95 protein-coding genes, 3 tRNA genes and 1 pseudogene (2 of these 99 running past the window's edge) are annotated in these 115,343 nt (G+C 44.8%); 43 read left to right on the forward strand and 56 right to left on the reverse strand.

Annotation, left to right across the window (positions count from 1 at the left end; all coding sequences use genetic code 11):
• The 5 genes in view from ACESPU_RS00710 to ACESPU_RS00730 are tightly spaced (at most 19 nt apart) and all read right to left on the reverse strand, a layout consistent with a single transcriptional unit that may run on beyond the window.
• Positions 1–443: the 5' portion of an aminotransferase class IV family protein gene (locus tag ACESPU_RS00710; protein ID WP_195320145.1), read on the reverse strand. Its footprint begins 172 nt before the window's first position; 443 of the gene's 615 nt are visible here — the first part of the coding sequence; its start codon is at positions 441–443; its stop codon lies off the left edge, out of view.
• Positions 427–1,434 (reverse strand): aminodeoxychorismate synthase component I, encoded by a 1,008-nt coding sequence (locus ACESPU_RS00715; protein WP_270214569.1) that lies wholly within the window; start codon positions 1,432–1,434, stop codon positions 427–429. Before ACESPU_RS00715 ends, ACESPU_RS00710 begins: the two co-directional genes overlap by 17 nt.
• Positions 1,434–2,309 (reverse strand): carbon-nitrogen hydrolase, encoded by an 876-nt coding sequence (locus ACESPU_RS00720; protein ID WP_036617907.1) that lies wholly within the window; start codon positions 2,307–2,309, stop codon positions 1,434–1,436. Before ACESPU_RS00720 ends, ACESPU_RS00715 begins: the two co-directional genes overlap by 1 nt.
• Positions 2,310–2,328: 19 nt before the next feature.
• A complete protein-coding gene (locus ACESPU_RS00725) occupies positions 2,329–3,357 on the reverse strand; it encodes an agmatine deiminase family protein (RefSeq protein ID WP_122379686.1) in 1,029 nt (342 codons plus the stop codon).
• The gene (locus tag ACESPU_RS00730) at positions 3,347–4,696 is read right to left on the reverse strand and encodes an MATE family efflux transporter (protein WP_048927338.1); all 1,350 of its coding nucleotides are present in this window, start codon (positions 4,694–4,696) and stop codon (positions 3,347–3,349) included. The genes ACESPU_RS00725 and ACESPU_RS00730 overlap by 11 nt, the downstream gene beginning before the upstream one ends.
• 62 nt (positions 4,697–4,758) lie before the next feature.
• On the opposite strand from ACESPU_RS00730, the gene ACESPU_RS00735 reads away from it, so the two are divergent.
• On the forward strand, positions 4,759–5,235 hold the full coding sequence (locus ACESPU_RS00735; protein WP_373133073.1) for a GAF domain-containing protein: 477 nt from the start codon (positions 4,759–4,761) through the stop codon (positions 5,233–5,235).
• A 151-nt stretch (positions 5,236–5,386) separates the two neighbouring features.
• Here ACESPU_RS00735 and ACESPU_RS00740 read toward each other — a convergent pair whose 3' ends face one another.
• From ACESPU_RS00740 to ACESPU_RS00780, 9 genes are all read right to left on the reverse strand, one after another.
• On the reverse strand, positions 5,387–8,266 hold the full coding sequence (locus ACESPU_RS00740) for a PD-(D/E)XK nuclease family protein (RefSeq protein WP_373133074.1): 2,880 nt from the start codon (positions 8,264–8,266) through the stop codon (positions 5,387–5,389).
• A gap of 70 nt (positions 8,267–8,336) precedes the next feature.
• The gene (gene mgrA, locus ACESPU_RS00745) at positions 8,337–9,329 is read right to left on the reverse strand and encodes an L-glyceraldehyde 3-phosphate reductase (protein WP_008772101.1); all 993 of its coding nucleotides are present in this window, start codon (positions 9,327–9,329) and stop codon (positions 8,337–8,339) included.
• Positions 9,330–9,348: 19 nt separating this feature from the next.
• Positions 9,349–10,884, reverse strand: a complete 1,536-nt coding sequence (locus tag ACESPU_RS00750) for a sulfatase (RefSeq protein WP_158532418.1) — start codon at positions 10,882–10,884, stop codon at positions 9,349–9,351.
• 181 nt (positions 10,885–11,065) lie between these two features.
• The gene (locus ACESPU_RS00755) at positions 11,066–11,527 is read right to left on the reverse strand and encodes a DUF4293 domain-containing protein (RefSeq protein WP_005862150.1); all 462 of its coding nucleotides are present in this window, start codon (positions 11,525–11,527) and stop codon (positions 11,066–11,068) included.
• Positions 11,528–11,603: 76 nt separating this feature from the next.
• Complete coding sequence (locus ACESPU_RS00760) at positions 11,604–11,936, reverse strand: DNA-directed RNA polymerase subunit omega (protein ID WP_005856752.1); 333 nt, start codon at positions 11,934–11,936, stop codon at positions 11,604–11,606.
• A 24-nt stretch (positions 11,937–11,960) separates the two neighbouring features.
• The gene (locus ACESPU_RS00765) at positions 11,961–12,770 is read right to left on the reverse strand and encodes an outer membrane protein assembly factor BamD (RefSeq protein ID WP_005856750.1); all 810 of its coding nucleotides are present in this window, start codon (positions 12,768–12,770) and stop codon (positions 11,961–11,963) included.
• A 66-nt stretch (positions 12,771–12,836) separates the two neighbouring features.
• Positions 12,837–13,262: a hypothetical protein gene (locus ACESPU_RS00770; protein ID WP_005856748.1), complete on the reverse strand. Its 426-nt coding sequence runs from the start codon at positions 13,260–13,262 to the stop codon at positions 12,837–12,839.
• Between the two features lie 20 nt (positions 13,263–13,282).
• Positions 13,283–14,584, reverse strand: coding sequence for a phenylacetate--CoA ligase family protein (locus ACESPU_RS00775; RefSeq protein ID WP_008772099.1), 1,302 nt, complete (start codon positions 14,582–14,584; stop codon positions 13,283–13,285).
• A 106-nt stretch (positions 14,585–14,690) separates the two neighbouring features.
• Positions 14,691–15,500, reverse strand: a complete 810-nt coding sequence (locus ACESPU_RS00780) for a DUF1080 domain-containing protein (protein ID WP_121961898.1) — start codon at positions 15,498–15,500, stop codon at positions 14,691–14,693.
• Between the two features lie 112 nt (positions 15,501–15,612).
• On the opposite strand from ACESPU_RS00780, the gene ACESPU_RS00785 reads away from it, so the two are divergent.
• A complete protein-coding gene (locus ACESPU_RS00785) occupies positions 15,613–16,251 on the forward strand; it encodes an HAD family phosphatase (protein ID WP_005856741.1) in 639 nt (212 codons plus the stop codon).
• 256 nt (positions 16,252–16,507) lie between these two features.
• Here ACESPU_RS00785 and ACESPU_RS00790 read toward each other — a convergent pair whose 3' ends face one another.
• From ACESPU_RS00790 to ACESPU_RS00815, 6 genes are all read right to left on the reverse strand, one after another.
• Complete coding sequence (locus tag ACESPU_RS00790) at positions 16,508–16,990, reverse strand: porin family protein (RefSeq protein ID WP_008772096.1); 483 nt, start codon at positions 16,988–16,990, stop codon at positions 16,508–16,510.
• Positions 16,991–17,033: 43 nt separating this feature from the next.
• Entirely contained in the window at positions 17,034–18,674 is a 1,641-nt protein-coding gene (locus ACESPU_RS00795; RefSeq protein ID WP_005862143.1) for a dipeptidase, read from the reverse strand.
• A 12-nt stretch (positions 18,675–18,686) separates the two neighbouring features.
• A complete protein-coding gene (nhaD, locus tag ACESPU_RS00800; protein ID WP_005856736.1) occupies positions 18,687–20,096 on the reverse strand; it encodes a sodium:proton antiporter NhaD in 1,410 nt (469 codons plus the stop codon).
• Between the two features lie 4 nt (positions 20,097–20,100).
• The gene (nfo, locus tag ACESPU_RS00805) at positions 20,101–20,946 is read right to left on the reverse strand and encodes a deoxyribonuclease IV (RefSeq protein ID WP_057327723.1); all 846 of its coding nucleotides are present in this window, start codon (positions 20,944–20,946) and stop codon (positions 20,101–20,103) included.
• A 28-nt stretch (positions 20,947–20,974) separates the two neighbouring features.
• Positions 20,975–21,451: a PaaI family thioesterase gene (locus tag ACESPU_RS00810; RefSeq protein WP_005856732.1), complete on the reverse strand. Its 477-nt coding sequence runs from the start codon at positions 21,449–21,451 to the stop codon at positions 20,975–20,977.
• Between the two features lie 107 nt (positions 21,452–21,558).
• Positions 21,559–22,098 carry a pyruvoyl-dependent arginine decarboxylase gene (locus tag ACESPU_RS00815; protein WP_005856730.1) on the reverse strand — a complete coding sequence of 180 codons (540 nt, stop codon included), beginning with the start codon at positions 22,096–22,098 and terminating at the stop codon, positions 21,559–21,561.
• 196 nt (positions 22,099–22,294) lie between these two features.
• On the opposite strand from ACESPU_RS00815, the gene ACESPU_RS00820 reads away from it, so the two are divergent.
• The 3 genes from ACESPU_RS00820 to ACESPU_RS00830 all read left to right on the forward strand — a co-directional run bounded on the left by ACESPU_RS00820 (position 22,295) and on the right by ACESPU_RS00830 (position 23,266).
• Positions 22,295–22,942, forward strand: coding sequence for a superoxide dismutase (locus ACESPU_RS00820; protein ID WP_005862137.1), 648 nt, complete (start codon positions 22,295–22,297; stop codon positions 22,940–22,942).
• Between the two features lie 148 nt (positions 22,943–23,090).
• A tRNA-Thr gene (locus tag ACESPU_RS00825) sits at positions 23,091–23,164 on the forward strand.
• Positions 23,165–23,183: 19 nt separating this feature from the next.
• A tRNA-Tyr gene (locus tag ACESPU_RS00830) sits at positions 23,184–23,266 on the forward strand.
• Positions 23,267–23,409: 143 nt separating this feature from the next.
• Here ACESPU_RS00830 and ACESPU_RS00835 read toward each other — a convergent pair.
• Both ACESPU_RS00835 and ACESPU_RS00840 read right to left on the reverse strand, forming a co-directional pair.
• On the reverse strand, positions 23,410–24,165 hold the full coding sequence (locus ACESPU_RS00835) for a NigD-like protein (protein ID WP_005856726.1): 756 nt from the start codon (positions 24,163–24,165) through the stop codon (positions 23,410–23,412).
• A gap of 126 nt (positions 24,166–24,291) precedes the next feature.
• The gene (locus ACESPU_RS00840) at positions 24,292–25,122 is read right to left on the reverse strand and encodes a DUF5032 domain-containing protein (protein WP_005862134.1); all 831 of its coding nucleotides are present in this window, start codon (positions 25,120–25,122) and stop codon (positions 24,292–24,294) included.
• Positions 25,123–25,327: 205 nt separating this feature from the next.
• Between ACESPU_RS00840 and xyl3A the strand changes: the two genes are divergently transcribed.
• Entirely contained in the window at positions 25,328–27,934 is a 2,607-nt protein-coding gene (xyl3A, locus tag ACESPU_RS00845) for a xylan 1,4-beta-xylosidase (RefSeq protein ID WP_347171720.1), read from the forward strand.
• A 99-nt stretch (positions 27,935–28,033) separates the two neighbouring features.
• Here the strand turns inward: xyl3A and ACESPU_RS00850 are convergent, their stop codons facing one another.
• Positions 28,034–29,272: a hypothetical protein gene (locus tag ACESPU_RS00850; RefSeq protein WP_373133075.1), complete on the reverse strand. Its 1,239-nt coding sequence runs from the start codon at positions 29,270–29,272 to the stop codon at positions 28,034–28,036.
• Between the two features lie 123 nt (positions 29,273–29,395).
• The gene (locus ACESPU_RS00855; RefSeq protein ID WP_005856718.1) at positions 29,396–29,641 is read right to left on the reverse strand and encodes an RNA-binding protein; all 246 of its coding nucleotides are present in this window, start codon (positions 29,639–29,641) and stop codon (positions 29,396–29,398) included.
• Between the two features lie 349 nt (positions 29,642–29,990).
• Here ACESPU_RS00855 and ACESPU_RS00860 point away from each other — a divergent pair, with 349 nt between their 5' ends.
• The 6 genes from ACESPU_RS00860 to ACESPU_RS00885 all read left to right on the forward strand — a co-directional run bounded on the left by ACESPU_RS00860 (position 29,991) and on the right by ACESPU_RS00885 (position 34,745).
• The gene (locus ACESPU_RS00860) at positions 29,991–30,689 is read left to right on the forward strand and encodes an NDP-sugar synthase (RefSeq protein ID WP_005856716.1); all 699 of its coding nucleotides are present in this window, start codon (positions 29,991–29,993) and stop codon (positions 30,687–30,689) included.
• Positions 30,690–30,705: 16 nt separating this feature from the next.
• Positions 30,706–31,569: a hypothetical protein gene (locus ACESPU_RS00865; RefSeq protein WP_122115030.1), complete on the forward strand. Its 864-nt coding sequence runs from the start codon at positions 30,706–30,708 to the stop codon at positions 31,567–31,569.
• A 21-nt stretch (positions 31,570–31,590) separates the two neighbouring features.
• Complete coding sequence (locus ACESPU_RS00870; protein WP_373133076.1) at positions 31,591–32,496, forward strand: CDP-alcohol phosphatidyltransferase family protein; 906 nt, start codon at positions 31,591–31,593, stop codon at positions 32,494–32,496.
• Between the two features lie 22 nt (positions 32,497–32,518).
• Positions 32,519–33,241, forward strand: a complete 723-nt coding sequence (locus tag ACESPU_RS00875; RefSeq protein ID WP_008778335.1) for an HAD family hydrolase — start codon at positions 32,519–32,521, stop codon at positions 33,239–33,241.
• A gap of 90 nt (positions 33,242–33,331) precedes the next feature.
• Entirely contained in the window at positions 33,332–34,138 is an 807-nt protein-coding gene (locus tag ACESPU_RS00880; RefSeq protein ID WP_005856708.1) for a metallophosphoesterase, read from the forward strand.
• Positions 34,119–34,745 carry a hypothetical protein gene (locus ACESPU_RS00885; RefSeq protein WP_005862117.1) on the forward strand — a complete coding sequence of 209 codons (627 nt, stop codon included), beginning with the start codon at positions 34,119–34,121 and terminating at the stop codon, positions 34,743–34,745. The genes ACESPU_RS00880 and ACESPU_RS00885 overlap by 20 nt, the downstream gene beginning before the upstream one ends.
• A gap of 78 nt (positions 34,746–34,823) precedes the next feature.
• Here ACESPU_RS00885 and ACESPU_RS00890 read toward each other — a convergent pair whose 3' ends face one another.
• From ACESPU_RS00890 to ACESPU_RS00910, 5 genes are all read right to left on the reverse strand, one after another.
• Entirely contained in the window at positions 34,824–35,444 is a 621-nt protein-coding gene (locus tag ACESPU_RS00890) for an outer membrane beta-barrel protein (RefSeq protein WP_005862115.1), read from the reverse strand.
• 30 nt (positions 35,445–35,474) lie between these two features.
• Positions 35,475–36,125 (reverse strand): DUF4136 domain-containing protein, encoded by a 651-nt coding sequence (locus tag ACESPU_RS00895; RefSeq protein WP_005862113.1) that lies wholly within the window; start codon positions 36,123–36,125, stop codon positions 35,475–35,477.
• 108 nt (positions 36,126–36,233) lie between these two features.
• Positions 36,234–37,295 carry an endonuclease/exonuclease/phosphatase family protein gene (locus tag ACESPU_RS00900; protein WP_005856700.1) on the reverse strand — a complete coding sequence of 354 codons (1,062 nt, stop codon included), beginning with the start codon at positions 37,293–37,295 and terminating at the stop codon, positions 36,234–36,236.
• A gap of 106 nt (positions 37,296–37,401) precedes the next feature.
• Positions 37,402–38,082 (reverse strand): OmpA family protein, encoded by a 681-nt coding sequence (locus ACESPU_RS00905; protein WP_005856698.1) that lies wholly within the window; start codon positions 38,080–38,082, stop codon positions 37,402–37,404.
• Between the two features lie 46 nt (positions 38,083–38,128).
• Entirely contained in the window at positions 38,129–38,452 is a 324-nt protein-coding gene (locus ACESPU_RS00910) for a hypothetical protein (RefSeq protein ID WP_005856696.1), read from the reverse strand.
• Positions 38,453–38,835: 383 nt separating this feature from the next.
• Between ACESPU_RS00910 and ACESPU_RS00915 the strand changes: the two genes are divergently transcribed.
• A complete protein-coding gene (locus tag ACESPU_RS00915; RefSeq protein ID WP_122145749.1) occupies positions 38,836–39,930 on the forward strand; it encodes a GntR family transcriptional regulator in 1,095 nt (364 codons plus the stop codon).
• 151 nt (positions 39,931–40,081) lie between these two features.
• Here ACESPU_RS00915 and ACESPU_RS00920 read toward each other — a convergent pair whose 3' ends face one another.
• From ACESPU_RS00920 to ACESPU_RS00960, 9 genes are all read right to left on the reverse strand, one after another.
• The gene (locus ACESPU_RS00920) at positions 40,082–41,443 is read right to left on the reverse strand and encodes a sedoheptulokinase (protein WP_122145748.1); all 1,362 of its coding nucleotides are present in this window, start codon (positions 41,441–41,443) and stop codon (positions 40,082–40,084) included.
• Positions 41,444–41,474: 31 nt separating this feature from the next.
• On the reverse strand, positions 41,475–42,635 hold the full coding sequence (locus tag ACESPU_RS00925) for a sugar MFS transporter (protein WP_192922575.1): 1,161 nt from the start codon (positions 42,633–42,635) through the stop codon (positions 41,475–41,477).
• A 25-nt stretch (positions 42,636–42,660) separates the two neighbouring features.
• Positions 42,661–44,139 carry a family 43 glycosylhydrolase gene (locus tag ACESPU_RS00930; RefSeq protein WP_122145746.1) on the reverse strand — a complete coding sequence of 493 codons (1,479 nt, stop codon included), beginning with the start codon at positions 44,137–44,139 and terminating at the stop codon, positions 42,661–42,663.
• Positions 44,140–44,154: 15 nt separating this feature from the next.
• Positions 44,155–45,681, reverse strand: coding sequence for a glycoside hydrolase family 32 protein (locus ACESPU_RS00935; protein WP_122145745.1), 1,527 nt, complete (start codon positions 45,679–45,681; stop codon positions 44,155–44,157).
• A 52-nt stretch (positions 45,682–45,733) separates the two neighbouring features.
• Positions 45,734–47,464, reverse strand: coding sequence for a RagB/SusD family nutrient uptake outer membrane protein (locus ACESPU_RS00940; RefSeq protein ID WP_057317121.1), 1,731 nt, complete (start codon positions 47,462–47,464; stop codon positions 45,734–45,736).
• 15 nt (positions 47,465–47,479) lie between these two features.
• Positions 47,480–50,656, reverse strand: coding sequence for a TonB-dependent receptor (locus tag ACESPU_RS00945; protein ID WP_192922574.1), 3,177 nt, complete (start codon positions 50,654–50,656; stop codon positions 47,480–47,482).
• Between the two features lie 449 nt (positions 50,657–51,105).
• Entirely contained in the window at positions 51,106–53,226 is a 2,121-nt protein-coding gene (locus tag ACESPU_RS00950) for a hypothetical protein (protein ID WP_227154186.1), read from the reverse strand.
• A 379-nt stretch (positions 53,227–53,605) separates the two neighbouring features.
• On the reverse strand, positions 53,606–56,194 hold the full coding sequence (clpB, locus tag ACESPU_RS00955) for an ATP-dependent chaperone ClpB (protein WP_158532416.1): 2,589 nt from the start codon (positions 56,192–56,194) through the stop codon (positions 53,606–53,608).
• Positions 56,195–56,534: 340 nt separating this feature from the next.
• A complete protein-coding gene (locus ACESPU_RS00960; protein WP_005856690.1) occupies positions 56,535–57,167 on the reverse strand; it encodes a DUF4858 domain-containing protein in 633 nt (210 codons plus the stop codon).
• Positions 57,168–57,318: 151 nt separating this feature from the next.
• Here ACESPU_RS00960 and yaaA point away from each other — a divergent pair, with 151 nt between their 5' ends.
• From yaaA to ACESPU_RS00975, 3 genes are all read left to right on the forward strand, one after another.
• Positions 57,319–58,083 (forward strand): peroxide stress protein YaaA, encoded by a 765-nt coding sequence (yaaA, locus tag ACESPU_RS00965; RefSeq protein ID WP_373133077.1) that lies wholly within the window; start codon positions 57,319–57,321, stop codon positions 58,081–58,083.
• A gap of 97 nt (positions 58,084–58,180) precedes the next feature.
• Entirely contained in the window at positions 58,181–59,251 is a 1,071-nt protein-coding gene (locus tag ACESPU_RS00970) for a 6-bladed beta-propeller (RefSeq protein WP_122369458.1), read from the forward strand.
• Between the two features lie 85 nt (positions 59,252–59,336).
• Entirely contained in the window at positions 59,337–62,579 is a 3,243-nt protein-coding gene (locus tag ACESPU_RS00975; RefSeq protein WP_044545242.1) for a S41 family peptidase, read from the forward strand.
• Positions 62,580–62,676: 97 nt separating this feature from the next.
• Here ACESPU_RS00975 and ACESPU_RS00980 read toward each other — a convergent pair whose 3' ends face one another.
• The 5 genes from ACESPU_RS00980 to pheT form a co-directional block, all read right to left on the reverse strand.
• Positions 62,677–64,083, reverse strand: a complete 1,407-nt coding sequence (locus ACESPU_RS00980; protein ID WP_005862097.1) for a DUF5723 family protein — start codon at positions 64,081–64,083, stop codon at positions 62,677–62,679.
• A 36-nt stretch (positions 64,084–64,119) separates the two neighbouring features.
• Entirely contained in the window at positions 64,120–65,178 is a 1,059-nt protein-coding gene (locus ACESPU_RS00985; RefSeq protein ID WP_373133078.1) for a DUF4621 domain-containing protein, read from the reverse strand.
• A 132-nt stretch (positions 65,179–65,310) separates the two neighbouring features.
• Complete coding sequence (locus tag ACESPU_RS00990) at positions 65,311–66,075, reverse strand: hypothetical protein (protein WP_005856675.1); 765 nt, start codon at positions 66,073–66,075, stop codon at positions 65,311–65,313.
• A 146-nt stretch (positions 66,076–66,221) separates the two neighbouring features.
• Positions 66,222–66,953, reverse strand: a complete 732-nt coding sequence (locus ACESPU_RS00995) for a YebC/PmpR family DNA-binding transcriptional regulator (RefSeq protein WP_005856672.1) — start codon at positions 66,951–66,953, stop codon at positions 66,222–66,224.
• A 39-nt stretch (positions 66,954–66,992) separates the two neighbouring features.
• On the reverse strand, positions 66,993–69,455 hold the full coding sequence (gene pheT, locus ACESPU_RS01000) for a phenylalanine--tRNA ligase subunit beta (RefSeq protein WP_057326303.1): 2,463 nt from the start codon (positions 69,453–69,455) through the stop codon (positions 66,993–66,995).
• Between the two features lie 255 nt (positions 69,456–69,710).
• Here pheT and trmD point away from each other — a divergent pair, with 255 nt between their 5' ends.
• The gene (trmD, locus tag ACESPU_RS01005) at positions 69,711–70,385 is read left to right on the forward strand and encodes a tRNA (guanosine(37)-N1)-methyltransferase TrmD (protein ID WP_008772076.1); all 675 of its coding nucleotides are present in this window, start codon (positions 69,711–69,713) and stop codon (positions 70,383–70,385) included.
• A 90-nt stretch (positions 70,386–70,475) separates the two neighbouring features.
• Here the strand turns inward: trmD and ACESPU_RS01010 are convergent, their stop codons facing one another.
• Entirely contained in the window at positions 70,476–71,429 is a 954-nt protein-coding gene (locus ACESPU_RS01010) for an NAD-dependent epimerase/dehydratase family protein (protein ID WP_005856666.1), read from the reverse strand.
• A gap of 179 nt (positions 71,430–71,608) precedes the next feature.
• On the opposite strand from ACESPU_RS01010, the gene kbl reads away from it, so the two are divergent.
• Both kbl and ACESPU_RS01020 read left to right on the forward strand, forming a co-directional pair.
• On the forward strand, positions 71,609–72,799 hold the full coding sequence (gene kbl, locus ACESPU_RS01015; RefSeq protein WP_005856664.1) for a glycine C-acetyltransferase: 1,191 nt from the start codon (positions 71,609–71,611) through the stop codon (positions 72,797–72,799).
• Between the two features lie 78 nt (positions 72,800–72,877).
• A complete protein-coding gene (locus ACESPU_RS01020) occupies positions 72,878–73,723 on the forward strand; it encodes a histidinol-phosphatase (protein ID WP_122377407.1) in 846 nt (281 codons plus the stop codon).
• Here the strand turns inward: ACESPU_RS01020 and ACESPU_RS01025 are convergent.
• The 3 genes from ACESPU_RS01025 to ACESPU_RS01035 form a co-directional block, all read right to left on the reverse strand.
• Positions 73,720–74,292 (reverse strand): cob(I)yrinic acid a,c-diamide adenosyltransferase, encoded by a 573-nt coding sequence (locus ACESPU_RS01025; protein ID WP_057326304.1) that lies wholly within the window; start codon positions 74,290–74,292, stop codon positions 73,720–73,722. The genes ACESPU_RS01020 and ACESPU_RS01025 overlap by 4 nt on opposite strands.
• 140 nt (positions 74,293–74,432) lie before the next feature.
• Positions 74,433–75,587, reverse strand: coding sequence for a molecular chaperone DnaJ (dnaJ, locus tag ACESPU_RS01030; protein WP_005856657.1), 1,155 nt, complete (start codon positions 75,585–75,587; stop codon positions 74,433–74,435).
• Positions 75,588–75,617: 30 nt separating this feature from the next.
• The gene (locus tag ACESPU_RS01035; protein ID WP_005862085.1) at positions 75,618–76,202 is read right to left on the reverse strand and encodes a nucleotide exchange factor GrpE; all 585 of its coding nucleotides are present in this window, start codon (positions 76,200–76,202) and stop codon (positions 75,618–75,620) included.
• A 216-nt stretch (positions 76,203–76,418) separates the two neighbouring features.
• On the opposite strand from ACESPU_RS01035, the gene ACESPU_RS01040 reads away from it, so the two are divergent.
• From ACESPU_RS01040 to corA, 3 genes are read left to right on the forward strand one after another with little or no spacing between them, the layout of a single operon-like run.
• Complete coding sequence (locus ACESPU_RS01040; RefSeq protein ID WP_122379080.1) at positions 76,419–77,849, forward strand: DUF4136 domain-containing protein; 1,431 nt, start codon at positions 76,419–76,421, stop codon at positions 77,847–77,849.
• A gap of 15 nt (positions 77,850–77,864) precedes the next feature.
• On the forward strand, positions 77,865–80,333 hold the full coding sequence (locus ACESPU_RS01045; protein ID WP_044544579.1) for an endonuclease MutS2: 2,469 nt from the start codon (positions 77,865–77,867) through the stop codon (positions 80,331–80,333).
• Between the two features lie 15 nt (positions 80,334–80,348).
• Positions 80,349–81,425 (forward strand): magnesium/cobalt transporter CorA, encoded by a 1,077-nt coding sequence (gene corA, locus ACESPU_RS01050; RefSeq protein ID WP_008772072.1) that lies wholly within the window; start codon positions 80,349–80,351, stop codon positions 81,423–81,425.
• A gap of 9 nt (positions 81,426–81,434) precedes the next feature.
• On the opposite strand, the gene ACESPU_RS01055 is transcribed toward corA, so the two are convergent.
• Complete coding sequence (locus tag ACESPU_RS01055; RefSeq protein WP_005856646.1) at positions 81,435–82,034, reverse strand: recombinase family protein; 600 nt, start codon at positions 82,032–82,034, stop codon at positions 81,435–81,437.
• Positions 82,035–82,145: 111 nt separating this feature from the next.
• Between ACESPU_RS01055 and ACESPU_RS01060 the strand changes: the two genes are divergently transcribed.
• A complete protein-coding gene (locus ACESPU_RS01060) occupies positions 82,146–83,234 on the forward strand; it encodes a winged helix DNA-binding domain-containing protein (protein WP_373133079.1) in 1,089 nt (362 codons plus the stop codon).
• Here ACESPU_RS01060 and ACESPU_RS01065 read toward each other — a convergent pair.
• Together ACESPU_RS01065 and ACESPU_RS01070 are read right to left on the reverse strand one after the other, a co-directional pair.
• Positions 83,196–83,471 (reverse strand): zinc ribbon domain-containing protein, encoded by a 276-nt coding sequence (locus tag ACESPU_RS01065; protein ID WP_122115036.1) that lies wholly within the window; start codon positions 83,469–83,471, stop codon positions 83,196–83,198. The two genes, ACESPU_RS01060 and ACESPU_RS01065, sit on opposite strands and share 39 nt — an antisense overlap.
• A 6-nt stretch (positions 83,472–83,477) precedes the next feature.
• Entirely contained in the window at positions 83,478–84,095 is a 618-nt protein-coding gene (locus ACESPU_RS01070) for a helix-turn-helix domain-containing protein (protein ID WP_130882204.1), read from the reverse strand.
• 200 nt (positions 84,096–84,295) lie between these two features.
• On the opposite strand from ACESPU_RS01070, the gene ACESPU_RS01075 reads away from it, so the two are divergent.
• Complete coding sequence (locus ACESPU_RS01075; protein ID WP_048927352.1) at positions 84,296–84,814, forward strand: cupin domain-containing protein; 519 nt, start codon at positions 84,296–84,298, stop codon at positions 84,812–84,814.
• A gap of 202 nt (positions 84,815–85,016) precedes the next feature.
• Here ACESPU_RS01075 and ACESPU_RS01080 read toward each other — a convergent pair whose 3' ends face one another.
• Positions 85,017–85,190 carry a hypothetical protein gene (locus ACESPU_RS01080; RefSeq protein WP_005856636.1) on the reverse strand — a complete coding sequence of 58 codons (174 nt, stop codon included), beginning with the start codon at positions 85,188–85,190 and terminating at the stop codon, positions 85,017–85,019.
• Between the two features lie 215 nt (positions 85,191–85,405).
• Between ACESPU_RS01080 and ACESPU_RS01085 the strand changes: the two genes are divergently transcribed.
• The gene (locus ACESPU_RS01085; RefSeq protein ID WP_121961887.1) at positions 85,406–86,614 is read left to right on the forward strand and encodes a hexokinase; all 1,209 of its coding nucleotides are present in this window, start codon (positions 85,406–85,408) and stop codon (positions 86,612–86,614) included.
• 223 nt (positions 86,615–86,837) lie between these two features.
• On the opposite strand, the pseudogene ACESPU_RS01090 reads toward ACESPU_RS01085, so the two are convergent.
• Positions 86,838–87,122 (reverse strand): annotated as a pseudogene (locus ACESPU_RS01090) (response regulator transcription factor); the annotation flags it as partial.
• Between the two features lie 117 nt (positions 87,123–87,239).
• Between ACESPU_RS01090 and ACESPU_RS01095 the strand changes: the two are divergent.
• Entirely contained in the window at positions 87,240–88,436 is a 1,197-nt protein-coding gene (locus ACESPU_RS01095; RefSeq protein ID WP_154395796.1) for a PLP-dependent aminotransferase family protein, read from the forward strand.
• Here ACESPU_RS01095 and ACESPU_RS01100 read toward each other — a convergent pair.
• Positions 88,424–89,845 (reverse strand): PLP-dependent aminotransferase family protein, encoded by a 1,422-nt coding sequence (locus ACESPU_RS01100; protein ID WP_008772066.1) that lies wholly within the window; start codon positions 89,843–89,845, stop codon positions 88,424–88,426. The genes ACESPU_RS01095 and ACESPU_RS01100 overlap by 13 nt on opposite strands.
• Positions 89,846–90,270: 425 nt before the next feature.
• A tRNA-Lys gene (locus ACESPU_RS01105) sits at positions 90,271–90,343 on the reverse strand.
• 493 nt (positions 90,344–90,836) lie between these two features.
• Between ACESPU_RS01105 and ettA the strand changes: the two genes are divergently transcribed.
• The 4 genes from ettA to ACESPU_RS01125 all read left to right on the forward strand — a co-directional run bounded on the left by ettA (position 90,837) and on the right by ACESPU_RS01125 (position 97,098).
• A complete protein-coding gene (ettA, locus tag ACESPU_RS01110; protein WP_005856590.1) occupies positions 90,837–92,525 on the forward strand; it encodes an energy-dependent translational throttle protein EttA in 1,689 nt (562 codons plus the stop codon).
• A gap of 26 nt (positions 92,526–92,551) precedes the next feature.
• Positions 92,552–93,205: a DUF1080 domain-containing protein gene (locus tag ACESPU_RS01115; protein ID WP_036651046.1), complete on the forward strand. Its 654-nt coding sequence runs from the start codon at positions 92,552–92,554 to the stop codon at positions 93,203–93,205.
• Positions 93,206–93,336: 131 nt separating this feature from the next.
• Positions 93,337–94,617 (forward strand): serine hydroxymethyltransferase, encoded by a 1,281-nt coding sequence (gene glyA / locus ACESPU_RS01120; protein ID WP_005856586.1) that lies wholly within the window; start codon positions 93,337–93,339, stop codon positions 94,615–94,617.
• Between the two features lie 129 nt (positions 94,618–94,746).
• The gene (locus tag ACESPU_RS01125; RefSeq protein ID WP_005856584.1) at positions 94,747–97,098 is read left to right on the forward strand and encodes a family 20 glycosylhydrolase; all 2,352 of its coding nucleotides are present in this window, start codon (positions 94,747–94,749) and stop codon (positions 97,096–97,098) included.
• A gap of 198 nt (positions 97,099–97,296) precedes the next feature.
• Here the strand turns inward: ACESPU_RS01125 and ACESPU_RS01130 are convergent, their stop codons facing one another.
• On the reverse strand, positions 97,297–98,832 hold the full coding sequence (locus ACESPU_RS01130) for a carbon-nitrogen hydrolase family protein (protein WP_005868392.1): 1,536 nt from the start codon (positions 98,830–98,832) through the stop codon (positions 97,297–97,299).
• 79 nt (positions 98,833–98,911) lie between these two features.
• Positions 98,912–101,401, reverse strand: coding sequence for an alpha-L-arabinofuranosidase C-terminal domain-containing protein (locus ACESPU_RS01135; protein ID WP_373133080.1), 2,490 nt, complete (start codon positions 101,399–101,401; stop codon positions 98,912–98,914).
• A gap of 179 nt (positions 101,402–101,580) precedes the next feature.
• Here ACESPU_RS01135 and ACESPU_RS01140 point away from each other — a divergent pair, with 179 nt between their 5' ends.
• From ACESPU_RS01140 to ACESPU_RS01200, 13 genes are all read left to right on the forward strand, one after another.
• A complete protein-coding gene (locus ACESPU_RS01140) occupies positions 101,581–101,946 on the forward strand; it encodes a PleD family two-component system response regulator (RefSeq protein WP_195205570.1) in 366 nt (121 codons plus the stop codon).
• Positions 101,946–103,121 carry a sugar transferase gene (locus tag ACESPU_RS01145; RefSeq protein WP_005868390.1) on the forward strand — a complete coding sequence of 392 codons (1,176 nt, stop codon included), beginning with the start codon at positions 101,946–101,948 and terminating at the stop codon, positions 103,119–103,121. The genes ACESPU_RS01140 and ACESPU_RS01145 overlap by 1 nt, the downstream gene beginning before the upstream one ends.
• Before the next feature lie 32 nt (positions 103,122–103,153).
• On the forward strand, positions 103,154–103,930 hold the full coding sequence (locus ACESPU_RS01150; RefSeq protein WP_122115038.1) for a TolC family protein: 777 nt from the start codon (positions 103,154–103,156) through the stop codon (positions 103,928–103,930).
• Between the two features lie 3 nt (positions 103,931–103,933).
• Complete coding sequence (locus tag ACESPU_RS01155; protein ID WP_122115039.1) at positions 103,934–106,093, forward strand: hypothetical protein; 2,160 nt, start codon at positions 103,934–103,936, stop codon at positions 106,091–106,093.
• 291 nt (positions 106,094–106,384) lie between these two features.
• Complete coding sequence (locus tag ACESPU_RS01160) at positions 106,385–107,563, forward strand: O-antigen ligase (RefSeq protein WP_254888187.1); 1,179 nt, start codon at positions 106,385–106,387, stop codon at positions 107,561–107,563.
• A gap of 8 nt (positions 107,564–107,571) precedes the next feature.
• Positions 107,572–108,783: a glycosyltransferase family 2 protein gene (locus ACESPU_RS01165; RefSeq protein WP_057327207.1), complete on the forward strand. Its 1,212-nt coding sequence runs from the start codon at positions 107,572–107,574 to the stop codon at positions 108,781–108,783.
• Positions 108,780–109,892: a glycosyltransferase family 1 protein gene (locus ACESPU_RS01170; protein WP_057327206.1), complete on the forward strand. Its 1,113-nt coding sequence runs from the start codon at positions 108,780–108,782 to the stop codon at positions 109,890–109,892. Before ACESPU_RS01165 ends, ACESPU_RS01170 begins: the two co-directional genes overlap by 4 nt.
• Before the next feature lie 12 nt (positions 109,893–109,904).
• Complete coding sequence (locus ACESPU_RS01175) at positions 109,905–110,531, forward strand: DapH/DapD/GlmU-related protein (RefSeq protein WP_057327205.1); 627 nt, start codon at positions 109,905–109,907, stop codon at positions 110,529–110,531.
• On the forward strand, positions 110,516–111,442 hold the full coding sequence (locus tag ACESPU_RS01180; protein WP_005868377.1) for a glycosyltransferase: 927 nt from the start codon (positions 110,516–110,518) through the stop codon (positions 111,440–111,442). Before ACESPU_RS01175 ends, ACESPU_RS01180 begins: the two co-directional genes overlap by 16 nt.
• A gap of 14 nt (positions 111,443–111,456) precedes the next feature.
• A complete protein-coding gene (locus tag ACESPU_RS01185) occupies positions 111,457–112,902 on the forward strand; it encodes a lipopolysaccharide biosynthesis protein (protein WP_057327204.1) in 1,446 nt (481 codons plus the stop codon).
• Positions 112,899–114,017, forward strand: a complete 1,119-nt coding sequence (locus tag ACESPU_RS01190; protein ID WP_347171709.1) for a glycosyltransferase family 1 protein — start codon at positions 112,899–112,901, stop codon at positions 114,015–114,017. Before ACESPU_RS01185 ends, ACESPU_RS01190 begins: the two co-directional genes overlap by 4 nt.
• A 677-nt stretch (positions 114,018–114,694) precedes the next feature.
• A complete protein-coding gene (locus ACESPU_RS01195) occupies positions 114,695–115,087 on the forward strand; it encodes a hypothetical protein (protein ID WP_122379705.1) in 393 nt (130 codons plus the stop codon).
• A protein-coding gene (locus tag ACESPU_RS01200) for a DnaB-like helicase C-terminal domain-containing protein (RefSeq protein ID WP_347171708.1) crosses the window boundary here: on the forward strand, positions 115,077–115,343 show its start. It continues 1,191 nt past the right edge of the window; the window shows 267 of its 1,458 coding nt (coding positions 1–267); its start codon is at positions 115,077–115,079; its stop codon lies off the right edge, out of view. The genes ACESPU_RS01195 and ACESPU_RS01200 overlap by 11 nt, the downstream gene beginning before the upstream one ends.

Here is a 115,343-nt window from a genome sequence, read left to right on the forward strand (position 1 = left end):
GTGATCCAAGAGGCACCATTCCAAAGGGCGACATTGCAAATGGAAGTATCGGTCAGCAAACCGTCACGGATTATCAAGATATCGTCATGTCCCGCTCGTTGGGCGAATAAATCATTTAGGCATTGACGATCCGTACTCTTATAGGAATAATCGATCTCATCGCATGTAACCAATCGCAAGGAATGAACCGGACGCATACGGTAAGGAACGTATTCTACCTTTAAGACCTCGCGGGTATATTCCACCCGGCATTTGGTACGTTCTTGATGAGGCCCCGGATGAATATAACCCGCGAGATCAATTTCTTCCCTCGCTCCGAATAGCTCCCTGCGGGTACGGTTCATCCGGGCATTATGGTAAGGAAGGTTATGTATCCGTCCCTTCTCGATACGGATCGTCTCCACAAACGGACTCCCAGATAAGGTCTCAATAGATGGGCACATATACTTTTTGTTTCATCTCGTTATACTCCGATCTCACCTCACTTTTAGAGGTGATTCCCCCACCGCTCTTGAAAATAAACGAACGGGGAGAGACTTGTTCCATAAAACGGATCATCACGGCGCTGTCTAAATCTTGGCCGTCAAAATACCCCATCACCCCCGTATAGAAGCCCCGCTCATAGGTCTCCGCCTCGGCGATGATCTCCAAGGTCTTTTTCTTGGGAGCGCCCGTGATGGAGCCGGCAGGCAAGAGGCTAAACAAAATCTCCCCGACATGGCCGTTCCATCCCTCCGGCAACCGGCCTCTTATCTCAGAACTGACCTGCAACAAACTTCCGTTATGCGTACGCAATTCATCGATATAACGATACCGGGGAACACAAACCTCGGAGGCTACGATACTCAAGTCATTCCGGATCAAATCCACGATCGTGGCATGCTCCGCCGCTTCCTTGGGATCATCGAGGATACGTCTCCGGGCATCGGGCAGCGTAGCGTCGATCGTACCTTTCATGGGATACGAATAGATGAGACCATCCCGCATCCGCACGAATATCTCGGGCGAGAATACCACGAAACGATCCCGCATCCAAAGCTTATACATCGCCTTGGAATGGTAAAAGATATCTTTCAAGGAGAGGTTCGTATATACCGGAGTAGCGCATGTCAAGTTTACCAAATAAGAATTACCCGCATGGATATGCCGGGAAACGGTCTCGAATGAATGGGCATACTCCTCGAAAGAAACATACGAGGGTTGCCATTCAACAGGTTCTCCGGATATAAGATGAGAGGAATCCCGCAAGTTACATTCGTGATTTGTATTCGTAAAGCCGTTCAAATCGTACAATAACTCGGAGGGAGCGATCTCTTCCGGACTCTCCACGTAGATCCGCTCTCGTTTATAATCAATGATAAAAAGGAAAGGCCGTCCCGCTTTCCCCATTTCGTTCATGCGGAAGACGGCCTCTTCTTGCGTGTATTCGGTCATTATACTAAAAATCGTTCTGTCAAACCACCAAACGCATCGATACGGCGATCCCGGAAGAAAGGCCACCAACGACGCACGTTCTCACCGCGAGTCTTGTCGATCTCTATCACACGTACCTCCTCCTCGTCATTCGGGAATACGGTTAATAGCTCACCTTGGGGACCGGCCACGAAACTGTTTCCCCAAAACCGGATACCGCCCGTTTGTCCCGAAGGGTCCGGCTCATGCCCGGTACGATTTACGGAAATGACCGGGAGTCCGTTCGCCACGGCATGTCCCCGCTGTATGGTCACCCACGCACCCAGCTGACGGTCCTTCTCTTCCTGCGTATCGCTACTTTCCCAGCCGATAGCGGTCGGATAGATCAACATCTCGGCGCCACGCATAGCCATCAAACGGGCTGCTTCCGGATACCATTGATCCCAGCAAACCAACACACCAAGACGCCCCACAGAGGTATCGATAGGCTCAAAGCCTAAATCACCGGGGGTAAAATAGAACTTCTCGTAATAAGCGGGGTCATCCGGGATATGCATCTTGCGGTATTTTCCGGCGATCGTACCGTCTTTCTCCAAGACGACGGCCGTGTTATGGTACAGGCCCGGGGCACGCTTCTCGAAAAGGGAAAGCACCAAGACGATACCCAATTCTTTCGCCAAGGCACCGAAGGTTTCCGTCGATGGGCCGGGGATCGTCTCCGCCAAGTCAAACATGCTCGTATCTTCCGTCTGGCAGAAATACAGGCCGTTATGCAGTTCTTGCAAGACGACCAATTCCGCTCCCTCCCGGGCAGCTTTACGGATATTTACCTTTAGCTTCTCTATATTCGCCGCTCTATCAGCGGTATTCTTTTGTTGTATTAATCCTACTTTCATATTTAATTGGTTGTAGTTGTTATTCGATAAAGCCTTCCGGATATTGCATCGTCACGCAATGCAGGGAACCGTGTTGTTTGATAAGCGGAAGGCAGTTGATGCCTATGATCTCACGGTCCGGGAACGCCTCCCGCAAAGCCGCTTTAGCGATCTCATCCTTCGGTGAGTCATAGAACGGAACCAATACGGCCCCATTCATGATCAAGAAATTAGCGTAGGTAGCGGGCAAGCGCTCCCCTTCCCATTCCACCTTATCGGCCATCGGAAGTGGAATCAGACGATAAGGCTCACCATTCGCCCTAGTAAACTCCTTGATCTCCTCCTCCATCGCCTTCAGTTCCTCATAATGCTCGTCTTCCTCATCCTCGCAGCGGACATAAGCGATCGTATCCTCGCTACAAAAACGGGCGAGCGTATCCACGTGGCTATCCGTATCGTCCCCGGCTAAATAACCGCTGGTAATCCAAAGGATACGATCCAAGCCAAATATGTCTTTCAAATAACGTTCCAATTCCTCTTGTTGCAAATACTCATTACGGTTTACGGATGCCAGACACTCAACGGTAGTCATCAACGTACCTTTCCCATCCGATTCGATACTACCGCCTTCCAGCACGAAAGGTTGCATATTAGCGGGCACCACCTCGTCGGAGAAGGTCTTCATATGACAAAGATTACGGGTAATCAAATTATCATGATTGGCGACGAACTTCATTCCCCAGCCATTGAACACGAAATCATAAAGCATGGGCGTTCCCTCATCGAAGACGGAAATTCCCCCGTGATCCCGTGCCCACGTATCGTTCGTATCCATCTCACGGAAAATGACACGGTCGTAATCAACCTCACCCAATTGTTCACGTACGGCGGTCTCGTCCGGACAAACAATCAATAACTTCTCTCGCTTGATCACTTCCTTGGCGATAGCCACGAAGCAAGGAATCACCTCGTCCAATATCGGGGCCCAATCCGTATTCTCATGCGGCCACGTAAGCTGCACGGCACTTTGCGGATACCATTCCGCAGGTAATATCACGTTATGTTCCATATTTGAATTGTTTAAATTGTTTCACAAGCACGATCGCTGTCACGATCGCCGCCACCGTATCGGCGATAGGCATACTGATCCAGACACCGAGAGTTCCGAATAACGGGGGGAGGAGGATTAAACAGGGTATCAAGAAGAGCATCTGCCGGGTCAAGGAGAGAAAGATCGCTTTCTTAGACATGCCGATGGAAAGGAAGAAGTTAGTCGCCACCATCTGGAAGCCCACGATCGGGAATACGGCGAAGACGATATGCAGGCCATAAGAGGCGGCACTGATCAACTCCCCGTCACTCGTAAACATACGGACGATCCACGACGGCACCAACTGGCAAAGCAAGAACCCCAGCGTAGCCACTCCTACCGCCCAGCGCATCGTCAGCCGGGTCACGTCCGTCACCCGGGAATAGAGCCGGGCACCATAATTATAACCGGCTATCGGTTGCATACCCTGATTAAATCCCATGATAATCATCACGAAAAGAAAAGCGATACGGTTCACGATACCATAAGCGCCAATCGCCATATCTCCCCCATGCTCTTTCAATCCCCGGTTGATAAGGATCACGATCAAGCAGGAACAAAGGTTCATCAAGAACGGAGATAAACCGATCGACAAGATACCTTTCACGATCTCCGAGCGCAGCCTATAAATACCTCTCTTGAAATGAAGGAGTTGTTTCGGTCCCGAGAAATGAATCAACTGCCCGGTAAGCGAGATCACCTGCGAGATCACCGTCGCCCAAGCCGACCCTTTTATACCCCATCCAAACCCAAAGATAAACAACGGATTCAAGGCGCAATTTATAACAACCGACGCCAACGTAGCATACATCGCCATCCTCGGAAAACCCGAGGAGCGCAAGACCGCATTTAATCCCAGATACATATGCGTAACCACATTGCCATACAGAATAATCCGCATATAATCACGGGCATATGAGATCGTGTTCTCACTAGCGCCGAAAAAGTACAGCACGGGATCAAGCAAGAACAGGAAAGCGATCGTGAAAGCGACACCCAGAACCACATTTAAGATCAACACATTCCCCAACACCTTATTCGCCCCCTCATAATCTTTCTGCCCCAGCTTCACGGCAACCAACGTAGAGGCGCCGACTCCCACCAACGAACCGAAGGCGGCCGCCAAGTTCATCAACGGAAAGGTCAAGGCTAGGCCGGAAATCGCTAACGCCCCCACTCCATGGCCAATAAAAATGCTATCGGCCATATTATATAAAGAAGAAGCTGTCATTGCGATAATCGCAGGAATCGCATATTGCGTAAGTAATTTACCGATAGGCTCGGTCCCTAATACCAATGGAGAATTTTGTTTTGTCATGCCGCAAAGATACGGATATTTCGATTTATTCTTTATATTCGCGACCTTATAATAGTTTAAATATGGCAGAGGAACTACGGATTAAAAACGGTGATAAACAGGAGATGTATGAGACGTTGCTCCCGCAAATCGCCTCATTGGTAGGTAACGAGACCGACCTAATCGCTAACATGGCGAACATCGCCGCGGCACTCAAGCAGACTTTCGGTTTCTTTTGGGTAGGTTTCTACCGGGTCATAGACAATCAGTTGGTATTAGCGCCTTTTCAAGGCCCTATCGCCTGTACACGTATAAAATACGGAAAAGGGGTATGCGGCACGGCCTGGAAGGAGGCTCGTACGATCATCGTACCGGACGTAGACGCTTTCCCGGGACATATCGCTTGTAGCTCGGCGTCACGCTCTGAGATCGTAGTTCCCGTGATATGGGAGGATAAGGTAATCGCCGTTCTGGATATAGACAGCGACAAATTAGACAGTTTTAATGAGACAGATCAGATCTTTTTGGAAAAGATAGTGGAATTGCTTCTTCATCAGTAAGCCTCGCCTCAGTACTTCGCAAGAAGTACTGTAGTACTGCCTAAGAGGTACCGCAGTACTTTGTAAGGAGTACTCCAGTACTATCCGGAGAAATACCACAGTACTTTACAAGGAGTACTCCGGTACTCTCCCAGAAGTACCGGGACAAATGCTACTTACCGCAAATACCCTTGAACGGACAATAAGAGCAAGCCTTCCCCGTAGGGGTTTGCGTAAAGGGAATTTCTGGATTGAAGATCTCGTCCAAGCAGCCCCGCAACCCCTCCTCGAACGCTTGGGCATAACCGGAGAAATCCTCTACCTTCTCCGACTTCCCCCGTTCGATACGATGGTAGACAGATGGATCGAACGGATCGGCAAAGAGGGAACGGACGTAATAAATGCCCGGTTGTATCGTCTTTCCCTTGTTCTCGGTGAGATGGGCGTACATCCAGCAATACATGAATACCTGCATCACGGCTTTCGCACGATCTTTCTCCTCCTTGTTGAATAGGCTCTCGATACTACTGAAAGTCGTAGTTCCGCTACCGCTCTTGTAATCGATGATACGGATGGCGTCGCGAACCTCGTCCACACGGTCGATAAAGCCTTTCAACCGGATCTCGGAATAGTCGGAAAGGCTGATCAGACCGTTTATCTTACGCTCGGACTCGATGTAAACGAAAGGGGTCAGCTTGCCGTCACGCTCCAAGATTTTCTCCACGTATTTGCGGATCATCTCGCCGATCAGGTAGTTTTGTCCGGTAAGGGAGCGAACCACCTCTGTCTTGAAAAACTCGCTGGCGAAAGCCCGGGCGATAGCTCCGGTAAGCAAGGCCGTATCCTTACGGATCGCTTTCAGCAAATCCACGGTAACCATCTTCCCTTGGAACGGCTTGTAAAGCTCCTCCATCACTTTATGTAAGATACTTCCGAATACATCGCTCTCGATCGTCTCGCTCACCTCCTCTTCCTCTCGAATGCCTTCCACGACGGAAAAATAGAATTTCAACGGGCAATCCAGATACGTATTGATAGCGCTCGCCGAGATCGCCTTGCTCCCCCCTTTCCGGTAAGCGTCTAAACGGCGCATGACATCCTCCCTTTTCGGCACGGCCAATGGCGGGGTTTTGGAGGAAGATACGTTATAGACCACCAATTTATCTCGCATCGGCACCTCATAATGATAATGCAGCTGGTGGACAAAGCGACTTACCTCTCCCGTCTGCAATCCGTTGCTGCGGGTATCGTATAAAAGGCTCACGTGGCTGGCACGCTCTATCAAACGATAGAAATGGTAGGCCCATACGCTATCTTGATGCTCGTAGGTAGGCAACCCGAAACCCCTGCGTAGGTTATAAGGGATAAAGGAGTTCGCCGCTTTCCGTTGCGGGAAAATACCCTCGTTCATGGATAAGATAATCAGACGGTCGAAATCCAAGGCACGGGTCTCGAGCACACCCATAATCTGGAGGCCGGAAAGCGGCTCGCCGTGGAAAGGGATCGTGATCGTATCGGTTACCCGCTTCAATAGGCGGAAGAAGGTATCTATTTTCATCTCTATACGAGCGTCTTTCATTACCTCTTTCATGCGGTTTACCGTGGTGAAATAATGGAAGATGAACTCTTGCTCCAAATCGTTCGTCCGCTGGGGTGCGTCCTCCTCTTCCTCATCGGAAAGGGCGGACATAACCTTGTTCAGCTCTTCCAACACCTTGATCAGATAGTCCGAGAAGGCCTCCACCCCGGTCACCGGCGTGAACAGGATTTCTAGCAAAGGCGTTTTCCCTAACTCCGTATGCGAGATATAGATCTTGTTGTTCTCCGTGATCTCTTTCACCAAGGAGGAAATAATCTCCGGTGAGGTGGAGAGGATGTAGCGATGGTTCAATACCGGCAGCACGTCGCGGAAATAGAACAACGGATTCCGGTCTATGTAGCGTACGTTCTTCTGCAACGCCAAGATATACTCGATCAACGAGGCGACCGGGGTTCCCGCCAAGGGATAACCCATCGTGACGTTGATACGCCGGATTTGCTCCGGTATGGCGTTCAGCACCGGGATCAGCAGATGTTCATCGGGCAAGATCACCGCCGTACGCAGGGCTTCTTCCGAACTCATCTCCGCTTCCTTGCACCAATCGCTCAACAGGGTGTAGACGTGCTTGGCCTGCCCGATACCGGAAGGGATGCCGATCACCTCGATCTCGGTCTTTACCTTCTCCTCGGGGGGTAATTTCATCGAGGAAGGGAAGCTCTTCCGGTTACGGGAGACGAAATAAGAGGCCTTATTATCCGGATCGGTTACCTTATCGGATACATAATCCCAATAGAAATCCGCTATCTTCCGCTTCTGCAACTGGGCTAAGAAACGTTCTTCCGATACGGACAAGGCGTTCAAACCGACAAAGACAATTTGCTCGTAAGGTAAATCCGGAGACTCGCCCCGTTCCATGCTTTCCACGACCTCCCGGAAGATCATGCCCTCGTAGCCTTTTCCCTCGGCGGCCAAGGTCGCACGGAATTCCTCATAGAGATCGTATAGCACTTGCCAGACCGCCAAGAACTGTTGCTGGTTCGGCGTATCGCCCCGGGGATAAAAACTGGACCAGAAACTACGGATAGCGGCGATCTGCTCATCACTTAAGAAATCGAAATCATTCTCTATCTCCCGTAGGTCCGTCACGTTACTGAATAGCATGCGGGCATTTGCCATGTACTTATCGATATCGTCGAAGTCGTTGAGCAACATCTCGCCCCAATACAGGAATTCATCGAAAGTCTCGGTGGAACCGCTTTGGCGGATGTAGATGTCGTACAGGGTAAAAAGCATACTGATCCGGTCGGCGGATTGTTTTCCGCTCAACTGGATAAAGAGATCGTTGATCGTAAGGATTGTCGGAGAGAAAAGGGGAATATCGGCTACCTCCGAGAGATATTTCTGGAAGAAAAGTCCCGTACGCCGGTTTGGGAAAACAAAGGCCAGACGACTGACCTCCGCTCCCCATTTCTCGTAAAAAAGAGACGCAACTTGATATAAGAACGGTTTCATTTATTCAAAAATTTATACAGACTTGTAGAGACGGGGCACGCCCCGTCTCTACAATCGGATACGATTCACGTTATATTAAGATGTTCTCTATCTCCTGCAATTCTTCCCCGGAGAAAGAGATATTATCTAACGCTTTCAGGTTATCCATCAATTGGGCGACAGAGCTAGCGCCAATTAATACGCTAGTTACCCGTTCGTCCTTTAATAACCAAGCGAGCGCCATCTCCGCCAAGGTCTGTCCACGGCGGGCGGCTACCTCGTTTAGCTTACGGGCCTTTTCCACGGCCTCCGGGGTAACTTGAGAGGTCTGCAAATGACCGGTCGATTTCGCCGCACGGGAATTCTCCGGAATTCCACGCAAATACTTATCCGTAAGCAAGCCTTGCGCCAACGGCGAGAACGCTATCATACCCACACCCTCTTCCTTCAATACAGGCAATAAATCCGGTTCCGTCCAACGATCGAACATCGAATAGCGGGCTTGGTGAATCAAGCAAGGCACCTTATGTTCTTTCAGTACGGCCAAGGCCTTACGGGTCTGGTCCGCATCATAGTTGGAGATACCTACATACAAAGCCTTTCCTTGCCGGACGATATCAGCCAAGGCCCCCATCGTCTCCTCGATCGGAGTCTCCGGGTCCGGACGATGGGAGTAAAAGATATCCACGTATTCCAGTCCCATCCGTTTCAAGCTCTGATCCAAGCTAGCCATTAAATATTTACGGCTTCCCCAGTTCCCATACGGTCCCGGCCACATATCGTAGCCCGCCTTCGTAGAGATAATCATCTCATCCCGATAAGCGCCCAAGCCCTTCTTCAATATCCGGCCAAAATTCTCCTCCGCCGATCCGTAGGCCGGACCATAGTTATTCGCCAAGTCGAAATGAGTCACGCCATGATCGAATGCGGCGTGAGCGATCTGGATAAAATTACTGAACACATCCACACTACCAAAGTTGTGCCACAATCCCAAGGAAACGGCCGGCAATAAGATACCGCTCCGTCCGCACCGCCGATATATCATATCCGCATAGCGATTCTCTTCCGCTTTGTAAAACTCCATATGCTCTTTCTTTTTTTAATTAATATATCTCATCCGGCCAAGGAACCGGTTTGCCTGTCGCCTTAAACGACGGACGTTGCCCGTCCACTTTCCGTAAATACGTACCCAATTCCCCGGACAGACGCTTTACGATATCGGGATGCTGCCTTGCCACGTCATTATGTTCCCCTATATCCTCCGTGATATTAAACAATTCCTTCTTCCCCGTCTCGTAATAATAGATCAGTTTCCAGTCTCCATTACGAACCGAGCAAGTCGGACCGATTCCCGGCCCGTCATTACCCCATATATTCGGGCAGTTCCAGAATAAGCTACGTCCCACGGAAGGATCTCCCGTACCTTTTAATAAAGGCATGAAACTGACGCCATCTATCGGCTGTACGGTCTTATACCCCTTTATGCCTGCCATCTCCAAGATAGTTGGATAGAAATCCTCGATAATCAAGTATTTATCACATTTGCTTCCCGGCTTCACCACCCCCGGCCAACGCACGATCATAGGCTCACGGACTCCTCCCTCATAGGCGGAGCCTTTACCACTGTTCAAGGGATAGTTTTGTGTATGGATCTCGCCGTCACGCCATCCGGGCTCGCTGGAAAGACCGCCGTTATCGCTCATGAAGATCACGATCGTGTTATCCACCTCGCCATTCTTCTCCAACCAGTCCATCAAATCGCCCAGACTCTTATCCATACCCTCTATCAAGGCAGCGTAAGCCGCCTCTTTAGCCGTTAACCCCTTATCGATATATTTCTGGTAGAAACGCTTGTCCTTATCAATCGGGATATGGATCGCATAATGTGACATATATAGGTAAAACGGCTGGTTATATTTCTTAGCCTTGTCCAACGCCTTGATCGCCTCCTGCGTCAAGGCCTCCGTAGCGAAGGTGTCGCTTCCCCAATACTTTTCCAATCCGGGGATAGCGTTCGGAGCGTAAGGTTTACCATCCTTGGTATGCCCGTAATTATTCTCGCCGAGGTAACTGGCGAGACCTCCGGCGGCATGCCCGGCTATATTGACCTCGAATCCCCAATGATGCGGGTCCTCCCCCGGGGTATCGATCGCCCCGAAATGCGCCTTACCGCAATGGATCGTGTGATATCCGTTATTCTTCAATATCTGCACGAATGAAGTACCCACAAACGTATTATTCGTCCCGCCCACTTGGGCCACGCCGTTATAATTCCAATCCGGCAAGGTAAGCACATCGCTCTCCCGATCGGTCGTCTTATCCTTAAAAAGCGTCCAGTTCGTAACCCGGTGACGGGCGGCGTTCGTCCCCGTGATCAAGCTGCAACGGGTAGGCGAGCTGATACTGCTAGCGTAGGCTTGGGTAAACATCATGCCCCCTTTCGCCAATCGCTCCATGTTCGGGGTCTCATATACCTCATTATAATGCGTCTTTTGAGTCCAGAAAGGCAAGGACGTATCCTCCCATCCCATATCATCCACCAAGAACAGGATAATATTCGGGGGACAACTGGTATTCTGGGCGTTCGCTACCGCCGATACCGACAATAAAGCGATGGGGATAAGCTGAGTCTTCTTCATGATTGGCAACGGATATTTGTATTCTACGAAAGTAGATATATTTCACCGAAAAACAATATTGTTTCATATACAAAATAATATTGTCTTATGTATTATACTTTTCCGGACATAAAATAAGGGGCCCTTGACAAAAAGAGTCCCTTACCTAATATCTTATACCCAATGATTTATCTGGAAAGCCTTAACGCAAACGATCCAAAGAACGTACCAGCGCCTCATCGGCCCCGATATTACGGATCGCCAGATAATCCAAGATCAGATTGACCAACGGGAAGGAAAGAGCGATCTTAACACTTACGCTGGCACCTTCCATATCCCCCTTCAAGGAATAGATCAAGAAGGCGAAGAAACCATAAAAGCCCAATATCAGCAATGCGTTGAACACGCAAAGACGGATTTGCAGGATTCTTTTCTTATATAAGAAGATCGTCACCAAGGCAATGATAGCGATGATAGCAGTCAAGGCAAATAAGCCCCACGCCGGGTATAGTAATTCCGGCTCACCGATCATCGTGCTCAACCCGCTAGCATCGAACGAGAAGAGGGCGTCTCCTTGTTGCAACACGGCCAACGGCAAGAATAAGGTAGCGACCGTAAGCGCCACGATAATTAGCAGGTAAACAGTTTGTATTCTTTGTAACATGGTAATTAGTTCGTTTTAAATGGAAAGGCCGACTCATTTGAGGGTCAGCCTTTCCGATGTTCAAAAATATTTCTTCTTAGAAGTTATTCTTCTCTTTAGCAGGATTCTTGTAATAAACCTTGCCATCCTCGTACTCTTGAGCGGCGATCAACGTTGATTTCGGAAGTTTCTCATAGTAGCGTGAAATCTCGATCTGCTCACGATTTTCAAAGACTTCCTCCAAGTTGTCATTGTAAGAAGCGAACTCTTGAAGTTTCTTTTCCAGATCTTGTTTCATCTCAACACTAATCTGATTCGCCCGTTTTGAAATGATAGCGACTGTCTCATATACGTTACCCGTTTCTTCACTTAACTTCATCATGTCACGGGTTACCGTATTGGTAGGAGCGTTTGATTTTCTGTAATCCATTTTCGTTTTATTGATTAAATTCGCTTAATATGCATCTGTAATTCGCTTGCTGGCATAGTCGTAGAACTTCGTTACCTGCTTTACGTAGTTACCTTCCGGATACTCGTTCATGTAGTTGTAATACTCGTCAACCACATCCCGGTAACGGCCCTGCAACTTCTCCTCTACGGATACTAGCGCCAACTCGTACTTCGCACGGATGATAAGGAACATGAATTCCTCACGATACTTGGAATACGGGTAATTCTTCAAGGCGTTCTGCGCCGTGATCACGCAAGACTGGAAGTTATTCCCCATATAGGTACCTAGATTGAAATACAAGCGGGTGGCCATCAATTCCTTGTAAGCCAACTTCTCCTGAAGCTCGAACATGATGTTCTGCGCTTCCTCGGCCCGTTCACTTTGCGGATAATACTCCAAATAAAGTTGCAACTGCTCGATCGCCTTATACGTCTGCGACTGGTCTAACCGGGGATCCGGAGAGTCCAGATACAAACCATAACCGGAATAGAAACGGGATAATTCCGTAAACTCCCCTTTCGGATAGGTCGTATAATAGGTCTCGAAGTATTGCGAAGCCGTCTGATAATCTTTCTGACCGTAATAGCTTTGCGCCAACAAGTACAAGGACTCCTCGGCATAAGCTGTTCCTTTAAAGATTGTAACCAGTTCATCCAGCAGAGTAGCGGATTTCGAGTATTGCTTCGCGTTGAAGTATTTCTTCGCGTACGAATATTTCAATTCGTAATCCGTGCTCTTCAGTATCTTATTATACTCTCCACAAGAGGATAATAGTACTGTCATCATCATCAGTAAAAATACAACCTTTTTCATTCACATACTTTTAGCGTGCAAAATTAGTGCTTTTAGGCGAATAAATGAAACCCAAAACGTTAATATTTACAACTTATATAAATCGCTAGCAGCGATCAATTCCAATTTATTCGCTTTCAAAACCTCCGCGCACTTATTGACATCGTCCGGACGGATGATCACGTTAGCAGCGTCGCCTTGAGAAAAAGCGTACATATATTCAATGAAGATCCCGGCCGAGGTAATGATATCCATCGCCTTTGCCAAGGCTCCCGGCTGGTTGGGACAATGCAAGCATACCACGTCGGCCACGCTTACAGCGTATAACTTTTCACGAAGCACGGATATCGCTTTCTCCGTATCGGATACGATTAGGCGAAGGATACCGAAATCGGAATTCTCGGCTACCGTGAAAGCGGACATATTGACCCCTGCCTCCCCTAATATCTTGGCGACTTCCGTAAAACGGCCTTTCTTGTTTTCCAGAAAGATTGATAATTGTTTTATTAACATAGTACTTAATCTTTTAGAGGTTATACTAACTTACGTTTATCGATCACGTGTTTTGCCTTACCCATACTACGTTCGATACTACGCGGCTCCACGATCTTGATGTCCGGTTGCAAACCGATCACGCTCTGCATGCGGGCGGCGATCTTCTTTTTCAAGGCGATCATCTTGTTCATCTCGTCCGAGTAGTATTCTTGGCGAACCTCCACCTGTATCTGGAAGGTATCGGTATTGTTCATACGATCCACCACGATCAGGTAATGCGCCTCGAACTCCGGCAGCTCCAAAATTACGGATTCTACCTGAGACGGGAAAACATTTACGCCACGAATAATCAACATATCGTCACTTCTACCTAAAATACGTCCCATACGAACCGCCGTACGTCCACAGGCGCACTTCTCGTAAGTCAGCGAGGTCAAATCACGTGTACGGTAACGAAGCATCGGCATACCCTCCTTCGTAAGCGTGGTGAAGACCAACTCTCCTACTTGTCCCGGTTCCACCGGTTGTAAGGTATTCGGGTCCACGATCTCCGGGAAGAAATGGTCTTCCCACAGGTGGGTACCGTTCTGGCACTCACACTCGCCTCCAACGCCCGGACCGCAGATTTCCGTCAAGCCATAGATATCGTAAGCCTTGATATTTAGTTTCGTCTCTAATTCCTTACGCATATTCTCCGTCCAAGGCTCGGCACCGAACGCTCCGACACGTAGCTGGAATTCCTCCAAGGGAATACCGGACTGGTGGATGGTCTCCGCCAGATACAAGGCGTAAGAAGGCGTACAAGCCAAACCCTTCGCCCCGAAGTCGTGCATCAACTGGATTTGTTTCTGGGTATTACCGCTACTCATCGGGATCACCGTACCACCGATATTCTCCACTCCGGCATGGGCACCCAAGCCTCCGGTAAACATTCCGTAGCCGTAGGATACTTGCACGGAGTCGTTCTTTGTCAAACCGTAGGCGGTCAGGCAGCGAGCCACGACCTCGGCCCAGATACCCAAGTCCTTACGGGTATATCCCACGACGATAGGCTTACCTGTCGTACCGGAAGAGGCATGTAGACGGACAATCTCGGACATCGGCACGGCCATCAAGCCGAAAGGATAATTATCACGCAAGTCTTGTTTTACCGTGAACGGTAATTTCGTTATATCATCTATTGTCTGTACATCGTCGGGAGTAATGCCCATCTCCTGCATTTTCTTACGATAAAACGGGGAGTTATGGTAAGCGTGTTCAACAACTCTTTTCAACCGTAGGCTCTGTAGTTTCCGCATTTCCTCACGGTCCATACATTCAATAGTTTCGTTCCAAATCATGGTATTTGTCTGTTATCTTTTAAAGTTAGTAGTCTAAATTCGCCGCAAAGTAACAACTTTTTTTAAATCGGTACTCTTTTGTTACGAAAAATTAGTCACGAGGCGATCATTTCAACTCCTTCACCTTGATATTGCGGAACGCTACCTCATCCCCATGATCCTGCAAAAGGATGTGTCCTTTCGGGGCCTCGCCGAAAGCACCACCCGCATTATAAGATGGATCAGCGTATTTACTGCCCTTCACCAAATCACGGAACTCCTTGCTGCCACGCTCGTACTCCAATACCTTCACACCATTCAGCCAGTGCTCTACGTGGTTGTTCGGGAATACCTTCACCACGGCCGTATTCCACTCTCCTACGCCGTTGAAACGGATGTTCTCGCTTTTCTTCAGATCATACAAGCTTCCAAGGGTACGACTACCGGGGAAAGTCGTGTAAAGCTTGGCATCCGGGTGCTTAGCGTCATCCAATAGCTGGAACTCCAAGCCGTAAGCGGAGCCTTTTTGCTTCTCTTGCTCGGTCACGAAATATTTAATACCGCTGTTGGCCCCTTCGGTGATCTTAAAATCCACGCTGAACTCAAAGGCGGAATATTCACCCTCCGTAACGATATCGCCTCCGTTCGTAGACTCGCTACCGTCGGATTTCTGCACGATCAATTCGCCATCTTTCACCATCCATCCGTGATCCGGGAAAGCGTCTTTGTGCGCTCCACGCCAACCTTTCGTTGTCTTACCGTCAAAAAGGAGCGCCCAACCCTCGGCTTTCTCTTGGTCGGTCAATTGATTGATCGCCGGTGTAATTACGGCCATCGGTACTACCTTAGCTGTCTCTTCCGTGCTTTGCGTGTTTTTTCCACCGCAGGCGCAAAGGATCATGGCGCTCATGGCGGTACAAATTACTAGTGTCTTCATGTCTTATTTATTTTTAATGTATATAATCAAGCAATGTGTGCGTCCACAAAGATAATTGATTTCATAAAAAATAGACGTATCTTCGCGATATAAATATTAAATGATTATTTATATGAAACAACTAAAGACCGCCTTGTTCGATTTTGACGGCGTAGTAGTAGATACGGAACCTATTTACGATTTATTCTGGAACGATGCCGCTAAACGTTATGGCTTAGGTATCGATAATTTCGCTGATATTATAAAGGGTACGACCCTACCGTATATTCTGGAGAAGTATTTTTCCGGATATACGGAGGAGTTCCGCCAAATGGTGACCAAAGAATCTACAGAGTATGAGAAGACGATGCCCTTGCCTCCCATGCCCGGCTCCATCGAGTTCATCCGTATGCTGAAGGAGCACGGCGTACAGATAGGCTTGGTTACCAGCTCGGATAACGCAAAGGTGAAACGGGCTTTCGGGCTTCTACATCTGGACAATCTATTCGATACCCTAGTGACCGCCGACCGCATCACGCAAGGTAAGCCCGATCCGATGTGTTATCTATTGGCGGCGAAAGACTTGAACGTATCTCCCGAGGATTGTATCGTATTCGAGGATTCTTTCAACGGCATACAGTCCGGGAAGGACGCAGGGATGCGTGTCATCGGGTTAAGTACGACGAATCCGGCGGAATCTTTAAGAGATAAAGTATATGAGGTAATCCCCAATTTCGAGAAAGTCACGTTCGAGGATTATTTGAGATGGTAAGCAATCGAGAAAAAGGAAATGATTATTTCCTTCATTCCTTCACCTACCCCTTTACACACACCCACACACATGTATGCGTACATTAATAATATGCGTATGCGTATACGTGCGTGTGTGTGTAGGAGCCGGTGAAGGAATGAAGGAATAAAGGAAACGCCTGTACCGGCAATGGGCTACACCAGTATCGGCGAGAGCCGGAAGCAGTACTGGTGTAACCCCACGGCAGTACTGCCGTGGGGCTGTGACTATATTGGGATCAGAAACTATATCCTACGCGAACACCCAGCATGGCCTGATCGAAATCCTTGATGATATTATACTTCACCTCCAATCCTATCGAAAGATTGTCGGTAGCATAAACCTCACCGCCTAAACCGATATTGGCTCCCAGACGAGTCTCGTTATGAGAAAGGCCATGGCCCGCATCCCAATTCCAAAAGGACAGACTAAGCCCCGCTAATGGATAAAAACCGAACATCTCACTTAACTTCACTACATAATGAGCATTCAAGTCGATCGCCCAAGTGCTGTGATTGTCATTCTTTACGAAATAAGTAAGAGAGGGGCTCAAACGTACCGCATCCGTGATACAATAGCGGTAATCAACTCCTAACGTGGCATTCTTCGAATCGAATCCATAACCGATGTTAAATCCCACGGCAGATTGTCCTTGCTGCGTCTGCGCATAAGCTCCCAGACTAAAGACTGCTAACATCAGCATCATTACAAACTTTTTCATACGCTTTCTTTCGTTTAGTTCAACATTAGATTATTATTGGTATTTATTTTACTTTCAGTCGATCACCGGCACTCTTCACGATGCTACGGTAATAGTCCTCGTCATATCCGGGAAAATCGGGAGACGCGGGCTGGCCGTACGGATTACGCTTGAACTGTCCGTTCACCTCTTTCTTCACGTTTCCATCGATGTATTTTACCAGCAAATACTCACCCAATTGCTTCCAGCGGGCGGTAGCGGAGTCTGAATTAGTCGTGCTATACCACGTTAAGAACTTGACAGCCTCCGCCGGGTCCTTGGCATACAACTCCTGAGCCGCCTTATCGATAGCCGGTACGGTCTCTTGATAACCATTCTCCAACTCCTGCTGTACCTTACGGATATCCTGAATCATGAAGCTATATTTGTGGTAAGCCATATTAGCCACCCAGTTATGAATCCAGAAAGCGGAAGTCCAAGAGAAGTTCAGCAAATCGCCGTTTCCCACCCGATAGCACTCCGGAACATCCGTTACCGACCCATATACAGGAGTGAAGACTGCCATATCAGCGTCGTCCACGGCAAACCACAAGATACCACCGATAGCGTCCGGCAACCAGTTACGCATTTGTGGAACAATCACGAAGCCCGTTTGTTGCGTCGCTATGGCACGTTCATTCGTATATTCCTGTCCGTCTACCTCGAACGTCATCGGCCGCCAGCGGTAAGGAACCTTATACGAGCCGGCACCGGCATCTTTCGTCATATCCAGATCCGTTCCCTCGTAATGGTCGCGCATGCCATTCTGTACGTCTTGAACGGAAAGCTTACGATTCGGCTTCACATACAGAGGCATCGGCTCCTTGGAAGGATCACCCTTGATAAAATCCATATACTGATCCATCGTGGTATCATATTTACGGAAGAAAGACCATACACGAGCCTCGCATCCACGCAAGGCGCTGAAATCATACGGGCAATAAGCCTTGGCGAAACTGAAATCAGCGTCCTTTCCCTTGAAATATCCTTTCTCACGGGCGAAAGAAACCACATCCGGCGAGTACATGCAATTCTCCTTATCGTCAAACGGTATCTGCTGGATACGGGACTGGTTGGCATGCGCCGAGATACAATCGTCCGGGATGCGGATCGCTACCCAAACGGCACCTTTGTTACCCGGTCCCTTACCGATCATCTCCATCACCCAAGCCTCGTTCTTATCGGCGATAGAGAACGTCTCGCCACTGCTGTAATAGCCATATTCCTTTACTAAGTCCGTCATGACCTTGATCGCCTCACGGGCCGACTTGGAACGTTGCAAAGCGATGTAGATCAAGCTACCGTAATCCATGATACCCGTCGTATCCACCAATTCATGGCGTCCGCCGAACGTACTCTCCGTGATAGCCACCTGATGCTCGTTCATGTTACCCACTACGGAATAGGTCTTCTCCACTTGGGCGATCTTGCCCAGCGGTTTCCCTGTATCCCATTCCTTCACTTCCAACATGGCGCCCTTCGGCCATGTAGCGGCGGGCCAACGATACATCTCCCCATACAGGGAATGCGAGTCCGCCGCATAACTAATCATTACCGAACCGTCTGTCGAAGCCTTCTTGCCCACCAGCAAACCGGTACAGGCGATAGCCTCCACCCCGGATAACAGGGCGGCGCAAGCGGTTAATAAAATCCAACTCTTCTTCATATAAATAAAGTTTTAAGCAAATAAAAGCATATATACACCGGCGCCGCAACAATAGCCGATCAACGCCAAGATAGAGAACCGTTTCGTATAATACATAAAATCGATCTTCTCCAATCCCATTACCGTAACGCCCGTAGCCGATCCGATGATCAAGATGCTACCACCCGTCACGGCGCAATAAGCCAAGAAGGTCCAGAAACCACCGTCCGATACGAAGAACTGGGCATAAGGCGATAAGTCGGCCACCTGCTCCACGATCGGGTACATACCCATCGTAGCAGCTACCAAGGCTACGTTATCCACGCAGGAGGACAAGGCGCCGATCACGAAGCTGATCAGATACGGCTCATGCACATGCTTATCCAAGAAAGCGGACATGATGCCCAACTGCCCGGAGGTCTCCAACGCTCCCACGGCCATCAAGATACCCAAGAAAAAGAAGATCGTAGCCAAATCGATATTCGGCAACAATTGGGAAATACGGAGTTTCTGGGACTCATGCATATGCAGCTTGCTATACATCAAATCCGTATAGAACCAAAGGATCACCAATCCCAGCAAGACGCCCAAGAACGGCGGCAAGTTCGTCACCATCTGGAAGACAGGCACCAACGCCAAGGAAAGCACGCCGATCACAAAGATCATCCGACGTGAGCGGTTCGGTATCTCTGGTATGTACTCGTCACCTTGCTCCTCCTCGCTCAACACACGCAAGGTAGATCCTTTCTTGAACAACCAGAAATGGGCGATCGTCAACGGCACCAACATATTAACCAAAGCAGGGATAAATACGTGAGAGATCTGGTGCATCGCCGAGATATTCTTTCCGACCCAAAGCAAGATGGTCGTCACATCACCAATCGGCGACCATGAGCCACCGGCGTTCGCCGCTATAATCACCATACAGGCATATTTCAAACGATCCGTACGATCCGGTACCAGCTTACGCAACACCGCCATGATCACGATAGCGGCCGCCAAGTTATCCAACAAGGCGGAGAAGAAAAAAGTAGCGAAACTTATATACCACAACAGCTTACGTTTATTCGGCGTACGGATATACCCGGTCACGGCCCTAAAACCACCATGCTTATCCACGATATCCACGATCAACATGGAACACATCACGAAGAAAAGCGTCTCGGAGACGTTTCCTAAATGATAAACAATCGCACGGTTCGATATAAAATTAATAAATTGCTCATGCGGGGGCAAGCTGGCCATCTCCGGGTTCTGGGTCAAGAACTCTTGAAAGATCGTACTAGAGCGTTCGACGAAAATATTGTAGGCATCGAACATCAATATCATCCACATAGAGATAGCCATGAACAACGCTATGGCCGCTTTATTTATTTTGATCTTATCCTCCAAGGCAATAGCGAGGATTCCTAAGACAAAAATGACAGGCATTAAAATGAACATATAATCAAGATTTTAATTGTTTATATAGAAGCTGTATCTCCTCCGGCCAAAGCGCCTCGTCCGGGGTCTCTAGGATTAAGGGCATATTGTCGAAACGGGGGTCCGCCATGATCATGCGGAAGGTATCAAGGCCCATCAAGCCTTTACCGATACTCTCGTGCCGGTCCACACGTGATCCCTGCTCCTTTTTAGAATCGTTCAAGTGCATCCCCCTTAAATAAGAAAAGCCGACCACCTCGTCGAAATGACGGAATGTCTCGGAAAATCCCTCCGGTGTCTTTATATCGTAACCGGCGGCAAGCGTGTGCGCCGTATCGAGGCATACTCCCACCCGGCTCTTATCCTCTACCTCGTTTATAATATAGGCGATCTGCTCGAAGGTATATCCCAAGTTCGAGCCTTGCCCCGCCGTATTCTCTATCACGGCACATACGCCACTCGTCTGAGCCAACGTGATATTGATCGACTCGGCGATGCGAGACAGGCAGGTATCCACCTCCATCTTCCCCAAATGGCTTCCGGGATGGAAATTCAGCATTTTCAGTCCCAGTTGCTCGCAGCGTGTCATCTCGTCCAGAAAAGCGTCACGGGATTTCTGCAATCCCTCGGCGTCCGGGTTCCCCAGATTGATCAAATAGCTATCGTGCGGCAAGATACATCCCGGATCGTAACCGTACGCTTCACACCGCTCCTTAAATAAATGGATACTGTCCGCCTTCAACGGCTGCGACTTCCATTGCCTCTGATTCCGGGTGAAAAGGGCAAAAGCCTTCGCACCGATCTCATGGGCATTAACGGGGGCATTCTCAACCCCACCGACCGCACTCACGTGAGCCCCAACATACTTCATAATAACCTAACTTTTCTTTTTATTTATACTAATGTTCATCCTCAGTCTTACACCCACAAAAACCAAACTCCTCCATCGCACGTTCTTGCGGGGTGATGAAATAAACCATCTCGGCACGGGTACACAACTCATTCGCCGAGTTATAGATCTCGGTCTCTATGAAGATGGCGTTCCGTTTCCGGTCTGTCATCCGTCCCCGTATCGTCAGCTGGGGCTCGTCCGTAGAGATACTCTTCATAAACTTGGCGTCGAGGCGTGAAGTCACCCCGGAGGTCTGCAACTTCCGCAAGACCACCCAGCCGGCCAACTCATCCATCAGCGTAGTCTGTATACCTCCGTGCAACGTACGCAGCCATCCTTGGTAAGTACCTTGAGGCTTCCAGAACGCCACGATATCGTCACCATCCTCAAAAAACTCCATATGCAGCCCCAGCGGATTGTTCGGAGCGCAACCGAAACACATATAACCGTCCAGCCCTTCCCACGGATTAATTATCTTTTTCATATCACGAAAACAATATTTATATGTTTTTTGTTGCTCAAAGTTAACAAAAAAGCCGGCTCTTGAAAGGAACCGGCTCTATAAATATCACAAAAAATACTCAACACGACTTATTCCTCGATCTCCGGTTGAAGGAAATCCACGAAGCAAAGGGCGGCCAACGCCGTTCCATAGCGTTTCTCGATCGTAATTCCCTCGGTGATAAAGTTAAGCTCTCCAAGATAATACTTCCCATACGTCTTCTGATGAAGATCGTTAATAACACGGATCAGACGAGACTCAAGCTCCTCGATGCGGTAACGTCCGCTGACCTCACACACAAGGCCACCAACCTTCTCATCAAAGTTCTCATCCTTATACATCCATGCGTAAACCACACCAGCAGACACGAACTCATCCTGATATCCATGGGATACAGCCATGATCGTTTTCATTTCCGAACCAAATGGAGGAAGGTCTAGTTCATCCATGGTTGCCAGATGTGCCGTAGCGGGTATCACTGACGAATACGTCATGATATTGAAATCAGAGATACCGGCGTCATAAAGAGCCATGTGGTAAGAACCAGCGTGTTTCTCCAAGTCTGATTCGCCACTTCCTTTTGTAATAAAAAAGGTGTTTGGAATTAAATTCCCAACTTTCTTTACCATCTACAAATATGTTTTACTAATTAATAAAAGCTTAAGAGCGCACAAAAATAGAAACTTTCGCGATATATAACGCATAGTTTTCCCTATAAAACTTTAGCCGCAAACATATTTTCACTAAAAAATCATCACCGAACCCAGAACTTTCATCCCCTCAGCTCTGTTTATATAGTAAATCAACATAAAAAACTAGAAGACAATGCTTACATTATGTTTAAGTTTATTATTAATGATCACAAATAGTCAAATAACAGATAAAAAAGAAGAAGTTATGAAATTCGAGTTAATCCAGTTACCGTACGCAAACGACGGTTTAGAACCAGTTATCAGCAAACAAACAATTGATTTCCATTACGGAAAACATTTATTGAACTATGTAAATACCCTTAATAAGCTGATTGAGGGCACGAAATTCGAGAACGCTCCGCTGGAGCAGATCGTTCGTGAGTCTGACGGAGCCATTTTCAACAATGCCGGCCAAGTATTGAATCACAATCTATATTTTACCCAATTCTCCCCGAACGGAGGTGGCGAGCCTACGGGTAAGCTAGCCGAGGCTATCAAGTCTACGTGGGGATCGTTCGAGAACTTCCAGAAAGAGTTCGTGGCTGCCGGTACAGGCTTGTTCGGCTCAGGATGGGTATGGTTGGCTAAAGATAAAGACGGCAAACTTTCAATTACCAAAGAACCCAACGGTAGTAACCCGGTCGTTAAGGGATTGACTCCGATCATGGGATTCGATGTATGGGAGCATTCTTACTATCTGGATTACCAGAACCGCCGTGCGGATCATTTGAACGCATTGTGGGGGATTATCGACTGGGAAACCGTTGGTAAGAGATATTGATTTAATTTGATGTAAGTTACGTGTAGAGAAGAGCCGCCCGGGAGTTTTCCCGGACGGCTTTTTTCGTTCCCTTTTGAAAAAAAATACCTCCAGCTATTGCATCGTAAGATATTATTACTACCTTTGCACCCGCAAACGAATAACAGATGCCTCTTTAGCTCAGTTGGCCAGAGCACGTGATTTGTAATCTCGGGGTCGTTGGTTCGAATCCGACAAGAGGCTCAAGAAAATATATTGGAATGGGCAGTTACCAGAGTGGCCAAATGGGGCTGACTGTAACTCAGCTGGCTTTCGCCTTCGGTGGTTCGAATCCATCACTGCCCACGAATAAAAAGGACTCTTCTTAGAGTCCTTTTTTGTTTCTATCCATAAAAAAAGTCCTTCCCTATCACTAGGAAAGAACTTTCAAAAAGCAAGGGAGATTCACTCCCTGCCAAATCCCCATCTATTTAAACGATCAAACCGACCTATTTCAAATTTAAGGCGCTTCTCTCGGCAGCTATGGATGCTTTTGCCGGAGTAGACTTGCGTGAACAATAATTGAATTCCACAGACTTATCGCCATCGAATGACTTCCATTTTAATTTCAACTTAACCGTCTTACCATTCGTATCCGGAAGGCTATCCAATTTAAAAGCGACCAGTCCATCCGCATATGCGCCATATACATCGCCATAAGCATTATGGCGGAACTCTACCTCATAAGGATTCTCCGGGTCCTTGCCTGTCAGTAGGTTTACAAAATGAGCCTTATTGCGGTCTCCCCAGATCGTCCTGAAACGGAGTGTCAGATATCCGTCCTCGGCGATGGTAACCCAATCGTTCACGATCTCCACAGGGTCAGAGCCATAGATCGAATCGTTGCTAGTCACCCCCAAATCCGGAGCGATTGGTTTTGTAAGGATACTGTCGATCCAATTAATATTTACGGCCTTGCTGTAAATTCCGCTAGACTCGTTCGTCTCGTCAAAATTCACCAACGCTCTCACCTCCTTCTGCCCGAAGGGAGAAGAGGTCATATTGACAGGCAACAAGGTCGTGCTATCATCCAATTGAAGAAAATATGAACCATCATCGACCGGCTTAACCGTCACCAACGCATTCGGCAACACTTTACTGTAAGGATAATCATCATCATCGTCCAAGCAAGATTGAAACCCCATAAAACAAGTAGCCGCCATTACACCTACAACTAATTTCCTAAAATTAAAGAATCCGTTCATAATACTTCCTTTCTAAGTTTATCAATTAAACTAATCAACCTTTTAATTCTATAAAATTAGAAATGCGTTTTAGGGCGGAAATGCTGCATATGCGTATGTTAATTAAACCAAACAAGGCATGTCTCCTTACTTCACGGCGAAATTATACTCGAAAGTATACTTATAAGAGCTTGCGGTTCCTCCGTCATTCTCATCGATAGTCATACACATTATATAATCTCCCACGGTGGTATAGGTGTATTTGTACTCAGCTTTCACCTCGCTCTGGTTAGGGATCGTATAGGTGTAGGCACGGATCGGAAGATTCCGGTTCTGAACACCATATAATAGGTTCAAGGGAGTCACAGCTTCAAAATCAACCGGAGCAAAAGAGCCGATCACACGTAGAGGATAATTTTCAGGCCTCTCCACCGTACTATACTCATACTCCATCCGATCCTGATTCCGAGAAAAAGTTACCACATTCCCGTTTTCCCAATAAAACTTATCATATTCCCTGTAATCCTCACTCTCATACCCTTGACCGTCTTCTTTCGGCCAACGAGCTACCCATGAGGTCAACACCAGATTAGATCCGGAATAACCATACTTATATTCATCACTCACATAGACCTCATTACTCGCATACGAATTTTTCCTCAAGACGTTCTTTGCCGTGATCACATTTCCACTTAATATATATTCTCCTAGTTCGTCCCCGGTAGAGATATCTATCATCAAATATTTGTTGTCAGAAGAGAAAAGACGAAACTCTTTATCTCCATGGAAAGATATACTCGATATTTTCCCGTCATTCATATAATTGATATCAGCGGTAAAAAGCGGGCTTGAAGCTCCGTCTTTATAACAAGAAACTTTCGTTAGCTTATTCAATTCCGGAACAACGGGATCGTCATCGTCTCCGCAGGCCGTCAGGCTAGCGGCCCCTATTAGTAACAAAAATAGATACTTCTTCATCATTCTTTCGTGTTTTAATCTGTTACGGCAAAAGTAGGGCTTTTAAATGAATAACCACGAAAGTAACCTATTTTAAGTATTCCTGTTTGAAAAAATGCTTCTAAAATCGTAGTTTTGCATCATCAATATCAAAGATAACGATCTATCTTAAAATAGTTTACAATAAGTAATAATGTAAGATAAACAATATCTAAAATTTAATAACATGAAAATGAAACAACTGACAGTAGCGATGATCACCCTCCTACTCACCGCCTCTTGTAGTGAAAAACAACAAGATTACCCTTTCCGGAATCCGGATCTTCCCTTGGAGGAACGTATCGACGACTTACTATCCCGGCTGACACCGGAGGAGAAAATCGGCCAAATGATGAACGTAACCCCCGCCATCGAGCGTTTGGGAATCCCGACTTACGACTGGTGGAACGAGGCTCTTCACGGCGTGGCTCGTGCCGGACGTGCGACCGTATTCCCGCAAGCGATCGCCATGGCGGCTACCTTCGACGATAACGCCGTTCACGAGACCTTCACGATCGTCAGCGACGAGGCCCGTGCCAAATACCACCAATACCAGAAAGACAAGGAGTACGACCGTTACAAAGGTCTTACTTTCTGGACCCCGAATATCAATATCTTCCGTGACCCTCGCTGGGGACGGGGTATGGAAACCTATGGCGAGGACCCTTACTTGACCGAGAAGATGGGCGTAGCCGTAACCCGCGGATTGCAAGGCGATGATCCTAATTATTATAAGACACACGCTTGCGCCAAGCATTACGCCGTACACAGCGGCCCGGAATGGAACCGCCACGAATTCAACGCAGAAGCTACCCCTCGCGACTTGTACGAGACCTACCTTCCAGCTTTCGAGGCATTGGTTAAGGAAGGCGATGTACAAGAGGTAATGTGCGCCTACAACCGTTTCGAGGGTAAACCTTGCTGTAGTAGCGACAAATTATTGATCGATATCTTGCGTAACAGTTGGGGGTACGACAATATCATCCTGTCCGATTGCGGTGCTATCGATGATTTCTGGAGGAAAGACAAGAATACGCCTCGCCATGAGACGCACCCGGACGCTGAGAGCGCATCCGCCGACGCCGTATTGAACGGTACCGACCTAGAATGTGGCGGTAGCTACCGTGCGCTAAACAAAGCCTTGGCCGACGGTAAGATCTCGGAGAAAGATCTGGACGTATCCTTACGCCGCCTACTGAAAGGCCGCTTCGAGCTAGGTATGTTCGATCCGGACGAGCGGGTTCCTTATTCTAAGATACCTTACAGCGTAGTCGAGAGCCCGGAGCATATCGCCAAGGCACTGGATATGGCACGTAAAAGTATCGTTTTGTTGAAGAACAAGAATAATATGCTTCCTCTGGACAAGAATATCAAGAAGATCGCCGTAGTCGGACCGAACGCGGCGGACTCTACCATGCTATGGGCCAACTACAATGGCTTCCCTAGCAAGACCGTTACGATCGTGGAAGGTATCCGCAATAAAGTCCCGAACGCAGAGGTTATCTACGAGCTGGGTTGCAACCATACCGCCGATTTTGTCGTGACAGACCTAGGTAGCCACGTATCTTCCACGGCGGGACAGGGTTTCGCCTCCGAATTCTTCAACAATACCGAGTTCGAGGGTACCCCCGCCTACAAGGGATTAGCGAAAGAGCTTCATTATACCACCGGAGGTAACACCCAATTCGCCCCGAACGTGAACTTGACGAATTTCACGGCTCGCTTTACGGGTGAATTCGAGTCTCCGATAGATGGTCCTGTCGAGTTCAAACTATCCGGAAACGACGCATTCCGCCTGTATATCGATACGGCTAAAGTCGCTGAGGTATGGGAAAACGAATATGGAGCGGAAAAACTCTATACGCTAAACGCTAAGAAAGGTGAGAAATATCCCATAAAGATCGAATACATGCAACGCACGGGTAGCGCTGATCTGAACTTTACGGTAGGCGTACGCACACCCGTAGATTTCCAAGCTACGGCCAGCAAGGTTAAAGACGCTGATGTCATCGTATTCGTAGGTGGTATTTCTCCACGTCTGGAAGGTGAGGAAATGCCGGTAGACGCTGAAGGTTTCCGGAAAGGCGACCGCACGAATATCGAGATCCCGGCCGTACAGAAGGAAATGGTCAAAGCCTTGGTAGCCACCGGAAAGCCTGTAGTATACGTGGTATGTACGGGTAGCGCATTGGCATTGAACTGGGAGAACGATCATGTAAACGCTATCTTGAACGCTTGGTATGGCGGACAAGAAGGTGGGACAGCCGTGGCCGACGTTTTATTCGGAGACTATAACCCGGCCGGACGCTTGCCGATCACGTTCTATAAATCCGTAGACCAGCTTCCGGACTTCCAAGATTACAGCATGAAAGGCCGTACCTATCGTTACATGACGCAGACTCCGCTTTATCCGTTCGGTTATGGCTTGAGCTATACGACATTCGATTATAAGAACGCCAAGTTATCAAAGGATAAGATCGCTTCCAACGAATCGGTTACCCTCTCCTTCGATATCGCCAATACAGGCAAGATGGATGGTGACGAGGTCGCTCAGATCTACATCAAGAACCCGAACGATCCTGCCGGACCGCTAAAAGCGATGAAAGCATTCAAACGTGTGAACGTGAAGGCTGGCAGCGAACAACCGGTTAGCATCCAATTGGAACCGAAAGCTTTCCAATCCTTCAATGACAATACGCAGACCATGGAGGTTCGCCCGGGTAAATACCAAATCCTATATGGAGGTTCCTCGGACGATAAGACACTGAAAAAGATTGATTTAGTAATTGAATAAAAACACTATTGTATTCACGGCTGAACACAATAGTATTCATAGAAAAACACAGTAGTATTCACAATCGAATACTACTGTGTTTATGTATGAAGGTAATGATCAGAATTTTTTAATCAAGAAAGACGGATTGATACGCATGTAAACCCCTGCCGTAAAACTCGTGGCGCTTCCCATCGGTTGTTTTACTCCATCCGCATCATTCATATCTCCGGAGAGATGATGAAAAACGTCCACATCTACCCCTATCGAGAAACCCTTCGTTAGTTGCCGGGAATATTCCACCCCCAGATAGATCATTTGCGGACGGTCGAACGTAACCCCCTCATCAATCATCGAGGCCGCCCCGAAAAACGGGCTACCAAACATAGAGATGAAATCCTTGCAGGTCCCATACGACGTTTTCACCCGGAAATCATAGATATCGGCGGAAGCACGGGCATACAAGCCATATCCGCTGTCAAAAGGCCATATCTCTCCCGCTTGCTGATAATAACCGGTAGCATCCAGTTCCACGTTCAAGTTCTTGAAAATACGATGTCCGGTATTCCATACACCTCCGACACCGATCGCGCCATTCATCAAGGTTTGCACGGAATTGTTGAAGATCGTGTCGATCTCGCCTCCCCTATGCTGCACCAATCCTTGCACCGGCGTATAGAAATGGAAACGGGAAGCCGGGTCGTTGTACTTTAGCCGCGAAGAGATCCCGACGGTAAACGCCTCTTGATGCACATCCTCCCGGAAAATAAAGCTCTGCCAGTTCACCCACACATCCAAGTCGAAAGCCTTCGAGTCATACAACAACTGCAAGCCCGCCTCGGGATCGCAGGTCAAATTCAACTCCGGATTATAAAGAGGCTCTATCAAATTATGGTTGGAAGCGCCGTAAATATTTCCCAGCACGATGTTCACATGATCCGAGAGGGCCATCTGCGCCCGGAAATAGGGCAACACATGTACCCCTTTTTGGTATTGGTCTCCCTTCCAATAAGCGATATCCTGATAAGCCATGCTCGGATATTTATTCGCCCCATGATAGATCAACATATGGACACCCGCCTCCAACTTGATATTCCGCAAGGGATAATAAACCGCTTTGCCTTGTACCCAAAGCCCCGGCAACGAATACCCTTTGGTAAATTTACCCGTATACTCGTTATCCTTGAAGAAGCTAATATTATCCAACTCCACGGACAACTCCCGGGCCTTCTCCGGGTCGATATGATAATCCGTCTTATAGACACGATCCGCGATCTGCGCCTTCAGCGAGGGAGACCAACTCCCCAATCCCATCAAGCAAAGACCCACAATGAGACTCCTAACACCTATATTCTTCATCACTCTTAAAATTTCTCGCGAACATAAACAAAATACACCGAAAAAAGAAAGCGGGGAAACGGAAGTTTTCACCTCGTTTCCCCGCTTTTTCGTCTTATTTTAAAAATTTCTTTCTTCTAAAATTTAACGTCTAGGGATAGCTTCTTTAACAACCATCTGACGACCTTCGTACTCAGCTTGGTTCAACTCCTCGATAGCTTTTTGAGCCTCTGCAGCGTTAGGCATCTCAGCGAAAGCGAAGCCCTTAGAACGTTTTGTGTCACGGTCAACAATGATTTTAACTGAGTCTACAACACCATACTCTTCCAGAATCTGTTGTAAGTCTGATTCTCTTACCCGATAATTCAGGTTTCCAATGTAAATATTCATACGAAAATGATATAAAAAAATAAAAATTAATAATAAAACAAGGATGGTTGGTGAAGTCAATCTCTAAAAGAAAGTATTATCATCGCTGATGAATAAATGCTAAAAGATAAAAGAGCTATACAAACTATCTTTTGTTCATGGCACAAAGGAAAGCATTCTATTTGAATTAGCAACTATAAAACGATAATTATTTTCAAAAAAACATTCAAGCTCTTTATAACGTCTTTGTTGTTCTAGTCAAATAGTCCTAATTTATAGAAATTTTGACCAATTATATCAACGATATAGCCTAAAACTATCTCAGAAATCTCGTAACTTTGCGAAATTATTATTTGAACTAATAAAAGTTATGGATTACGCGATCATTGCCGCCGGCGAAGGCTCCCGCTTGGCGCAAGAAGGTGTTAAGTGGCCAAAGCCTCTGGTTAGACTCAACGGTGTCGCTCTGATAGACCGGTTGATAGACGTTTTTTTGAAAAATAACGCTACCTCTATCAGTATCATCGTAAACGAGGAGATGACCGAGGTACAGGATTACCTGAAGGCCCTGCGACTACCTATACCCTTTTACCTGTTGGTAAAATCCACCCCCAGCTCTATGCACAGCTTCTACGAGCTGAGTCATTATCTGGATGGTGATAAGATTTGTTTAACTACTGTAGACACGATCTTCAAGGAAGAAGAGTTCAGCGGCTATATCCAACAGTTCATCCAAGAGGATAAACTGGACGGATTGATGGCCGTCACTGATTTTATTGATGACGAGAAACCCTTATATGTAGAAACAGACAACGAACTTTACATCCGGAATTTCCTAGATCAGGCAGACGGTGATTGCCGTTACATATCGGGAGGTATCTATTGCTTGAGGCGTCCGGCTCTGGGTGTATTGAACAACGCCATCTCGCAGGGAATGTCGAGAATGCGCAATTATCAACGGCAGCTCATCGCCGAGGGGTTGAGGCTAAAGGCCTATCCTTTCAGCAAGATCATCGACGTGGATCACGCCGATGACATTTTGAAAGCCGAATCATTTTTAAAGTCATAAAGAATACTGTCTAACAATGAGTAAATTAACTTTAGCAGGTATCCGCAGAGGAAATCAATTCTCCCCCAATCATATCGGCAACGACGCGGCGATCTTCGCCTTGACAGCCCAGCATTTACGAAAATTGGGATGCGATGTAAACGAATATATCGAATCGGATCTGCTGCTACAAGACCCGAAGGAAAAGGGTATCTTTAATATGGTAAGAGACTGGAAGTCCATCCATAAGCTGCAAGAACTAGAGGATAAAAATTATTTCGTGGTGAACTCGGGTTACGGGATCGAGAATTGTACCCGTGAGAAAATGACCCGCCTCCTATTATCCAATCATATCTCCCATCCGGAAAGTTTAATCTTACGGACAGATGAGGATCCGACAGAAGCCCTTGAGAAAGCCGGTTTCTTTAATTGCTGGATCAAACGGGGAGATTTCCACGCCATCCACCGGGAAGACGTCACCTACGTAAGAAACCCGGAAGAGGCGAAAAGCATATTGAAGGAATACGCTATCCGTGGTATCCCGTCGGCGGTAATCAATGAACATCTGGTAGGCGATTTGGTGAAATTTTACGGGGTAGCTGGAACCGATTTCTTTTATTGGTTCTATCCATCGAACATGCATCATAGTAAATTTGGCTTAGAAGTTATCAATGGTACAGCGAAGGGGATCCCCTTCGACGAAGCGCAGCTTCGTCTGCTCTGCCACAAGGCAGCCGAGGTATTGAGCATACATATTTACGGGGGAGATTGCATCGTCTCCGAGGATGGTGTCATGCGAATTATCGATTTCAATGATTGGCCTAGTTTCGCCCCTTGCCGGGAAGAAGCGGCTCCAAACATCGCACGTCGTATCTGGGATCTTATGCGAGAACACATCTAAATCGTTTTAACAAAATCAATCATGAGTGAGACTAAGTCTACTCCCAGTCTGGAGTCAACCTTAAAATCTTTGGACACCGAGGAGTTTATCGATATTCATTTCTATCGTCCTATTGGCTACCAATGGGCTTTGTTCTTTAATAAATTGGGGGTATCGCCCAATAGTATCACGATCGCCAGCATCTTTATCGGCATAACGGCAGGTATCTGTTTCTATTTCCAGAGCCTCGCTATCAACGTGATCGGCATGTTACTGTTAATCTGGGCAAACTCGTATGATAGCGCAGACGGACAATTGGCCCGTATGACCGGACAGAAAAGTGCCTTGGGACGTATCTTGGACGGTGCCGCCGGCGATTTCTGGTTTATCGCTATCTACGCGGCAATCTGCTTACGCCTCACGCCGGAATGGGGAATATGGATCTGGCTATTGGCGGCTACGACGGGATTCTTCCATAGCAAGCAAGCGGCCATGGCGGATTATTATCGCAATATTCACTTGTTGTTCTTGAAAGGTAAATCGGGTAGCGAGCTCTCCCACTCTCCCCAATTGAAGGAGAATTATAAGAAGATGAGTTGGAAACATGGCTTTATCTATAAATTGTTCGAGACCTTCTACATTAATTATACGGTAGGTCAAGAAGCATGGACACCTAAATTCCAACACATGATGAACATCATCCGTGAGAAATACAACGGACAAGCGCCGGAATGGTTCCGTAAGGCTTTTCGAACAAAGAGCCTGCCATTAATGAAATATACAAATATGCTATCATTCAATACCCGGGTGATCGCTTTGTTTGTCAGCCTTTTCATCGACATGCCTTGGCTGTATTTCGTATTCGAGCTGACCGTATTAAACTCGATGTTGCTCTATATGATCAAAAAGCATGAGCATATTTGTGAAGATTTCAGCAAACAGTTATAACGTTTTTTTACCCCATTCGATTATGTTCAATTTAGACAAAGTAAAAGGAATCCTCTTTGATTACGGCGGAACGATAGACAGTAACGGCATGCACTGGGCAGAGGTGATCTGGATGGCGTATGAGGCCTTGAAGGTTCCCGTATCCAAAGCGGTTTTCCGTGATGCCTATGTACATGGAGAAAGAACGCTTGGAAAGAATCCGATCGTGAAGCCTCATCATACGTTTTTGGATATGTTGCGCTTGAAAAGCGATTTACAAATCCAATGGCTGAAAGAGAACGGGCATTTATCCGCCGAGGCGATTACCCCGGAGTTACCGGAACAATTAGCGGATTGGTGTTACGAATACGCCCGGAAGGCAATCGATAGCGCCCGCCCCATTCTGGAGCAATTAGCGGAACGTTACCCATTGGTATTGGTATCGAACTTCTATGGGAACATAGAATCCGTGTTGAAAGATTTCGGTTTGGATCATTTATTCGGCGCTATCGTGGAATCGGCGGTCGTAGGTATCCGTAAGCCGGACCCGGCGATCTTCCGATTAGGAGTGGATAAACTGGGATTTCCCGCCGACGAGATTGTTGTCGTAGGTGATTCCTATGATAAGGATATCGTCCCCGCCACCCGGATCGGATGCCAGACAATCTGGCTAAAAAGTATTGGTTGGAGCGCTTATAAAGGAAATGAGACTGCCGATATCGTATTATCCGACTTCACGGAAATAAAGCAAGTATTCGCTTTATAGAATATACATTTTAGACCAGTATAAGCTCAGAAATGACCTTTTTTGGTACTGATAGCATCCTAACTTTGCATATAAAAAAGTTAGGATGCTATGTTTTTAAAGAAATACATATGGCTTTCTGCCGCTACGCTCCTCACGGCTTGCGACTTAATCGACTATCATCCGTATGACGGCCGTCTGGATTCCGATACTTCCCGGGAGATCAACCCGACCAATATCGAGCGTATCGAGAAAGTCTGCGAAGGGAAGGACACGATCCGTTTTATTTTTATGGGCGATACCCAGCGAAGTTATAACGAGACGGAAGATTTCGTCAAGTACGTTAATCAATTAGATAGCATCGATTTCATTATCCATGGAGGAGATTATACGGAGTTCGGCTTAAAGAAGGAATTCGAGTGGAACGATGATATCTTGTCCAAACTAAAAGTGCCTTACGTAGGGTTGATCGGTAATCACGACGTGATCGGTAATGGCGACCAAGTATTTCGTAAAATCTTTGGGAATGAGAACTTCTCGTTTGTCGTGAGCGACGTGAAATTCGTATGCCTCAATACGAACGCTATCGAGTATGATTATTCCCATCCGGTACCCGATTTTAATTTCCTAAAGAATGAGATAGCGGATAGTACCCGTAATAAACGCACGATCGTAGTCATGCACGCCCCTCCCGGGAACGAACAGTTCGACAATAACGTGAAAGACGTGTTCCAACTTTATATCAAGACATTACCATCTTTAATGTTCTGCTTGCATGCGCATAACCATTGCGTATCGGCAGCCGATTTGTTTGAGGATGGTATTATCTACTACGGTTGCGCCAATATCGCCAAACGAAGTTATCTTCTTTTTACCTTAACCCCTGACGATTATATGTATGAAGTGGTCAATTTTTAAGCTTCTCCTCTTAACTTGTGTCTTTCCCCTTACACTCCATGCGCAAGAGGATAAATACACGAAACGAGTGCAACGGTACGAGAACGCATGGCAACGGGTCATCCCTCGCTATACGAAAGTACAATTCGCAGGTTCCATGGCGATGCTCTCCGTGGGTACCGGTTGGAATTATTACCGGAATCATTGGGAAACGGATATGTTGCTGGGTATCGTCCCCCGCAACGCGAATGATCACGCGAACGTGACTTTCACCTTGAAACAAAACTATTTTCCTTGGAATATCGATCTGGGAGAAAAAGTATCTTTCGAGCCTCTTTGTTGCGGTATCTACGTAAATTTCCTATTTGACCGGGATTTCTGGGCCAAGCAACCGAATAAGTATCCCCCGGGATATTATTGGTTCTCCACCCGCATCCGTAACCATATCTTTATCGGGGAGCGGATCACGCTCAAACTGAATCCAAATAGTAGCTGGCATAAATCCATCAGCTTCTTCTATGAGTTGAGCACCTGCGATTTGTATATAATAAACGCTATCGGCAACAGCTACTTGAAGCCAAAAGATTATTTAAGCCTTTCATTCGGGGTGAAACTACAGATCCTATAAAGGCAAGAAACGGAAGACATTCACTGCCCTCCGTTTCCCTAAACTACATAAAACACTTAAAAGAACAAACGTTGTCTATCAGAACGCTAGACCTAAGCGGATACCCCAGTTATTCAAACCATCGATATGATAGCTGAGGACATCCCCCTTGTTGGTAGCGTAGTTATAATAAGCGGCCATATGTACGCCGATCTGTTTCTGAGGTGTGAAGTACACGGTCATACCGATCTCGGGAGCTACATAGAATCCCCAGTTACGATCGTAAACCTTCAACACGTTCATGTAGGTAGACATCTCACTATAGCTAGCACCTAACTGAGCGCCAACATACGGTTGGAATTGTCCTTCCGGAGCGAAGTTATAACGGAAAGCCGCGCCAAAAGGTAACTGGAAGATAGAATGCTGTTGATCGGAAGTGATTACGGATGTTGAGTTTACCGGAATCGTCTGGCGGTCCACATACTCATTATTTGTATGATAAGAGATGAACGCACCTATAGCGAAATTAGGAATCACATAGTAACCACCCTCAGCGTGAGCACCCCAACCGCTAGTCTTCTTTGAGAAGTCTTGACCGAACGGAGAGTTGATCTGCCAGTCTACATTAAAATACGCGTTTTTCAAAACCTGGGCGCCAGCCAGAGCAGGCATCGCCATACAAACGATGAGTAAAGCGATTAATTTATTTATCTTTTTCATAGAACCTCAAACTTTTAATCATTCGAATTATTATTTCTTTACGTACGGAGATTGTACAAATGCTTGCTCGATAGCACGAACAGCTAGCTGAGTGTCGAATTTATCAGAACCAGACAACAAGCCACTCATGTAAGCGGTCCAAAGAACCGGAAGTTTAGCGTCTGCCTTAGAAGCGGCAGGAGCATCCAAATCCACTAACTCAGTCAACAAGGAACCTACACTATAGCTATACACTACAGGATACGGGTAATACCAATTACCCCAACCCGGTCCCCAGTAACCCGGACTCCAATATCCCGGATAGTTCCACCACCAGTACGGGTAGTTGTAGCCATCGTTGTAGTCAGCGAAATATTGAGTACTTTGTACGTAAGAAACTTGCAGACCTAAGTCGGCGTTATCTTTGTCTAGCGTGCGTTTGAAACCGCGGCTTTCCATATTATTCACCAACGTAGTGATAATATCGTCTGCTTCATTGGCTGTCCAGAACTGAGGTTTCTCGCTTGTGCCGATAACCAATACACTATCCGGAATGTAGAACGTAGTGAACGATTCGAATTTCGCGTCCTTATCATGATTCGTGAACACCAGAAAATCATTGTCCAATTTCGACATGTCCGGGTCCTTTTGGCAAGAAGCCAGCAGAAGAACTAACAGAAAAAAAGGAAAAATCTTTTTCATCTCATTTTAACGTTTAAAACAGTTTATACTATTATTTGTGCTTATATATAAGTCACTATTAAAACAGCATGAGTTGAAAAAGGTTCTAAAACTATCCTTTTGGGTGTGTTAATTAACATATCCTAACCATACGACGGGCTTATGGTCACTGTAGTCTAAATTAGGAGAATCATAAGTTACACCCTTAAAATCAGGAGAATAAATTATGTAATCAATTCGAAATATACGCTTTAATTGACGAAAGGTGTACCCGAAACCGGAGCCACAGTCACGGAACCCATCCGTTAAATCACCTTTCACGGTACGGTACGTATAAGAGGCCGGTGTATCATTAAAATCACCGCAAAGAATCACGGGCCCCTCCCCGGCATCCAACATCTGACGGATATAATCCGCCTGAGTAGCCCGTTTCACGAAATTCTTCTTCATCTGAAAAGCCATATGGAAGGCGGCCTCGGTTTCCTCCAATTGTTTACCCTCGGCATGGGCTTGGTAAAGACGAGGCTTTACGGCATTCACGCTAGTCGTTTGGAAATGGTTATTAAATACACGAACACTATCCCCTTGGATATCCATGACGGCAAACAAGGATTTATTGCTAGACTCCGGGTATAGGATAGACTCAAAACGAAGGATCGGATATTTACTGAAAATAGCGTTGCCCGCCGCTTTCGTAGCCGAACGGGTAGAGCAATAATACGGTAGGAACGATAAGGTCTTGGCGACAGAATCCATCCGCAGGGCCGATTCAACAGGGCATTCTTGGAGGCAAACAATATCCGGGTCCTCCTTTCTCAGCCAATCCGCTATATTAGGAAGCTGTTTCTTTCCGTCCGTATTGAAATTATTCACGTTATAGGTAATCACCTTAACCGCTTCTTTCCCTATCGGAATCTCTTTAGGGAAGACCCGTATCTGGAACATCGATATCAAAAACTCCCAGTTCAACAATAACGCCGCCAAAGGTACCCAGCACCAATGGCTCCTAAAGACACACCACATCAAGAAAAGACATAGATTGACCGCCAATACCGGTAATAACACCAATCCGGGAAACGAGATCCACTCCTTCCCTTCCGGATTCATACGTCCGGTAGCGAATCCGGCTATGGCTGCCACGGCAAAAGCGATCGTAATCAACACAAATAAAATATATATCAACTTCTTCATCCTTCCTATCCTGCGATTTAAACAAAAAAGGGACTATCCGGAAAAGACAGTCCCCCAATTCATACACTATAACCTGTCCGCTTCCGGCAGGGATAGCTTAAAAAACTTATCGAAGCGTTCCTTGTTGAGCCTCTTGGATCATCTTCTGATTAGCCAAGATCACGATCTCAACACGACGGTTCAACGAACGACCCTCGGGAGTGTCATTGCTAGCCACAGGATCATGTATACCTTTGCCTTCATAAACCATACGATCCGTACTTACCCCCTGCATCATCAGGTAATCGTAAACGCTCTTCGCACGTTTCTCGGACAAGGTCTGATTATAATCCACCTTACCGGTGTTATCCGTAAAGCCGATGATTCGGATATCCGTATCCGGATTGGCCTTCAAACTGGTAGCGAAGTTACGCAAGGCACTCTTGGAAGCGTCGCTCAACGTACTCGAGTTCGTGGCAAACAAGATACCGGAGTCAAAAGTAACCTTCAAGGCCTCACCATTGTTCACGCTCTCGATCTTCGTGTCCTCAGGCAGGGTAGCTTCCAGCTCCTTCTTCTGCTTATCCATTTTCTTACCGATTAACGCACCGGCTGTACCACCTACGGCCGCACCGATCACGGCACCCAATGCGGTATTTCCGGCCAAGGCACCAACACCAGCTCCGACAGCGGCACCACCGCCTACACCGATCGCCGTACCCTTCGCCGTGTTATTCCACGTTCCGCAACTCGTAAACACCACTGCCATACATAGCAGTAAAACAGATAATAATTTAATGTTCCTCATCATCTTCTACAATTTCACTTAAACAACTTTATATATATAACAAATATCAATCAAACATGTTGATCGAATCGCAATATTCAAGTTCTCCTTGTACTATAAAAGTGATTTCCTCCGGTTCGAATTTGCCTACGCCGTCTTTCTGGGCGTTCTTAATTACATAATTTACAACCTCTTCCTCATCGATCTCGATCTCATCGTCGCCATCATCATCTAGCATGCCATTAGATTCATAGAAGTCGTAGATCAAGTCTACGATATAGTTGATATCGTCATTACTGAACTTTCCTTTCAGTTCTTGGGGAAGATAATTCTGGATAAATTTTACGGAATCATCCTCGTCGTAAAGTAGCTCGTCATTGTTCGTGCTCATAATTAATCTTGTTTAATTGGTTTGAATAGCGGCAAATGTACGGAAATATTTTGATTTACACAGGAAAAATAGGCTACCGCATCAATTTTCACAAATAGATATCCTAAAATAGAGGCGTCTTCCTCTCATTAAAAAGGATATATATCATATGTCTTTCTAAAAATGGGCCTAACAGTAATCAGGATTGCCAATGGTAAAAAACACGATTATATCAATAGCAATTCAAGAGTTTATTAAATTAACATCCTTGTCCTCCCCTATTTCATTCCAGAATCGCTAATATAAAGATAAATTAATAAATAAGAATAACATTTCAACATAACACATATGTTATATGAAACAAATCAATTATATTTGTCATATAAAACAAAAAAACACCAGCCATGAATGATAAATATAATTATAAAACTATTTATACTACAGTAAAAGAAGATATTCAAAAAGGAGTATATCCAACAGGTACACTTCTTCCTACAGAACTTACGCTGGCTGATAAATATTCCGTTTCTCGCCCAACAGTCTCTAAAGTATATAACCAACTCCAAAAAGAAGGATATGTAAATAAAAAGAAAGGACTTGGGACTCTAGTCCTTTTCAAAGGAGATACAAAAAAAACATATACATTTGGACTATTGCTTCCTGGTGCCGGAGAATCCGAAATCTTTTCTATAATCAATGATCAAATATTAAAACAATCCGAGCTTATGCAATTTAGCTGCCTTTGGGAAGGGGCAACAGCCAGTAATGCAGACATTCGACGCAATCTTATTGAAACCTGTTGCGACAGTTACATAAAAAAAAATGTTGACGGGATATTTTTCTCCCCCTTGGAACGAGTGCCTGACGCTGATCGCATTAATGAAACTATATGCAATAAAATACAACAAGAAGGAATCCCCCTTATTCTTATCGATCGGGATATTGTACCCATACCACAGAAAAGTCCTTTCGATGTCGTATGTCTTGATAATTACAGCGCAGGTGCCATAATGGCCCAGCACTTAATTCAAGCAGGTTGTAAGCATATTTATTTCTTTCATCGCCCAGATTCAGCCTATTCCGTCCGTATTCGTTTTCTCGCAGTTAAAGATACGATACAGGAACAAGGACTGACATTCAACGTACAAAATGACTTTTGTGGTAATCCTGAAGACTTAGATTTTGTTAAAACAATTCCTATAATAAAAGGAGAAACCGGTATTATCTGCGCCAACGACTCAACAGCGGCTGTCCTTATGTCGTCATTAGAAGCTATCGGACATAAAATAGCCTCCGACCTTCTAATTTGCGGATTCGATGACATGAAATATTCACGTCACTTGAAATGTTCACTTACATCGTTTATACAACCATGTAAAGAAATAGCCAACACCAGCATCGATTTAATGATAAGAAGAATCAAGTGTAATGATAGATTACCTATGAACGTCTATCTAAATGGCCAAATTATCAAAAGAGATTCTACCCGTTTCATTTAAAAAGATGCAGTTCTTTTTAACAACAAAAGCACATGCACGGTAATATGATAACCGTTATGTGCTTTTTCTACATCCCCCCAATCAATCTACAAGAAAAAAACTATTTATCAAACTCATAAACTCTTATATTGTATTCAAAGATTATATTAATTCAGTTTATCAACAAATTCTCATTAAAAAAATCTGTAAAATTATTGATATAACCATTCCCTACCATACCACAAATACAAGCACCCAAAGCAGCCTCTTCTCGGCAAGCAGAAACCTGCAAATGACACTTGAAACGTTCCTCCAAAATTTGGCATAGCAGAGGATTTCTCTTAATTCCATTTCCCGAACCAACCAATATAGTTTTTCGCTCTCTAACAGAGTTCGGCAATAACTGGTAGAAATCATATAGTTCTTGGCTCATACCTTCTAAAAAACCTCGAATTAAATTTTCAGGATGCCAGTTCAGACAAGATATATTCATTATTTTTCCTCGTTTTTCGGGATGCGATCTCGTACCACCAAACAATGTCTCCACCCGTATATCATCCTCCTGAACTTCTTTATATGGAACTGAAACCATAATCTTATACAAATCTGTATCATCCATTTCTTCACCAGTATAAAGCTTGATCGTCTCTGAAAAAAATTTCTTTAATAATGAGAATGAACAACCACCACATAACGCAGCACCAACCAAAATATATCCTCCACCTGGTAAAGGACGCGTATCCAAAAGTGGGACATTTACGTAATCTTCCGAATAAACAGAAATTTGGCTACTAGTTCCAACAGTTATATGGATAGAGTGCCTTATATCACGGATAGATCCAAGGAAACTGGCTTGATTGTCTCCGATAGCAGTGTAAACCGAGATATTTTCATAATGTCCAACTCGGGAAAAAGCTTTACCAATTTCTGGCAAAATAGAGCTATCAATTCCCACATTCCACAGAGCTTCTTTATCAAAAGCCAATTTTTCTTTATCAAAAAAACCGAGACTAGCAGCGTTAGAACAATCAACCAAAGGTTCACATTTACCTGTTAATCGTATTGCGGTATAGTCCATAATAGTACATAATTTCACCGCATTTTGTGGAACCAAACTATTTACTTTATTGTAATAATGCGTGACTAAACCAAAACCTGTTGATAATGGAAATCCGGTCTGCTTAGAAAGATAGGCCGCATAACTCATACCATCTTTATAAAGAAGACTTCCACGCATATCTTGCCATGTATATAACGGACTAACAGCCTCCCCCTCAGCATTAACATACAATATACCATGCATTTGCCCAGATAATCCAATTCCTTTTATATCCGGATATTGGATTCGAAGTTCTTGGATCAGATCTAACACAATATCAACTATAGCATTCGCATCCTGAACCTTCTCCCATACATTACAAGATAGCATATCTGTATTGTTAATTTTTGCTATCGATACGATATCTTTAGAAACAGTATTATAAACTATTCCACATATCGAACTTGTTCCTATATCAATTCCTAAAAAATTCATAATTTATATCAATAGTTTTATACCAAAGAGATTATTCCAATTCTATATTTTTTATTCTAATCATTAGGAATAGTAGATAAATGACACAGACTGTCAAAACAACTACAGCCCCAATCTGCCCTCCAAAAATATCAGACATGAGTCCCATAAATACAGGGAAAATAGCACCACCAAAAATCCCCATGATCATCAAACCTGAAATTTCATTATTCCGTGACGGCATGTATAACAATGCTTTAGAAAAAATAATAGAGAATATATTTGAATTTCCAACTCCAATCAAAGCTACACAAATATAGATACTCATGCTATCCATACTTATATAGAGGCACGAGATACCAATAAATATCATAACAACACTCACGACAAAAAACTTTAAGGGAGAAAACTTCGCCATAATAAATGTCCCGGATAAACAACCGAAAGTTCGAAACAAGAAATAAAGGCTAGTCGCATATCCTGCCTCAGCCAATGACATTCCTACTTTCTCCTGCAATAGCTTTGGCGCAGTTATATTCACACCAACATCAATACCAACATGCACCAAGATTCCAACGAAAAACAGAAGAATGGTCGTGTTTCCCAATAGCTTAATACACTCTTTAAAAGATGACGATTCATTTTTCTCTTCCGCTTCCACAATATCGATCATAAACAAATAAACGATAGCTATGATATCTATCGCCGCAAAAATATAAAATAGCAACTTCCAATCACCATAACACAACGCAGCATGTACGGCAATCAACGGAGCGATAAACGAAGCGATAGCCTTTATAAATTGTCCCAATGTTAAATAACTCGGTAGTCGGTCTTTGCACACCATATTAGCCAACAGAGGATTCAAAGAAACCTGCATAAGTGTATTTCCGATTCCCAAACACGAGAAGACAAAAAACATAGCCACATCATTATAAACAAAGATAGGAATCAACAATCCAATAAACGTAATGACCATACTTAATAATACAGTTTTTTTCCGTCCGATCTTGTTCATTAACATCCCGGTCGGAACCGAGAAAACCAGAAACCAGAAAAATACCATTACGGAAAAAGAATTGGCAGCCGTATCAGACAATCCAAAATCTTGTTTTACATAATTAGTCGCAATGCCAACCAAATCTACAAATCCCATCGTAAAAAAAGTTAACATTACCGGGATAATATGACTTATCCTATTTTCACTACCCATAATCACAATTTTAAATTTAAAACAATCACAAAAGCGGAGACACTTTTATATTTCTAAACTTAACAGTTCCTTGTTTTGCATAAAACCATAAATAGTTTCCTTTCTTTTCCGGTAACCGATTTACGATACAACGGCGATCGCCTATACAAACATCAATAATGTCATTTTTCATAATTATATCTACTTTAACCGGTTCGTCCAACCCAGGCACAACCTCGATAAAAGCATCCTCACCCAAACGAACCGTACGTTTATTAGGATTTAAACTAAGCTTATAACCATCATTTGCTTTATCTTTCGCTCGTAAAAACAAACCATACTCATCACTATTACTTACCGGCTCAATCTCCAAAGTAACCCGACAATTATAAGGCATATCTTTAATATAAGCACCACCAATAGCTCCCTGGGCATCAAGCAATACTTCCCGGTCTGATACCTTCTTGGCGTTTTCAGCCTCCGTCAAATTCACACGCAAAGGAGATCGAGTAGCCCAAATAGCTTCTGCCGGGAACTTAGTTGCCAAATCGCCATTCGGCAACTGATAGGCTTCACGCAAAATAATACTACCACCAAAACGTTCCGGACCATAATCTTTATTCTCTCTCTTACTCGGAACCCATCCCGCAACAATCCGCCGATTATCTTTGAATTCCGCTGTTTTAGCAACATTAACCCATTGTTCCAGTAATGCCTGTGATTCCGGATATTCCCACGGACCATACGGATTCCGGGATTTCACATAATATGTATCTCCTCCCTGTCCATAAACCAGATAATACCAACCGTTCCATTGAAAATAATCAGGGCATTCGGGAACATCTCGCATTCCGGAAATAAGGGGTTCCTGCACTTGCCAGTTTTTTAAATCTTTCGAAGTCAAATGCACCAAACATCCACGCCCCTCACTGATGACATAATTATCAGTCTCGCTGGAAACAAACAAATGAAATACACCCTCTTTATCAATTATCACTTTCGGATCACGAAAATGCCGCTTACTATATCCGGGAGCAGAAGTATAAAAAGGATTCGGTTTCTGCTTCTTGAAAGTTAAACCATCCTTACTGACAGCATAACTCAACTGCTCATTAATCTGATCATCTTGGGTAATCAAGCGAGTCGCATAAAATGCATAATATTGCTTACCATCAAAAGTAACCGAACCGGTACATATAGACTTTTCCCAGTTCTCGTCTATCCCTATAGCAATCGGATGATGCCTCCAACTCTTTAAATCCGAACTAGTACTCACGCACCATTGGTGACCACCTAAGCCATTCAAGGCCGAATGATGTCCTTCATCAAGCAACCAATACAAATAAAAAACCCCATCCTTATAAAAAGGGATACAATCACCAACAAACAGATTATTTCCCGCTGGTGTAAAATATTGGATATTATCTTTAGGTTGAACTTCCGAATCATATTTTACCGAAAACTGGGCCTGTCCTATCGCACAACCAGCTATCATCAATGCTATTGAAATAAAAATCTTTTTCATGCCATTAAATTTGTATTATTTAATTAATTCGTTTTTTAACTGTATAATCGATGCCTTCAATAAGTTCACAGCTCCTGATTCGGCATACAATTCAAATGTTGTGAATTCATCATCCGGATAACATAGAGAGGTCATGGCCACACGTCCACCCGAGGCAAATAATTCTATCGAATTTTGATCGAATAAAATAAGCCAATCCGATACCGGCGTCTCCGAGCGGTAACCTGCGCCCATTAATTGTTCGAAACCTTCGACTGACGGTTCAATCTCTAATCCACTGCGGTCTATATAATAATAACTCAACTCATTTTGGTAACCGATGGTCAGAACTTTTCCAGATCTCGTTTTTAAGCGGATTCCATAATTATCAGCTTTCCAGATAGCCCTATTATCGCTATTATCAAAATTCAACCGCATAACAAAAGATTCTCCCGGATAAGGGAACTCTTTTCTCAAACCGTTTTCATCCGAAAGTTTCACAGGCCCGACCAAACAAGAATCCGCATAAAAAGCAGATAATCCGGAAGGAATAACAGAGGCCAACATATAATGTCGCCCTTCCTCTACCAAACCTAACCGACGAGGAATTATCATATTTCCACGGCCAACCGAGGTTGGTAATAAATTAGCATATTCCCAGCAACTCATCCAACCTAGAAATATACGATCATCCCCATTAAGCCCGCTAAATGTAGATCCCGCATAATTATCTTTTCCATAATCCAACCACAATTCCTTCGTTTGTGTTATTTGAAATGAAGTCCCATCAAAATCACCTATATAATAACAGGTTGACGGTGTACCATTTCCCAACCCGTTCTCCATATTTACCAATAGTACCCATTTCTTTATCTCTTTACCTTGTACCTTCATCGGGAAGAAATCTGTCCCTTCCCAATTAGCACCTTGGCTTGTCACATCTTTAAACTCACTTAAAAAATGCCATTCTTTACAATCCGAAGACGCATAGAATAAGACAGAAGAACCCGAGGAAACGGTCATGATCCATCGCCCGTATTCTTCGTACCAAGAGACATGAGGATTTCGGAGATCACATTCAACAGGATTAGGCAGATCTATTTCCCCCTGTTTTATCCAAGTCCGGCCCTTGTCCAAACTATACGCACTGAATAAAGTTTTAGATAAATCTGGATTAGCATAGGTATAGAATGCCAGAAAAGGACGCTCCATCTCGGATCCAAAGCCGGAGGTATTCTCCTTGTCTACAACAACACTTCCGGATTTAAGATACCCCAAACTATCAGGAAACAATGCGATGGAATCTCGCTGCCATCGAAACAAATCCCGGCTTACAGCATGTCCCCAATGTATATTCCCAAATACATTTCCAGAAGGATTATATTGATAGAAAAGATGATACAATTCATCATCATATACCAAACCCGCCGGTTCTCCCGTCCAATTCATAACTGTCGTAAAATGAAACAGAGGGATATGATTTGTCTCTACGTTAACCGCTTTTCGACAACCACTTAATAAGCACACCAATCCTACAATACCAGATAAAATCCTTTTACTCATTGCATATCATTTAATCGATACATATTTGTATGCCTAATCACGATTACAGCTTTTACCACCCGTAATTTTGTTTATATAACCCCTTCACATAACTAATCTGTTTTTGAGGTATGGGAAAGTACTCATCCCTGTTTTTCGTAAATCTAGCGTCTTTCAAATAAGAACGTCTCGTTTTTTCGATCGTAAAATAATTATTCATGTACGTATCGGCAATACCCCAACGAACCAAATCAAAAAACCATTTTCCCTCTGTCGCAAATTCCAGATGGCGTTCCCAACGTAATGCCTTTAACGCAAATTCTTGTGTCCATGCCGGGCAATTCTTTCCAGGGACATAAGGCTGTACATCAAAATTACCAGTCGGAGTTCCATCCGCAAACTTCAAACGCCCTATACTCGTAGCCGCCCTCATTCTAAGCTGGTTTATTAAATCCAAGGCTTCGTTCAAATTCGTATTCAACTGAATCAAAGCTTCCGCACGCCAAAGCATTACCTCGTCCAAACGAAGCACATCCCAGTTCAACCCACTCCCCATAAACGGATTGGTCTTCCGAAAGCAATCGCAGGTCGGCAATACGATCAGTTTCTGACTCATCGTATATCCATACACCTCTGGCGTACGTGCCCAACTATTTTCCATAATGTAATTCGGATCATACTTCCAAGGCATCTCCGGCACACAAGCCGTATGCATCAAACGAGGATCCATTGGGATTCTGGCGAAAGCATCTTTATTATCCAACGTCTCACCTTCATCAAAATGATCGAAATCTGGGACTCCGTCTACCGTCTTGAAATGATTCAACATATGTATGGAGGGTTGAAACGCCCCACAACAACCATAGTCACTATTCATCGGATAAACCAGCCATGAATTAAGACGCCCTATAGTAGACCCGTCATTATTAGCCGAATATTGGATAGCCCAAATAGACTCTGAATTATTCTCATATTCACACAAGAAATTCTCTGCGAAATCAACCACTAAGCTTTTTCCTGAATTATCAATAATATCCTTACACAAACTGGCGACCTCTGTCAGTTTCTCTTTGTTGATATTGATAACATTATGTTTCTCATCCTGCTCATAAGCGGCAAACAACAATGCCTTTGCTAAATAGGCTTTTGCCGCAAACTTAGTAGGACGGCCTACTTCTTCTTGCGTTTCCGGAAGGACTTCGACCGCATAACGGAAATCATCGATCAACTTACCCCAAAGTTCTTGATCCGTAAGTTCATTATTACTTACCTTATCGTACTCATCAGTTAGCGTATTCTCATCGATCCAAGGAAAAAACTTAAAGCACAGCTTCATATACATATAAATATGGGATCTCAAAAAACGCAACTCCCCGATACGCTGTTCCCGCAAGGGATATTCTTCCTTAGTCAAAGCCTGTGCTCTTCGTAAAGCGTCGTGAACACGACCGACACCAACATAATGTACCCACCACAGATTATCCAAGTCATCCGACGTGGTAGGTTGCATATACACAAAGGTTTCCCAAAGATGTCTTTCTGCGTTGTCACTAGTTCCCGCCGCACCTTTATAAGCCTCACCTCCTCGCAAAGAGCCTTCCTCATACGGCATCCCAAACTGTTTGTTGAAGTGGTTCTGCCCACAGAAAGAATATGCGGCAGTTATCATTTGTTCCACTTTGTCGACTGTGTTCAAATCTTCGTCCGAAATAATACCCTGTGGGTTTTCATCCAATATGGAAGAACAAGAAGCGCTTCCCAAAAGTAAAAAAAGACTATAACTTATAATATTTATCGTTTTCATAGATTCCTCGCTTATTTAGAATGTTACATTTAAAGACATTGTCATAGAAAATGGCATCGGATAACCACTTCCCGGAGTTTCCGGATCCAAGCCTGTATACGCATTATCACCCCATGTTTTCATCAAAGTCACAATATTATCCGCTCTTAGTGCAACTCTGGCACGTTGTAATTTCAATTTGTTCGCAAATGATTTCGGGATAGTGTATCCTACTTCCGCATTACGGATTTTCAAGTACGAGCCACTTTCCACATAATAAGTAGACATCCTTCCTTCATCATTATAATTATTGACAGACAGGGCAGGTATTGATGTATTCGTATTAGTTGGAGTCCACGCATCCAATAAACGAGTACCATAATTCTCACCAGCCGTACTTAACGCATAAATATCGGTCCAGCTCTTCCATCCACTTACATTCAGATCCTTGCCAAACACTCCGTTGAAGAACACGCTAAAGTCAAAGTTCTTATATGTCACACCTACAGAGATACCATATTCCAAATCGGGATCCTCACATCCGATCCAAGTACGATCTTGATCGTCTATCTTCCCATCATCGTTCAAATCCTTATAACGAATACGGCCTGGCGCAGCTCCCGTCTGTGTCGGGGCATTATCCACCTCCTCTTGCGTTTGAAACAAACCATCCGCCACATAACCATACAACGAGTTCAAGGAACGACCTATCACGTTATCCTCTTCACCATTTCCCGCAAAATTATTGATTACGTCATCTGGTACTTTTATCACTGTTTGTTTATTATGAGAAAAGACACCGCTAATATTCAACCCAACATCACCAAACTGATTGTTGTAGTTCAACGTTAGCTCAAAACCTTTATTATCTATGTCTGCTCCATTCAACCATCTTTGAGCTCCTTCGCCCAAAGTGGCCACTGTACCAGGTTTCATCAAGATATCTCTCGTATATTTCAAGTAGTAATCAAAAGAACCGCTCAACTTTGAATCCAGCACGGCGAAATCCAAGCCAAAGTTGTGCTGCGATGTCGTTTCCCACTTCAAGTCCGGATTCGCCATTTGCGTACGCCTATAGCCAGAAGGTAAAGTTCCACCCTGTCCGGTGAAATCATAGGCTGTTCCCCAATTCCAGTCATCAATAGCCCCCTTGTCGTATAATGTTTCATAGAACTGATAAGACGAATAAGCGTCAATGCTTGAGTTACCATTCTGTCCCCACCCATAGCGAAGCTTCAATTGGGGAATTACAGGTCTAAGACTTTCAAAAAAGCTCTCATTATTAACCGACCACCCCAATGAAAAAGCAGGAAATGTCGCCCACCTATTATTCGCACCAAACACAGAAGAGGCATCCCGCCGAAGAGTAACAGAAGCTAAGTAGCGATTATCATAATTGTAGTTAATCTTTCCAAACCAAGAAATCATAGTATTACTGTATTGCTCACTAGCATTATCTTTTTCTGATTCTCCGGAACTTAGCCACATATAGTCATCATTTTCCAAAGCATAATCACGACGGCTACCCCAATGTTGTCGATATGTGTGTGTTATCGTCTCTTGACCCACCATAATATCAAAATTATTTTTGTCGATATCGAATACATACTGTAAAACATTGCTATTCGTACAACTCAAATCAAAATAGGATTCTTGCCTCACCTTGTTTCTTGTCTCACTCAAAAATCCAGACTCATAAGTATAATCCATCGTACGCTTCCAAGAACCAATACCATCCACACCAAAAGATGTTCGAAAGCTCAACCCTTTGATAATATTAATATTCGCATATATATTACCAAATAGACGGAGATTGTCATGGTGATTCTGCTTATTGTCTTCTATCAAGCGAACTGGATTTTGTCGATCACTCATACCTCCTATAGGTCCCCCCCAGCCTTCACCATCGACCGTATGAACTGGAACAATAGACATCAGGGATTTACAGGCATCTATATTCCCTGTACCAATATTATCGCTTTCCCGCCATTTGGAGACCGTGAAGTTCTCTCCAACCGTCACATGCCCATTCAGAAAAGTATAGTCTGAATTGATACGTCCATTAAACCTTCTAAAAAAACTTCCATCAATCGTTCCTTTATTATCATAATAATCTACCGCAAACACCGTGCGTCCAGCATCTGTTCCTGTAGATAATGTCAAGTTATATTGCTGAATTTGCCCCGTTCTCAATATTTCTTTCTGCCAGTCAGTATCTGCTGCTCGCATCGTATGAGCATCATCTAACCATTCTTTCCAAGTTACTTTATCCAGAACATAATTGCCATTCGCATCCTCATGATCCTCATATTGATATAAGCCACCTATTCCTACGAGATTTGGATCAGCATTCGGATCATCATTTTTGATGGCCCAATATTGAGCGATACCACGTTGTTCCGTGTTCATTAACTCATAAGGTTTTTTCTTGCTCACAATCGTATAAGACGCATTAAAATCAACTGTTATCCCCTTTCTTCCCTTACGGGTTGTAATGATAATCACACCATTAGCGGCACGAGACCCATAAATAGAGGCAGAGGAAGCATCTTTTAATACTTGTATGGACTCAATATCCAACGATGCCAGTTCAGACATGGAACGTGTTGTCGGTACACCATCAATAATATATAACGGATCATTATTATTCAGCGTACCTTCACCACGTATCCGGATCGTAGCATTCGCATTAGGAGCGCCATCCGTCATGACAGACATACCCGCAACTTTCCCTTGGGCTGCTTTCATTGCGCTACCATACGAACCTGTTTTCAACTGATCTACCTTAACAATAGATACAGACCCCGTTAAGTCCGCCTTTCTCTGAGAAGTATAACCTGTTACTACAACCTCGTCCAGATTCAAGGCATCTTCTTCTAATACAATATTTTTCCCCTCTACCTCATTCGCAGGATATTCCGCACTTTTATATCCTATATAACTAAAAACCAAAATACTGTTATCCTTGACATTTATAGAGAAATTACCATCCATATCCGTTATAGTCCCATTGTTTGTATTACGTTTATCCACAATTGTAGCTCCTAAAACAGGCTCTCCTTTTTTATCCAACACACGTCCTTTAACAGGCCGCTCTTGTTGTTGAGGCATTTGCCATGCTACATCCGGCATAGCAGCATATGCATCAAGTACTCGCATACCACCCAAGCAAGCAATCAATGCACACCGGTACAATGTTTTTTTAGTATTCATACAATCCATAGATTTGAAAGATTAATTAAACATTAGATTCAAGTTGAACTTATATATAATAACCAAACTTAGATATCCCACTATATAGCACCACAAAATTATCATATATTTTACAATAAACAAACAAATAAGCTATATATTTAATCGCAAATTAAAATTTATATATTACATATATGACAATATATGAATTTTTAAAAGCAGAATTTTATAAATTTTATCTACAAACAAGGAAATAGAATGTAATTTTATTTACATATAACATATACAACCATAAGACTTAAGAGGTAAAATATAAAGAAATAGCAATACCACATTACATACTCAACAATATTATTACATATATGATAATATAAACAATTTGAACATCAAAATACTTCTATACAAAAAATCCCGCATAAAACACTCATCAAGAATATCTATACGGGATAAGAAGTTAGTAATAATAGTTCTTAATCACTCAATGGCGCAAGACTAATGTCTTGTACGGATATCCCTTCCATACAAAATCGCAAATTACCGACAGTAAGTTCCGGACGATACGAGATCATCGTTCTTTGAGCGGCAATTTCCGTATCAATCAACGATCCTCCGAATTTATCAGAACCATCAACAAGTATACGAACCATAAACGGCTTGCTCGTATCTATACCATTTTCAATGGCATAATTACTCGCCGTCTGCGGGGCACCACCTTCCCTCAGCGTTTTTTCACTCGAAGCATAGGTAGCGGTCAAATTTGTTCCGTACTGGGCACGTGCCTTGTCTAGCTGCAATTGCCATTCACAAGCAGATTCCTCTCCCTTTTCTGGCAAGAACAAAACCTTCAAATTACCTTGTCTCGGCTGATCTGGATATACTTTAAAAGTCAACATAAACGACTTGCTTGAAACGGGAAAATCACCTGTCCCGGTAAGTTTAGCTGAAAGCTTTTTCGGAGTTCCCGTCGCCGGAATTATCTCATCCATCCATTTCGTTCCGATACGTCCATCTGGATATTGTATTAACTCGTGGATCACCAATGGCCCTCCCCAGTTCTGCATTTTCAGCCACCCCGCCATCAAAAAACGCCCTCCAGGTATTTCCGTAATCGCGGGAACAGACAGCCCGTTATAGAAATCCGTTCCTTCAACCACGACGTCTTTATAGGCAAACTCCGGATCCTTAGCCAATTTAGACCAAAGACGGGTAAAACCACCAATGATATAATCATATTCGCCCCAACGGAAAAAGAAGGTACAATCACCGCCTAGCGGGAAATCAGCATCCAAGCATTTCCATCCACCATTCACGGAATCAGCCTTCCAAGTTCCACGAGCACCATAGTTAGCCAACATTTTCAAATTACCATCAGGATCAGTATAGATACTCGGATTCTCACAAGGATGGTATAATATATGTGTCTTTTTGAAGTTGGTAACACCATCCTCGCTTATCGAATAAGTAGAGCCAGCCGGTACAAGTCCCTGGATCGTATCATAATTAAACGAGCCCGTATAACCATTCTTCTCCAGATAAGTCCATTGCATCGGAAGCGTAGTTTCTTCCTTAGGATAGATACGAGTAGTATGCAGCCCATAACTAATACAGAGTTTGCCATTAAAAAGAAAAGGCGTACCGGTTCCGAATGTCTCCCATTGGTATTCCAGAGGAGTCGCTGGCTTATGTTCTACCCAAGTTTGAAAATCCGTGGTAGACAAATGCTCGAAATAATGTCCACCTCTTCCAAATTTACTTGCGTGGCCACGGCGATCAAACAAATAAAACACATGATAACGTCCATCATGGAAGAATGTAACCACATCTCCCACCCAAGCATTATGGTAAGGAGGTGTCCAATATTGGATATTAGAGGCGATTTGCGGTGTTGGCGCCGCTATCTGTTCCGGTTGGATAGCTGGCTCATACAAATTAGCCTCGCTCACATAATCGGGGTTTAAGCTCCACAATTTCATCCGACTCGCCAACGGATAACCTAGGGCGAAATCATTATCATACAAGCGCCCATCTATGTAAATAGTCCACTGGACCCCGGAGAATTGAAGGATAATATCATGTTTTCCCTCCGGTCTATCTAATATCGCTAAAGGTATACCAACCGTCATATCCTGGAATTTTTTCGGATCCCAAGGAGACTGCAAGGAAAGACTCGCTTCTAATACGGGAACCGAACCATCCAACATTTTATAAGCCGGATAATTTTGTATTTTTCGATCATCCGGATCATGCTTACGAAGATAGACTTTAAGTACCTGAGGTATCTCAAGCAAAGTTTGCTCTCGGGCGACCGATTTTATATCAGCGGTAAACCGGATCGTAAAACCCTTTGACTGATCATCCGACAACAAGAGCCCTGCCTCCGGCACTGTTCCGGACAAGCTGCTTTTGGCTGTCCTTGAAGTATTAAAACTCCAAAAAGGACTTTGTAATTCAACTTTTACTTGCTTAGAAACAGCTTTTTTCTCTTGACAGGCCATCATACCCATTAAAGTAAAGATTAACAAAAACAAGGATATAAACCTCTTGTTCATCACCAACGCAAATCCGCAGTTAAAAATAGAACCCTGATTCATGATTTTAAATATTATTATTCAATTAGTTAACTTGCAAATTCATTCCACAGTATCCCTAAAGTTAGAATATCAAGAGAACAACTCCCCATATTTTCAAATTAGCATGTAGTCGCAAATATACTGATATTTATTTATATGAAAACAATTTTATAGCATAAATTAAAAATTTATTTGCCATAATAATAACATAAGAGGTAAATAATAACTATATAATGTAATCAATAACCTATCTTTTTCCCTCTCTGCATATACATAAACAAGTTAACCAAGTTGAGCTTCCATCTGCTTGGTTATCCTTATGAGGAAAGGCGGAATGCCCCTTCTTAGGATCACCCCGCCTTCACATCACAGCTGCCTTATACCAAACAGACAGCTTCCTTTAATTCTTAAATACCAAACTATCGTCTTTCCTATCGATCACGATCGGGCGGTTACGGTCTACCGTTCCACCCAGCAAAGCCTTTGACAACTCGTTCAAGACATACTTCTGAATGACACGTTTTACCGGACGGGCACCGAATTGAGGATCGAAGCCCTTGTCGGCGATAAAGTCCACGGCCTCGTTCGTGAAGTCCAAGGCGACACCGTTCGTAGCCAACATCTTCTTCACGCTGTTCAACTGCAAGGATACGATCTTGCGAATCTCCTCCTCGTTCAGCGGAGTAAACATGATGATATCGTCGATACGGTTCAAGAACTCCGGACGGATCGTCTTCTTCAACAGTTCCAGTACTTGGATCTTCGTCTCGTCTACCACCTTGTCATGCGTGGCGGGTGTCATCTTCTCGAAGTTCTCACGGATCAAGGAAGAACCTAGGTTACTTGTCATGATAATGATCGTGTTCTTGAAGTTGACAACACGGCCTTTGTTATCCGTCAGCCGTCCATCATCCAAGACTTGCAACAAGATGTTAAATACATCCGGATGCGCCTTTTCGATCTCATCGAACAAGACAACCGAGTAAGGTTTCCGGCGAATCGCCTCCGTCAATTGTCCACCCTCATCGTAACCCACATATCCCGGAGGCGCACCGATCAAACGAGTCGCGCTGAATTTCTCTTGATACTCACTCATGTCGATACGGGTCATCATATTCTCATCATCGAACAGATACTCGGCCAACGCCTTGGCCAACTCCGTCTTACCCACACCGGTAGTACCGAGGAAGATGAAAGAACCGATCGGTCGTTTCGGGTCCTGCAGGCCGGCACGACTACGACGAACCGCATCGGCGATAGCGTTGATCGCCTCTTCCTGACCGATCACACGGGTATGAAGCTCGGACTCCAGACGTAATAACTTATCTTTCTCGCTCTGCATCATCTTGCTGACCGGAATTCCAGTCCAACGGGATACCACATCGGCGATATCGTCGCTATCCACTTCCTCCTTGATCATAGCCGCGGCACCTTGCATCGTCTTCAACTTAGCCTGTACCTCCTTGATCTCCTCTTCCTTTTGCTTGATCTTACCGTAACGGATCTCAGCGACCTTGCCGTAATCACCCTCACGCTCCGCCTTGTCAGCCTCAAACTTCAGGTTCTCGATATCGATCTTATTTTGTTGGATCTTGTTGATCTGCTCCTTCTCGCTCTGCCACTGAGCCTTTTGCTTGGTCTCTTCCTCCTTCAAGTCGGCGATCTCCTTGTTCAGTTGCTCTAATTTCGACTTGTCGTTCTCACGCTTGATCGCCTCACGCTCGATCTCCAACTGTTTGATACGCCGGGAAACCTCATCCAACGACTCCGGTACGGAATCGATCTGCAAACGCAGACGGGCGGCGGCCTCATCCATCAAATCGATCGCCTTATCCGGCAAGAAACGATCCGTGATATAACGGGTAGACAACTGCACGGAAGAGATAATCGCATCATCCTTGATACGTACCTTATGGTGATTCTCGTATTTCTCCTTCAGACCACGAAGGATGGAGATCGTATCCAACTCACTCGGCTCGTCTACGATAACGGTCTGGAACCGACGCTCAAGCGCCTTATCCTTCTCAAAATACTTCTGATACTCATCCAACGTCGTGGCACCGATCGAACGTAGCTCACCACGAGCCAAGGCCGGTTTCAAGATGTTAGCTGCATCCATGGCGCCTTCGCCTTTACCGGCTCCTACCAAGGTATGGATCTCATCGATAAAGAGGATGATCTCACCCTCGGATTTCGTAACCTCGTTCACCACCGCTTTCAAACGTTCCTCGAACTCGCCTTTATATTTAGCTCCGGCGATCAACGCACCCATATCCAACGAGAAGATCTGTTTAGACTTCAAGTTCTCGGGAACGTCACCCCGAACGATACGATGGGCCAACCCCTCAGCGATAGCAGTCTTACCTACACCCGGCTCACCGATCAAGATCGGATTGTTCTTCGTACGGCGGCTCAATATCTGCAAGACACGGCGGATCTCCTCGTCACGTCCGATCACGGGGTCCAGTTTACCACTACGGGCACGCTCGTTCAAATTGATGGCGTATTTTCCTAAGGCATCGTACGTCTCCTCGGCGGATTGGCTTGTCACCTTATTTCCTTTACGCAATTCCTCGATCGCTTGACGTAACTCTTTCTCTGTCACGCCGGCGTCTTTCAATATCTGTGAAGCGGTGCTCTTTTCCGTGAACAACGCCAAGATGATCGGCTCCAACGATACATATTGATCCCCCATCTTAGAGGAATAATCGATCGCCTTCTGTAAGACAGTGTTCGACTCGCTAGAGAGATAGGGTTCGCCTCCCGAAACCTTAGGATAAGATTCGATTTGGCGATCCAGTACCATATTCAGGTTTTGAGCGTTTACCCCTAATTTCTGAAAGATAAAATTAGTAACACTCTCACCCGTCATAATGACAGCTTTCAACAAGTGAACCGGTTCGATAACCTGTTGATTATTTTTGGTAACCAACTGTACGGCTTGTTGAACAGCCTCCTGCGCCTTGATTGTAAAATTGTTTAAATTCATATATTTAAGCTCCTTTCTTATATTCTTTTCTAATTTATTTTACACTTATATCCTTACAAAAGAAATACCAAAACGAAAATATGACATTTTGTCTTAATATTATAAAACAGAATAGAGAACTCCCCGTCAAACCGTCCATTTCGGATGTCATTCGGACGTATCTTTTCAGAAAGAACAAAAGAGAGAGAAAAAGGTTTTGATAGTAAACGCACAGTATCTAGGTAAAAACAGTCAATGTTCTCAAAAAAACACGTACGAGTTTTTCCGGAAACACGTACATGTTTTTTGAAATTCACGTACGTGTTTTTTTCGAGTGGTTATATCCTATAAATCCAACAATTTACGGATAGTCATTATAATACTTCCACGTATTCTCCCGTTTCCTGTTTCTCTTCTTATCACGGGCACTTTTCCAGAAAATAGTCTCTAGTAAATCCTCTGCGTCGAAATAGACTCTTATGGTAGCAAGTACCCCTCCCCTTCGCTGGCCATCTTTCACGACATCCGAGTATATATTAGTCAGTTTTACGTTGGCAGCCATAGGAACCTTACCTACCTTTAACTCTTTCCAATCCTGATTCTTAGGGAGCCTAATCGTGTGCGCTTGCTTCTGTATGGCCAATGAACGGGAAGGTGACTTAAAATTCAGCAGCATGAATAGGACTGGGGTAATCGAATCATAATTGGTCAACCTACGTAAAGTATCTAACTGTACATATTCCGAGAAGTCTTTCGTAATCGGCAACTCACTTGGTGAGGATAACATATGGGTTCCCGGTTGATCGGGTCGTAGAAAAGTCCCGCTTTCTATCGCCTTCTGAAACTCAGGATTCAAACGTATCTCCTCCTTGCCGGATAAAAATTCTTGCAGGCGCAAAGAATCCTGTTCCGTCCACTGCGCATGGGCCATCGTAGGTAGGATGAATACTATCAAAAGGAATATAGGTCGCATCTTCACGTCTCTCATCTTCATAATCCTCATTACATTTCTATCACCAAGACTCATTCCTCCATTAAATCCCCCATTCGAGTCGAGATACTTTAAGATTTATTGGGATGCTTATACCCTATTTGAATCTTAATATGGATTACCTTTATGCGATCAATCCAAATCCAATATAGATATGTTGATATTATTATCTCCGGCTAAGACAATGACCGGGACATCCAAGATAAAAGCGCCGCAAGGCACGACTCCACGTTTCCAGCAAGAGGCGAACGAGATCGCCCTGCATATGACCCAATTTCCCATTGACGAATTAAGTCGTATCCTCAAGCTCAGCCCGAAACTGGCGGCGGAATGTTACCACAGATACCAAGATTTTCATGCGGAAGACAACCAGCCCTTACAAGCGATACTCGCCTATACCGGTGTCGTATTCAAGAATATCAGCCCGAAAGACTTCACGGAGGAGGATTTTCTTTTCTCGCAAGAACATATGCGTTTCGTATCGGGATGCTACGGGTTACTTCGCCCATTAGACCTTATCAAGCCTTACCGGATGGAGTTCGACGTAAAAATCCCGGAACTAGGCGACGGGAATATGTACGCCTTCTGGAAGGACAGGCAAACAAATATATTAATCCATGACGTCCGACAGGGAGACGGAATCCTACTGAATCTAGCCAGCTTGGATATCCAACCCTCTTTCCAGTGGAAGGAGGTGGAGCGATCCGTCCGGATCATCACGCCCGAGTTCAAGATCTGGAAGAACGGCAAAGCGGAGACGATCGTGATCTACGCCAAGATGTGCCGGGGACAAATGAGCCGCTATCTCATAAAGAACCGGATTTCTGACCCGGAGACATTAAAAGCATTCACATGGGAAGGCTTTTCCTATAAAGAATCCATGTCCGAGGGGGATAATTGGGTATTTCTACAAGAATAATTCTAGGCTTATCCAATAAAATCAGATGATCTACGTTTTATAAAAACAATTCGTAAAAATCATAAAAAGGTTTATCCTTCTTTAATTTAGCGATGATATGAAAAGAACCTTTACATATTTATTACTACTTGTTCTATTGGTTTGCGGAAAGCAAGCCTATAACCTGTTAATCTCGAATGAATCGATCCGGAGCAACCCTACCGGAGCCTTGTCTGACATCGCGGATGAGGTAATCGCCATTCCATTACAGGACTCAGGGACGCATTCGATCAGGGAGGCCAAGTATATCCGTCAAGAGGGAGATAACCTATTCCTTATCAGCAATGAGACGCTTTACCGTTTCAATCGCAAGGGAGAATTTATCTGTCGCATCACCCATCCGGATGACATACGGGTAGCGGGGTATGTAGTGAACCCGGCCAACCAGCAGCTGATCGTACTTGGAAACACGGACGATATTTTCTATTACTCATTCAATGGTGATCTCCTTACCCGCAAGAAACTGAAATGCGACCTTCCGGAGAATAGGCATATGCTATCCATATCCATGCACAATAACCGGATATTTACCACCGAGGAATGTGTTCATGGGGATACGGCAGGGAAAACCGCCACGATTGAGAAACAAATCGTTGAATACGATTCCTCTTTCCATAAATTACAATCTCATACGATCCGTCCGGTCGATCTGGAGCGTTCCGCATGCCCGATCGGTTGTCTCGCCCCGGAAGTAGCCGTGGAGCCCGGAAGCGGAACGGTTTATGCCTACGCCCCCTCCTATCAACCCGGGAACTTATTACGGGACACTTTATATATTAAGCAAAAGCGGCAAAGCCAAGCCTTGGAGAACCTTGCCGGAAAGAATACACTTCCTTTGCTACCGATCCGCATGGGTAGCCGTTTCTGGGTATCTACTTACTATAACGCAGAGGATGAGTCCAGAAATTACACCTTCTGTTATGATACGGAGAAGGAAGAATGCTGGCAGGTAAAAGAAGGATTAAAAGATAATTTTTATCAAACCGGAAATGTGCGACGAATGGACCCTATCGATCCCTATTGCCATTCCTATTGTTTCAGCAAATCCGGAGAGGATCTGCGAAATACTTTCCCCGCACAGGCCCAAGGGGAAAGCCTCGTGTTATTTATCGTGAAATTGAAAGGGTAAATCCAGTTAATATTTCAATAGAGAGCAGACTGATGGGTACAAAATAATATGTATCTTCGTACCATTCTAAAAAAGCATTAAGTACATGAAAAAACTTTTAACCTGCATTGCCTTGGGCTTTGCGACTACCAGCTACGCTGTAACCCCTTTGTGGATGCGTGATGTACAAATTTCTCCTGATGGAACAGAGATCGCGTTTTGTTACAAAGGAGATATCTATAAAGTACCGGCCAAAGGAGGAACAGCGACACAACTTACCACCCAAGCATCGTATGAATGCACGCCAATCTGGTCTCCGGACGGAAAACAAATCGCTTTCGCCAGCGATCGTAACGGCAATTTCGATTTATTCGTAATGCCCTCCAACGGTGGAACGGCACAGTGCCTCACCACTCATTCCGCCTCCGAGATTCCATCGGCCTTTACTCCCGACGGCAAATACGTACTCTTCTCCGCATCCATACAAGATCCCGCCCAGAGCGCCTTATTCCCGACCTCGGCCATGACGGAACTCTATAAAGTGCCGATCGGTGGCGGACGTACGGAGCAAGTATTGGGAACACCCGCCGAGATGGTTTGCTTCGATAAATCCGGAAAGACATTCTTATACCAAGACCGTAAGGGCTTCGAGGATGAATGGCGTAAACATCATACCTCGTCCGTCACCCGGGATATATGGATGTACGATACGCAAACTGGAAAACATACCAATTTGACCGACCATGCGGGAGAAGACCGCAACGCCGTATTTACCCCGGATGGACAGACGGTTTACTTTCTGAGCGAACGCAACGGAGGTTCTTTCAATGTATATTCATTCCCTCTCAACACCCCACAATCTATAACGGCGGTTACTAAGTTCAAGACACATCCCGTACGTTTCCTCTCTACAAGTAGCGACAATACATTATGCTACACATACGATGGCGAGATCTATACACAACGTCCGGGAGTCAATCCGCAGAAAGTGCGGATTGATTTGATCCGTGACGATCAAGAGCAAATCAGCGATCTGAATTCCAGCAAAGGAGCTACCTCTGCCACCGTATCCCCCGATGGCAAGCAGATCGCCTTAACCCTAAGAGGCGAGGTATTCGTCACCTCGGCCGATTACAACACGACCAAACAAATCACCAATACCCCGGCCGCCGAAACAGGCGTATGCTTCTCGCCGGATAACCGTACCTTGGCTTACGCCAGCGAGCGTGGTGGTAATTGGCAACTTTACTTGGCTAAGATCGCCCGTAAGGAAGAAGCTAATTTCCCGAACGCAACGATTATCGAAGAGGAAGTTCTCCTGCCTTCTAAGACCGTAGAGCGTAATTATCCTCAATTCTCACCGGATGGTAAGGAACTCGCTTTCATAGAAGATCGTATGCGGCTGATGGTAGTCAACCTTGAGACGAAGAAAGTACGCCAAGTCACGGATGGCTCCACATGGTATAGTACAGCCGGCGGTTTCGATTACTCATGGTCGCCAGACGGTAAATGGTTCACGCTCCGGTTTATCGGAAACAAGCACGATCCTTATTCGGATATCGGCTTGGTTAGTGCGCAAGGCGGGGAGATCACCAACCTGACCAATAGCGGTTACACCAGCACCTCCCCACAATGGGTACTGGATGGAAACGCCATCTTATTCACCACCGAGCGTTATGGAATGCGTGCGCATGCTTCATGGGGCTCCTTGAATGATGCCATGCTGGTATTCATGAATCAAGACGCTTATGATAAATTCCGCTTGAGCAAAGAGGATTATGAGTTGCAAAAGGAACTGGAAAAGGAGCAGAAAGAGGTAACCGGGGACAAAACCGACGACAAGAAAAAAGAAGATAAAGCCGATGAAAAGAAAGACGAAAAGCCCAAGGATATCGTAGTGGAACTGAAAGGCATCCAAGATCGTATCCTACGTCTTACTCCTAATTCCTCCGAAATGGGTAGTGCCGTCATCTCGAAGAATGGCGAGACCTTATATTATTTCTCGGCTTTCGAAGACAAATACGACCTGTGGAAAATGGACTTGCGCAAGAAAGAGACCAAGCTACTCCACAAGATGAATACCGGATGGGCGAACATGGAAATGGATAAGGAAGGTAAGAACCTGTTCTTGTTGGGTAGCAATTCCATGCAAAAAATGGATATGGGATCGGAGAAACTAACACCGATTCATTACCAAGCGAACTTAAAAATGGACTTGGCCGCCGAACGTGAGTATATGTTCGACCATGTCTATAAACAAGAGCAAAAACGGTTCTACAACGTGAACATGCACGGCGTAAATTGGGACGTTATGACCGCCGCCTACCGTAAGTTCTTGCCACATATCAATAACAACTATGACTTCGCGGAGTTGCTAAGCGAATATCTGGGAGAACTCAACGTATCTCATACCGGAGGACGCTTCCGTCCGCAAACAAGCGGCAATATTACCGCCAACCTAGGCCTACTTTTCGATTGGAACCATAGCGGCAAAGGTTTATTAATCGCTGAGGTAGTGGAAAAAGGCCCATTCGATCACGCACGTTCCAAGGTAAAAGCCGGTACCGTCATGGAGAAAATAGACGGACAAGAAATAACCCCGGATATGGATTACTCCAAGCTATTAAACAATAAGGCCAAAAAGAAGACCTTGGTTTCCCTCTACGATCCACAAACCAAAGAACGTTGGGAAGAGGTAGTCTTGCCTATCAGTAACGGTGAGTTAAATAACTTGCTTTATACCCGCTGGGTGAAGCAACGTGCCGCCGACGTGGATAAATGGTCGAACGGACGATTGGGATACGTCCATATCCAATCCATGGGAGACCCTAGTTTCCGCTCTGTCTACTCCGATATCCTAGGTAAATATAACGACCGGGAGGGCATCGTCATTGATACCCGCTTTAATGGTGGTGGACGTTTGCATGAGGATATCGAGATCTTGTTCAGCGGAGAGAAATACCTCACCCAAGTGACACGTGGCCGGGAGGCTTGCGATATGCCTAGCCGCCGCTGGAATAAACCTTCCATCATGCTCCAATGCGAGGCTAATTATAGTAACGCACATGGAACCCCGTGGGTTTATAAGCATCAACACATCGGACGTTTAGTTGGTATGCCCGTACCGGGAACAATGACTACCGTCTCTTGGGAAACCCTGCAAGATCCGACGCTGGTATTCGGCACACCTATTACCGGTTATCGCCTGTCGGACGGTAGTTACTTAGAGAACACACAGCTGGAACCGGATGTTAAAGTCGCTAATTCTCCGGAAACTGTTGTCAAAGGGGAAGATACACAATTGAGAACAGCGGTAAATGAATTGCTGAAAGAGATCGATAAAAAGTAGTTTAAAACGAGCCTAATAAAAAAGAAAAGACTGTCTGGGTATATAACCCGGACAGCCTTTTCCTTTATGATACTGACTCTATTCTGAGTATTCCCTATTAATTAGCGAATGATTTCAAAGGAACACTTACTCCCATGTAAAGATTCATGGCGTTACCGCTGACCGGTAAGCATTGTGGAGTTACCTTTGTCAACATATAATCCGATCCGATAAAGAAATTGATCCAAGACGGTGAGAAATTCAAGGCGATACCATACGTCTTGAACTTACTATGGATAAATGAGTAGCTCAGCGTAGCCTCAAACCATTTCACCGGACGGTAATTACCGGACAATGTCAGTTCCGTATAGGCTTTCGGGGAATAAAGACGAGTGCTCGACAATAAACCGATACCTAACTTGTTTTCCAGCAAACGGTACTCGCCACCGATATTGATTGTCGAACGAAGACGGGTAGTGCTTCCGGACTCACCCTCTTTCTTGAAATGAAGCAAGTTCTCGAAATCTTCCTTGATAGCGTCAAACTGATCGCCCATGCTCGGTATATCACCGTTATTCTCGCCAATAGCCAGATCAAAGCCGTTAAAGTCGAAAGTTCCATCCAACTTACCTAGCGTGCTACCTCCCTTGCTCCAGCTGATAAAACCTAAATCAAGGACAGCGGCGGATAACATGATATTCTCGGTCAATTGGTACGTAGCACCCAAGTCCACTCCCATACCGAAACCGCTAAGACCCGGAGAATCGAAATCAAAGCTATTATAATAATCACGGCCTTGCTCGTCTACTTCCATTTCCGGGACCAAGCCTTTCATATTCGTCTGCAAGGTGCCGGTAGAGGTAACTTTCCAGCTAGTCTCTCCCATCTCTGCATGCATCTGATCGATCGTAGCGTCCATAGAACCTACGCCCCATAACAATTTAACCTTACCTCCGACTGTCAACTTATCCGTGATAGGACGAGAATATCCTACACCTGTCTCCAAATAAGCCTCGGCATACGCCCTGATATTACGGATATCATACGTACTCTGAGATCCATTACCCTTTTTCATGAACTCGAACAATGTCTTCGGAGCACGAATATTCGCCAATCCCTTGATAGAAACATCAACCGTCCAGAATCCCTTGCCGGCGTACCAGCCACCGGATAGAACCTGCGTACCAAAATCCATGTTTACCTGATTCTCGTCCTTCAAGCCATTCAGGAAAGACTCGGTATTCACGGAGTTATCCATGAACGTAACAGTCTCACCATTCTTCGGATAAATAAAATTATCCACAGCTATTCCGTTCGTACCATACGAAGCGCCAACCGCGCCTAATACCGGAATGGAGACATAGCCTCTCTCGGGACGATACGCCGGATTCATTGTCGTGCGTGCCGTAGAGGATTGCATGAAGTAAGAAGTTCGTATTTGCTGGGCGGATACCGACATCCCCACAGTGGTCAATAAACATAAAGCGCACAGACCTCTCTTATACATATTATATATAGTATTCATCTTTCTTTTTCGTAATTTAAATGGTTAGTACTGGGATCAAATAGAAATTCCGCCTTCTTTCTTGAGTTTCAAGTTGAAGGTCGTTTTCTGGCCTTTCTTCAAAGCCTCGCTTTGATCTCTACCCGTTAAATGTAAATTCAGGTCTATATGACGTGCGTCCTTCATTTTCGGCATATCCTCCTTCGTGATCTCGAAGACAACCTCTCCGGATTGTCCTTTTACCTCTTGCGCCGGGAATTGGATATCTACCGGTACATTGTTCTCATCCATGATCACCATCTCGATAGACATATCGAACGGCATCTCGTTCGTAACCTCTCCATAGATATTCGCGCTTCCGTCCGAGAAAATATAGTCTACGAAATCCTCATCAAAAGCGTCCTCGATCCGCTCGACGGATACGGCGCTAAATTCCGGTGCCGGAGTCAACGGAAGCTCTACCGCATAGCGTAACTCGCTCAAGGCATCCATAGGAGCGTTCGCCCATTGTTTGCTATCGGCGGACAAAGACAAATGTATTTTTTGAGGAACAATCTGTACGATTCCCGGTAACTTCTCGTTCTTGACAAACTTAAAAGCATCCGTCTTCGGATCAAGAGGGCCGATCCAAATATTAGGAGACACCGTTGACAAGGTAAAATCAGAGGAAGTAGCCTCCTTTTTACTTGCGTTCTCAGCCTCGATAGACAAGCTACAATCCAAAGAGGCATTCTTTACATTCGACTTTAATGTAATATGGGGATTCGTTAACGCCAAAACGAAATCGCCATCAAACAAACCATCGATATCCCCAGTCGTTATATCTTCCGAGGCGATCTCCACTTTATCAGAGGCGGCCCGTAAGCTTTTCCCCTTAATCTTCATCTCTCCATCATAGATCATGACGTAAGCCCCGTCGACTTCCCGAATGGAAGGGACTTTCTCTACATTCACAACGTCATCCGACGTTACATAACCCGTACCGAGGGGAGCTACCCAAGACTCACCCATTACCGCATCGTCCGTATTGACATCGCTTAAATCATACTTACTATCCACACATGCCGCTAAACAGCAAGATGATAGCAATAGCATCACTAAATGTTTGTTTTTCATATAAAGTTATTTTTATCAAAATTATGACCCTAACAGCGCGCAAAAATAAACAAAATAAATGAAAGTTTAGCCATAAAAAAAGAGTGGCATCGTATTATTAACGCCACTCTTAGCTTATACTATCTTTGACAATCAAAATATTCTTCCGCAAATACGAATCTTCATGACCGGATAAACCGTTAGCTTATCCATGATCTTCGTAAAGGTATCATCCTCGTCTATCTCATTCAACAAGTCCTTTACATCCCCTGAATCCGTATACACCTCCGGTTTGCCATGGAATTGCACACCCAACTCAAACATCACGCCAACCCGTTTCTTAGGAACCGCACGACCGAATCCAAGACCTAGATAAGGACGAAAACCGGACACTTTCAATCCACCGGATACATTACCGTTATTATCCACCGGAATCGTATAATCACCGATAACTATGCCCGCACTTTCTCCTTGGGCGATCAGGTCTTTCAGCTTATCACTATGCCCTTCTATCTTCACCAAGGAAGAACCACCGAAATAGGCGCCGGCCGCAACGAAGAACGAAGAAGCGTGAGGAAACGGGTAAACATTCACCAACAACTGTCCGGAAGTACGTTTCAAGCTACCTTTGACATCCATGGAGTATGTATCATTATACACACCCGCTCGCGGATCGTTAACATCTACATCCACGTCCGTATTAATGCTGAAACCCGGCATAAAGGTAAGACCACCTCTCAACGCCAGATAAGGCGTAATAGGAGTAGCGACCTCCACATCTACACCCGTCAAACCAACACCCACTCCTGCCGAAACAGAATTGAAAATCCCTAACTCCTTTTGAGCTGAGATAAAATTACACGTCGCAAACATGCTCACGAACGCACAAAGAAGAAATAGTCTTTTCATTTTCACCATATAAGTTAAATTGTTATTCACCCTAGACTCACAAAAATAAATAAAAAACATGAAACATTCGTTGTAAAAAAGAAAAAGCGACATCGAATTTGCCTCGATGTCGCTTTTTTACGGATAAAGTATACTATTTTACGTATAAGCGTACGTTATTCCTCCTCAGAATCGTCTTCCTTCATATTATGGAATACGTTTTGAACGTCTTCGTCTTCCTCTAATTTCTCGATAATCTTCTCGATAGACTCACGCTGTTCCGGAGTAACCTCCTTCAAATCGTTCGGAATACGTACGAACTCACTACTCAAGATCTCGAAACCATTCTCCTCCAAATATTTCTGGATCGCCGAATTCTGCGCGAACTCACCATAAAGAACAACCTCGTCCTCGTCTTCCTCAACCTCATCTACACCGAAGTCGATCAACTCCAACTCTAGGTCTTCTAAAGAAAGATCCTCTTTTTTAGCGATATGGAATACGCATTTATGATCGAACAAGAACTCCAAGCTACCGGATGTTCCCAGAGAACCACCGTTCTTATTGAAATAACTACGAACGTTGGCTACCGTACGAGTCGTATTATCCGTAGCGGTCTCAACGAAGATAGCGATACCGAAAGGACCATATCCCTCATAGTTCATCTCCTTATAATCCGTGAAATCCTTGGATACGGCACGTTTAATGGCACGCTCCACGTTCTCCTTCGGCATATTCTCCTTTTTGGCGTTCTGCATCAACACACGTAAACGAGGATTATTCTCGGGCTCCGGCCCACCTTGTTTTGCCGCGATCGTGATTTCCTTACCTAACTTCGTGAATACACGGGCCATATTGCCCCAACGCTTAAACTTTCTCGCTTTACGAAACTCAAACGCTCTTCCCATATGTTTATCAGTTTATCTTTATTTTATGTAATTAAATTCTTATCTCAATTGAGCACCTAGCTTTTGTTCCAGATTCGTCTGGATTTTCTTCATGATAGCGTCGATCTGCTTATCGTTCAAAGTCTTGCTCTCATCTTGCATGAAGAAGCTTACGGCATACGACTTCTTGCCCGCCGGAAGGTTCTTGCCCTCGTAAACGTCGAACAGAGATACCTCCTTCAATAGCTTGCGATCGCTATCCTTAGCGATTTTCTCGACCTCGCTAAACTGTACGCTCTTATCAAGCAACAACGCCAAGTCACGTTTAACGGCCGGGAACTTGGAAATCTCGGAGAAGGTTACTTTCGCCTTCTTGATCTCCTTCATCAATTGGGTCCACGACAACTCAGCGTAATAAACCTCCATATCGATATCCAGCATCTTACGAAGTTTCTTGCTTACGATACCCATCGTACCCAATTGACGTCCGGAACCGGTCGTGATGCTTAGGCCCGAAGAATAGATATCATTCGTCAAGTTACCGAAAATAACCCGTTTCATATCCACGCCCAAGCGGGCTAAGATATTCTCTACGTAAGCCTTCAACTCATAAACGGAAGATTTCTCGTCCGGATGCGCCCAGTTGTTCTCCACCCGGTTGCCGGCTACCCAGATGCCTAGACGGTAATCCTCGCTGAACTGCGCCAAGGTCTCATCTTCCTTCTTGTTATCGATATTATAATCATAGCAATTACCAAACTCATAGAAACGGACATTGCCATTCTTACGCTTCATGTTATGCTCGATGCTCTCCAAGCCTCCGAACAACAAGGTCTGACGCATGCAGTTCAAATCAGCGCTTAACGGGTTCATCAACATGACACAATGCGCTTCCGGATAAACAGACAGATCCGTATAATAAGCGGAGCGTGTCAAGGAATTGTTCATGATCTCGTTGAAACCACAACCGCAAAGTTGCTCCGAGATCAAGTTCTGCAATTTCCAGCTACGATCCGTAGGAGTCTGGTAACTTAAATTGGACTTCACGTTATCGCTGAACTCCACGTTATTATATCCGTAGATACGAAGAATGTCCTCGATCACGTCTACATCACGCTGCACATCGATACGATATACGGGAACATGCAAAGTCAAGCCCTCGGCAGTCTCGGATACGATCTCCATCTCAAGGCTTGCCAAGATACTTTTCACGGTTTCTACCGGAATATCCTTACCGATCAACGTATTGATCTTCTCGTAAGTCACCTCAACCGTATACGGTTCCACCACGGTAGGATAAACATCCTGTACGGCACCCGTGATCTTTCCTCCCGCCAACTCTTGTATCAACAAGGCGGCACGTTTCAATACATACATCGTATTGTTCGGATCCAAACCACGCTCGAAGCGGAAAGAAGCGTCCGTATTCAAGCCAAAACGACGAGCGGTCTTACGAATCCACGTCGGATGAAAACAAGCGGATTCCAAGAATACGTCGGTGGTCTCCTCCGTCACGCCGGAATCCAAACCGCCGAACACGCCACCGATACACATCGGTTCCTCGACGTTACAAATCATCAAGTCACGATCGGTCAACGTACGCTCCACGCCATCCAACGTGACGAATTTCGTACCAGCCTCGGCCGCCTTGACAATCACTTTATTTCCTTTGATCTTACCCGCGTCAAAAGAGTGTAAAGGCTGCCCCAACTCATGCAGGATAAAGTTCGTTATATCCACTACGTTATTGATGGGACGAAGGCCGATCACATGCAAGCGGTTTTGTAACCACTCCGGGCTCTCCTTCACCGTAACGCCCTTGATCGTAACACCGGAATAACGGGGACAAGCCTCCGTATTCTCTACCACGACCTCTACGCCCGGTGTCTCGTCATCGATCTTGAAAGCGTCTACCGAAGGACGTCTCAATTCGGCGGGCTTGCCGTTTTGCTTCAAATAAGCGGCCAAGTCACGGGCGACACCGAAATGGGAAGTAGCGTCTACACGGTTCGGGGTGATATCCACCTCCAGCACGTAGTCGCTCTTTACATTATAATAATCTTTAGCTAACGTACCTACAACAGCATCGGCGGGAAGTACGATAATACCGTTATGGTCGGTACCGATACCGATCTCGTCCTCGGCGCAAATCATACCGTTGGACTCAACGCCACGGATCTTGGATCTCTTGATGGTAAAGCATTCGTCACCGTCGTACAGTTTCGTGCCGTTCACGGCTACGACCACTTTCTGTCCGGCAGCCACGTTCGGGGCGCCGCATACGATTTGTAAAGGAGCCTCGCCACCTACATTTACGGTCGTTATATGTAAATGGTCAGAATTCGGGTGTTCCTCACAAGTTAACACTTCACCGATAACCAGTCCCTCAAGTCCGCCCTTAATGGTTTGAACTTCCTCTACTCCACCGGTTTCCAAACCGATAGAGGTAAGCGCCGCAGCAACTTCTTCTGGCTCCAGATCGAAATCAAGATACTCTTTCAGCCAATTGTAAGATATATTCATCGCTATAAAATTTATTCTCTAAAGAGACGGCCTCTATTGATAGCCGCCGAATTGACGGACAAAAGTACGAATAATAATTCAAACGATACAAAAATATCCTCATGAACTTCTACGAACTCTTAACTGCGCCAACGCATGCGTTTCATTCATTCTTAATTTTCTATCGCGAATCATAGATAATAGAGACTCACTTTACGATGAGTCGGAATAAAAGATGTACCTTTGCGGGAGGTTTTAACGTTACAACTATTTTTTATGCGTATAGATATACTTACCGTACTTCCCGAGATGATCGAGGGGATGATAAACTGCTCTATCGTCAAGAGGGCGCAAGATAAGGGATTAGCGGAGATTCATTTACATAACCTACGGGATTACACCACTAATAAATGGAGGCGGGTGGATGATTATCCGTTCGGAGGCGAGGCCGGGATGGTGATGCAGATCGAACCGATAGACCGGGCGATCTCAGCGTTGAAAAGCGAACGGGAATATGACGAGGTAATCTATACCTCCCCGGATGGCGAGACACTCAACCAGCCCATGGCCAACAGCATGTCTTTACTAAATAATATGATTATCCTCTGCGGGCACTATAAAGGGATCGACTATCGTATCCGTGAGCATTTGATAACGAAAGAGATATCCGTGGGAGACTATGTCCTTACCGGAGGAGAGCTGGCCGCCGCTATCATAACCGACGCCGTGGTACGCTTGATACCGGGAGCGATCGGCGACGAGCAAAGCGCCCTCTCCGACTCCTTCCAAGATGACTTGCTGGCCCCGCCTGTTTATACACGCCCGGCAGATTACAAAGGCTGGAAAGTGCCCGAGGTACTATTATCCGGACATCAGCGCAAGATCGAAGAATGGCGCTTGCAACAAGCCCAAGAGCGCACGGCACGCCTCCGGCCGGATTTATTGAAATAGCGGCGTAAAAAAACAGAGCCGGGAATCATCCACCCCCTGATGATACCCCGGCTCCTCTATCCACAAACAATCATGGCTATAACATCACTCTTACTTATTGAAACGTTCTTTCAATTTAGCTAACATGTCTTTTGTCATGGCATCCAAATCATACTCCGGCTTCCAGCCCCACTCTTGGCGGGCGCAAGTATCATCCAAGGAGTTCGGCCACGACTCGGCGATAGCCTGACGCAAAGGATCTACCTCATACTCCATCTGGAATTCAGGCATATATTTCTTGATATTATTAAAGATGATCTCCGGATCGAAACTCATCGAGGCAATGTTGAAAGAGTTACGGTGAACGAACTTCGTAGAATCCGCCTCCATGATCTCGATAGCGGCACGCAAGCCGTCCGGCATGTACATCATATCCATGAAAGTACCGGCAGCGATCGGGCAAACGAATTTCTCGCCCTTAGCGGCCGAATAGTAAATATCGACAGCGTAATCCGTCGTACCACCACCCGGAGGTGTCACGTAAGAGATCAATCCGGGGAAACGAACCGAACGTGTGTCCACGCCGAAACGGATATTATAATAATCGCTTAACAACTCGCCGGATACCTTCGTCACGCCGTACATCGTACGAGGGTTACGGATCGTATCTTGAGGAGTCTTGTCTTTCGGGGTATTGTTACCGAAAACGCCAATAGAGCTCGGCGTAAATACGGCGCAGTGCATCTCACGGGCCACCTCAAGCACATTGAACAAGCCCCCCATACCGATCTTCCACGCCAACTGGGGCTTAGCCTCGGCTACAGCCGACAAAAGAGCCGCCAAGTTGTAGATCGTATCAATATTATATTTTGATACCGTCTCAGCGATCTGCTGCTCGTTCGTGATATCCACGATAGCGGAAGGTCCCGACTCTAATAACTCGCCTTTAGGTTCCGCACCCGGGATATAACCCGCTACTATGTTCCCACCGTAGATACTTCTTAATTTCATGGTTAACTCTGATCCGATCTGACCGGTAGAACCAATTACTAATACATTCTTCATCGCGTTTAATGAGATTTAAGTTTTTTTCCGTCGGCAAAGGTATAGAGAATAAAACAGTTTAGACATGAATTTCTTCTCTTTTTTAGTATTAAAATTCAAAAAAAAAACAGACCTTTGTCTGTCGCTTTGACAACGAAGCTACTACTCACATCTAAATACTAATAAAAAACGAAGTTTTTATGTACGGAAAACTTAAAGAATTCTTGACAAATGAACTTGAAGGCATCAAAGCCGCTGGTTTATACAAGAACGAGCGTATCATTACTACGCCGCAGAGAGCCGACATCAAAGTAAATGCCGGAAGTGATGTTTTGAACTTCTGCGCCAACAACTATCTTGGCCTGTCCGATAACCAACGACTGATCAAGGCCGCGAAAGAAGCCATGGATACACACGGTTATGGCATGTCGTCCGTTCGTTTCATCTGTGGAACGCAGGATTTGCACAAGCAATTGGAAGCAGCCATCTCCGACTATTTCAAGACTGAGGACACGATCCTTTACGCCGCATGTTTCGACGCTAACGGTGGTTTGTTCGAGCCGTTGTTTGGCGAGGAAGACGCTATCATATCGGATGCCTTGAACCACGCCTCTATCATCGACGGCGTTCGTTTATGCAAGGCTAAACGTTATCGCTACGCTAACGCCGATATGGCGGACTTGGAGCGTTGCCTACAAGAGGCGCAGGCCCAACGTCACCGTATCATCGCCACGGACGGCGTGTTCTCCATGGACGGCAATGTCGCTCCGATGGACAAGATTTGCGAGCTTGCCGAGAAATATGACGCATTGGTTATGGTGGACGAATCTCACTCTGCCGGTGTCGTTGGACCGACGGGCCATGGCGTAGCCGAGCAGTTTGATGTTTACGGACGTGTAGATATCTTCACGGGTACGCTGGGTAAGGCGTTCGGTGGTGCCATGGGTGGCTTCACGACCGGAAAGAAGGAGATTATCGATATGTTACGCCAGCGTTCTCGCCCCTACTTGTTCTCTAACTCCGTGGCTCCGGCCATCGTAGGCGCAAGCTTGGAGATGTTCAAGATGTTGAAGGAAAGCGACGCTTTACATACGAAATTAATGAACAACGTAAGTTACTTCCGCGACAAGATGCTGGCAGCCGGTTTCGATATCAAGCCGACTCAATCCGCTATCTGCGCTGTTATGTTGTACGACGCTAAGTTGTCTCAAGATTTCGCCGCCAAGATGCAGGAAGAGGGTATTTACGTAACCGGTTTTTATTACCCGGTAGTACCGAAGGGACAAGCTCGTATCCGTGTACAATTGTCCGCCGGCCACGAGACCGAGCATCTGGACAAGGCTATCGCCGCGTTTATCAAGGTAGGAAAAGAGCTAGGCGTTATCAAATAACACCTCTCTCATTCATCATACAAGGCCACATCCGGGCAAGATGATCTGGATGTGGCTTTTTAATCACTAAGAACAATCATGCAACTCAGTAACTACCATAGTCATTGTACTTTTTGTGATGGAAGAAGTATTCCGGAGGATTTCGTGAGATTCGCCATAACACACGGGTTCCGTGCGTACGGTTTTTCCTCCCACTCGCCGCTTCCGTTCGAGACCTTCTGGAATATGTCTAAAGACGATATGCCGGAGTATCTGCAAGAGATAAAACGACTAAAACAGAAATACAGCGATCAACTAGAAATATATGCCGGTCTGGAGATTGATTATCTGGACGAGACCTATAACGCCTCGATCCCCTATTTCCAAGAGTTGCCTTTGGACTACCGGATCGGTTCCATCCATTTCCTGCCCGTATCAGAGCGTCTGGTCGAAGAGAACATGGTCTGTATAGACGGCTCATTCAGGGAATACGCCCACTCCGTGGAGCGGCATTTCGAGGGAGATGTCCGGTTGCTTGTCAAGCGTTTCTTCGATACCACGATGAAAATGATAGAGGCCGGAGGCATCGATATCGTCGGACATATGGACAAGATCTATATGAACGGACAGAAATACGAGATCTTCAATTTTGAGGAGGATTGGTATCGGAAGCCTTTTGAGGCTTGTCTGGATCTGGTTCAGGAGAAAGGGTTGATGGTAGAGGTCAACACCAAGAACTGGACCAAGAAAAAAGAGCTTTACCCCCGTGTGGAATACCTATCACGGATGCGGGAAATGAATATCCCTGTCATGGTGAACTCCGATTGCCATTATCCGGATTTGGTGAACGACGGTCGCAAGGAGGCTTTCAAGTTGCTGAAGCAAGCCGGCTTCAAGTCCACCCGTGAGCTCGTGAAAGGCAAATGGCAAGATATCGCCCTCTAGGATTTATTTTTCCGCTTATACAGGAAAGATTGCCAACGTTCCTCGGCGTTCCCTTGACGAAACATGTCATAACGTGCCATCGTAAAGAACAGATCCGATAAACGATTCACGAACGCCATGATCCCGGCAGGAACTGGGTCTTTCCGATTCAATGTCCACAAGCGGCGTTCGGCCCTGCGGGTGATCGTACGGGCCAATTGGAGGTGCGCCGAAACAGGTGTGCCTCCCGGAAGGATAAAATACCCGTTATCCTCCATCTGGGCGGATAGATCATCGATATGGGACTCACAAAAGACGGCCAAATCATCGGGGAGCGGATTCGGATTCTTATCACGGATCGCCGATGGTGTCGCCACATGAGACATCACGGCCATCATCTCACGCTGTATCCTACCCAGCAACACCTGCCATTCATGATTGGGAGGCAGCAACGTACGGACAATGCCGATCTCGGCGTTCAACTCATCCAACGTCCCATTCGCCTCGATACGGATGTCATCCTTATCGACACGCTCACCGCCATGTATGCCGGTTTTTCCTTTATCTCCTCCACGGGTATATATTCTCATAGGATACTCATTTTAGGACTTATGAAAAAAGACTACCGTATTCCGGCGATAAACACTATAGTATTCATTTCCAAACACTACTGTGTTTATCCACGAATGCTATAGTGTTCTCACACGAACACAGTAGTCTTTCCTATTCGTTAATCAAAGAAGTGCTTAAACTTACTGAAGATTTTCTCTTTCATCGTCTTATTAGGCTGGAAGTTCGGTGAATTCTCCAATCCGTTCAGCGTCTCTTTCTCCGTAGACGACAAAGTCTCGGGGATATATACGCTCACGTTCACCAACAAATCGCCCGTACCATAACTATTGATGGAAGGAAGTCCTTTATTACGCAAACGAAGCACCTTACCCGGCTGTGTACCCGGCTCGATCTTCAATTTCGCCTTTCCGTCGATGGTTGGGACCTCTACCGTGGCTCCCAAGGCTGCTTGCGGAACACTCAATAGCAGGTTGTATAACAGATCGTTCTCATCACGAATCAACTCCGGATGCGGTTCCTCCTCGATAAGGATCAATAAGTCACCGTTGATTCCACCATGTCGTGCGGCGTTGCCTTTACCATTCATGGAGAGCTGCATGCCCTCGGCTACACCGGCAGGGATATTGATCGTGATAATCTCATCGTCGCGAACGACGCCCTCACCGTTACACTCCGTACATTTCTTGACAACGATCTTGCCCTCGCCACCACAAGTAGGACAAGTCGTCTGCGTCTGCATCTGCCCAAGGATCGTGTTGGCGATACGGGTAACGACACCGCTACCTTTACACGTATCACACGTCTTCACACCCTCCGAGCCTTCCGCCCCGCTACCGTGACAATGCGAACAAGGCACATACTTCTTCACCTTGATCTTCTTTTCCACGCCGTTAGCGATCTCTTTCAGGTTCAGCTTCACCTTCACACGTAAATCCGATCCACGGTTCACACGGCGTCCTCCACGAGAACCGCCGAAACCACCGAAGCCACCAAAACCGCCAAAATGTCCACCAAAGATGTCGCCGAACTGGGAGAAGATATCCTCCATGGACATACCACCACCGAAGCCGCCACCTTGTGAAGCCCCGCCGACACCCGCATGGCCGAATTGGTCATAACGCTGACGCTTTTGCGGATCGCTCAACACGTCGTATGCCTCTGCCGCCTCCTTAAAGTTCTCCTCCGCTTGCTTATCGCCCGGGTTCTTATCCGGGTGGAATTGTATCGCCTTCTTACGGTACGCTTTCTTTATCTCATCCGCCGAAGCATTCTTCTCAACGCCCAGCACTTCATAGTAATCCCTTTTAGCCATCCTTGTATTTGTTATTTGCCGATTTTCCGATTATTCTCCTACTACTACTTTAGCGTGACGTATTACCTTGTCAAATAAGGTATATCCAGTTTGTACGCAATCTAATACCTTGCCCTTCATGTCCGGTTCCGGAGCGGGAATCGTAGCGATAGCCTCAAACTCCTCCGTGTTGAACGGCTTGCCTATGGCCTCGATCGGCTTTACGCCTTGCTGAGACAGATAGCCCATGAACTTACCGAAAATCAAGTCCACGCCTTCTTTAACGGCCTCTACATCCTCAGCCGTGCGGACGTTCTGTAAAGCACGCTCGAAATCGTCGATAATAGGAAGAAGGTTCTTTAACGCACCCTCGCCGCCAGTCTTGATCAAATCGGCCTTCTCACGCATCGTACGTTTACGGTAATTGTCAAACTCCGCCATCAAGCGCAGGTGGGAATCGTTCAATTCGTTATATTTCTTTTGCAAGGCTTCCACCTCGCCCGACACATTGTCAGAGCCGGCAGTTTCATCTGCCGCATTTGACTGTTCTTCCTGCAAATTTGTCGCTTCCTCATTATTCACGTTTTCGTTTTTTGAAGCGTTTTCTTTTTTCTCGTTTGGATTCATCTTGCTCATAATCTATCTGATTTTTTTCATTACTAACTAATTGTAAGCGAAATACGGTACCACATAAATACCCTTAAAAAGTATATACACAGCATCCATATCAAGTTCATACACTATTATAGCAGCAAATATATTGCCAACTATTCCACCACATCAAAAATATCTTTACCTTTGCCTATGTTTTAAACGAAACAGGTATTTTTAGAGTAAATAAAATTCCAGAATATGATGAGAAGTGTGATTTTATCAACGTTGCTATTAGTATTGGCGGTCTGTACGGTTTCCGCCCAAAACAGGAATACATCCATCTGCCGACTAGGCTTCACATACGATATCAGCCAGAGCAAGAACTGGGGAAACAACAAGCCGGTCATTAAAAGCGTCATCCCTTATTCATCCGCCGAGCAAGCAGGTATTAAGAAATACGACGTGATCGAGGAGATCAACGGTGTACCTGTGACGGAAATATCTGTCGATGAGATCCCTCAACTGCTGAATCCCGCCGGAAGAAACGATGTCCTATTGACCATCAGCAACCTTTCCTCTCCTTCTAAACAAGTATTGGTAAAGAAGGACTGCAAGAAAAGTAACGCCATCACGGAAGACCAGCTGGCATCCGCCTATGCGATGTATAGCTTGGAGACAACCAATGAGCAAGAATTCGTATGCCCGTTCAAGACTACCGTCACATCCGACGGCGTAGATTTCGGTAACTTCAAGACATTCGCCTTCTCGACCATCGACGAGAATAACCGTAAACTGGAAACGGTCATCAACGAATGCATCGAGAACGAGTTGACCAAAAAAGGACTTACGGTTGATATCGCGAAGCCGGATTTATTGATACAGACTTTCTATTTTTTCGATAAGAACCCGAACTATCTGGGAGCGAATAAAGTATTGGTAGAAAAAGAACCGACTTACCGGTACAACTTCTCGCACAGTAAGATGGAGAAATTCCCGTTCTTGAATTACGCCGCCGCCGAAGCGGAAGCCGAATATCTGTTGCAATTCGGTATCCGTATCATCGATCAAAAAGATATCCCCGGACGTGTACTCTGGGAATGTGAGGCGAACGAGTTGCTGGAAGACTCTTATCGTTTGGACGAATACGCCCGGGTGCATGTCCCGTTGATGTGTATGCAATACCCATACGCGAAATACGGACGTAACGTACCGTTCAAGGTGAGCAAGAAGACCTATAATTATACGGGGATCAGCTACGATATCGATAAATTGGATCAAGTGGTTGACGTAGATCGTAACTCTCCCGCTTATGCGGCAGGCATCCGTCCCCGTGACATTATAGAAAAGATCGGCCGCCATAAGATGGATCATTCGGCAGAGGAGTTCTCATCCGCCTACAAACGCTTTATCACGAACACGATGCAATATCGTGATCCGAAGACGATGTTTACGGACGCGAACGGTTTCAAATATTGCATGTTTTGGGACGTATTCAAATATCCCCAAATAGCGGATGCGTCGCAAAGCTCCGATTACTTGCCGGCGTTCTCTTATTTATACTATTTCGCCCCTTATATTAATCCGTCCGGCAACAACGCCTGTACATTTAATATAAAGCGTGGCAAGACAAAATTAGAAGTAATTATCCGTCCTACCATTCGCTCTGAAGTGACGGTAGAGATCAAATAAAGATTTTACAAACACGTGATATATCCACAAAATTTTGAACAAAAGACGGGCTTTGATAAGATCCGTCACTTAATCACAGAAAAATGTTTAAGCCCGCTCGGGGAAGAGCGGGTAGCGGAGATGGGATTCTCCGCCGATTTCGAGGTCGTATCCAAGCGATTGGAACAAACCGATGAGTTTATCCGTATCCTACACGGAGACACGGAATTCCCCGCCAGTTATTTCTTCGACGTGCGCTATTCCTTGAAACGGATTCGGCCGGAAGGTACTTGGCTGGATGAACGGGAGTTGTTCGACCTCAAACGTTCCTTGCAAACGATCAATGACATCGTACGCTTCTTCAAGCCTATGGACGATGAGGAAATCAAGTATCCGGCCTTAACTGAATTGGCGGGAGATATCTTTGTCTTCCCCCAATTGATTGGAAAGATCGATAGCATCCTCGATAAATTCGGCAAGGTCAAGGACAGTGCTTCCTCCACCCTATCGCAAATCCGCAGGGAGATAACGATCACGATGAGCGGTATATCCCGCAGCCTGCAATCCATCCTCCGTGCGGCGCAATCGGACGGGGTTGTCGATAAGGACGTGACACCGACCATGCGCGACGGTCGTTTGATGATCCCGGTAGCCCCGGCCTTCAAACGAAAGATAAAAGGTATCGTACATGATGAGTCCGCCAGTGGCAAGACGGTCTTTATAGAGCCGGAGGTGGTCGTGGAAGCGAATAACCGCATCCGGGAACTGGAAGGGGAAGAACGCCGGGAAATCATTAAGATACTGACGGAATTCACGAACGTGATCCGTCCTTTAGCTCCGGATATCCTACAATCTTACGAGTTTCTTGCCGACATTGACTTCATTCGTGCGAAAGCGTTATTTGCGGAGCAAGTCAAGGCGATCAAGCCGATCGTGGAGGATAAGCGACAAATGGATTGGGCACGTGCCGTGCATCCGCTCTTATTCCTGTCTTTACAGAAACAGGGCAAGCAGGTAGTTCCCCTCGATATCGAGCTGACCGAGGGAAAACGGATCTTGATCATATCCGGTCCGAACGCCGGTGGTAAATCCGTTTGCCTGAAAACGGTCGGATTACTTCAATACATGTTGCAATGTGGTTTATTGATTCCTTTGCATGAGCGATCAAGAACCGGGATCTTCGAGCATATATTCATCGATATAGGCGATGAGCAAAGCATCGAGAACGATTTGAGTACCTACAGTTCCCACCTTACCAACATGAAGTATTTCGTGAAGAATTGTAACGAGCGGACCATTATCCTAATCGATGAGTTCGGTAGCGGTACGGAACCCCAGATTGGCGGCGCTATCGCCGAGGCTTTATTGGATCGCTTCAACCGGAATCATAGCTTTGGGGTAATCACGACCCACTACCAGAATTTGAAGCATTTCGCCGAGGATACGGAGGGTATCGTAAACGGTGCCATGTTGTACGACCGCCATTTGATGCAGCCCTTGTTCAAGCTTTCTATCGGAAACCCGGGTAGCTCGTTCGCCGTAGAGATCGCACGCAAGATCGGTCTGCCCGAGGACGTGATAGCCGACGCTTCCGCGAACGTCGGAGCGGATTATATCAATATGGACAAATACTTGCAAGATATCGTACGCGATAAACGGTACTGGGAAAGCAAACGGCAGAATATCCGTCAGCAGGAGAAAAAACTGGAAGATGTCACTTCTCGTTATGAACAAGACTTGGAAGCCGTAAACAAGCAACGGAAAGAGATCATCCGGGAGGCAAAGGCCGAGGCCCAACGTATTCTAGCGGAGGCTAACGCCAAGATCGAGAATACCGTCCGTGAGATCAAGGAGGCCCAAGCGGAAAAAGAACAGACCAAACTGGCCCGCAAAGCCTTGGAAGAGTTCAAGAACTCCGTAATGGCGACCGAAGAAGAAGACGATAAGATCGCACGCAAGATGGCGAAGCTCAAGGAACGGAACGAACGGAAGAAACAGAAACAAAAAGTGACGGCCCAGCCGATATTTAATAAAGAGGTGATAGAGGTCGGCGACAATGTACGCCTTAAAGGGCAGGTTTCCGCCGGAACCGTTATGGAACTACAAGGAAAGCAGGCCGTAGTAGCATTCGGGATGATCAAAAGCACGGTTAAGCTGGAGCAGTTGGAAAAGGTAAGCAAAGGCCAGATCAAACGGGAAATCCAGAAAAGCACGTTCGTCAGCTCCCAGACCACTGACAATATGCATGAGAAGAAGATAAACTTTAAGCAAGAAATCGATGTGAGAGGAATGAGGGGCGATGAGGCATTGCAAAGCGTGACCTATTTTATCGACGACGCCATTCAAGTCGGGGCAGGCAAGGTTCGTATCTTGCATGGAACCGGTACGGGTATCTTACGTCAGCTAATCCGGGATTATCTGCGCACGGTTCCCGGTGTCCGTCGTTTTCAAGACGAGCATGTGCAGTTCGGAGGCGCCGGCATCACCGTTGTTGAATTCGATTAAAAAGAGATCCTTATTATGAGACGGAATGAATATACACACAGGAGAAGACATATATCCAACCGGCATTTATCGGACAAGTATTATTACGCCGGCGAACATGAGACAGCAACCGGCATCCGTCTCACGCAATACAACGAACAATCTTTGCATACGAAAGAGGTGCGGATAACCGACACCTCTTTCAGCAAACTATCCGACCCGGATCAGATCAATTGGTTCGAGGTTAGCGGATTGACCAACGCGGATGCCATTACCCGTATCGTAAAAGATTTCGGACTGCATAATCTGGACGCTAAGGATATCTTGACTCCCCAACACGTGGTCAAGGTAGAGGAATACAAAGGACGAATGCTTATCGTATTAAACTCCTGCTATTACGATGTCAATAACGAGATGCGGTCTGAGCACATCAGTATACTGGTAGCGAACAATACGGTTATCACTTTTACGGAAAGCAACAACCCCGTATTCGAGGCCGCTCATAAAGCGCTACTATCCAACATGCTGAACATCCGGAAAAAAGGCAGTGGATTGCTGCTCGCTTTCCTTCTAAACACCATCATAGCGAATTTAGTAGAATCCGCCTCAAAGGTAGAAGAGATACTAGAGGATATAGAAGAGACTTTGCTCGATCCTAAGAACGATCAGGGTAATATGGGTTCCCTAATCCAACAACACCGCCATGAGTACATGATTATCCGTAAGAATAGCCTACCGCTGAAAGATCAATTCTCAAAACTATTACGAACAGAGAACGGGATTATCACCCCGGATATCCTGCCGATCTATAATGACCTGCAAGACCAACTCCAATTCGTTATCCAAACAACGGAAAGCTGCCGGGAAATCACCTCTTCCCTTGTCGATCTTTATATATCCAATAACGATCTTAGGATGAACGCCATCATGAAACGGCTGACGATTGTCTCCACCCTTTTCATCCCTTTGACATTCTTGGTGGGCGTATGGGGTATGAACTTCAAGATAATGCCGGAATTGGATTGGCGTTACGGTTATTTCATAGCTTGGGCCGTCATGATAGCTACCGGAGTATTGACTTGGCTATATATGAAACGAAAGGATTGGTATTAAAACCAATCCTTACGATCTGAAGAATTTCTTCCTATACTTATAAAAAGTATTCTTAGAGACGTTGAAATGCTCGCAAATCGATCCTACCGATTCTCCCCGCTCCAACATGTTCATGATCTCCCCCTTATGGGCATCCAAGAAGAACAACTTGGATTCCGAGCCTTTAGGACGTCCCAACCGCTTTCCCGTACTTTTCACCTGTTCCAAGGCGTCTTTTGTACGTATGGAAACCAGACTGTGATCAATCTCGTCTACTTGCTTGAAGACATTAATCATCAATTGGCGATCCATCCGGTCATCGAATATATAACGGTCGTTTATACAATAGACCGTCACGTCCTTCTCCATGCAAACGGTAAGTATCCCCATCAACTCATATAAGGTAAGACACAAACGGGTAATATCCGATACGATCAAGGCATCCCCTTTCTTCAAGCGTTCGAGAACAAGTTTTAACTTTGGTCCCGGCTGTTTCGCTTTCTCTCCGGATACTTCCATGACCCATTTATCCACATGGATATCTTTGGCCGCGGCAAAAGAAGAGATCTCTTCCCTTTGAATATCCAAGTGTTGCCGGTCTGTAGCCACATTTAAATACGCTATCGTCATAAATTTCACTAATTGTTTCTAGCGTGAAGGTACAAAAAGAATGAGTATATCTTCAAGATTATGGGATGTTTAACGCTTTATTTCGTACATTTGCGTTTATATTCATATATTATGATAACACATATACGAGTAGCTAGCCAACAATTGGAACAATCCCGATTCGAGTCCCCGAAAGAATTGGTCTCTTGGATGGGCGCTATCCAGGCGCAGGAGTATGAGATGGCCAAATGGGCGATCGGTATTCGCTTGAGATCCTCTTCCCTTGAAACGGTAAATGAGGCTTTGTACAAAGGTGATATTCTACGTACCCATGTGATGCGTCCTACTTGGCATTTCGTGGCCGCCGAGGATATCCGTTGGATGCTTATGCTATCTTCCGAGCGTATCAAGGCTGCCGTTATGTCGTACGCCAAGGGACATTTCGGGAAGATAGAAAAAACGCTGTTCACAAGATGCCTAGATCAGATCGGAAAGATACTGGAAGGATACAAAAGCCTGACCAAACAAGAAGTAACGGCGGAATTGCAAAAATCCGGGATTTTGCCCACCATAGATCACGTAAACCTTTTCCTTACATGGGGTGAGGTGGAAGGCATCGTCTGTAGCGGGATCGATAAAGGAAAGAAAACGACTTACGCCTTATTGGACGAACGTGTCCCTCCTACTCGTGAACTTTGCAGGGAAGAGGCTCTGGCGAGATTGGCATCCAGATATTTTCAAAGCCACTCCCCTGCCCAGTTACAGGATTTTGTTTGGTGGTCCGGGCTAACCGCTACCGAGTGTAGGTTCGCTATCAATCTGATCAAGGCGGAGTTAATGACCGAGACGTTCGATTCCCGTGAATATTTCATCCACCAATCATGGAAAGGAAAAAATGAGAGCGAACCTGTACTGCGTCTCCTCCCCGCCTTCGATGAATACTTGATCAGTTACAAAAACCGCACGGACGTATTGCCGCTAGAACATCATCCAAAAGCGTTCAACCGATTCGGCACCTTCTACCCGGTTATCTTATATAACGGAAAGATAATAGGTAATTGGAGCCGCTCCATTAAAAAAAACACCATTCAAATAGAAATGGACTTTTTCGAGAAGAAGCCCCGCATTCCAGTGAAACTAATCCAGCAGGCCGAAGCGCAGATAGACGCTTTTTATAGAGGCTTATTGTACCGCCCAGCGCTTCAATGTCGGGAAAAATAATTTCATATTCGCTACGGCCTCCTCTTTCGTATAATGAAGGTCCGCATCTTTATTGAACTCATCGACAAACTGGACACAATGATCGATCATCTGATCCATCGTACAGTCCATCGTGAAGGCCCCGTCCTTATAACAATAGCAACAATATTCCTCATTCTTGCTTCCGTCATGGTTCGTTCCTAACTCCTCATTCTTTTGCAGCGGCATACCGCAGCTTTGGCAAAATTTTGTTTCCATACTAATTTATTTTATTGGTATATAAATCTTTGTCACTTGCGTATCGTCATCCTCTTCCGAATAACTCACATATTCCTCAAACGCCATTCCATGCCGTTTGGTATAATTGAAATCTATATTTATAGTATTATATAGTTCTTGTAATCCCGCATAACTACCTTTTAAGGTATAAACCGCATATTTTCCTTTCTGCAAACGAATCGTACCGAACATCCCTGATGGAATAATCTCCTTCCCGACCGAAGCATTACTCCACTTCTCGGTCTCTTCTCTCAGACGTACTCGCAACTTATCCATATAAGCTTTCGGAGATACGCTGAATTGTTTCTTGAACGCTTTCGAGAAAGATTGGGGGTTATCATAGCCTACCCGACTCGCTAGATCTGCCAGACTCATATCTTCCGTATGCATATATAGAACCGCTCGCTCTACACGTTGCCTTGCCACATAAGCATATAATGACTCATTCAAGGCTCCTTTCATAATACGTAGTAGCTGCCGCTCGGACACGTTTACCTGCCCGGCTATTATATCCAGTCGTAAAGGGAGATGCAAATTCGCATTGATATAATCAATTACTTGATTAATTTTCCGTTGATATATGTTTTCCGTATCAGGCTTCATCCTATAGATTCTTATGATGACAAAAATACATAATCCCAACAGACTAACAATTGTCCAATCTCGCCAATTTGAGATTTCCCCTATATTTATTTAAAAGCCATCAACTTCAAGATTCTATAGATTGTAAAATCAGTAATTCTGTTACACTTATCAGTAATTGGTATACAAAAGCAATGGAATATCTTAAATAATTTTGTAATATGAATAAAATCAAGAAAACAAATATGAATATAAAGAAAATAACCATTGCCATGTTGATCACATTAATCTCCATTGGCAATATAAACGCACAAGAAATGAAAACTGAAATTCCAAAAATTAGTGAATTCCCTACAGGAAATGAAAACACCGGGTTTGAACAATATTTCTCGGGGAAGTCTTGGCTGGTGCCATTAACAAGCAATAAGGATTTAAACGTACCAATGTTTAACGTAACGTTTGAACCTAACTGCCGAAACAACTGGCACACGCATACAGGAGGGCAGATACTCATCGCCGTAGGTGGTGTGGGTTATTATCAAGAACGAGGTAAAAGCGCCCGTCGTTTACTACCCGGGGATGTTGTCGAAATCGCACCAAACATAGAGCATTGGCACGGCGCCTCACCGGACAGTTGGTTTTCGCATATCGCCGTAGAATGTAATCCCCAAACCAATAAAAACACTTGGCTTGAGCCGGTAAGTGATGAGGAATATGGGAAGGCCGTAAATGATAAGTAGTAGATTTTCCTTATCGTTTACACAAACCGAGCCTAAAAGACACTCCGGTTTCCCCTAGAAGAAACTGCAGTTTCTATCCTAGCGGGAAACTGTAGTTTCCTAAGAAAGAAATACAAAGAAACTGTAATATACTAGTAAACAGAATATTGAATAATATATTCTCATCCTATGCCCTGTATATAAGACATTTTTCTCACAAAATTCAATCCGTACAATTAATATCATTAACAGATTCATTCTCATACGCAGACTTTTGTGATTTTATAAATATATCACGGTACTCATCAAGTAAGTTAATGTCCTGCAAATCATTAACGCCTAAAATCTCACGGATTAAATCCGCCTTGCCTGCTTCTATCTCCACTTTCGGTATCATATATCTTAATTTAGATTAATAAATAAAATCATCTGTTTGATGTTTTAAACAGACATCGTCACCCTTTTGTTTATACAAAATTTAAATTTAACACGACAAATTTTACAGTATCCAAAATTTATCTCCTTAACTTAATCAACCAATAAGGATAGTCAAATCCCTTTCTAAATTGTTATTCACTAACAAGGATATTTCAAAATCAAAAAATCAATCTTATGGAGAAAAATATTTTCTGGTTAGAAAATGACCAACTCAAAGAGATAGCCTGTTCATTTCGGGAAAAGGTTGAAGAGGGATTAAAACATGAAAATGCGGAGATACAATGCATACCGACTTTTATCTCTCCCAAAACCTCTGATATTAATGGAAAAGCATTGGTTCTCGATTTAGGAGGAACCAACTATAGAGTAGCGACCGTCGATCTTGGACAAGGATCACCAACCATCCATCCCAACAATGGGTGGAAAAAAGACATGTCGATCATGAAATCACCGGGATATACTCGTGAGGAGCTATTTAAAGAATTAGCCGATATGATTGTCGGGATAAAACGGGATGAGGAAATGCCAATCGGCTATTGTTTTTCTTATCCAGCAGAATCCGTACTCAGTGGAGACGCCAAATTGTTACGTTGGACAAAAGGAGTCGACATTAAAGAAATGGTAGGGCAATTAGTTGGCAAACCACTTCTCGACTACCTAAACGAACATTGTAAAATCAAATTTACAGGTATTAAAGTATTAAACGATACTATCGCCAGCTTGTTTGCCGGCCTAACCGACAATAGCTATGACGCCTATATCGGTCTGATCGTAGGAACAGGCACCAACATGGCCACTTTCATTCCGGCGGATAAAATAAAGAAATTAGATCCGAGCTATAATATACAAGGCTTAGTCCCTGTCAACCTAGAGTCGGGCAACTTCCATCCTCCATTCCTCACGACAGTCGATGATACGGTTGACGCCATTTCAGACAGCCTTGGAAAACAGCGGTTTGAGAAAGCGGTTTCGGGTATGTATCTAGGCGATATATTGAAAGCGGCTTTCCCTTTGGATGAGTTTGAGAATAAATTCGATGCCCAAAAATTGACCGCTATCATGAACTATCCGGATATTCACAAGGACGTATATGTAGATGTAGCTCATTGGATCTACAACAGATCAGCACAATTAGTCGCCGCATCGCTACTGGGCCTTATTCAGTTACTGAGATCATATAATAAAGATATACAAAAAATCTGTCTAGTAGCCGAAGGCAGTCTATTTTGGAGCGAGAATAGAAAAGATAAAAACTATAACATTCTTGTTCTGGAGAAATTACAAGAACTCCTTAATGAATCCGCATTAGCGGATGTCGAAATCCATATCAACAATATGAATAACGCAAACTTGATAGGAACAGGTATAGCGGCGCTCTCTTGAAATCAATATGAATGAAGTGAATCTTGAACTATAAAATTACGTTTTTCAAAATAAATAGAAAGTGCGGGTATTCTTTACATACGATACCCGCACTACTTTTTCCGCAGAAAAATGATTGTATAATTCACTCATAGCGCATCGCACAAATGGATTCAGCCCCAGAGGATGAAATATAACCGCAATCATATCAATATTAGCTAGTGGTTTGGATTGGATATCGTAATCAATAGAGAATACCGAAATTTTCCGCCTTATTGATAGCTTCGATCGCATTATCTACATTTAGCTTTGCCAATATATTCTTTCGGTGATTATTTACCGTATAAATACTAAGATTTAGCTTATAAGCGATCTCTTTGCTCAGAAAACCTTGCCGAATTAATATTAGTATTTCTTTCTCACGCTTGGTTAATTGAGGTTCGGCTAGAATAACTGTCGACGCAAGTATCAGTCCTGTCTTTCTATTGATAACTGTCCGTTTAATTCTTTCGGTAGGCGATACAATCGGGATAATACTTGGTTCCGAAAATCTGTACCCGCTGATATTGTGCAAATTGTATCTGTTCTCATTTATCTATTATGCTTTACTTTGCATTATTTTAGTTTTCAAATATATTTAATGATTATGAAGTTGAAATTTGCCAAGAGAATGTCTTATATAAAGGCTTCGGAAATAAGAGAAATACTCAAAGTTACAGAACGGGAAGATGTTATTTCATTTGCTGGTGGACTACCTGCCCCTGAGCTATTCCCCATAGATGAAATTAACAAAATGAATCAGGTCGTTTTGCAAGAAGCAGGAGCAAAAGCTCTTCAATATACGACTACTGAAGGGTATTATCCTTTACGTGAATGGATTGCCAAACGAATGAATGAACGCTTAGGGACATCGTTTGATAAGGATAATATTCTTATAACTCACGGTTCGCAACAAGGATTAGATTTATCCGGAAAAGTATTTCTGGACGATGGTGATATCGTATTGTGTGAAAGCCCCACCTATTTAGCAGCAATTAGCGCATTCAAATCATATGGGAGTGGCTTCATTGAAATTCCAACAGATGAAGAAGGCATGGATATGGCTACTTTGGAAGAGGTACTGAATAATACTCAAAATATAAAACTAATATATGTAATACCAACCTTTCAAAATCCCACTGGAAAAACATGGAGTTTGGAAAGACGAAAAAAACTGGCTGAACTATCTGCTTTATATGATATTCCTGTTATTGAAGATAACCCTTATGGAGAATTAAGGTTTGAAGGAGAGTCTTTACCCTCTATAAAGTCTTTTGATAAGGTAGGTAATATCTTATGTACTGGTAGTTTTTCTAAAATCTTTTGTCCGGGCTTTCGGATTGGGTGGATTGCAGGTGATAAAGATATTATCCGCAAGTATGTGTTAGTTAAGCAGGGCACTGATTTGCAGTGTAACACAATAGCTCAAATGACTATTGCCGAATATCTAAAACGATATGATATTGATGAGCATATTAGCAAAATAGTAGAAGTCTACAGAAAACGCAGAGATATAGCATTAGAATGTATTGAACGCTATTTTCCTAATGACATAAAATATACTCATCCTCAAGGCGGGTTATTTACTTGGATTGAATTACCCGAAAATATTTCAGCGCGTGACATCCTGCAAAAATGCATTGAACAGAAAATAGCCTTTGTACCCGGCGGTTCATTTTATCCTGTTGAGCACAAAGAAAATACATTTAGAATAAATTACTCTAATATGCCAGAAGATAGAATCATGAAAGGACTTCAAGTAATAGGGGAAGTACTAAAGGAATACATACATCAGTTAAAGTGATTTTTAATTATATCCCCCAATTGTTTTAAACGTTCTTCAAGAAGTGGAGTCCAACGTTGTCCATAGCTTAAACGCATACAATTGGTATATTGCTCTTGTAATGTAAACATACGTCCGGGGGCTATGCTTATTTTTCGCTGCATAGCCCGATAATAAAGTTCTGTCGTATCAATCTGTTTGTCTAATTCCACCCAAAGCATAAATCCTCCCTGTGGAGTAACAATTTTTGTATTCTCGGGGAAGTAATCCATGATGGAATGGGCAAAATGAATACTGTTTGCGTATAATTCTTGTCGCAGTTTACGTAAATGGTTTTCGTATCTGTCATTCTCCATGAAATTGGCAACCGCTTCTTGATTAAGCGCAGGCGTAGAAATAAGGTGAATATTCTTTTGGCGAATAATAGCATGTTTAAATTTGCCGGGAGCAATCCATCCTACCCGATACCCCGGCGCTAATGTTTTAGATACCGCACCACACCATAAAACAAGCCCCTTCTTGTCAAAAGCCTTGCAGGGCTTAGGACGTGAATTTCCAAAAAATAAATCACCATATAAATCATCCTCGATCAAAGGTATATCATATCCGGCCAGCATATCAACAACTACCCTTTTATGTTCATCAGGCATACAACTTCCCAATGGGTTATTAAAGTTGCTTATAAGCAGGCAAGCTTTAATTTGTGGTAAAACTTTTTTCAGCGCATCTGGATCAATCCCTGTTACTGGATTGGTAGGTAATTCCAATATACGCAACCCCATACTATTGGCTAATTGTAACATTCCAAAATAGACCGGACTTTCAACCGCAATAGTATCTCCTACCTTAGTAATTACAGATAAAGCTAAAGCAACCGCATTAGTAACTCCAGCAGTTGTCACTATATCATCTTCTGTCAAGTTTCCCTTCCAACTATACGTAAAACGAGCTATAGATTTACGTAATCGCATATTTCCCTGTGTTTCATCATACCGGGTTCCATTACCCGGAAGTGCCTGCATAGCTCTTATAAGTTCTTTATTAAGTTTTGCAATTGGTAATAAAATATCTTCGGGCATTCCTAATGAAAATCGAGTGATCGATTTATCTCCTATTTCTAACGAGCTGTATACGTCAGCAATCAAATCTATCACCTCTTTGCTCTCAGGCTTTACAGACGGTTGTGTTGTCGCTGGAACAGATAGGCGTATGGGTTTGTAATTGACAATATAACCTGATTTTGGGCGTGATATTATAAATCCGTCTTTTTCCAATTCATAATATGCCTGAATTGCAGTATTAAGACTTACACCATTTTCATTGCTAATAGTGCGTAAAGAAGGTAGTTTCTCACCAGCTTTCCACACGCCTTTCTTAATTTGACAGGCAATAGTTCTCGCTATTTCTTGATATAGGATTTCTTTTTTCATACTTGTCAGGTGTTATCTGTATCCTGCAAATATACAAAAATCGTGTCTGTATCTGTTTTGGACTTTGAATTACTTTTACAGAATGACTTTTGTATTGCTTTGCTATTCTTAAATGAAAGAAAGGTATTCGAGTAAACAACTGAATTTAAACACCATTAATAAAAAAATCACAGTAAAACAGGTTTCAGATGATAATATCTAAAATCAATACAGAGATTGAAACCTTCTGCCTGGATAGTGATTTCCGACAATCGTACCCCCTAATCGTTTTTTGGGGAAGGGGGTACGATTTGGATACTCAACCGTGTCTTTTCGTGCCCCTTTTTTGTCTTTCAGGCAAGACTGAAACAATAAAAAAAGTCCTACAATACGTTGATATTGTAGGACTTGTCTCTTTTTTGTCGCCGTTTGGCTTTGTTCTTATGTGATCCGCCTGGGGCTCGAACCCAGGACCCCAACATTAAAAGTGTTGTGCTCTACCAGCTGAGCTAGCGAATCATCCTGTGCGTTACTTTTGTAATGCGAGTGCAAAGATAGGGGGTTTTATTTTATTATACAAATTTCAAGAGGGATAAATTTTAGTTTTTTCATGGGGAGCAAACGCAAGAAACAAGATATAAGCACTTTACATCACGTATTACATCATGCATAAACCGGTTACATATCTTCACAAGACGAAGACGAACCACAATCCTAAATCGTTAGGATCACACAACCTAAAGCCACATGATCGCACAGTCCTAACCACAACGCCGCACAACCTCTCCTACCCTCATTTATGATAACGCTAAAGCTCAACTTCCGAGGAATAGCATATCTACCGGCTTCTTGCACAAGAGAATTGAACCGAGTAATCTCCACACGCCAAACTTGGCAATCGGTAGATATCTGATACCTATGATCTTTGTTAATTTGTAAAATAAAAGATATTTACGTAGATTTGTACACCATTATTTTAAGTTAAGGAATCAATTAACACACAAAAAATTATATGGCAGACGATAAGAAGATTATTTTCTCGATGGTAGGCGTGAACAAGATCTTTCCGCCTCAAAAACAGGTTTTAAAGAATATATATCTGTCCTTTTTCTATGGGGCGAAGATCGGAATCATCGGATTGAATGGTTCCGGTAAATCTACGTTGCTGAAGATTATCGCCGGTATCGATAAGGATTATCAAGGAGAGGTGGTCTTCTCCCCCGGGTATTCCGTAGGGTATCTGGAGCAGGACCCTAAGTTGGAGCCGGGCAAGACCGTGAAGGAGATCGTGCAGGAAGGCGTGCAGGAGATCGTGGACACCTTGAAAGAATATGAGGAGGTGAACGAGCGATTCGGCGATCCGGAGGTGCTGGAAGATCCGGATAAGATGGATGCCTTGATCAACCGTCAGGCGGAGTTGCAGGACAAGATCGACGCTACGGACGCATGGAACCTCGACAGCCGTCTGGAACGTGCCATGGACGCTTTGCGTTGTCCGCCGGAAGATCAGGTGGTGGATACGTTGTCCGGAGGCGAGCGTCGCCGGGTGGCCCTTTGCCGATTGCTGCTCCAGCAGCCGGACGTATTGCTGTTGGATGAGCCGACCAACCACTTGGACGCCGAGTCGATCGACTGGTTGGAGCAACATCTGCAACAATATGCCGGTACCGTTATCTGCATCACGCACGACCGTTACTTCCTAGACCACGTGGCCGGATGGATCCTTGAGCTGGATCGTGGCGAGGGTATCCCTTGGAAGGGTAATTACTCCTCTTGGCTAGACCAGAAGACGAAGCGTATGGCTCAAGAAGAGAAGCAAGTCAGCAAGCGCCGTAAGACCTTGGAGCGTGAGCTGGAATGGATCAATATGGCGCCGAAGGCCCGTCACGCCAAGGGTAAGGCACGTCTGAACTCGTACGAGGCCCTCTTGAACGAGGACCAGAAGGAGCGTGAGGCTAAGCTGGAGATCTTCATCCCGAACGGCCCTCGCTTGGGCAATAAGGTGATCGAGGCACAGCATGTGGCAAAGGCGTTCGGCGATAAGCTGCTGTTCGATGATTTGAACTTCATGCTTCCCCCGAATGGTATCGTGGGAGTCATCGGGCCAAACGGTGCCGGTAAGACTACCTTATTTAAGATGATCATGGGCATGGAAAGCATCGACAAGGGGACCTTCGAGGTGGGCGAGACCGTACAAGTAGGTTACGCCGACCAGACCCATAAGGATATAGACCCGAAAAAGACCGTTTACCAAGTCGTATCCGGCGGACAAGAATTCATCCGTATGGGCGGCAAGGAGGTGAACGCACGCGCTTACCTGTCTAAATTCAATTTCGCGGGAGCGGATCAAGAGAAGCTATGCGGCGTACTCTCCGGAGGAGAGCGTAACCGCCTGCATCTGGCGCTGACGCTGAAAGCGGACGCGAACGTATTGCTGCTCGACGAGCCGACCAACGATATCGACGTGAACACGCTACGTGCCTTGGAGGAGGGGCTGGAGAACTTCGCCGGTTGCGCCGTCGTCGTCTCTCACGACCGTTGGTTCTTGGACCGTATCTGTACCCATATCCTGTCGTTCGAGGGCGATTCCAACGTGGTCTTCTACGAAGGGACCTATTCCGAGTACGAGGAATACAAACGTAAGACACTGGGCGACGCCGAGCCGAAACGGGTACGCTATCGCAAACTAATCGTTGATTAATCATACTATAAATAGAGTTTAATGCCATGAAAAAAAGAATGCTATCTTTGGCTGTATTAGCCGCTTCCCTCTTCTGTTTCTCCGATGGGGCGAACGCACAGAAGACCGAGAAACTGTTCAACGGGAAAGACCTGTCTAACTGGAATTTCGTAGTCGACAAAAACTCCGTCCCCGCCGATCAGGTCTATTCCGTACGCGACGGTAAGATCTTCATCACCGGCCAGCCTTTCGGCTATATGTACACCAAGGAGAAATACAGCGACTATAAATTGCACGTGGAATGGCGTTGGCCGAATGGGGATTCCAACGCGAACAGCGGCATCTTCCTGCATATCGCAGACCTAAAGAACCCCTTCCCGAACGGGATCGAGTGTAATCTGCAAGCCGGGAGGGCCGGATTGTTCGTACTGCTGGGAGGCTCCGACCTTGTCGAGTACCAGCAACGCCCGGGAGAGGAACGTCCCTTCTTCCCTGTCGTAAAGAACGTGAACCCGTCCAGCGAGAAGCCCGCCGGAGAGTGGAACGAGGCGAACATCTTCGTGAAAGACGGCGTCATCACCGTTTACATCAACGGCGTATACCAGAACACCGGAACCAACAAGGTGAAGGAAGGCCATATCGGGCTACAGAGCGAGGGTAAGGAGGTTGAGTTCAGAAACGTAACCCTCACCAAGTGGTAAGCGGAGCCGTTTCCGGCGCATCTGTAATAATTAAACGGAATCTTTTAAATAGTATTAAAATAATATAGTACATTCGCGAGGATTCCTTTTCAATGAGGAACATATCATTGCAATAACCAATTTAAGAGGTAATGAAAAGAGACAACATCATTTTTGACATTATCGAGAAGGAGCACCAACGCCAATTGAAAGGCATTGAGTTGATCGCTTCCGAGAACTTTGTCAGCGACCAGGTCATGCAGGCCATGGGAAGCTGTCTGACCAACAAATACGCCGAGGGATATCCCGGCAAGCGTTATTATGGGGGTTGCGAGGTAGTAGACCAAAGTGAGACGATCGCTATCGAACGGTTGAAAAAGCTATTCAACGCCGAATGGGCCAACGTGCAGCCTCACTCCGGGGCGCAGGCCAACGCAGCCGTATTTTTCGCCGTATTGAATCCGGGCGACACGTTCCTCGGGTTGAACCTGTCGCATGGCGGACACCTGTCCCACGGTTCACCAGTAAATAGCTCCGGCGTTCTCTATCACGCTACCGAATATAATGTAAAGGAAGATACCGGACGGGTGGACTACGACCAAATGGAGGAAGTAGCCCTTCGTGAGAAACCGAAATTGATCGTTGGCGGTGGTTCCGCTTATTCCCGTGACTGGGATTACAAACGTATGCGTGAGATAGCCGACAAGGTAGGCGCCTTATTGATGATCGATATGGCTCACCCGGCAGGCCTGATCGCCGCCGGTTTACTGAACAACCCGCTGGAGTACGCTCACATCGTAACGTCTACGACGCATAAGACCCTGCGGGGTCCTCGTGGCGGTATCATCCTGCTGGGTAAGGATTTCGAGAATCCTTGGGGCAAGAAGACACCGAAAGGCGAGATCAAGAAGATGTCTCAGTTGTTGGACTCCGCCGTATTCCCGGGTATCCAGGGTGGTCCGCTGGAGCATGTGATCGCGGCCAAGGCCGTAGCCTTCGGAGAGGCTTTGGAGCCGGAATACAAGACGTACCAAGCACAGGTGAAAGCGAACGCCGCCGCTATGGCCAAGGCCTTCACGGACAAAGGGTACAAGATCATCTCCGGCGGTACGGACAACCACAGCATGCTGATCGACCTGCGCACGAAGTTCCCCGACCTGACCGGTAAGGTGGCCGAGAAAGCCTTGGTAGCCGCCGACATCACGGTGAACAAGAACATGGTTCCGTTCGACAGCCGCTCGGCCTTCCAGACCTCCGGTATCCGTGTGGGTACGCCCGCTATCACGACCCGTGGCGCTAAAGAGCCGCTTATGGGCGAGATCGTGGAACTGATCGACACCGTATTGGCAGCTCCCGAATGCGATAAGACTATCGGCGCCGTTCGTGAGAAGGTGAACGGTATCATGAAGGAATATCCTATCTTCGCGTGGTAAATAGGAAATTGAGAATTGAGAATTGAAAAGGATGCCAAACGGCATCTTATCTTCAACTCTCAATTCTCTTTTTAAACTCTCAAAAACATCTAAACAATATTCAATTTTCAACTTTCAATTTTTAATTCTATGAAAAAGCTCCTTGCTACAATCTGCGCCGGCGCTGTCTTGGGTCTGATGGCCTCGTGTGATGATGCTCCCGGTAAAGCGAAAGCTTACAACCAAGGTATCAACATCATCCCGACACCGGTCAGCCTTACGCAGAACGAGGGAAACTTCAAGCTAAACAAAAACACGAAGATCTACGCTTCCACCCCGGAGGCGAAAACCGTAGCCGAGTTCTTCGCGGCTAAAATGAACACGGCGACAGGCTACCAGATAGCTACCGCCGACAAAGAGACCTCCGACGGTATCTCGTTGGTTATCGACGGCTCTCTGGACGTAAACGACGAGGGATACACGTTAGACGTAGCCGACAGCGGCGTCCGTATCAAGGCCAAGACCCCTCAAGGTCTTTTCTACGGTATGCAATCGTTCTTGCAATTGCTGCCCGCCGAGATCGAGAGTCCTTCCGCCGTGAAAGGTATCGCATGGACCGCTCCGGCCGTATCTATCAAGGACGAGCCTCGATTCGGTTACCGTGGTATCATGCTAGACCCCTGCCGCCATTTCATCCCGGTAGAGAATATCAAGAAGCAGCTGGATGTATTGGCCTTGTTCAAGATCAACCGCATGCATTGGCACCTGACCGACGACCAAGGATGGCGTATCGAGATCAAGAAGTACCCGAAACTGACCGAGATCGGCTCTAAGCGCATCGATGGCGAGGGTACCGAGTACGGAGGCTTCTATACCCAAGAGGAGGTGAAGGATATCGTTAAATACGCGGCGGATCGTTTCATCACGATCGTTCCCGAGATAGAGCTTCCGGGACACGAGATGGCCGCTATCGCCGCCTATCCGGAGCTGTCTTGCGAGGGTAAGCAGGGTACTCCCCGTATCATCTGGGGCGTGGAAGACATCGTATTATGCGCCGGGAAGGAAGAACCCTTCCAGTTCTTCGAGGACGTGATCGCCGAGGTAGCTCCCCTATTCCCGGGCGAGTATTTCCATATCGGAGGCGATGAGTGCCCGAAGACGAGCTGGGAGAAATGCCCGCTTTGTCAGGCCCGTATCCGTAAGGAAGGCTTGAAAGGCGACAAGGAGCATACGGCCGAGGAGAAACTGCAGAGCTATTTCGTGCAACGCATGGAGAAGGTCGTAAACAAGCACGGCAAGAAGATGATCGGATGGGACGAGATCCTTGAGGGAGGTCTGGCTCCATCGGCCACGGTAATGTCTTGGCGAGGTGAGGAAGGCGGTATCGCCGCCGCTAGCATGAACCACGACGTGATCATGACCCCGGGAAGCGAGGGTATGTATATCGACCAGTTCCAAGGCGACTACAAGATCAACCCGGTATCTATCGGAGGATTCACCACGGCGGAGCGGGTCTATAAGTACAACCCCGTCCCCGACACGCTGGCAGCGGCCGGTAAAGGGCATTTCATCAAGGGCGTGCAATGCAACGTATGGAGTGAGTACCTTTATAACACGGACATCATGGAGTACCGTATCTATCCTCGTATCCTAGCCCTCTCCGAGATCGCTTGGAGCCCGCTGGACCGGAAGGATTACAAGGACTTCGAACGCCGTCTGGACAACGCTCAGGTTCGCCTAGACGGACACGGTATCAACTACTACATCCCGCAGCCCGAGCAACCGAACGGTTCTTGCAACTTCGTGGCTTTCACGGACAAGGCTACCATGACATTCACCACGAACCGTCCGATGAAGATGGTCTACACGCTGGATGGCACCGAGCCTACCCCGGAATCTACCGTATATACGGCTCCTTTCGACATCACAGAGACTACGACCGTGAAGATCGCTTCCGTGTTGCCTTCCGGCAAGATGGGTAAGCCCCGCACGATCCTCGTGGAGAAACAAACGCTGGCTCCCGCCAAGGAGGTAGCCAAGACGACCCCGGGCCTCGACATGGAGGTATTCGATGGCATGTACCTAAGCGTAAATAATCTGGAGGCTGCTCAGAAGACCGGTAAGAAACAGGTCATCAAGACGACCCGTGAGCTGACCAACCAAGTGCCCGCCCCCGAATCCATGCGAGGCGTGAAGCAATACGCCGCTATCGCTACCGGCTACGTGAATATCCCGGAGGATGGCGTTTATTACATCTCTTCGGATTTAGAGGAGGTATGGATCGACGGCAAGTTGATGGTCAATAACGGTGGCGAGGTAAAACGCTTCTCCCGTCATGACACCTCCGCGGCCTTGGCAAAAGGCTTGCACGAGATCAAGCTGGTATTCCTTGGACACATCATCGGAGGTTGGCCTTCCAACTGGAACGACGGCAGCGTACAACTCCGTAAATCGGATGCCGAGAAATTCACGCCGATCACGGCTGAGATGCTAAGTCATTAAGATCATTTCCGAAGGGGGGAAGCGAGCGATCCTCCCCCCGATATAAACCGTAGGGGCGGGATTCATCCGCCCTCCCACGCATACACGGGAGGGCGGACAGATCCCGCCCCTACTGCATTCTTCTGGCGAATATAATTGTGTTTAATAGCGAACACTACTGTGTTCAACCATGAATACTATTGTGTTCAACCGCAAACACTACTGTTTTTTTACCCTCAACTCATACAAGTCGTGGCGACGGTCCCGAAGGTTACGCACGCTACCATACGTATGCAACTCGTTGAGCAAATCAAGGTCCACGTCCGATACAAGGATCATCTCCGTATTCGGGGTTGCCTCCGCACGCTTGCCATCGGTAGGGAAAGCGAAATCGCAAGGCGTGAACACACCCGACTGGGCGTACTGTATATCCATATTATGCACACGAGGCAGGTTGCCCACGCTGCCCGCTATCACCACGAAGCACTCGTTCTCGATCGCCCGGGCTTGAGCACACACACGAACCCGAGAGTAACCGTTCTGCGTATCCGTAAGGAAAGGCACGAAGAGTATCTGCATCCCTTGGTCGGCCATGATACGGGAAAGCTCCGGGAATTCCACGTCATAGCAGATCAGCACGCCGATCCGGGCGCAATCCGTGTCAAACGTCTTCACCATCTTCCCGCCTGAGAGTCCCCAGCTCTTCTGCTCGTCCGGGGTGACATGTACCTTCTCGTACATCTCGTAGGAGCCGTCACGACGGATCAGGTATCCCACGTTATATAGCGCCCCGTCCTCCTTCAGCAAAGGCATGCTACCGGTGATGATATTGATATTGTAACTGATGGCGAGGTTCACGAATCGCTCACGGATCTCCTCGGTGTACTGTGCCAGCCCACGGATGCTCTGCGCCTCGCCCAGATGGTTGAACTTGGCCATCAGCGGAGCGTTGAAATACTCGGGGAAAAGGACGAAGTCGCTCTTGTAATCGGATACGGCGTCGACGAAGAACTCCACCTGCTCGAACACGTCGTCCAGTGTCTTATAAGGCCGCATCTGCCATTGTACCAGACCGACACGCACGGTTGTCTTCTTATCCACGTAATCCGTCGTAGGCGGCTGGTAATAGATATTATCCCATTGCAGCAGGGTAGCGCAATGCTTCGACTCCTCGTCGTTCGGCAAGTAGTTCATCATCACTTTCCGCACGTGGAAATCGTTGGAGAGCTGGAAGGTGAGCACCGGGTCGTAGATCTGACGTGAGCGCACCTTCTCGATGTATTCCTTCGGACGCATATGATCGGCGTATTTATAATAGTTCGGGATACGTCCGCCGAACATGATCGCCTTCAGGTTCAACTTCTCGCACAGCTCCTTCCGGTACTCGTACATACGGCGGGCCAGCCGGAGGCCCCGGTAGTCCGGATGGATGAACACCTCTATACCATATAATATATTCCCGTTCGGATTATGCGTGCTGAACGTCTCGTTGCCCGTTACCTTGGCGTAGGTATGATCCCCTTTCACCATGTCATAATCCACGATGATGGAGAGGGCGCATCCTACGATCCGGTCATCCACCAGCGTCACGACCTGTCCCTCGGGAAATATCCGTATCAACGTCTCGATCTGCTTGCGGGTCCAGAAAACATCCTTGTCGGCGTATACCCTCTTGAAAGATTGCGACAACTGCGTATAGTCCTCAAGCTGCAAACTCCGGAGCTCTACCTTGTTTATCTTATGCATTGGTTCCATAACACATTTTTTTGTTAAAGTCGCCGCGAAGTTAGGATAAATACAGATAAAGTGTACCGGCCCTCCTGCCCTATCTGACCTACTCCATGTATAATTTCAAGATCGTCACTGAATTAGGCGGGAAATTATAGATAAACGGGCCGCTCATCGGGAATACGATAGGCTCGGTGACAGGCGTTACGGCCCCCGGGTTCTCAAACGTATTACGAGCCTCCGGCTCCCCTCTCAATTGGATCAGCTCCGCCTCGTTACGGATATTCACTCCCTCGATACGCAAAGAGGTCTTCTCCTCGTGGCGGGTCGTATTCACGACCTTCAAGTAAATCACCCGGTTCTCCTTGTCGAGGGTAGCCACGGATACCAACGACGGGATCGGACGCATATCCACCTCATGCAGCAATACGCCGTCCACATAGCAACGGACGCGCTCGTACTCGCACGTCATGCGAACCGTATACCACCGGTTACTCTCAAAAGGGAACCGCACGGGAGAGACCAAGCTATCCTTCACGCCACCTACCTGATGGTACAGCTCGCTCGTTCCCGCCCCGATCGTCAGGGCGATATAATCCGCCTGCTCGCCCGTCCACCCGTTGTCGCGGAGGCGAAGCTGTATCTGCCCGCTACCTTTCGTACGCCGGACGGTAGCCGTATATTCATAGGCGTAGCTCGTAGAGTCGCCGAACAATACCTGGTTCCACCGGTTGGCCTCCGGCACCAACGTACCAGCCTCCGGGACCTTCCATCCCCCGCTCATCACGGATATATCCGATACGGGCACGCCGTCGATCCGCACGTCCTTGAACTCATAGCTATTATCAAACATCTCCACGCCCGCCCGGCCCGTACGTACCTGTGGCTTCTCGTAGGTATCCACGATCGTCTTCAGCACCTCATCCCCCCGATGGCGGGTAAACATCTTTAATAAATGGTAGGAAGGAGAGACCACCGCCTGATGGGTGTTGAAAGAGATCAACGGATGGCGCTGGTTCTCGAACCCGGCGTTGCCCAATACCGGGGCATACGCCAAGCGGCGTACCATATCCGGGTTCTCCTCCGCCCCGACCAAGAAACAGGCCTCGGCCACCGCCGCCCGGAGCGTACCGGCCAAGGGCCGCTCCGTCGTCCCAAACTCCCCGATAAACACCGCCGGCGAACGTCGGGAATACCGGTCGCTATTAAACCTGCTGGCGTTCGAGAGGAAGAAATGCTCCCCGGCGTAATAATGGGAATCCACCCACTCGCTACGGCCTCGCTTCGTGAGGGGCGAACTGCTGATAACGGTAATCTCCGGATAGGCCTCCTTGATCGCCTTGCGGAAAAGCTCAAAGCGCCTGAAATACTCCCCGCCATAGTTCTCGCTGCCGATCTCGACATACTTCAAGTTGAAAGGTTCCGGATGCCCGTTCCTCGCACGCAGGGCGCCCGGCAGGGAATCCGCCGGGGCGTTCGCGTAGGCGATAGCGTCCAAGGCATCTCCCGTGAGCTTATCCATCGCCGTGATATCCTCGTAGCGGGGCCGGCGGCTTTGGCTCGTGATCCCGCTATTAATAACGTAGATAGGCTCCGCCCCCATATCCTCGCACATTTGCAAGTACTCGTGGTAGCCCATGCCGTTCGTCGTACCATAGGCCCATACGTTCCAGAAATGCTTACGCTCCGAGATATCGCCCAGCGTCTCCCTCCAGATAGGGTACGTACCCGCCGTATACCCCTCCACGAAACTGCCTCCGGGGAAACGGATAAAACGAGGGGCCAAGGAATCGACCAGCGCCGCCAAGTCCGGTCTCAGCCCGTTCTTCCGTCCCTTCCACGTATCCTCCGGGAAGAGCGATACCACATCCAGCCAAAACACGGCGGAGGTATCGGCCGTGATCGTCAAGACCGCGTTCGGCGCGTCCTCCGTAGCCGTAAACGTATGCCTGTATCGTTTCCACTCGTATAGCGGCGCTACCTGAAACACATCGCTCAAGACCGTATTAGCCATCGAGTCCTCCAAGGCCACCCGGATGGTACGGGGCACCATATTCGCCCCCTTGGCGAAAAACGATAGATCGTATCGTTCCCCTTTCCGGATCGGTATCCCCCGGTATCCCTCGGCTATCACGCCTCCGCGCCCCGACTCCCCGGAAGTCGATACGGCCACGAGCAACGACCGCCGGTTCTTATCATTCACCAGCTCCTTCATATCCGGGTATATCTGTGTATTAGGGACGATCCGCCTCCATCCCGGTACGGAATCTCCCCGCATGAAAGGGATCGTCCATCCATTCGGGGTAATCAAGACGTTCCGGGCGGCGTCGTAAGGGCAGTTCAAGGGTGGCACGCCATCCTCGAAGCTCCGGTTCTGGATCAGCTCGGCGTACAGCCCCCCATCGATCCCGTGGTTGATCTCCTCAATGGTCAAACCATACAGATCCGGGTTCACGGGAACCGTCAGGCCATCCGCCTCCACGGTTATCGTAGAGATCACCGGCATCTCCGGCTGGCAAGAGGACAAGCCCATCCCGACAATAGCGCCAACCAATAAATGAATAACATCAAAATCTATATATTTCCTCCAACGCATCTTCGAATACTCATCTCATTTATGTGCGTACAAACTTAATCAAAAAATCGCAGTTTCCCCTATTTTCAAAGTCCGAACTGTTTTTTCAAAAAAACAATTGAAAAACATAGATTTTTCCAATTAAAAGTTCTAAATTTGCATGACAAATAAAACAAAAGACGACAACATTATACGACTCTATGGAGAAATCTGTTCTTTTAGTGGATGACAAGCAAGAAATCGCAAAGATAATCATGCTTTATTTATCAAGTACTTACAAGGTATCTTATAAAGAAAATCCTTTGAAAGCGATCGCTTGGCTTCAAGAAGGCAATTTACCGGATTTGATCATCTCAGACTTGAATATGCCAGAAATGTCCGGAGAGGAATTCTTGGTTTATTTAAAAGCGAACTATCTGTTCAGCCATATACCGGTCTTGATCCTATCGAGCGTAGAGAGCAGCTCAAATAGAATCCGTTTGTTTGAGGAAGGGGCGGAAGACTTTATCTTGAAGCCTTTCAATCCAGAGGAATTAAGGGTAAGAGTAAAACGAATATTAAGATAATGAATTATGTCTTTTTCGGTAATAACGTGCCGTTAGCCGAACGTTTACGTAAGGCATTAGGCACCGGGGTCATAGAATGTATAACGCTTCTGCAGATGAAAAACACGCTTCTTCCTGCCGAGGAAATGGATTATTGTGTATTCATCGAGAAAACAGATCCTACGTTAAACATTCCTGCGATCATGCATTTGCATAAGACGTTTCAAAATATATATATCGTATTAATCGCCCCGGAAATGACCCGGGAGGAGAAAATATCCTATTTGCAAGCCGGAACGGACTGTGTCATCTCCGAATCCACCTCTAAGGAAGATTTAGTGAAGCTACTGGGTATCGCCGAGAAATGCAAGAGAATGGAAAAAGCGCGTAAGCCTCAAATAAAAGAGCCTGATCTCGCCATTTTCAAGCTGCCTTTATGGAAAAGGGTCTTCGACATCATTTTCTCATCCATGGCGCTCCTCTGCCTCTCCCCTATCTTTATCATCACGGTGATTTGGATCAAGCTGGAGGACAAAGGCCCCGCTTTCTACAAGTCGAAACGAGTAGGCAGCAATTACAAGGTTTTCGATTTTTATAAGTTCCGCTCTATGTATATGGACGCGGACAAGCGCTTGGCTGAATATAAGAAACTTAATCAGTATATGGAATCTATTGATGAAGAGGCCGTGGCCTCTTCATCAACTTCTGTGAATTCACAGAATGCGACCTCTTTTTTTAAAGAGAATAAACAAAATATCATTTTATATTCTGATAATGACGCTACTCCCGAAAACGACTATCTAAAAATAAAGCGTCACGAACGTTCCAACGCTTTCATCAAATTAGAGAATGATCCCCGTATAACAAAGATCGGCCATATTATCCGGAAATATAGCATTGACGAACTCCCCCAGCTATTCAATATATTAAATGGAGACATGTCAATAGTTGGTAACCGCCCTCTTCCCATATACGAGGCTGAGCTACTGACCAGTGACGAATACATACAACGCTTCATGGCTCCTGCCGGCCTTACAGGTCTTTGGCAAGTAGAGAAACGTGGCAATTCTGGTAGTATGTCCGCCGAGGAACGTAAACAATTAGACATCAAATATGCTCATACCTTTTCTTTCTGGCTAGACATAAAGATTATATTCAAGACGTTTACGGCGTTCGTGCAGAAAGAGGATGTATAAACTATACATAGCTGATAACAAACATAATTCACATGAAGATACTATTTATTCTATTATTCATATTAAATGCTTTTTCAATTGTCGCACAAAAAAAGAAGACATACTTCGATAAAGCGACAACAATAGAAGTAACTTCCGGCACGGATTCTATAAATGCCATGCTAGATGACTATGAACGTATTCAATTACCACCTCTATCGGTTTTTCTGGAATCCGTATATGACCATCCTTCTGTCAGAATTTATGAAGCTAAAAGAGATGAGGCTAACGCCGATATGAAGATTACAAAAAGAGAATGGTTGGACTATTTCAGGGTATACGGCCAATATCAATATGGGCGATTAGTTCAACTTTCTACAAGAGAAACCATAGAAGATCCTTCATTTCTCACCAGTATAGGCAGTAATCAGCATACTTACAGTGTAGGTATTTCCGTGTCTATCCCATTCGGAGACTTATTCAGCCGAGGCCAAAAAGTACGGATGAAGAAAGCTCGTTTCCGTCAATTGGATTATGAGTATGAAATGTCCATAGAAGAACGGAAATTAAGAATACTGGAAGCTTATAATAGTGTCTTACAAGCATTGGCTACATTAAAAGCTAAATCAGATGCTGCCGCACTTTACAACGCCCAGATGAAAATCTCCGAACAAGATTTTATTAATGGAAAAATTGATATTATCTCATTATCAATGGAACGTGGACGTCGTTCTGGTGCCGTGATTTCTTACCAAGAAGGTCGTGCGACCTTGCACAATGCCGTAACTTTATTAGAAATGCTCACAAATATTAAGATTATAAATCGATAACCCATGGATATAACACTTTATATATCGCGTTTTATATATAGAATCCGGCATCAATTAGTATTCGGAACGCTAATAATAACAGCGTTGGTTGCTTATTTCAGTCAATTCTTAGAAAAAAAATATACCGTTACCACTTCTATTTACACGGGTATCACGTCTAATACAGGATTAAATGATGAGACTCGGCCTGATTGGCAAGCTGTGAATAACACCTATGATAACTTGGTAAATCTAACCAAATCAAGAGGAACCTTAGAAAATGTCTCATTGAAATTACTAGCTCTAAACTTAATGCATGGAGATCCGGAAATAGATAATCTATACATAACAGCAAATAACTATAAAAAGTTGATAGCTTCCGTGCCAGAAGAGATCTTACATTTAGTTGACACAGCTTCTCTTGACAAAACCGTTAACTTATTCAAGGAGTATAAATACAGCGACAGTCGTAATTATTTACATGAGTTGTTTAATGGATCTAGTGCATTTTACAGTTACAATGCCTTATCCAGTATTATCATCAGAAGGCAAGGAAACAGCGACTTAATAGAGATAGCTTATACTTCTACCGATCCCGGTATTACATGGAATACGGTCAAATTGGTGAGTGAAGAATTAAAATATTCGTATAACAACTTACGATATCAAACCGCAAATGATATTGTTAAATATTATGAGGAAGAACTTAAGAAACTTCGTGTACAACTGAATAAGCAAGAAAACGAGCTTACTGATTATAATGTAAAGAATAGTGTTATTAACTATATTGAGCAAACTAAAGCTATCGCCCACTCTTTCGCAGACTTTGAGAATCGATATGAGGAGACACGGCGAAATTACGAGAGCTCATCCAGCATTATCAAAAATCTGGAGCAGTACATGGATATTCGTACTAAATTAGTTAAGTCCAATGAGGAATTCATTAATACCTTAGCCGAGGTATCCCGTATTAGTGGTAAAATAACAGAAATAGAGACTTTCACCTCCGATGAAATGCTAAGTAAAGACCAAGAGTTAGTAAAATACAGGGAAGAACTACGAGATGCCGAAAAGAAAATAGGTCTAATTACTAATAATATTAATAGTTATAAAGAAAGTAAAGAAGGTTTAGCCATTGAAGGTTTAGTTCAAGAATGGTTAAATCAAACACTTATACAAGCGAAAGCTCAAGCTGATTTGAAGGTTCTAAACGAGCGCAAGAATGATTTTGCAGATCAATACAAGAATTATTCTCCTATTGGTACACGAATAAATCAACAAGAACGTGAGATTCATGTAACCGAGCAATCTTATCTTGAAGTACTTCATGCTTTAAATATGGCAAAGATGAAGCAGAAGAATCTTCAATTAACCTCTTCAAACTTAAATACGATCTCGGATGCCTCCTATCCTTTATTCAGTGATAAAGGAAAGCGGTTTCTATTAGTTATTGCCGCATTTATTGGTAGCATTATCTTTATTATCGGATTAAACCTAGTTATCGAGTTGCTAGATCGTACGCTCCGGGATGCCGAACGGGCCAGACGTCTTACTGGCATGAATATATTAGGGGCTTTCACAGGACGTAATTCCCAATTAAAATATCGTGGATTCGTAAAAACTTGTAACCGTATCTCTGCGGCTTATGCTTGTAACCGGTTAACACCTTACATCAAAAAGGGCGATACACTTTGTATCAATATACTAAGTCTAGAGGAAAAAGAAGGAAAAACGTTTATCTCACGATATTTCCAGGAATCTTGGGAAGAGCTTGGCTTCAACGTAAAATACCTAAGAGTCGGTCAAGATATCCCAATCGATGCCTCCTTATTCATGGCTGAACATATAGACAAACATATCCAGCTTGAAAGCAGGCCGGATATATTAATCGTTGAGTATCCTTCTATCCAACAGTATGGTGTTCCATCCCATTTGCTAGGGTCAAGCCAAGTCAATTTGTTAGTAGCTAACGCTTGCCGGGTTTGGAAAAATAGCGATACGGAGTTAGTTAAATATCTGCGTGACATTACAGAAGGCACGGCATTGTACTTATATCTAAACAATGCCACGAGAGAGGCCGTGGAAGATTTCACGGGGCAATTACCCCCTCAAACATCTATGCGATCTTTCGCAAACCGGATGATGTATATGGGATTAACGGCGACTAATACCGCTGTAAAATAACGAAAACACATGGAAACATCAAGATACATACAAGAGGACAATACTTCGTTCAAAATATCTCAGCTCTTTCTTGTCTTAGGGTTGGGAGGTATTGGCATATCCTTGCTGTATAACTCAATTCCAGTATTCATACTAATAACTTTGATTCCATTATTCTGTGTAGGAGGTATCCTTTTATTAAGATATCCATGGCTTATATTATTCGTTATATTCACGACCAATTACTTCATATTAGGCATCACCCGATACATTCCCATAGAAGGGATCAGTGTTATTATGGAAATCCTATATATGATAGCTTTGGTACTGATCTTTATTCAAGCTGCCCTTTTCCAAAACATAGAATGGCGTAGAGCATTTAATATCCTAAGTATCGCATTATGTATCTGGATGGGTTATTGCATTTTAGAAATAATCAATCCAACCAGCTCATTAGAAGGTTGGATATTATCAAGAGGATTAATATTCAATGGATTGATTATAGTCATTATTACATCTCTATTATGTACACGCTATTCCATACTCAAAGCTATCATATTTTGTTTATCCATATTCACGTTATTTGCGATAATTAAGACATTAATGCAAAAGTTTATTGGATTTGATAGTTTTGAGACAAAATGGCTTAATGCCGGAGGAGCCACAACGCATATTATTTGGTCTGGAATCCGCTATTTCTCATTCTTTACGGATGCCAGTAATATGGGTGCCAATATGGGTGCCGCCATCATGTTTTTCGGTATAGCCTCGCTCTACATGCGATCTGCATTATGCAAGATATATTATTCATGTATAGCGATTCTAGCACTTTATGCTTTGTTCCTTTCCGGGACAAGAGGAGCTATAATCGTACCATTAGCAGGGCTAGCACTTTACACACTGATCAGCAAACAAACTAAAATGGTCATTGGGGGAGCAAGTATGTTATTGTTTATCTATATCTTTTTCGCTTTTACGACTATAGGACAAAGCAACTCATCTATCAGAAGAATTAGAACCGCTTTTAACCCAACCAAAGATGCCTCATATATCGTACGCAAAGAAAATCAAAAAAAATTAGCCACATATCTCAAATATAAGCCCTTTGGAGAAGGGCTTGGACTATCTGGAGATGGATTAGGAGTAAAAATATCCACTCGTTTTACCACTTCTATTCCAACTGATTCTTGGTACGTGAAAATTTGGGTAGAAACAGGCATAGTTGGATTGATTCTTTATCTTAGTATGATTTTTTTTACTATAGGATGGGGAGGGTGGATCATTGCCACACAGATCAAGGATCTTGAACTAAAAGGATTATTGTCCGGATTACTTTGTGGTATATTCGGTATGTTCATTAACGCATACGCAAACTCGTTTTGGGGTCAATTTCCAACAATGATAATCGCATTTATGGGGCTAACATTTGTGTTAAACGGTCCTTACTTTGACAAAGAGATACGAATAAAAAAAATTAACTGTTTCAAATAAATAACGCTATGATTGAACAATTCTTTCAAATAGGAGAAAACTGGATTGATAAGGAACAATATGCCTTTCAATTAGGAGATGCCATCTTATTCCTTTGTTTTCTGATATTTGTACTATATTTATTCGTGTTTGCCATCTATTCAAAACGGAAACCACAGTATAATTATCCAACTGCCAAGAAGAAGTATCGTTTCGCTGTCTTGTTCCCCGCTTATCAAGAAGACGAAGTTATCATAGACTCCGTAAAAAATTTTCTCGTTCAAGAATATCCAAGAGAACGATACGACATTATCGTTATATCTAATCAAATGCGACAAGATACGATAGATAACTTAAAAGCATTATCGGCGAAAGTCGTTAAAATGGATAGTCCCCAAAGCACAAAAATCGAGGCTCTCAAAGAAGCCATACATTATATTGAGAAAGGAGATATAAAGTATGATAATGTCGTTATCCTCGATGCGGATAATATCGTAAAACCAAGTTATCTCGAGAAAATAAACGATGCCCTTTATGCGGGCTGTTCCGCATTGCAAACACACAGGGTCGCTAAAAACCGTGATAGCAATATCGCTGTGCTCGATTCTGTCAGCGAAGAAATTAACAACTCTATCTTTCGTAAAGGCCATACCCGTCTTGGATTCTCTTCCGCCCTTAGCGGCTCCGGCATGGCTTTCGAATACGAGCTTTTCAAGGATATCATACAAGAATGTCACGATATAGGAGAAGATAAATACATGGAAAGAAAGCTTTTGTTGCAAAATGTTTATATCGAGTATTTGGAAGAAGTATATACCTATGACGAGAAAGTTCGAGGTAAGAGGGATTTCTATAACCAGCGCCGTCGTTGGTTGACAACTCAAATCAGCAACTTATTCTCGGGTCTTTTCCAAATGCCGGCAGCCATATTTAATGGAAATTGGGACTATTGCGACAAATTATTTCAATGGATGATGCCTCCTCGCATATTACTGCTAGGTTTTATTATATTAATAGCCTCATTTTTGACTGTTCTCGATTTTATAACATCCATCAAGTGGTGGCTCTTATTGGTCTTGTTAGGTATTACATTCAGTATAGCGGTACCAGACTATCTTGTCGACAGGAAATTCAAGAAAGCGATAGCGAGCGTTCCTGTCTTATTCATACTTATGTTCCTCAATATTTTCCGTATAGGAGGACACAAATTTAATCCAACTAAACATTCTTTAAAACCATGAGAATAGCAATTGAGGCACAACGTATATTCCGGACCAACAAACATGGGATGGACTTTGTCGCTCTTGAGAGTATTCGAGAGTTACAAAAAATCGACAAGGAAAATGAATATTTTATATTTGTCAGTCCAGGTGAAGATCATTGCCTAGAAGAGACAGACAATGTACATATTATTGAGGTAAAATGCCCTACCTACCCTCTTTGGGAACAAGTTGCGCTTCCACGAAATGTAAGCAAGATAAAGCCAGACCTCTTGCATTGTACCAGTAATACCGCCCCACTAAATTGCCCTGTCCCGTTAGTGTTGACATTACATGATATTATTTTCCTAGAACCCCGTCAGGGAGGAAATAAATCTTGGTATCAAAACATGGGTTGGTATTATCGCCGCATGGTGGTTCCTCGCATACTCCCCCAATGTAGGAAGATCATCACAGTCTCTCGTTTTGAGTGCGATCGCATACGTGAGGTATTGCGATTACCCAAGGATAAAATCACAGCTATCTATAATGGATATAGCGAGCACTTTCATCCCCTGCCAGAGATATCATCTATTATCCATAAGTATATTAATAATGACGATTATATTTTTTTCCTAGGCAATACAGATCCTAAAAAAAACGTCGCCCGCACGTTAAAGGCATATAGCCTTTATTTGAAGCACTCAGAAAAGAAACGACCTCTACTTATCGCAGACTTAAGCGAGGATAAACTAGACGCTATCCTACGAGAGCAACGGATAGAAGAGATCAAGCCCTTTCTCTCATACCCGGGATACATCCCTAATACAGACCTAGCTTATCTATATAACGGCGCTTTCGCTTTTTTATATACTTCCCTAAGGGAAAGTTTCGGTATTCCCTTGCTAGAAGCCATGGCTTGCGGCACACCTGTAATTACGGGGAACACATCCGCAATGCCAGAGATAGCTGGAGAAGGCGGAATACTAGTTGACCCGTTGAGTGAAAAAGAAATCGCAGACAAGATACTATATTTAGAGCGAGATCAAATATTCTATCAAAATCAAATAGAATATGGTTTAAACAGAGTCAAAAGATTCTCTTGGTCACAAACAGCGGAAAATCTTTTGACCCTATATAAAACGATTTAAACCTGATAAGTCATGGATATAGGCCCAATCAAACAGAAAATCAAGCAAAATGAGTTTTTGAAGAAAATAGTATTCTATTCAATAACCTCTCCTAAAAATCCTAAACCTCGTTGTTGGGTAAAATGGTTTGTCAATCCTTGGATCCATAAGAAAGGAAAAGGAGCTATCATTCGAAGGAGAAGATCCCGTATTGATGTATTCCCTTGGAATCAGTTCACGGTAGGTAAAAATTCCCTCATTGAGGATTTCACGACCATCAACAATGGGGCAGGCGATGTTATCATAGGCGACAACGCCCGTATTGGAATCGGTTCGGTGGTGATTGGTCCCGTACGATTCGGAAATAAAGTCGGATTAGGTCAGCACGTTTTCATCTCCGGTTTTAATCATGGATATGAGGATGGAAATGTGGATTCCAATGAACAACCTTTAGTAAAGAAAACTGTAGTAATAGATGAAGACTCCCATATTGGAGCAAACTGTGTAGTCGTAGCAGGTGTCCATATTGGTAAGAGATGCCAGATCGGAGCTGGAAGCGTAGTAACTAAGGACATTCCAGATTACTCCGTTGCTATAGGTAATCCCGCTAGAGTTATCAAACGTTATGATATTAACAAACAAAAATGGATAAGAATCTAGTTAGCGTAATCATACCCCTATATAATACCGAGGAGTTCGTAGAAGAGGCGGTAAGATCTATCATGTGCCAGACTTTACGAGAAATAGAGATCATTGTTATAAATGACGGCTCAACAGATAACAGTCTATCTATCATAAAACGCCTAGCTGATGAAGATAAACGTATCCGAATTTATACACAGTATAACCAAGGGCCATCAGTCACCCGAAACAAAGGCTACGAATATACCCAAGGTAAATACGTTTATTTTATGGATAGTGATGATTATCTGGAGCCAGAAGCCTTAGAAACATGCTATATTAAATGTGAACGACAGGCTTTAGATTTCGTTTTTTTTGATGCGGACATATTAAACAAGGAAAAACATAAAAACATATCTTTAAACTATCAACGAAAAGATTGTACAAATCCGGAGTTAGTATATCAAGGCCCATATATCTTAAAACTCCTAATAGATCATAAGGCATATTCTCCATCCCCATGTCTTAATTTCATAAGAAGAGAATACCTAACAGAGATCCAACTCGATTTTCTTCCCGGAATCATCCATGAAGATCAATTATTCACATGCTTGTTATATTTACAGGCCCAAAGAGTATCCTCCATACACAAGGATTTCTTCAAACGTAGGCTACGGGAAGACTCAATCATGACCAGTAAGTTCTCAATGCGAAACATGGAAAGTTACTTTACGATAACTGCCCATTTAAGCAAATTCGCGGACTCACACCCAATGTTCCGTGAAATAATCGACTTATATTTATCAAGAATGCTCAACGCCGCAGTATGGCTATCCTATAAAATACCCTTTAAAGATCGCTTGAAAATAGCCAGACGATGTCTAAAAGAATATAGGCAATACGTGACAACAAAAAATCTAATAGTTTTATTATTCAAATCATTCCTATAAAAACAAAAGAAACTATGGCATCCATAAAAAAAGAATTAATATCAGGAGTATTATATACGGCCATATCCAAATATTCCGGAATAATTATTTCTCTGGTTGTCGCCGGAATATTAGCACGCTTAATTGCCCCCGAAGAATTTGGTATAGTAGCAATAGCAACTGTAATTATTTCTTTTTTTGGTATTTTCAGCGACCTAGGTATTGCGCCCGCTATTATTCAAAATAAGGATTTAACAGGCAAAGATCTTAACAGAATATTCTCTTTTACCTTATGGTTGGGAATCATGATATCTATTCTTTTTTTCCTATGCTCTTGGCCCATTTCTTTTTTTTATAAACAAAAGACATTACTGACAATATGCCAACTACTATCCATCAATTTATTTTTTGCTTCGGCAAACATCGTTCCTAACGCACTCCTATTCAAGAATAAGGAGTTTAAGTTTATCGCATATCGTAGCTTAGCTATCCAATTTATTGGAGGAAGCATAGCCATCAGTGCCGCCATCGCAGGTGCCGGACTATACGCATTGGTCATTAATCCTATTTTCTCCAGCATTCTCTTGTTTATCATATCATATCGGAAAAACCCTCAAAAGTTACAATATACATTCGGTCTGGATTCGGTCCAAAAGATATTCAGTTTCTCAGCCTATCAATTTTTATTTAATGTAATTAATTATTTCAGCAGAAACCTTGATAAATTATTAATCGGAAAATACATGAATATGAATGCCCTAGGGTATTACGAAAAATCATATCGGTTAATGATGCTTCCTTTGCAAAATATAACCCATGTGATCTCTCCTGTCATGCATCCAATCTTTTCCGGTTTTCAAGATGACTTGCATAAGCTAGCGGATTCATACGAGAAGGTTATTCATATTCTAGCCTTTATTGGTTTACCCCTGTCTGCGTTATTATGGTTTTCCGCAAGGGAAATCACTCTCATTTTGTTTGGGGATCAATGGATGCCCTCCGTTCCGGTATTCCAGATATTATCTATATCTGTTGGTATACAAATAATATTATCAACATCCGGCTCTATTTTCCAAGCGGCCAACGACACTAAAAGTTTATTCATTTGCGGCGTATTCTCCACTTTATTAAACGTATCTGGCATTGTAATAGGGATATTTGTATTTAAAACGCTCGAAGCGATCGCATGGTGCATTACTATAACATTTACGATCAATTTCATCCTATGCTATATATGGATGTATAAAGTGACATTAAAGCGTAATGTAAAAATCTTTATCCGACAATTTTTATCACCCATTGTATTAACAAGTATTTTGATACTCTTACTATGGCCTATATATGAGATATCATACAAGATGACTGAGCCAGGAAGCTTATCTGTTAAGATTCTGTTAGCTATATCTTTTTCTTCCATATATATACAATTAAGTGGAACTTATGATATTATTAACCTACTTAAATCCAAGATACAGAAATGAAAGCTTTATTCCTGATATTTCACGGTCTTAATCCTGCTAATGGGATCAGCAAGAAGATCTACTACCAAGTCAATGCCTTAAGAGCATGTGGCATTGATACGAGACTCTGTTACCTAAATGAGCCTAACGGCAGGAAATTGAGAATGATAGACTCCGAGGTACTACAAGATTATGGAGCAGGGTTCAAGGGTAAAATACTGAAAAGGATAGAATATTCCTCAATCGTTGAATATGCGAAGAAAGAAAATATTAGTTTTATTTATATGCGATCTGATCATAACGCTAATCCATTCACGATTCATATGGTTCATCAAATGCGTAAAGCGGGGATAAAGGTTGTAATGGAAATACCAACTTATCCTTATGACCAAGAATACGCAGGTTTCTCTCGCCGAAAATTACTATTTATAGATCAATGTTTCCGTCGTGTCTTGGCCAAACAATTATGCGGTATCGTGACTTTTTCCGACTATAAAACCATATTCGGTGTTCCTACCATACAAATATCCAATGGCATTGACTTCTCGCAAATTAAATTGAAACAACAGGTCAACGATACAAACAAGAAACTTCACCTAATAGGAGTGGCGGAGATTCATTACTGGCATGGATTTGACCGTCTGGTTAAAGGTCTGGCTGATTATTATGATTCACATCCCAATTACAAAGTCTTTTTCCATATTGTAGGAGATTTCTTCGGGCAACGAGAAAAAGATGATATCCTTCCAATCATCAAACAGCATAAATTAGAGAACTACGTAACCCTTCACGGCGCTAAGCACGGCGAAGAACTTGACCGGCTTTTTGAGAAAGCAGACATGGCTATCGGTAGTCTTGCACGGCATCGTAGCGGTATCACCCATATTAAAACATTAAAGAACAGGGAATATGCCGCCCGGGGCCTTTCTTTTATTTACTCTGAGACAGATAGCGACTTTGAGAATAAACCGTATATACTTAAAGTGCCCGCAGATGAAACCGCCATCGATATAAACTCATTAATACATTTTTATGAAAAGCAATCTCTTTCTCCCCTTGAGATCAGGGAATCAATTCGATCTCTCTCATGGGAAACTCAAATGAACAAAATAATTAACTCAATAAAAATCTCATAAGAAAAAAACATGGTTATTCCTTTGCAAAAAGGTAAGACGCCTTCTTTTTCCCACGATATTTGTAGGGAGCACTTACTATACATAAATAATATTTACATGGCTAGAATTCACGAGTTATAGGCCATTATCTACAAATATATTTTAGGGTCTAGAATCAGCCTCAAGGCTGCACAATCACTCATAGTTTATTAAAATAATCAATTCCTAAAAAAATATTTATTTCCCAATTAACATAACATAATAATCCTCCATAAATTTAGCTATTACTATCCAAATAAAGCGTATTATAATACATGTTTATAAACATTCAATATCTTCATATATATTTTGTTTTATTGCAATTTTATTCCGATCTTTGCAGAGATTTAAACAACAATTATAAATTCTCACGATCTTCATAAAAAAGAGTGGAATATTCATTCATGATTTACGGCCATTGTGAAAAAACGATCTAAATGAAATGGTTCTTCAAAAAAGACGGAAACGACACGTTTCCTATTTAAATCTTTTAATAACTCCCTTGTATATTTATATATAGCGGTGCGAAATCGTGGCGAAAAAAAGCAACGATTCCAAGCTTATCCGCTAAGGATTAAGAAGTTCAGAGTTTGATCTAGAATGCGATTCAGAGTACGATATTTATTAACACGCCCTAAAGGGGTATAATTCAAAACATTATGTATAAACTATTCAACACGGATGAGCTACGGAAGAACGGCTACATCCGCTATCCCAGAGTTTTCTTGGATATGCTCATAAGAAATTGTTGCAAGGGAAAGCGGATCCCGGCGCAAATAGGGATCATGCTGTACCTGTACAGCAAAGTCGCCTATAGCCCTTACCAATGTCCATGGAAAAATGACACGTACACCATCCAGAAAGGGCAATGTATCGTGAAAATACCCGAGCTGGCCGCTTATCTTGGCTGCACGGTCTATGCCATACGGAAAGGATTGGAAGACCTAGAACAAAGCAGCGTGATAACCAAGAAAAAACTAGATCACGGTATGGCGGTGGAAATTATCAATTATCAGTCGTTCATACTAAACAAAACATCTTATGGCAAATAAGAAAACGCTAACCCCTACCTCCCTCCCCGCCAGCCTCACGCTGCCACAAGAGCGGAAAACGGAGAAAGCCCTGCTCTTCGGGCTGCTGGCCTCACGCAAGAGCCTTCCCGAGATCGCCTTCAGGATAAGGCCCGAGATGTTCACCCACCCGGATATCGCCTTGGCGATAGAGGCCTACCTCAACCTTCACGAGAAGGGGGAAGGAACGGATATACTCTCGGTGGAGAAAGAGATACGGAGGCTCTCGCCAGAGAGG

Source organism: Parabacteroides sp. 20_3 (assembly GCF_964238835.1).
Taxonomy (GTDB): domain Bacteria; phylum Bacteroidota; class Bacteroidia; order Bacteroidales; family Tannerellaceae; genus Parabacteroides; species Parabacteroides distasonis.

What these genes read in the sequence shown, in the direction of transcription:
- ACESPU_RS00715 (WP_270214569.1), bottom strand. Translation starts at nt 1,434, where the DNA reads ATGACCGAATACACGCAAGAAGAGGCCGTCTTCCGCATGAACGAAATG.
- ACESPU_RS00720 (WP_036617907.1), bottom strand. Translation starts at nt 2,309, where the DNA reads ATGAAAGTAGGATTAATACAACAAAAGAATACCGCTGATAGAGCGGCG.
- ACESPU_RS00725 (WP_122379686.1), bottom strand. Translation starts at nt 3,357, where the DNA reads ATGGAACATAACGTGATATTACCTGCGGAATGGTATCCGCAAAGTGCC.
- ACESPU_RS00730 (WP_048927338.1), bottom strand. Translation starts at nt 4,696, where the DNA reads ATGACAAAACAAAATTCTCCATTGGTATTAGGGACCGAGCCTATCGGT.
- ACESPU_RS00735 (WP_373133073.1), top strand. Translation starts at nt 4,759, where the DNA reads ATGGCAGAGGAACTACGGATTAAAAACGGTGATAAACAGGAGATGTAT.
- ACESPU_RS00740 (WP_373133074.1), bottom strand. Translation starts at nt 8,266, where the DNA reads ATGAAACCGTTCTTATATCAAGTTGCGTCTCTTTTTTACGAGAAATGG.
- mgrA (WP_008772101.1), bottom strand. Translation starts at nt 9,329, where the DNA reads ATGGAGTTTTACAAAGCGGAAGAGAATCGCTATGCGGATATGATATAT.
- ACESPU_RS00750 (WP_158532418.1), bottom strand. Translation starts at nt 10,884, where the DNA reads ATGAAGAAGACTCAGCTTATCCCCATCGCTTTATTGTCGGTATCGGCG.
- ACESPU_RS00755 (WP_005862150.1), bottom strand. Translation starts at nt 11,527, where the DNA reads ATGTTACAAAGAATACAAACTGTTTACCTGCTAATTATCGTGGCGCTT.
- ACESPU_RS00760 (WP_005856752.1), bottom strand. Translation starts at nt 11,936, where the DNA reads ATGGATTACAGAAAATCAAACGCTCCTACCAATACGGTAACCCGTGAC.
- ACESPU_RS00765 (WP_005856750.1), bottom strand. Translation starts at nt 12,770, where the DNA reads ATGAAAAAGGTTGTATTTTTACTGATGATGATGACAGTACTATTATCC.
- ACESPU_RS00770 (WP_005856748.1), bottom strand. Translation starts at nt 13,262, where the DNA reads ATGTTAATAAAACAATTATCAATCTTTCTGGAAAACAAGAAAGGCCGT.
- ACESPU_RS00775 (WP_008772099.1), bottom strand. Translation starts at nt 14,584, where the DNA reads ATGATTTGGAACGAAACTATTGAATGTATGGACCGTGAGGAAATGCGG.
- ACESPU_RS00780 (WP_121961898.1), bottom strand. Translation starts at nt 15,500, where the DNA reads ATGAAGACACTAGTAATTTGTACCGCCATGAGCGCCATGATCCTTTGC.
- ACESPU_RS00785 (WP_005856741.1), top strand. Translation starts at nt 15,613, where the DNA reads ATGAAACAACTAAAGACCGCCTTGTTCGATTTTGACGGCGTAGTAGTA.
- ACESPU_RS00790 (WP_008772096.1), bottom strand. Translation starts at nt 16,990, where the DNA reads ATGAAAAAGTTTGTAATGATGCTGATGTTAGCAGTCTTTAGTCTGGGA.
- ACESPU_RS00795 (WP_005862143.1), bottom strand. Translation starts at nt 18,674, where the DNA reads ATGAAGAAGAGTTGGATTTTATTAACCGCTTGCGCCGCCCTGTTATCC.
- nhaD (WP_005856736.1), bottom strand. Translation starts at nt 20,096, where the DNA reads ATGTTCATTTTAATGCCTGTCATTTTTGTCTTAGGAATCCTCGCTATT.
- nfo (WP_057327723.1), bottom strand. Translation starts at nt 20,946, where the DNA reads ATGAAGTATGTTGGGGCTCACGTGAGTGCGGTCGGTGGGGTTGAGAAT.
- ACESPU_RS00810 (WP_005856732.1), bottom strand. Translation starts at nt 21,451, where the DNA reads ATGAAAAAGATAATTAATCCGTGGGAAGGGCTGGACGGTTATATGTGT.
- ACESPU_RS00815 (WP_005856730.1), bottom strand. Translation starts at nt 22,098, where the DNA reads ATGGTAAAGAAAGTTGGGAATTTAATTCCAAACACCTTTTTTATTACA.
- ACESPU_RS00820 (WP_005862137.1), top strand. Translation starts at nt 22,295, where the DNA reads ATGCTTACATTATGTTTAAGTTTATTATTAATGATCACAAATAGTCAA.
- ACESPU_RS00835 (WP_005856726.1), bottom strand. Translation starts at nt 24,165, where the DNA reads ATGAACGGATTCTTTAATTTTAGGAAATTAGTTGTAGGTGTAATGGCG.
- ACESPU_RS00840 (WP_005862134.1), bottom strand. Translation starts at nt 25,122, where the DNA reads ATGAAGAAGTATCTATTTTTGTTACTAATAGGGGCCGCTAGCCTGACG.
- xyl3A (WP_347171720.1), top strand. Translation starts at nt 25,328, where the DNA reads ATGAAAATGAAACAACTGACAGTAGCGATGATCACCCTCCTACTCACC.
- ACESPU_RS00850 (WP_373133075.1), bottom strand. Translation starts at nt 29,272, where the DNA reads ATGAAGAATATAGGTGTTAGGAGTCTCATTGTGGGTCTTTGCTTGATG.
- ACESPU_RS00855 (WP_005856718.1), bottom strand. Translation starts at nt 29,641, where the DNA reads ATGAATATTTACATTGGAAACCTGAATTATCGGGTAAGAGAATCAGAC.
- ACESPU_RS00860 (WP_005856716.1), top strand. Translation starts at nt 29,991, where the DNA reads ATGGATTACGCGATCATTGCCGCCGGCGAAGGCTCCCGCTTGGCGCAA.
- ACESPU_RS00865 (WP_122115030.1), top strand. Translation starts at nt 30,706, where the DNA reads ATGAGTAAATTAACTTTAGCAGGTATCCGCAGAGGAAATCAATTCTCC.
- ACESPU_RS00870 (WP_373133076.1), top strand. Translation starts at nt 31,591, where the DNA reads ATGAGTGAGACTAAGTCTACTCCCAGTCTGGAGTCAACCTTAAAATCT.
- ACESPU_RS00875 (WP_008778335.1), top strand. Translation starts at nt 32,519, where the DNA reads ATGTTCAATTTAGACAAAGTAAAAGGAATCCTCTTTGATTACGGCGGA.
- ACESPU_RS00880 (WP_005856708.1), top strand. Translation starts at nt 33,332, where the DNA reads ATGTTTTTAAAGAAATACATATGGCTTTCTGCCGCTACGCTCCTCACG.
- ACESPU_RS00885 (WP_005862117.1), top strand. Translation starts at nt 34,119, where the DNA reads ATGAAGTGGTCAATTTTTAAGCTTCTCCTCTTAACTTGTGTCTTTCCC.
- ACESPU_RS00890 (WP_005862115.1), bottom strand. Translation starts at nt 35,444, where the DNA reads ATGAAAAAGATAAATAAATTAATCGCTTTACTCATCGTTTGTATGGCG.
- ACESPU_RS00895 (WP_005862113.1), bottom strand. Translation starts at nt 36,125, where the DNA reads ATGAAAAAGATTTTTCCTTTTTTTCTGTTAGTTCTTCTGCTGGCTTCT.
- ACESPU_RS00900 (WP_005856700.1), bottom strand. Translation starts at nt 37,295, where the DNA reads ATGAAGAAGTTGATATATATTTTATTTGTGTTGATTACGATCGCTTTT.
- ACESPU_RS00905 (WP_005856698.1), bottom strand. Translation starts at nt 38,082, where the DNA reads ATGAGGAACATTAAATTATTATCTGTTTTACTGCTATGTATGGCAGTG.
- ACESPU_RS00910 (WP_005856696.1), bottom strand. Translation starts at nt 38,452, where the DNA reads ATGAGCACGAACAATGACGAGCTACTTTACGACGAGGATGATTCCGTA.
- ACESPU_RS00915 (WP_122145749.1), top strand. Translation starts at nt 38,836, where the DNA reads ATGAATGATAAATATAATTATAAAACTATTTATACTACAGTAAAAGAA.
- ACESPU_RS00920 (WP_122145748.1), bottom strand. Translation starts at nt 41,443, where the DNA reads ATGAATTTTTTAGGAATTGATATAGGAACAAGTTCGATATGTGGAATA.
- ACESPU_RS00925 (WP_192922575.1), bottom strand. Translation starts at nt 42,635, where the DNA reads ATGGGTAGTGAAAATAGGATAAGTCATATTATCCCGGTAATGTTAACT.
- ACESPU_RS00930 (WP_122145746.1), bottom strand. Translation starts at nt 44,139, where the DNA reads ATGAAAAAGATTTTTATTTCAATAGCATTGATGATAGCTGGTTGTGCG.
- ACESPU_RS00935 (WP_122145745.1), bottom strand. Translation starts at nt 45,681, where the DNA reads ATGAGTAAAAGGATTTTATCTGGTATTGTAGGATTGGTGTGCTTATTA.
- ACESPU_RS00940 (WP_057317121.1), bottom strand. Translation starts at nt 47,464, where the DNA reads ATGAAAACGATAAATATTATAAGTTATAGTCTTTTTTTACTTTTGGGA.
- ACESPU_RS00945 (WP_192922574.1), bottom strand. Translation starts at nt 50,656, where the DNA reads ATGAATACTAAAAAAACATTGTACCGGTGTGCATTGATTGCTTGCTTG.
- ACESPU_RS00950 (WP_227154186.1), bottom strand. Translation starts at nt 53,226, where the DNA reads ATGAATCAGGGTTCTATTTTTAACTGCGGATTTGCGTTGGTGATGAAC.
- clpB (WP_158532416.1), bottom strand. Translation starts at nt 56,194, where the DNA reads ATGAATTTAAACAATTTTACAATCAAGGCGCAGGAGGCTGTTCAACAA.
- ACESPU_RS00960 (WP_005856690.1), bottom strand. Translation starts at nt 57,167, where the DNA reads ATGAAGATGAGAGACGTGAAGATGCGACCTATATTCCTTTTGATAGTA.
- yaaA (WP_373133077.1), top strand. Translation starts at nt 57,319, where the DNA reads ATGTTGATATTATTATCTCCGGCTAAGACAATGACCGGGACATCCAAG.
- ACESPU_RS00970 (WP_122369458.1), top strand. Translation starts at nt 58,181, where the DNA reads ATGAAAAGAACCTTTACATATTTATTACTACTTGTTCTATTGGTTTGC.
- ACESPU_RS00975 (WP_044545242.1), top strand. Translation starts at nt 59,337, where the DNA reads ATGAAAAAACTTTTAACCTGCATTGCCTTGGGCTTTGCGACTACCAGC.
- ACESPU_RS00980 (WP_005862097.1), bottom strand. Translation starts at nt 64,083, where the DNA reads ATGAATACTATATATAATATGTATAAGAGAGGTCTGTGCGCTTTATGT.
- ACESPU_RS00985 (WP_373133078.1), bottom strand. Translation starts at nt 65,178, where the DNA reads ATGAAAAACAAACATTTAGTGATGCTATTGCTATCATCTTGCTGTTTA.
- ACESPU_RS00990 (WP_005856675.1), bottom strand. Translation starts at nt 66,075, where the DNA reads ATGGTGAAAATGAAAAGACTATTTCTTCTTTGTGCGTTCGTGAGCATG.
- ACESPU_RS00995 (WP_005856672.1), bottom strand. Translation starts at nt 66,953, where the DNA reads ATGGGAAGAGCGTTTGAGTTTCGTAAAGCGAGAAAGTTTAAGCGTTGG.
- pheT (WP_057326303.1), bottom strand. Translation starts at nt 69,455, where the DNA reads ATGAATATATCTTACAATTGGCTGAAAGAGTATCTTGATTTCGATCTG.
- trmD (WP_008772076.1), top strand. Translation starts at nt 69,711, where the DNA reads ATGCGTATAGATATACTTACCGTACTTCCCGAGATGATCGAGGGGATG.
- ACESPU_RS01010 (WP_005856666.1), bottom strand. Translation starts at nt 71,429, where the DNA reads ATGAAGAATGTATTAGTAATTGGTTCTACCGGTCAGATCGGATCAGAG.
- kbl (WP_005856664.1), top strand. Translation starts at nt 71,609, where the DNA reads ATGTACGGAAAACTTAAAGAATTCTTGACAAATGAACTTGAAGGCATC.
- ACESPU_RS01020 (WP_122377407.1), top strand. Translation starts at nt 72,878, where the DNA reads ATGCAACTCAGTAACTACCATAGTCATTGTACTTTTTGTGATGGAAGA.
- ACESPU_RS01025 (WP_057326304.1), bottom strand. Translation starts at nt 74,292, where the DNA reads ATGAGAATATATACCCGTGGAGGAGATAAAGGAAAAACCGGCATACAT.
- dnaJ (WP_005856657.1), bottom strand. Translation starts at nt 75,587, where the DNA reads ATGGCTAAAAGGGATTACTATGAAGTGCTGGGCGTTGAGAAGAATGCT.
- ACESPU_RS01035 (WP_005862085.1), bottom strand. Translation starts at nt 76,202, where the DNA reads ATGAGCAAGATGAATCCAAACGAGAAAAAAGAAAACGCTTCAAAAAAC.
- ACESPU_RS01040 (WP_122379080.1), top strand. Translation starts at nt 76,419, where the DNA reads ATGATGAGAAGTGTGATTTTATCAACGTTGCTATTAGTATTGGCGGTC.
- corA (WP_008772072.1), top strand. Translation starts at nt 80,349, where the DNA reads ATGAGACGGAATGAATATACACACAGGAGAAGACATATATCCAACCGG.
- ACESPU_RS01055 (WP_005856646.1), bottom strand. Translation starts at nt 82,034, where the DNA reads ATGACGATAGCGTATTTAAATGTGGCTACAGACCGGCAACACTTGGAT.
- ACESPU_RS01060 (WP_373133079.1), top strand. Translation starts at nt 82,146, where the DNA reads ATGATAACACATATACGAGTAGCTAGCCAACAATTGGAACAATCCCGA.
- ACESPU_RS01065 (WP_122115036.1), bottom strand. Translation starts at nt 83,471, where the DNA reads ATGGAAACAAAATTTTGCCAAAGCTGCGGTATGCCGCTGCAAAAGAAT.
- ACESPU_RS01070 (WP_130882204.1), bottom strand. Translation starts at nt 84,095, where the DNA reads ATGAAGCCTGATACGGAAAACATATATCAACGGAAAATTAATCAAGTA.
- ACESPU_RS01075 (WP_048927352.1), top strand. Translation starts at nt 84,296, where the DNA reads ATGAATAAAATCAAGAAAACAAATATGAATATAAAGAAAATAACCATT.
- ACESPU_RS01080 (WP_005856636.1), bottom strand. Translation starts at nt 85,190, where the DNA reads ATGATACCGAAAGTGGAGATAGAAGCAGGCAAGGCGGATTTAATCCGT.
- ACESPU_RS01085 (WP_121961887.1), top strand. Translation starts at nt 85,406, where the DNA reads ATGGAGAAAAATATTTTCTGGTTAGAAAATGACCAACTCAAAGAGATA.
- ACESPU_RS01095 (WP_154395796.1), top strand. Translation starts at nt 87,240, where the DNA reads ATGAAGTTGAAATTTGCCAAGAGAATGTCTTATATAAAGGCTTCGGAA.
- ACESPU_RS01100 (WP_008772066.1), bottom strand. Translation starts at nt 89,845, where the DNA reads ATGAAAAAAGAAATCCTATATCAAGAAATAGCGAGAACTATTGCCTGT.
- ettA (WP_005856590.1), top strand. Translation starts at nt 90,837, where the DNA reads ATGGCAGACGATAAGAAGATTATTTTCTCGATGGTAGGCGTGAACAAG.
- ACESPU_RS01115 (WP_036651046.1), top strand. Translation starts at nt 92,552, where the DNA reads ATGAAAAAAAGAATGCTATCTTTGGCTGTATTAGCCGCTTCCCTCTTC.
- glyA (WP_005856586.1), top strand. Translation starts at nt 93,337, where the DNA reads ATGAAAAGAGACAACATCATTTTTGACATTATCGAGAAGGAGCACCAA.
- ACESPU_RS01125 (WP_005856584.1), top strand. Translation starts at nt 94,747, where the DNA reads ATGAAAAAGCTCCTTGCTACAATCTGCGCCGGCGCTGTCTTGGGTCTG.
- ACESPU_RS01130 (WP_005868392.1), bottom strand. Translation starts at nt 98,832, where the DNA reads ATGGAACCAATGCATAAGATAAACAAGGTAGAGCTCCGGAGTTTGCAG.
- ACESPU_RS01135 (WP_373133080.1), bottom strand. Translation starts at nt 101,401, where the DNA reads ATGCGTTGGAGGAAATATATAGATTTTGATGTTATTCATTTATTGGTT.
- ACESPU_RS01140 (WP_195205570.1), top strand. Translation starts at nt 101,581, where the DNA reads ATGGAGAAATCTGTTCTTTTAGTGGATGACAAGCAAGAAATCGCAAAG.
- ACESPU_RS01145 (WP_005868390.1), top strand. Translation starts at nt 101,946, where the DNA reads ATGAATTATGTCTTTTTCGGTAATAACGTGCCGTTAGCCGAACGTTTA.
- ACESPU_RS01150 (WP_122115038.1), top strand. Translation starts at nt 103,154, where the DNA reads ATGAAGATACTATTTATTCTATTATTCATATTAAATGCTTTTTCAATT.
- ACESPU_RS01155 (WP_122115039.1), top strand. Translation starts at nt 103,934, where the DNA reads ATGGATATAACACTTTATATATCGCGTTTTATATATAGAATCCGGCAT.
- ACESPU_RS01160 (WP_254888187.1), top strand. Translation starts at nt 106,385, where the DNA reads ATGATAGCTTTGGTACTGATCTTTATTCAAGCTGCCCTTTTCCAAAAC.
- ACESPU_RS01165 (WP_057327207.1), top strand. Translation starts at nt 107,572, where the DNA reads ATGATTGAACAATTCTTTCAAATAGGAGAAAACTGGATTGATAAGGAA.
- ACESPU_RS01170 (WP_057327206.1), top strand. Translation starts at nt 108,780, where the DNA reads ATGAGAATAGCAATTGAGGCACAACGTATATTCCGGACCAACAAACAT.
- ACESPU_RS01175 (WP_057327205.1), top strand. Translation starts at nt 109,905, where the DNA reads ATGGATATAGGCCCAATCAAACAGAAAATCAAGCAAAATGAGTTTTTG.
- ACESPU_RS01180 (WP_005868377.1), top strand. Translation starts at nt 110,516, where the DNA reads ATGGATAAGAATCTAGTTAGCGTAATCATACCCCTATATAATACCGAG.
- ACESPU_RS01185 (WP_057327204.1), top strand. Translation starts at nt 111,457, where the DNA reads ATGGCATCCATAAAAAAAGAATTAATATCAGGAGTATTATATACGGCC.
- ACESPU_RS01190 (WP_347171709.1), top strand. Translation starts at nt 112,899, where the DNA reads ATGAAAGCTTTATTCCTGATATTTCACGGTCTTAATCCTGCTAATGGG.
- ACESPU_RS01195 (WP_122379705.1), top strand. Translation starts at nt 114,695, where the DNA reads ATGTATAAACTATTCAACACGGATGAGCTACGGAAGAACGGCTACATC.